Below are 115,343 nucleotides of genomic sequence, written 5' to 3' on the forward strand. Positions count from 1 at the left end.
GGTTTCCCCATGTGAGAGTAGGTCATCGTCAAGATTAAATTCCAGAACCCCATTTGCGAAAGCAGATGGGGTTTTGTCTTTATAAGTGAAGGTCACTCATTTTCGCTGACACGTTACCTGGTAACGGATCGGCTACAGAATTTCTTGACGACCATAGAACATTGGAACCACCTGATCCCATCCCGAACTCAGAAGTGAAACGATGTATCGCCGATGGTAGTGTGGGGTTTCCCCATGTGAGAGTAGGTCATCGTCAAGATTAAATTCCAAAACCCCATCTGCTCGCGCAGATGGGGTTTTGTCGTTTCAGGGGGCAAATAACAGAACCCCAGCCATCAAACGAAAAGCACGCTCAGGCGAAACCGAAGCTGGCCGTGTATTCAGAGCAGATCAGCCAAACAGCTTCTGCACATTGCTCATCGCGTCATCTGCGAAGCCTTGCAGGAATGTCTGAAACTCCATGGCGCTGGCTGTATTCCCCTCACCCGGCTCGGCAATGATGGTCCAGGTCGCAACACAGCTACTTTCGCCAGCGGGCAGCACGGTCATTGAGGCCCACAGATTTCCAACGCCCAGATTGTTATAGATCGTGGTCCACGTCATCGAATACGCCTTTTCATTACGCGAGTTGAGCTGCTCGACCACTTCCAGCCCTCCCTCTTTGAAGCACTTGTGCCGGATCGAACCAACACCGCTACCAATCACTTTAATGCTGCCCAGGGCCGGAATGAATTTCGTGAATCCTCCGAAGTCGCCAACGACTTGCCATACCTCGTCCGCTCGCGCTGCGACCTGGACTGACGACACCACAGGCGTGCCAGTCGGATTGGCGATCAGGGTGTCGGGTTTCAGTGCGTCGATTTTGTTGGTTGCGTTCATGTCGATCTCCATTACGTACGTGGGTGTTGCGGTTAGATGAAGTCAATTTCTTTCAGGTAGTCGCAGCCTTTACGCAGCAGCGCCGGGGTTTTTTGCGGATAGCGTTCGCCCATTCGCTGCACGCCGGCGAGAGCGTTTTGATAGGCGATCATTGAGATGTCGCCGATGTCCTCTTCGAAGCCGTCGAGATAGAAGCCGAGCACGCCGAACAGCGCGTTCTGGCTGTCGACCCGATTGAGCTGGGTCTGCCAGTGCGCCACGCTGACCATCTCGAATTCGCGACCCGCTTCCCGAAACGCATCGACGTAGCCGCTCCAACTCAGAGGTTCAGGGTTGTGGAGATTGAATACGGCGCGAGCAGGCTGATAACGGCTGCTATGAAAGCTGATGAAGCGGGCGAGGAAGTCGACGGGCATCAGGTCGAAGGTCATCGAGAAATCAGGTACTTGTCCCAATTGCATCGAGCCCTTTAGCATGAGCATCAAGCGGTTCTTGTGAGGCTGGCAGACGCCGGTCAGGCTGTTGAACGCGATGTTGCCCGGCCGGTAGATGTTGACCCAAACCCCCTGCTCGCGAGCCTTTTGCAGGACGCGTTCCGCGACCCATTTGGAGAGGTTGTAGCCATTCTTGATGTAGATCGGCGGTGTGTCAGCAGCAGGCGCCTCCAGCACGCTGCCATCGGCGTCAACGGCACTCGATGCTGACAGCGTTGAGACGAAGTTGAACACCTTCTTGCTGCGTCCTTCGCACAACCGCAGGCATTCAAAGATTGGCGTGACGTTGTCCTTGGCCAACGTTTCGTAATCCTGCACGTGGTTGACGTTAGCCGCGTTGTGCACCAGCGCGCCAAAGTCGCGGTCGAGCCGTTCGTACACCTCATCGCTCAATCCCAACTGCGGTTGGGTAATGTCGGCGGCATAGACACGCACCCGGCTCAGGTCCAGATGCTCCAGTCGATTTTCACGCAAGGATTCGACGAATCGATCCTGGGCCGTCGACCCATTGCCCTCGCGCACCAGACACGCCACCTCCGTCGCGCCCCACGCCAGCAGCGCCTCGACGATGTGCACGCCGAGAAAGCCGTTGGCACCGGTGACGATGACTTTGTGCACGTCTCCGAGCTTGCCCACGGGTAACACCGGCAGATCCAGTGGCCTCATTGCATCCTTGATCGCCTGCGGGCTGACGGTCCAGGAGGACGTACCGTCGTTGTCGATCAACGAGGCCAGAGTGATCAGGGTCGGGGCTTCGATGAAGCGGTTGATTGGAATACTCCGCCCAAACTGCTCGCGGATGCCCAACAACATCTGCGACAGCAAAATCGAGTGTCCTCCGAGATTGAAGAAGCTTTCTTCGGTAGAAATATCCCCCGGCGGCAGCTCCAGCAGATCAGCCCACAATGTCAGCAAGAGGCGTTCGTTCTCTGTGTCCGGTTGGCGACGTGGCACCTGCTCGATCATGTTCACCGGCAATTGCAGCAACGCTTTGCGATCAACCTTGCCGTTGTTGGCGAAAGGCATGATCGCCAGTTCGGTGTACGCCGCAGGTCGCATGTAATCGGGCAGCAAACGTTCTACATGGGTTTTCAACAGGGCGCGTGCAGCATCGGGTTCGGCGCCATGAGGCTGGGCCAGAAACGCCAGGATTCGACGTTGCTCATCGACGACCACCGCGACTTGGCGATACAGCTGGCTGTCGCGCAAACAATGCTCGATCTCTTCAGGCTCGACGCGGAAACCCCGAATCTTCACCTGATTGTCACGGCGCCCCGCCAGCTCGATACCCGCCTTGGTCCATTTACCCATGTCGCCGGTGCGATAGGCGCGCAGGGTTTTTCCGTCACCCAGTGGAATCTGCACGTAACGCTCGGCCGTCAGAGTCGGGTTGTGGATATAACCCAACGCCACGCCAGGCCCGACAATGTAAAGCTCTCCCGCCGTCTGCTCGGCTACAGGCTGCATCTGCTCGTCGAGAATCAGCAACTGGCTGTTGGCGATCGGGCGTCCGAGGTTGCGATTGCTGCTGCCTGGCTGAAATTGCCCGGCAGTGATCAGCACTGTGGCCTCGGTGGGGCCGTATAGGTTGTGGAACTGACACTGCGCAGCTAGACGCTCGATGACATAGGGTTCGCAGACATCACCCCCGGTGCACAAGTGTTCAAGGTTTAGCGGTTTTTCAAGAGGTAGAATGCTCAGCAGTGCGGGCGGCAGAAAGGCGTGGCTGAGGTTTTGATCCAGTAGCTCCACCAACTGCAGTGGATCACGTCGCTGATCCTCACTGGCAACCACCAGTTCAGCGCCGCTGAGCAGCGTCGGGAAGATGTCGATCACCGAGGAGTCGAAGCTTAAGGTCGAGAACTGCAACACCCGACTGCGCTCGGACAGGCTGACATATTCGGCGTACCAAGCCGTGAAGTGGCTCAGGTTGCGCTGACTGAGCATCACGCCCTTCGGATGCCCGGTAGTGCCCGAGGTGTACAGCGCCATGCAGGGCGCATCAGGGCCGACCGTCTGGCGCATCAGTGATTGAGGCGATTCAGCAACGTCTATCTGGCTGATATCCAGCCCCGGCACACACGGTCCGGCAAGCGGGTGCTGGCCGTCATGCAGCAACAGCACCGCTTTGGCATTCTCCAGGATGTACTGCTGACGCGGAGTGGGCTGGCTGGGGTCAAGCGGCAGATAGACCGCCCCATATCCCAGAATCGCCAGAATCCCGGCAAACAACGCTGCTGATTTCGGCAGGCAGATGCCAATGACCGGCGGCTCGTTGCCTGACACACCCGGCAAAAGCCGTTGCATCAGTGCCTGGATGGCCACGCTGTGAGCGCGCAGGGTGTCGTAGCTGATGTGTTCGCCGTCGATGCTCAAGGCTCGACGGTCAGCGAACGTAGCGAAAGCGCGGTCCAGCCGCGCTACCAAAGGCTGTTGCGCAATGCCGAGCAGGTGCGGCTGTGCCGTGCGATTGAAGCGATGCTCGAAGGCCAGCCGATCCAGCGCGTGCAGGCCCTCCTGCCATTCGCTTTGGGGCGGTTCGATCCGTACACCTCGCTCGAAATGTTCGGGATCACGGGAGAAACGACTGACCAATAGCGCCACATGATCGATCAACGTCGCCACTGCACGGTCGCGTAGCATGCGTCCATTACCAGAGGGCTCGGTGGGCACGGTATCGCGCACGATCAGGCGCTGCGCAACGGCCGACCCGTACCAGCAGAGCAATTCGACCTGCGACAATCCGGATTGCACATCGGGAGTCAGCCCCGCGCGAAGCCCCAGATGCACGCTTGTCTGGAACGCTTGTAGGCGCGCGCTCGCCAGATCCAGCGTGCCATCCTCAATGAGCATCGATGAGCCCGTCGGCTCACTGTCTTCCAAAGCCTGAGCATCAATGATTCGATGAAGCAGATGGCCATGGCTGTCGAGTTCCCCGCCTAGCTCGTTGAGGGCCTGACTGTGGCCGATGAGCACAATGTCCAGACGTTTCATTGCACTCCCCCCACTGGCAAGTAGTCGGCCAGAGCGTGTTGCACGCAGGGTGAATCAAGCATTGAGCTTGTCTTGAAGAAACGCACGATGTTGCCCACCAGCGGGTGGTGGCGATTGATCGGGAAGCTCATCGCCTGGGTTTCGTCCCGAAGGGCTTGCTTGACCGGCTCGGACACCGGCAGATGCTCGATCAACACGAAATCAAAGGATTTCTGAATGTCGTTGGTCAAATATTGAGCAATGAACACCGGCATGATCTGTGCGATGGTCTGGCGGTCTTCTTCGGGCGCGGCATTCCAATAGATGCGCACCAGGCGCGCCCAGAACCCGGAATGCCGGCCTTCGTCGAGCAAGTGATCGGCCATCAGCCCCTTGATCGATTGCTTGACCGTGTCGTCCTTGGCGAACGCCGCGACATCATTGGTCACGGTGTTCTCGGCGATGGCCACGCAGATCAGTTCTACGGCGCTGCGCAGAGGGTCAGGCGCGAGGGCCAGTGCAGCGGGAATCGCTCGGCTCAATTCGATTTCCAGCGGCAGATGGATCGGCTGAATACCGGTCAGGGCGATGGTCTGCTGCATGAAGTCCATGGCGACCAGCGCGTGGTAGTCCTCATCGACCACCACGGTCATGGCGTCGTAGCGGCAGGCGAACGGGAAGCGGATCGCGAAGTTGTCCTTGGCGATGCTGCGAGCGGTCTTGTCGACGATTTCAGTCTCGAAGATCACCACGTCGTTGATGAACTTGTACAGGCTCTGGATGAGCGCAAAATCTCGGAGGTGCGAGCATTCGCGGGTGAAGGTGTCGCTGAGCACCAACGGCTGGCGGCTCAGGGGATAGATGAGTTTTTCGTCGTTTTCGACGATGCGGCGCGGGCGGGTGCGGATCGTCGCACGGCCTTCCCAGGCATCGGCAAAGGATAAATAGTCTTCGGCTTTCATGATGTCGTCCTTGTGTGGGCTGAAGGGGATTCGAGGTGCTGCGACAGGCTCATGCACTGACCTCCAACGCCGGTTCGCGCATGCTCACGCGCAGGGCATCCCACAGCGCGATGCGGCTTTCCACGGCCGCGATGGCGGCTTCGTAGACTTGCTGCTCGCGTTGCTCGTCGCCATCGACCAGGCGGGCCAGCAGTGATTCCGCAGCCGGACCGTGGTCTTCCGAATCGACTTCGATGTGGCGCTCCAGGTAGTAGCGGAAGGTCGGCGCCTGGTTGGCCGTGATGCCCCAGTCGTCGAGGATGCGTTGGAACATCTGCGGGATGACGCTTTCACGGCCATGCAGGAAGGCAGCGGCGACGCTGTGAGCGGGTGCATTCAGGGCGATGTCGAGGGTGTCCCGCACGAAACCTGCTTCGGCGCTACCTGCGTTAACGCGGTTCAGCGCTGCTTCGTACGGAACGCCATCTTTTTGCAGCTCGACGAAGCGTTCAATGCGCGTCGTGCTGGCGCCGACTTCGCGCATGGCATCCAGATACAGCTCGAAATGGCTGTAGTGGCCATGATCGAGTCGATCGTCTGATTCCTCGCCCAGCACGATCTCGTTGATCAGGCGAGCGGCCTTCGGGTCTTTGGGCGGCAGCCACGGAAGCCGGGTACAGGTCAGCTCCTGTTGCAGTCGCTTGGTGAGTGACATGAAGTCCCAGACCGCGAAAACATGAGCCTCCATGAAACGTCGCAATACATCCAGAGAATCAATTTCAGAAAATATCGGGTGAGCGCTTAGTTCTGATTTCTTGCGGTTCAATAGTTGTTTTTGAATGTTCATGATGACGTCCTTGAAATGTGTGAGTTCGAACGCTGTGTTCTAGGCGTGGTGCGAAACTGCACCGGTGTGACCGGTGTTTGTTTCACGCCTAGTTGAAAAACAGGCAAGCACGGGCCGTGAACAAAACGTCGTCCAAGAGTGAAGCGTGTTGGGGGCAGCCGCCCAGGCTGCGGGGGCTGTTCGCTTTGTTGCCCTTGAAAATCGATGCCTTTGGCGTCGATCAAGCGGCAACGAGAAAACGTTAAAGCACTTTTTAATTGGGGCGCAATTACTTTTTAAGAATATTTACTTGCACTAAAAACGGAACGTGACGTGGCCTGATAAAACACGCGCTCAATGTTTTATTTGGATGCAAGCAACCCTTCCAGCTCAATAGAGTCAGAATCGATAATAATGAACGAATGCCTCGTTCAGCGTTGCTCTTACACTGAATAATCGGTTAGGAAGAATTTTGTGGGCGACGTTGATAGAAGTCCGTCATTACGTCTCCGCCCTGTGCACAACTCCTTTCGTTGCTCCATGAGAATCGCGTTTACGAAACCGACTGTAGGCGTGTTCTTGAGCCGAGTTTGCCTGAAACACAGCAAAGTGCTGCGTTAACGCAGAGAGAATTACAAGCGTGAGGAGAGGGGGTTTATGCAGGCAGGAAGGGCGTGAATACGATCACGCCCCCAGCAATCCCAGGTGTGTATTGATGATGTGCAGCAGGCGGTGGCGCTGCGATTTTAGAAAGTCATGACGGCCACAGACTTCGATGAGCTCGAATTCGCGGCGGGTGAAGGCGCGCCAGTTCATCATGCTGACGGCGGTATCGACCGGATCATCGCTGCCGTAGAGGGCGGTCAACGGGATGTTCAGCCCGCCGTCGGGACAATGCGACCACAATTCCGAGAGCTTAAGGTCGCTGCGCATCACCGGTTCAAAGAGGCGCATGAGTTTTTTGTCGTGCAGGATCGAGTCTGGCGCTACGCCGAGCTTGATCAACGCGTCGATGAAGTCGTTTTTGGGGAGCGTGTGCAGATAGGGCTCTGGCTGCTGGCTGTCAGGACTGCGGCAGCCGGAAATGAACAGGTGGCGTGTCAGGTCCGGGTAATGTGCCTGGGTTAATCGGGCCATCTCGTACGCGACACGGCCACCGAAGCTGTGGCCATAAAAAGCATGGGGCTCGGTCAGGTAAGGTTCTAACGCAAGAAAGGCGTCTTCAAGCAAGGGCGCCCATTGATCGTACGGCGTTTCCTTGAGGCGGCTGCCGTGCCCCGGCAGACGGAGGGTGACCAGTTCGATGTGATCCGCCAGGCCCTCCGACCAGTCACGAAATTGCTCTGGATCGCCGCCCGCATGGGGAAAGCAGATCAGGCGTGTTTTGATGGGTTGCCCGGAATTGACAACCATCAGCCATTTGTTTTTCTCGGCGTACACTCAGGTTTTCCCAAGCCTGCAAGCGCGGGCTACTGATAACCGTGGGGCCGGGTCCTTCGGCGCTGGCATCGCACATTACGATGCTCGATCAGCCCCATGCCTCGTCTGCTCGCTTGCGGCGAACACAGGCAGGGGTGCGAATGCTGGACCGTGCACAGTCGCTATCCACGGTCTTTGAAACCTCACTCAACGAGGGCGCGCTTCCTTGACGCCGGGGCGGAGTTGGCGACTTCCGCTGGACGGCTTTTCAGATATCCGTTGATGGCTTCGACGCCACGGTTCAAGTGGTGTGCGAGGGCGCTGACGGTCGACTCGATGGCGCCAGCCTCAGCCATCTGCAACAGTTCCAGGTGATCGTGCTGGGACAGCTTGCCCAGCCCCATGTACTTGAGGTTGAAACGCAGAAAACGTTCTTCCTCGTTCAGCCCGTCCTCGACCAGCTTGAGCAGGCGTTTGTTGGACGCACGGGAATAGAGCGTCATGTGGAACATTCGGTTGAGCGTGCCGATCCGCGTGTAGTCGGTTTCAACTTCAAGCTGTTCGATGAAGTCCCGGGCAGTTGCAATGTCCTGGGCGGTGAGGAGCGGAATCGACTGCCGCAGGGCTTCAGACTCCAACAAAATGCGCAGCGCGTAGGCGTCGGTCGCGTCCTCATTGATCAGTGGTGCAACGACGGCGCCTTTATGGGTTTCGACGCGCAGTAGCGATTGAGCCTCAAGCTGGCGCAACGCTTCACGTACAGGCATACGGCTGACACCGAACAGTGTGGCCAGCTCCTGCTGGCGCAAGGCAATCCCGGCTGGCAAGCGGCCATCGAGAATCGCGCTACGCAGTTTCGCTTCAATAACGGCGCGCGCCATGTGCGCGGGCGGTTGTTCATTCCCTAGAATTTCTCGGAGAAACTGCTCTTTCTCTGTCCTGCGCATCGTTATTTCTTCTTCACTGATCGGGCATTGGATCCAATGGAACACTAGAGGCCGTGTCTGGCGTTGTCAAACTTTGCAAAGTCTTTGACTCGGCCGAGGCGGCCCGCATTCTACAAGGCTTTCTGACATTCATGTGCGTACGGTGATCTATCCTGACATCGACACGGGGCGTCGGAAAACGGTCGCCTGGACAAGGCATTTCCACGCGCATGCCAGCAGTCGATCGAAGTCGTTGAATCGCAAGGCAATGATCGCCAGATGCCATTATTTTCCTCGGTTGGAGGCTCGACAGCGAGTACCTCCGGTCGATCCCATGGACTGACTGCCTTGGCGATCCGATTCGTCCTCGACCGCCCTCTACGCACGCTTTGTCAGATTCTGCTGACGGGTGTCGTGTTGGCGAGTCTGGCGAGTACCGACTGGGATTTCTCGCTGATCACCCGCCGGGCGACTGCGCTGTATGGCGCTTCGATAGAGGGGCGCCACCGGGTCGATGAATGGCGGGCGATGCTCGATGGGCGCAGGCCTGCCACCGACCTGGAGCTGCTGCAGCGGGTCAACCTCTTCTTCAATAGGGAGCTGCATTACGTCGAAGACATCGATTTATGGGGCGTCGACGATTATTGGGCCACGCCTGTCGAGGCGCTGTGGAAGGGCGCTGGCGACTGTGAGGATTTCGCCATTGCCAAGTATTTCAGCCTGCGGCAATGGGGTTTGCCCGCCGACAAGCTGCTGATCACGTACGTCAAGGTCCTCAACCCCGAGCGCCCGCATATGGTGCTCACGTATTACCCGGACGGGGATGGCGAGCCGATCGTGCTCGACAGCCTGACCGACAGCCTCGAACCGGCCGACGCACGCAAGGACCTGCTGCCGGTGTATGCCTTCAACGGTGAGGGCGTTTGGTTGCCGGATGCCACGGACGCCACCATAGGGAGCAACAGTATCGCGGGGGATATCAAACAGCTGTCCCGCTGGCAGGACGTGTTGAACAAGATGAAAGCCGAAGGTTTTCCGGTCGAGGGCAACACGCCCTGATCCATTCGACAGAACAAGGAATCGCCCATGACCCTGTTCAAACAGCTGTTGCTCGCCATCTGCGTGTTCATGCTTGTCGCGTTCAGTGGCGGCTTCATGGTCAGCCTGGAAAGCTCCCGCGACCAATACGTGAACCAACTGCGCTCCCACGCACAAGACGCAGCCACGGCGTTGGCGCTGTCCCTGACACCGTCGGTGGATGACCCGACGATGATGGACCTGATGGTCAGCTCAATCTTCGATAGCGGCTATTACGCGCGAATTCGCGTGGTAAACCCTGCAACGGGCAAAATCCTCGTCGAGCGCAGCGCCGTGCCTGCAGCGACCGCGCCGGACTGGTTCATCGAACTGATCGCCTTGCAGCCCGCAGGAGCCAGCGCAATTGTCAGCCGTGGCTGGCGGCCTGCGGCCCGGGTTGAAGTGGTCAGCCATCCCATGTTCGCCATCGGCAAGCTATGGCAGTCCGCGCTGGGCAATCTAGGCTGGTTGTTGCTGTGTGGGGTGGTGAGTTTTCTGTTGGGGGCGTGGCTGCTGCTGCGTCAGCTCAGGCCGCTGGATTATCTGGTCGAGCAGTCTCAGGCGATTGGCCGCCGCGAATTTCTCAGCGTGCCGCAACTGCCAATGACCCCTGAGCTGCGCAGGGTGGTGCAGGCCATGAACCAGATGGTCGACAAGCTCAAAGCGCTGTTTCTCGAACAGGCCGAGCGCACCGAAAAACTGCGCATGGAATCCTACGAAGACAGCCTGACGGGGCTCGCCAACCGCCGCTATTTCGACATGCGTTTGCACGCGCACGTCAGTCAGGTCGAGGACGCCCGCTCGGGCTATCTGCTGCTGATGCGGGTCAACGACCTGACAGGGCTCAACGAGCGCTTGGGCAGCCAGAAAGCCGATGCGCTGCTGGTGGCCGTCAGTGATGTGCTGGTGCGCCAGTGTTTCAATCATGCCGAAGCGCGGCAGCTGATCAGCCGGATTCGCGGGGGCGAGTTTGCCGTGCTGGCGCCGGGGCTGGTGAAGGAAGAAGCGCTGCAATTGGCCTATGAACTGGAAACGGCGTTGTGCAGCCTGGCTGGCACCGGCGCGTCGGACGTTAGCCCCGCTGCGTATATCGGCCTGGCGCCGTACAGCCCTGGCGATTCTGCGCAGACCTTGCTGGGCCTTGGTGATCAGGCGCTGTCCCAGGCCGAAACCCAGACTGATTGCATCTGGTACTGCATCGAGCACAGCGCGGTCGAGAGTCTGGAGGACGATCACCACGCCTGGTATGAGTTGCTGGATCAAGCCCTGACCGAACGCCGCTTTCAGCTGTTTTTCCAGCCGGTGATGGACGCCCGCGACGTGAGCCGCGTGCTGCATTTCAAGGTGTTGTCGCGGGTGATCGACGACGAATCGCAGACCCTGCCCGCCGGGCGATTCCTGCCGTGGATCGAGCGCTTCGGCTGGTCGGCGCGGCACGACCGGGTGATGCTCGAAACGGTCTTCGACCAGCTCCCTCGACATGACCAGAAGCTGGCGCTGAACCTGTCCGCTGCGACGCTTTCCGACGCGGGCGCGTTGAACGAGGTCATGGACCTGCTCAAGCGCCACGCGCATCTGGCCCCTCGATTGATTCTGGAAATCGGTGAGGAGCAGGTGCCTGATCAGCAGGCCCTTGAAGCACTGACTCGCCGTCTCAAGGATTTGGGCTATTCGTTGGCGCTGCAGCACTTTGGTGGGCGGTTCAGCATGATTGGCAACCTGTCGAGCCTGGGATTGGCCTACCTGAAAATCGATGGCAGCTACATTCGGGCCATTGATCAAGAGCGGCACAAACGGTTGTTCATCGAGGCGATTCAACGGGCGGCGCACAGCATCGATCTGCCGCTGATTGCCGAGCGGGTGGAGACGGAAGGGGAGTTTGTCGTGCTGCGGGAGATGGGAATTCAGGGGGTGCAGGGGCAGTTGTTTGGTGATCCTGCGCCTTGGGAATGAGGCGCTCGACCAGAGCTCGCCTAACAAACTGTAGGAGCGAATTCATTCGCGAGAGGCGTGCTCAGTCGACATGAATGCGTCGCCTGTACACATTTTCGTCGGGATGCCGCCCAGAATGAATGTGCTCCCACAGGGATTCAGAAAGCCGGAGGAGTTACAGATACCGACCCGTCACGAAGTGCTGCACATCATTGAACCCCGGCGTCGAAGCATGACCCGGCGTGACCAGCGAATCGATGAACGCCTCATCTTCCGCCGTGATCTTCACGCTCAGCGCTTTGGTGTAGCTGTCCCACTGTTCTTCGGTGCGCGGGCCGACGATGGCCGAGGTCACTGCCTGGTTGTTCAGCACCCAGGCAATGGCGAACTCCACCAGGCCGACGCCCTTATCCCTGGTGTACTGCTGCAATTTCTGCGCGATGTGCAGCGACTCGGTGCGCCACTCCGTTTCCAGAATGCGCTTGTCCTGACGCCCTGCACGGGTACTGCTGTCGGGCGTAACGTCTGGCGCGTATTTGCCGCTGAGCACGCCGCGCGCCAAGGGGCTGTAAGGGACCACGCCCAGACCGTAGAACTTGGCGGCGGTGATCTGCTCAAGCTCTGCCTGACGGTTGACGATGTTGTACAGCGGCTGGCTGATCACGGGTCTGTCGACGCCCAGACGCTCGGCGACATTGACCACTTCAGCGATGCGCCAACCCCGGAAGTTGGACACGCCCCAGTAACGGATCTTGCCCTCGCGAATCAGGTCGCCAATGGCGGAAACCGTCACTTCCAGCGGGGTGCTGTGGTCTTCTTTGTGCAGGTAATGAATGTCGATGTAATCGGTGTCGAGGCGGCGCAGGCTGGATTCGATTTCATTGAAAATGTGCTTGCGGTTCAGACCGCTGGTGTTCGGCGCAGTGTTGCCTGAACTGCTGCCGACCTTGGTGGCCAAGACCCATTCGCTGCGACGGGACGCAATGGCTTCACCGACGATTTCTTCGGAGCGACCGGCGTTGTAGACGTTGGCGGTGTCGATGAAATTCACGCCTTCATCCCAAGCCTTGTCGATGATGCGCAGCGACTCTTCGGTGCTGGTCTGCACGCCGAACATCATGGAGCCCAGCGTCAGTGTCGAAACCTTGAGGCCGGATTGGCCAAGAATGCGGTGGTTCATTGCTCGATATCCTTTTCGTCAGGGAGATAGAAATAAGGACAGCTCTAGGCCGGACATACTCGCCTGTTTATGACGGATTTGAAAAGTGACAATTTCGGCACGGCGAGGTAGACGCTTATTGCCGCACGGGTTTCACAGGAATGCCTGATGTACGCCATCCACTGTAGGAGTGAGCTTGCTCGCGATCGCGATTTACCAGTTGATGTATTCGTTTCTGACACTCCGCAATCGCGAGCAAGCTCACTCCTACAGGTATTCATTCGCATGAGGGCGAGGGGCAACGAGCCGCTGGTTCAGGGAGCGATGTCAGCGGTTGTGAGCCTCGCATTGTGCCCCGCCAAAAAGCACAGCGTTCCACCCACCGCCGTCAGCCCCGCCAGCATGTAAAACATCGTTGGCGCAGGCGAGTTGATCAATAAATAACCACAGATCACCGGGCTCATCGCGCCACCGAAGGCCGCGAGGTTTTGTGCGCCCAGGTAGCTGCCCCGCAGGTGTTCCGGGGCGATGGTGTCGACGAACAGGTACTCGGCGGGGTAGATGATCATCTCGCCCAGCGTGAACACGAACATTGCCGCACACCACGCCACCGTCGTCTGGGCGAAGCTGAAGCCGAACAGGCCGACGGCGAACAGCGCCGTGCCGAGGCAAATCCAGTACGGCAGCTGTTCGCGCTTGAGAAAACGGCCGATCTGGTACTGCATCAGGATCACCGTGATCGCGTTGCAGGCCAGCACCGCAGAGAGGATTTTCAGGGCTTGCGCCGGGGTGTGGGTGACCAGCAGAAACTGCGAGAGGTACAGCGTGTAGCGGCCGTGAACGATGGTGCTGAGCAGGCTGCCGCCGGTGAACAGGATCAGCGTACGGTCGCTCTTCAGCGTGGCGAGGGTGTCGAGAAAACTGCGCGGCTGGTTTTGATTGTCCGCCACGGTCGGCGGGATGCCGATCATCAGAAACATGCTGCCGAACGCGATGGCGCTGGCAATCAGAAACGGCGCCAAAGGCAGTTGCCCGGCAATCAGCACGCCAAGCATGGGGCCGGTGGCGTAGCCGATGTTGGTCAAGGTGTAGCGCAACGAAAACACCTTGGCGCGCTGACCGATGGGGAGGTTTTCGCTGATGATCGCTTTGGAGCCGATGAGGAACAGCGCCGAGGCGGTTTCGGTGATCACCAGGGTCAGGGTGGTCAGGTAAACGTTCTGGGCGAAGGTCAGCAGCGTGAAGCCGATGGCACTGGAGAGCATCGCCAGAATGAGCAGCTTGCGCTTTTCCAGCCGATCGATGATGTACCCGCCGTACAGCCCCAGCAGCGTCGCGAGGAACACCGCGATGCCCATCAACAGCCCGACGTCCTGCTGATTCAACCCCAGCTTGGTGCTCAGAAACAGCGTGAGTAACGGGCTGGTCATCGCGCGACTCATGACGATGGTCAGCGAACAGACCATCAGGCGACGGATGACGAGGGAATAGGTGGCCACTGTTGTTTTTATGTCCTTGTTTGATCGTGACCCGGAGCCTGTAGGAGTGAGCTTGCTCGCGATGTCGGTCGAACAGCCATAGGGATGCTGACTGACAGATCGCAATCGCGAGCAAGCTCACTCCTACAGTTTGTCGGCGTACCTATACAAAGCGGCGATCATTTGCCCTGATCCATCCCGACCTTGGCCACTGCACCCTGTTCCAGCTCCCACTTCTTCAGGATCTTGCCGTAGGTGCCGTCATCGACCATCGCTTGCATCGCTTCGGCAATCGCCTTCGCCAGCTCAGGATTGGACTTGTTCACGCCCAGGCCGGTGAACTGCTTGGAGATCGCCAGGCCGATGGGCTTGTAGGTGTCCTTCTCCTGCGACATCAGGTAAGGAATGGTTTCGCTGCCTTGCATCGCAGCATCCAGACGACCTTGGCGCAGTTGCGCACGGGCATCGGCCGAGCCTTCGGAGCCGCTGACGACGATGGCGGGTTTGCCTTTGGCCTCGCAGTTTTCCTTGCTCCACGCCGCGATTTCCGCAGGCCAGGTGGTGCGGCGGCTGGTGCCGACTTTCTTGCCGCACAGGTCTTCAGGCTGATTCAGCTCGGTGTTTTTGGTGAGTGTGTACAGCTGTGGGCCGCTGGTGAAGTAATCGATGAACGTCACCGATTTCTGGCGTTCGGCGGTATCGGTCATGCCCGACAGAATGATGTCGAAGCGCTTGGTCACCAGGCCGCTGACCATCTGTTCGAAAGCCGTTTCCTGCCATTTGATTTTCACGCCAAGACGCTCGGCCAGCGCGTTGCCGAGGTCCACGTCAAGACCGGTCAGCGTGTTGGTGCTGGTGTCTTTGAAGTCCATCGGCGGGTAGTTCGGCACGATGGCGGCGGTGATTTCGCCTTTTTCCTTGAGGCTGGCGGGCACGTCAGCGAAGACCGCGGAGGAGGCCATCAGGCCTGCGAGTAACGTCGGGAGGATCATTTTTTTCATGGTCGTTCTCGTTTGTTCTGGTTTAGGTGCGAACGGCAGAAATGAAGCTTTGGGTTCTTGGGTTTTGTGGGCTTATTAGAATGTCTTCCGGGCTGCCGGCCTCCACAATCTGGCCCCCGTCCATGAACACCATGCGGTTGGAGACTTCGCGAGCGAAGCCCAGCTCATGGGTCACGACGATCATGGTCATGCCGCTGTGCGCCAGGTCGCGCATCACCGACAACACTTCGCCCACCAGCTCCGGGTCGAGGGCGGAAGTGGGCTCGTCGAACAGCATCAGCTTGGGCCGCATCGCCAGCGCACGAGCGATTGCCACGCGCTGTTGTTGGCCGCCGGACAGTTCGACGGGATAGGAATGGCGCTTGTCCGCAAGGCCGACGCGAGCCAGCAGTTCGACGGCCTCTTCGTTGGCTTCCTTGGGCGAACGCTTGAGCACCTGGATCGGGCCTTCGATCACGTTCTGCAACGCGGTCATGTGCGGGAACAGGTTGAAACGCTGGAACACCATGCCGGTGCTCAGGCGCTGACGGGCGATCTGCGCGTCGTTCAGCTCATGCAGTTTGTTGCCGACGATACGATAACCCACCAGCTCGCCATCGACCCACAGGCCGCCCTTGTCGATCTTTTCCAGCTGATTGACGCAACGCAGCAGCGTGCTCTTGCCCGAGCCCGAGGGCCCGATGATGCACAGCACCTCGCCCTGCTCGACCTCGATGCTGACGTCCTTGAGGGCGTGAAACTGGTCGTAGTATTTGTTCAGGCCAACGGCTTTGACGATGCTTCTCATGCTTGATCTCCCTGGCCTTGCTTACGAACGCTTGCCGGCGCCGCGAGCAAAGCGCAGCTCCAGACGGCTTTGACCGAACGACAGCACCGTGACCACGGCCAGGTACCAGATACCCGCGACGATCAGCAGCTCCATGACGCGGGCGTTGGCGTAGTAAATGTTCTGAGCGTTGTGCAGCAACTCGGAGTATTGGATGACGCTGGCCAGGCTGGTCATCTTCACCATGCCGATGAATTCGTTGCCCACCGGCGGAATGATCACGCGCATCGCCTGGGGCAGAATCACCCGACGCAGCGCCTGCAAACGCGGCATGCCTATGGATTTCGCGGCCTCGTACTGGCCGGTGTCCACCGACAGCAGACCCGCGCGCACGACCTCGGCGGTGTACGCGCCCTGATTGATGCTCAGGCCCAGCAGCGCGGCCACGAAAGGCGTCATCAGGCTCACGGTATCGAGCTGAAACAGGCCGGGAATGCCGATGACCGGGAAGATCAGCGCCAGGTTGAACCACAGCAGCAATTGCAGAATCAGCGGCGTGCCGCGAAACAGCCAGGTGTAGGTGATCGCGACGTAGCGCAGAATCGGGTTGGCGGACATGCGCATGATCGCGGTGATCACGCCGATCACCACACCGAGCGCCATCGCCAACACTGACATGATGATGGTGTTGAGCAGCCCCCAAAGAATCGCTTCGGAGGTCAGAAACTGGCCGATGTAGCTCCACTCGATCTGACCGTTGGCGAACGCCCGGGCAAGACCCGCCAAGGCAATGACGATCAGCGTGGCGAAGAAAATGCGCCCGTAGTAGCGACGCGGGACGTGTTCGTACTGAGTGATGTCGAACTCGTTTTCGGCCTTTTTGCGCTCGGCTTGCAGACGCTCTGCCGGATTCTGGTTCATGGTGTCTCTCCGAAGCTGTTCAGGCCGCGCATGTTCGATTTCAGCGAGTGCACTTCAGGCGGATTGGCGAGTGTTCGGGCACGCATCCGAGGCTGGGTATTCGCTGAGAGTGAGGGGCAGTGTCGCGTTAAAAGTCCTGATCGAAGTGTCAGGTTTTATTCTCTGATTGCAGCGACCGGGTCACTGATCAGGGCGTCGTGCAGATGGTTGCCAATCGCCATTTTCTGTGTTCATTATTATCAATCGGGCATGTTTTTGTTGTGGGTCAAAGCCTGTTGAATATGACGGGCGAGGTAAATAAGCATTATGGAAACTCCACTTTCCACTTCTGGAAACGTGCCGCCGAAACCGGGGATTCGTCCCCCTTTATCGCTCAGTGGAATGGACTTCAAGCTCCTACGGGTTTTTCAGGCTGTGGTCGAGGCAGGCGGCTTCAGTGCCGCGCAAAACGAGCTGAACGTGGGGCTTGCAGCCATCAGCAAGCAAATTTCCGACCTCGAAATTCGTATCGGCATGCGCCTCTGCACACGCGGTCGCGAAGGCTTTCATCTGACCGAAGAGGGCAAGCTGGTCTATCAGGCAGCCATCGAACTATTTGCCTCGGTGGACACTTTTCGCGACCGGATTAGTTCGGCACAAAATGAACTGATCGGCGACCTGAGTATTGGCGTTATCGACAACACGATGTCCGATGAAAGTTCGCCGTTAATTGCAGCGCTTCGAACAATGCACGACGACGCGCCCAAAGTAAGACTGCGCCTCCATGCCTCGCAACTCGACGAAATAGAGCGGGGCGTGGTCGAAGGACGATTGAGCGTCGGCCTCGTGCCGGTGTATCAGCGCCGCGAAGAGTTTGATTATTTTGAGCTGTATGAAGAATTGTCCCACGCATATTGCGCGGTCGGGCATCCGCTGTTCAACGTCGATGACCGAGAACTGGACATCGACAGCCTGCGTCATTCCCAGGTGGTGAACCACCGCTATGCCATTCACCGCGACAAGGCCAGTTTCGTCAATGACGACAGCCAATCGGCGTCGGCCTCTCAGGTCGAAGCGGTCGCGATGCTGATCCTCACCGGGCGCTTCGTCGGTTTCCTGCCCGAACACTTCGCGCGCAATCTGATCCGCGACGGCAAGCTCCGCGCACTGCGTCCCGACCTCATTCACCTGCGCACCCCCTTCAACCTCATCCTCCGCCAAAACGCCCCGAGAAGCCCGCTGGTCAAGGCGTTTGCGCAGGCGTTGGGGGTGGATTTGAAGCGGGTGGTTTAAGGCGCTGGCTGACACACCCGAGATGCAAAAGCGTATGCCTTAACGGCGATACCCCGGTAAACCCCAATCTTCCAACGGAAACTCTGCCAGCGACCCCAGTATCAGGTCCGCATGGGCGTATTGCGCCACTGGCATGTGCGAATCCGGGACAGCCACTGCGTACATTCCGGCTGTCTTGGCAGCGGTCACGCCAAACGGCGAATCTTCGAACACCAGGCAGTCTTTCGGATCGACGCCCAACAACCGGGCAGCCGTCAGGAAGATATCCGGCGCCGGTTTGGCGGCCTTGACGTCCTGATGGTCAGCGGTCACCACGTGGCGGAACAGCTCGAACCACGCGCCATGATTATCCGTCTTCACCTTGAAATAGTGCAGCGACGAACTGGTGCCCACGGCAATCGGAATATTGTGCTCGGCGAGATGACGCACCAGCGCTTCGGCACCCGGCATCGGCGTTGCGTGAGGGAAGCGCTCGTCGAGCATTGGCTGACGAACCGTGAGAAATTCCTCGGCGGTCATCGGCAGTTGCAGCGCGCTGATCACATACTCGGCGAAATCCTGCGAGCCACGGCCGATGGAGTGCTGCTTCACCGCCCAGTCGAACGTCTTGCCATGCCATTTGGCGATGGTGTCAGTGACTTCGGTGTAGATGCCCTCGGTGTCCAGCAACAGGCCATCCATGTCGAAAATCACGGCCTTGATCGGCCCCTTCGGCGTTTGCACGTTGCTCATTTCATCGATCCCGTTTGCAGAGTGACGCCCAGCCTAACGCCTCGGCAAAGGCCGTGGCTAGGCGCAACGGCTGCAAAATGACCTCGTCAGGTGCTACTCTCGCCGGGCTCTGGGCAGCGCAAGGTGCTGCTCGGCGCCCCTGTTGTGGCGCCGGAACCCTCCGGGGTCAGGGACGACATCACCTCTCTTCAAGAACGGACATCTTCGAGTCGACACATGAAAAAATCAGTCAACATTGCCGTAGGCGTGGTCATAGTCGCAGGCGCTCTCATCACCGCTGGCGCCTGGTACACGGGCACCCGCCTCGAAGGCGAGCTCGGCGATGCCGTTCAGCAGGGCAATCAACAGATCCAGACTGCCTTTGCGGGCCACGAAGGCAGCGCGAGCGTGCAGCTGCTGTCGCTGGATCGGCATTTTTTCACCAGCACCGCCCATTACAAGTTCACGATCCAGAATCCCAGGCTCAATGAAGGCGCGCCCATCGAGTTGCTGTTTGTGGATAACATCGAACACGGGCCGTTCCCCTGGAGCCGCGTGAAATCGTTGAATCTGGTGCCGGTCATGGCCGCCAGCAACACTGAACTGGAAAAGAACGTCTTCTCCGAGAAATGGTTCGCCATGACCAACGGCCAACCGCCGCTGACCGCCCATTTCAGCGTGGGTTACGACCGCGCCGGGCAGGGCCGGATCGACTTCCTGCCGTTCCAGTTCGACGATCAGAACGGCTCGTTCAAATTCTCCGGTTTCACCCTGAACGCGTCGGGCACCGCCGACGGCGAAAAGCTCGAAGCCAACGGCGTGCTGGGTAGCCTGGACGTGACCGCGACCTCCGAAGAGGGCCCGGTTCACTTGACCCTCAACGACGTGACCTTCAACACGGGCGGCACCAAAGGCAAGTCCGGCTTCTATCTGGGTCACAGCGACGCGAAGGTGTCCTCGGCCACGTTCCAGGCCGCTGGCCAGCCTCCGATCCAGTTCAAGGATTTCGTCAACACCAGCCTGTTGCAGGAAGTCGAAGGCAGCCTGAACGCGCAAGTGAGCTACGACATCGGCAACATCAGCGTCGCGGGCAAAGCCATCGGCTCGTCGCAGATGCTGTGGAAATTCGCCAACTTCGACATCGCCTCCACCAAGAACCTGCTGCAGATCTACAAGGACAAAATCCAGCCGCAAGCCCAGGCGGCTGCTGCGATGGGCGAGTCCTACACCCCGCAATTGAGCGCGGCGGATCAGGCGCTGGTGCAAGCGGAAGTCGGCAAAATGCTGGCCGCCAAACCCCATATCGAGCTGGAAAAACTGTCGTTGAAGACGGCCAATGGCGAGAGCCATTTCAGCCTGATGATGGACTTGGGGAACCCGACGTCCTTCGACCAGCCAGGCGCTGCGTTGCTTAAACAATTGCTGACCCAGGCCGACGCCAAGCTGGTGCTGTCCAAACCGATGATCCGTGACCTCGCTTCGCTGCAAGCGCAGTCGGCCGGCCTGACTGACCCGGCCGCCATCGCGCAACAGGCGCAGGGCGCCGCTGAAACGGTGGGCGGCATGGCGATCATGCTGCAAGTGGGCAAGGTCGAGGGCGACAACATCGTGTCCAACCTGCACTACGCCGACGACGTCGTAGACTTCAATGGCGAAAAAATGACCGCTCAACAATTCGCCGCCGCGATGATGGGCAAGGTGGTGATGTTCAATCGCGGGTATTGATTTCTCGTTGCCTGACAGGCCGCTTTCGCGGCCGTCGCACAGCTCCGGCAGCTCCCACAGGTTAAGCGTCGGCCGCCTTTTCTGGGGTCGACCCGCATCCCGGATTTGATGTCAGTCGCAACGCTTCGGCGTGCATCAAATCCTGTGGAAGACGCCGGAGGTACGACGGCAGCGAAGCGATAGTCCAGTCGTCCAGCGGATAACTGACGCTACAGCGCACGCGAACTTGTAAATGCTGGGTAAGCACCGCCCCTCGGTCGCGTCTCCAGCAACTGCGACAGCAACTGATCAATGAACAGGGCGCCAGAATCCACGCGGGTGTCCACCACATACTCTGGTTCAATCGGCGGTTCGTACGGGCTGTCGATCCCGGTGAAATTGCGGATCTTTCCCTCGCGCACTGCCCGATACAGCCCCTTGGCATCCCGTCGCATGCACTCGAGCAACGACGTACTGACATGCACCTCAATGAATTGCCCTTCGGCAAAATGACGTCGGCAGGCATCGCGGTCTTCGCGATATGGCGAGATCGCCGACACGATCACGATCAAGCCCGCGTCCACCATCAACTTGGCGACCTCACCAATGCGACGGACATTTTCTCTCCGACCCTCTTCGCTCATGCCAAGGTCCTGGCACAGCCCCTTGCGCAACCGGTCGCCGTCGAGCAGGTAGCTGTGCAGCCCGTGCGCCACCAGCGTCTGATCCAAATGATTGCCCAGCGTGGTCTTCCCCGCGCCCGACAGCCCGGTAAACCAGATGCAACAGGCACGTTGCTGCTTGAGCGACTCACGCTCCTGTTGTCTGACCGCGAGCGGTGCATCGATGATCAGCGGGCGGGATTCGTAACGGACGTCAGTCATAGGAAAACAGCTCATAGTCGCGGGCGTACACCTCTCGGATACGCTTGCGCGAGGCATCGGAACACAAACCGTTCGTTCGATAGTGGGCACCAGGCGAGCGATTGAGATGGCGCAACGGGACGCTGATCCCGAGGTGTTCGCACAGTGCTGTGAAGTCTGACTCCAGATGCTCCTGCCGCCCGATGAAATCCACTGCAATCTGCCCCATGCCGTTTTGCAGAAAATGATATTGAGGCGCGAAGTGTATTTGCTTCGACACATTCTCTGCGTGCAACCAGCCATCGACGAACGTATCGAACCGAGAATAACGGCTGACCAGTTCGAAAGCCGCCCTGTCTCGCGGCTGCGGGTTTTGCAATAAATAACGATAAGCCGACAATGCTCTATGTAATGGATCACGTACAAAGCCAAACTTGAAATACTGCTCATAACGCTCTTTGAATTGCTTCTCGTACCAATACAACGGCAAATGACCGGTCGGCGTATCGCCAAAGATCGACATCGCCACGCTGCTGCCCGCGCACTTGGGCACGTGAATGAAAATGCACTCAAAATGGTCGAAGGCCTCGGGAAACCGGGCCTTTCGCGACAGCGTCTTGTTCACCACCTGACGGTCCACGACGGAGAGCCGCTCTAACAAAAACTCACGCTGGGTCTTTGGAAATAACTTCCACAGTAAATGATTCATAGGGAGTGACCTGTAGCTGGGGATGAAGCGATGTTCAGACTACAGGCAGTTAGAAACGGACAGGGTAAACTTTGCAAATAATTTACGCAGACGCGAGTGTCGTCGAATCAATGTATCCATTGCTCTATAAGTGGATACATTGCCGAAATAAAAAATGAAAGAACTGCTGTAACTACGCGATTTTAAACAGGGTGTTTAGTACGGTTTTGAAACAGGGGAATCAAGGGCAGACTGCGCACGCTGATCCTGATCCAACCCTCACGATTCAGCCCATCCCCAGCATCCGCTTCAAGCGTTGCAGAAATGCCTCGCACGCGACGTCCTCCCGGTCGAACGACTGCTCCTCAGTCCGGAGGCCCCGTTCGCTGTAGAAAATCTTCCATACCCCGCCCTCTTCGATCAGACACAGCGCTTCATCGCGGACGTCGCCGATGGCGTAACTGTCGGCGGGGGCGTTCAGGGCTTTCAGCTGTTGGCCCAACTCAAGGCGATCCACATTTGCCTCCTTTTTTGACTTCTCTCAAATGTCCGGAGTCGAGGTACGACTGGACTGATTTCTCAAGCTCGAATTGCTGTCCGTAACCCAACTCGCCGAACCACGGCGCGATCTTGCTGGAGGATACGTTAGGAATCGGCTTCATGACCTCATAAACCGTGTAGGGCTTGAGGTTCGTGCCCGGCGGCAGTGCGCGCATGGTGTAAGGAATGCCCACCGGCGACGTGAATGTCCCGCCCGGATAGCCGTAACGGTCGATGATCGTGCCCGGTTGTAGCGTGATGTTGTCGATAGGGCCCAGAGCGCCCCGGTTTGGCGGCCAGTAGGGGACGAGCGCAGTGCTAAGGCCCAGCGGGTCAATGTACGTGATGGGGTTCGGGGCATAGGCATAGAGGTTGAAACCACCCTGGAGGCCAATCGGGTCCTTGGTCGTGAAGCGCCCGATGTCTGGGTCATAAAACCGAAAGGTGTTGTAGTGCAGGCCCGTTTCACGATCCAGATATTGCCCCTGAAACCGCAGATTCTGCTCTTCCAGAAAATGCGCCTCACGGACCTCTTCAACGGTGTTGCCCCAGGTTCGATAGCGGGCGCGCCAGAGGGTCGTGCCATCCGGCTCCAGAAGCTGTTGCGGCGAACCGTTGAGATCGTTCTGGTAGTAACGAATGCGTTGTTGAGCGCCTGTCCCGTCCACGCGCGCCAACGGCTCTTGGCCGTTGTCAGCGTAGACATACAGGCTGCTCAGCCCGTGCTTGTGTTCTTGCAGCAGGCGCAAGCCGTCCCAGACAAACCGCGTTTCTCCCAGCAGGGTGCCTTGGGCGTTTCGCTCGACCTTGGCGATGCGCCGCCCCAATGGGTCGTACTGCATGTGCACGATCGTTTCACGCACACCGTCGCGCGTGCGGACCTCTGTCAATCGATGCTCGGCGTCGTAGCTGAAACGCTGCACCCGCGCTGAGCCGCTGCGTTTTTCGACCATTCGGCCAAAGGCGTCGTAGCGATAACGCTTGTCCTGATAGGTGAGCAGTCTGTTATGCAGCACATGGCGACTGCCCGATTGCGTGGCATCGAGCAGGTTGGCGGCCGGGTCATACGCAAAGATTTCATGCTGGCCTTGAACGGCGCCCTGACTGGCCAGAATGCGGCCTGTAGCGTCGTAATGCAGCAACTGGCGATGATCCTGACCGGCTTGCCGTTCGGTCTCGCCCACCAGGTTGTTGCCGGGGTCGTACTCGAAATGCTGCTGGTCGGGCGCGGGCAATTGCGCGGGCTGATCGCTGCGCCGACGCAGGCGTGTGTGCAGACGCCCGGTGCGGTCGTAGCGTTGATACATCGTGCTTTGGCCTTGGGTGCGCAGCACTTCGCGATGCAAGCGGTCGCGCTCGAAGTCGCTGATGACGACGCCGTCCAGGTTGATCTGGTGTAGGTGACCGCTGCCGTAATGTAGGCGATTCAACCAGCGGCCATCGGGCAGTTGCGTTTGCGCCAGGTTTCCCAGCTCGTCGTAAACGTGGGTCAGAGAGCCCGCGTCATTCTGCTCTTGCAGCAGCCGTCCTGAAGCGTTGTAGGCAAAGTTGAGGGACTGTCGCACGCCATCAGTGTCCGTGAAGCTGGCCGAACATATCTGGTCACGCGCGTTGTACTGGTATTCGGTGCGACCGTCATCAGTCACTTTCGCGATCAGCCGCCCCACCGAATCCCGCTCAAGCTCGTGCACGATGGGCGCGGGCGGAGATTCGGGTACCAGCGCCAGGCCCTCCCCAAACGGAGCGGGCCAATAGGCGACCTGCGTGACGTTACCCAATGCGTCGTAGCGGTAGCGACGGGCGCTGCCGTCCAGATCGAGCTGCTCGGTCAGACGGTCATTGGCGTCCCAGGTGAAGCGATAATGTTCGCCGTTTTCGTTGGTCAGAACGTTCAACCGACCAAACGCGTCGTGCTCAAAGTCGAGTCGCCGACCCTGTGCATCGACACGTTGGCGAATGGTGCCGCGCCTGTCGTAGTGGTACTGGCTCAGATGCCCAGCCGGGTCGAGATAACCGATGAGCTGGCCGCTGGCACTGCGTTGGTATTGCTGAGTGCGGCCGTCCGCGAGTGTGCAGTGGTTCAGATGCCCCTGAGCGTCGTAGGTCAGTTGCGTTCGCTCGCCGAGGGCGTCGGTGATGCTGGTCAACTGTCCACGTGCGTCGTACTGATAGCGGGTCGGGTAGCCGGAGCAGTCGATGAGTTCGAGCAATTGTCCGAAGTCGTTCCAGCGCAGCGTCTTGCTCCTGCCGCTGGTATCGATGATCTCGACCACCCTTCCGAGCGCGTCGTGTCGATAACGGGTCGCGTGCCCCGAAGGGTCGACTTCCTCTGTCCGGTTGCCGCGCTGATCGTAGCGGTAACGCCATGTGCTGCCCGCGCTGTCGGTTTCGGCCAGCGGCAACGCCCAGTGTTCCAGCCACACCGTCGATTCCCTGCGCCCTAGCGGATCAAGGGTGGAGCACAGATTTCCCGCCTCGTCATAGCCGTACTCCCACCGGCCGTTCTGCGGATCAGTGGCGCTCAACAACTGGCGTTCGTCGTTCCATTCGAAGCGCCAGAGGTGGCCCAGGTTGTCGCGGTATTCAGTGATTTGATGCTGCGCGTTCCAGCAGCGCGTGCTGACCCGGTTCAGGTTGTCGGTGATGCGCGTCACGCCCGCTGCCACGTCGTAATCGAAGCGGTACTCATCGCCCTGATCCGTCCAGTGATGCGCCACCCGCCACTCGCCGTCTACGCATGCCCACTGGTAGAAACAGCGCAGACCGGCCGCGAGTTGGTGCTCGCACATGCGCAAGCCTTCGTCGTAAGCGAAACGGCGTAGCGCAGTGCCCGACGCATTGCGAACCTCGATCAGTTGACCGTGCGCGTCGTAGTCGTAGGACGCCAGCAGTTCCCGCGCTTCGTGGGGGATCACCCGCTCAATACGCGCGACGCGGCGAGGGTGAGTCGCTGAATAACCCAGCACCAGACGAGGCTGCTCGAACGTGTCGCGCAGTTGGGTCAGGCGTCCCGCGTCGTCATAGTCGAGGTAAATGCGGTTGTCGTTGCGGTCGCCCAGTTGCGTCAATCGAAGACGGGCCGGGGTCGAGGGCGTCGGTTCAAACAGTCGGTACAGGCCGTCCTCGCTTTCGATCAACAGCTGGCCGTTGCCGTGGCGCCTCACGCTCAACCCTTCACCGGCGCTGAATACCGCGCCACCCAATGGGATCAAGCCCATGTCGATGCGTCGGCCTTGCTCGTCGGTGTAAATCAGGCACTGGCCGCCATCGGGATGAGGCTCAAGCTCGACGCTAACCTCAAAGCGAACGTTCCAGCCCACGCCGAACAGCCCGTCGATTCGTTCGTCTCGACTGTTGTAGACGCGTTGCCAGTGGATGGGCAGCAAGGCAGGCAGGACGGCGTCCAGCTCGTCTTCGCCACCCAGCACCTTGGCGCCGGTGGCGGCGTGAACCGGGTTTGGCGCGCCGCTGCTGGCGCGAGTCAGGGCGCTGACGGCCATGCTGGTGACAAACGATGTCGCACCGGCCAGCAGCATGCACGGCAGATTGCTGACAAATTTGCCCTTGCCGCCCTTGAGCATCATCAACGCCGCGATCGCCAGGCCAATACCCGGCGTCTTGCCGCTGCGAATTTCCCGCACCACCACCTTGCCGCCGCCAATGCGCACGTTGGGTGAGATCAATCCGGACGAAACGACAGTGGCATCACACGTGCTGCGGTCGCCACTGCGAACGGCTGGTTGCCCGTTGATGGTGACCTTGTCCGACCCTTCGGCAAGAAACTGCGGCGGCATGGGCGGGTGCCGTGTGCAAAGCACCAAGTCCAGCGGTTTGGGCACGACGCCCGGCGCGGGAACGGCCACTGTGGGGCGCCACATTTGGGCGAAGAACCCCTTGGTCATGTCCAGATAGGTGGGTTCGGCAGCGGGCTCCGCAGTCTCGGGCGTACCGCTGGCTTCAAGGTCGGACGGCACAGCACCCGCGGCGCGCGCAGCGGGAATCCCGTTGATGAAGGTGTTGGTCGATCCGGTGAGGATGTTGGCCTGTACCGTCGGCGGGAACAGGCCATTGCCGATGTCCTCGCATAACTCGCTTAGCCCTTTGTCCGCCCCGGTCTTGCTCATCGCCACGCCGACCACCACGCCGACCACGACCCCCAGCACGCAAGCGCCGAGTCCGCCGGTGGCTACGGTGATGCCCGTCGCGGCCACGACCGCCGCAGTGGCGAGGGCAGTGATTGCAACGTTGGCCGCAACTTCAAGCACACCCCCGAGGATGTCCGCCATCATCGAGGTGTGGGAAAGGGCGTCGCCGAGGCGGGCTGCGTAGAGGGGGTCAGACATTTGACTGCATCAGATCCGTGCCTTGAGTTCAGATGAGCCCCATCGTTAGAACGGTAATGTTCCTTTGATGGGACTTAATTTGTTGATGTCCGCTCCCTTACCTTCCAAATACTGCAGGGCGTCTTTCAAGGTTGAAAATGTGAGGATTGTTTCATCGGCATAGTCTTCAAATACGTCATATTTGGACTCCTCAATTTTCAAGAAATAGGTGACATAGTTCTCCTTCTCTTTCTTTATGGCGTACTGAAATAGATATTGAATTGAGTCGAGTGGGCGGACTTCGTCATATCCACGCCTCTTTCCCGAGTCGAGAGCTTTGATCAAGTGGTCCATACGATATTCTCAGCCAGTGACATCGATGCGTACCATCGTGCCATCCGCGCGTTTGATGTTGATGTGCGGGAGCTCTCCGTGTCCTGTCCCTTTTGGATCATCGTGTCCGAACACCCGTCCGGTCGCTTTGTCAATGGGATAGTCTTTTCGATAACGAACCGTCCCGTCTTTCTTTTTGAACTGTTCCATTTTGTGTTTCTTTCTTATTCCCGCCGCATCCTGCGAGCCAATGCCACGAACTTTTTGCGCGCCGGGGAACGCTTCCGTGACCAGCTCGTGAGCCTCGGTTTTGGATTTCACACTTACGACTGTTTTTTGTGGCCCATTACGCAGCGCTTCGACTTTCCTCCCGCAAGCGGCTAAACCAAGTGGGTCGATCCATTCAATCGGATTCGGCGCATACGCATACAAATTGATCCCACCCGCCAGCCCAATCGGGTCTGGCGTGGTAAACCGGCCCACGTCCGGGTCGTAGAATCTGAAGGTGTTGTAGTGCAGTCCCGTCTCGCGATCAAGGTATTGGCCTTGAAAACGCAGGTTCTGCTCTTCAATGAAATAGGGCTCGCGCACCTCTTCGGCCGTTTTGCCCCAGACTTGGTAATGCGCCTGCCAGACGATGTGGCCGTCGGTCTCGGTCAGTTGTTCGGGTAGGCCGTTGAGGTCGTTGTGGTAATAGCGGATTTTCTGAAAGTCACCGCTGCCATCGACCCGCGCGACAGGCTCGTGGCGATCGTCCGCGTAGACATAAAGGCTGGTCTGGGCGTGACGATACTCCTGTAGCAGACGCAGGCCGTCCCAAGCGAAGCGGGTTTCGCCGATCAGCAAACCCTTCGCGTTGTGTTCGCTTTTGCCGACGCGTCGACCCAGCGGGTCGTAGGTCATGCGCACCACATGGCCATTCGGGTTGTGAACTTCGATCAAACGGCTCTCGGCGTCGTAAACGAAGCGCTGAGTGCCCAGTCGCACGCTGTGTTTTTCGATCATTCGGCCGAAGCCGTCGTAGCGATAGCGTTTGTCCTGCCAGGTCAGCAGCTTGTTATGGCGGACCCATCCAGCGTTGGGAGAGGGACCGTCCAGCAGGTTGGCCGCTGCGTCGTAGGCGAAGATTTCATCGCGACCGTGAGCGCTTTCCTGGGTAGCGAGAATTCGCGCCGTGGCATCGTAGTGCAGCAGTGTGCGCTGATCGCTCTGACGATTCCGCTGCAGGCGGCTGATCAGATTGTCTGCAGGATCGTATTCATAGTCTTTTGCGCTCTCAGCGGGCAATTGAACCGGCTGACCGGCGAGCCGTTGCTGGCGCGTGCGCAACCGGCCGCTGCGGTCGTACTGGCTGCGGGTATTGATTTGGCCTTGGGTGCGCAGCACCTCGCGATGCAACCGGTCACGTTCAAAGTCGCAGATGACTTCGCCGTCCAGATTGATCTGGTGCAGATGGCCGCTGCCGTAATGCAGACGATTGAGCCAGCGGCCATCCGGAAGCAGGGTCTGAGTGAGATTGCCCAGTTCGTCGTAATGATGCTCAAGCGCCCCGGAGGCAGAGTTTTCAGTCAGCAATTGGCCAACGGCGTCGTAAGTGAGGCCCACCCTTTGCTGCGCGCCGTCCGGATTGGTGAAAGTGATCTCGGTGAGTTGATCCCGCGCGTCGTAGTGGTAATCCGTTCGACCATCGGCGGTCGTCTTGGCAGTCAACCGTCCCGCCGCATCGCGTTCCAGCAGATGGCTCATCGCGTCAGAAGCGGGAATGCCCGCATCCAGTGAGGGATGTTGCTCGATTCGAACCGGATTGTTCAGCGCGTCGTAGGTGTAGCGCTTTTGACTGCCATCCAGATCCTGCTGTGCGACAAGCCGATCCCCTGCATCCCACGCAAATCGATAGCGCTCGCCATTCTCGTTGGTCAGCGCGTCCAGCCGACCATAGCCATCGTAATGAAACTGCACCTGACGCTGATGAGCGTCGAGGCGTTGCCGCGCCCGGCCACGGCGGTCGTATTGATAACGGGTGGTATGGCCTGCGGGATCGGTGTAGCCGGTCAGCCGTCCGCTGCTGTCTCGCATGTAATGCTCGACGCGCCCTTCGGGCAGCTGGCGCTGCAGCAGCCGTCCTTGAACGTCGTGCTGATACACCGTGCGCTCACCCAGCGCATCGGCGATGAAGTGCAGGTGGCCGCGTCGGTCATAGCCGAACGCTGTGCGGTATCCGGAGCAGTCGATGTGTTCGGTCAACTGCCCGTGTTCGTTCCAATGCAGCCGTTTGATCTTGCCTGTGGCATCGACGATTTCTCGGACCTGTCCGCGCTCGTCGTGGCGGTACTGGGTGAGATGACCGAGCGGGTCGGTCTCGTGGGTGCAGTTGCCGCGTGCATCGTAACGGTATTGCCAGCTATGGCCCGCCGCGTCGGTTTCGGTCAACGGCAGCGACCAGTGCTCCAGCCAGAGTGTTGAGGTGATGCGCCCCAACGGGTCCTGGCTTGAACAGAGATTGCCTGCCTCGTCATAGGCGTACTGCCACTGTCCGCCTTGGGGATCGATGGCCCCCAGCAACTGACGCTCATCGTTCCACGAAAATTGCCAGGTATCGCCCAGATTATTGGTGTACTCGGTGATCTGGTGCTGCGCGTTCCAACGACGAAAGCTCGCTCGGTTCAGGCCATCGGTGATCCGCGTCACGCCTGCACTCAGGTCATAGTCGAAGCGGTACTCGTCGCCTTCATCGGTCCAGTGACGCACGACGCGCCACTCACGATCATTGATCAACGCCCAGTCATAAAAACAGCGCAGCCCTGTGGGCAATTGATGCTCGACCATGCGTTGAGCGCTGTCGTAGGTGAAGCGGCGCTGCACATGGCCTAATGCATCACGGACTTCGGACAGATCGCCGCGCGCGTCAAAACCGTAGGTGGCCAGCGTTTCCACGGAATGATCATCGAATACCCGGTCGATGCGTTCGACGCGCCCCGGCCATTGCGCCGAATAGACCAACGTCACCCGTACAACATCGAAGGTGTCGCGCAGCTGGATCAGCCGCCCGTCAGCGTCGTAATCCAGATAAAGGCGGTTGTCATTCCGGTCGCCCCATTGCGTGAGACGCAGGCGGGCTGGGTCGGCCGACGTAGGCTCGAACAGACGATAAAGACCGTCTTCGCTTTCGATCAGTAACTGGCCGTTGCCATGACGCCGCACGGCCAAACCTTCGCCTGCGCTGAACGTGGCGCCGCCCAGCGGAATCGATCCTACATCAATCCGCCGCGCCTGTTCATCGATGTAAACCAGCCGTTCGCCGCCGTCGGGATGCGGTTCGACCTGCACGCTGATTTCATGGGCGACACTCCAACCCGCACCGAACAGGCTGTCACGTCGCTCGTCCCGGCTGCTGTAGAAGCGTTGCCATGCCAGCGGAAGGATGCCGGGCAAGGCGAAATCCAGCTCTTCGGCGCCTCCCAAGACTTTCGCCCCTGTCGCCGCATGGACGGGGTTCGGCGAGCCTGCGATAGCGTGGGTCAGCGCGCCCATCGCAGAACTCACGACAAAAGAATTCACCCCACTCATCAGCATGCACGGCAAATTGCTGAGGAATTTGCCTTTGCTGCCTTTGAGCATCATTAACGCGGTAATCGCCAAACCGATGCCCGGCGTTTTGCCGCTGCGAATCTCGCGGACCACGACTTTGCCGCCGCCGATGCGCACGTTGGGCGAGATCAGTCCTGAGGACGCAACTGTGGCATCACAGGTGCTGCGATCCCCGCTTCGAACGGCGGGCTGGCCGTTGATGGTGACCTTGTCCGAGCCTTCGGCAAGAAACTGCGGTGGCATTGGCGGATGCCGAGTGCAAAGCACCAGGTCCAGCGGCTTGGGAACGGCACCCGGCGCGGGGACGGCCACCGTGGGACGCCACATTTGCGAGAAGAATCCTTTGGCCATGTCGAGAAAGCCCGGCTCTTCACCTTGAGCCTCCTCGGGAATTGCCTCGGCCGAACCGGTGGGGGCGAGCATTGACGGCACCGAGCCTGCCGCTCGCGCTGCCGGAATGCCATTGATGAACGTGTCGGTAGAGCCTGTCGAAATCGTGGCCTGCACCGTGGGCGGGAACAGCCCGTTGCCGATGTCTTCGCATAACGAGCTCAGCCCCTTGTCGGCGCCGGTCTTGCTCATGACCACGCCCACCACCACGCCGACCACCGCCCCCAGCACGCAGGCACCGAGACCACCCGTGGCGACGGTGAGGCCTGTCGCCGCCACCACCGCAGCCGTGGCCAATGCGCCTATTGCTACGTTGGCGGCCACTTCGAGCACGCCGCCAAGAATGTCCGCCATCATCGAGGTATGTGACAGCGCGTCGCCTACCCTGGCCGCCCATAACGCGTCAGACATCCGTTTCCCTCATCCGCGGCGACCTCACTGAATGCCGTCGAACGTCAGGGACAGTTTTATGCGCGTCCAGTGTTCAGCCTCGGCTTCGCCCAGCGGCTGAGCCTTGACGTAACTCAGCGCGAGCATCTTGCGGGTGCCGGGCAGCACCAGCGCCAGTTGGTACTGATACACCTTATCCGTGGCCTTGCTGAATTGGCTGCGCAACTCCAAGGCCTCGATTTCGTGCGCCGGACCCACGCGGACGGCCTGCGGGGGCTGATAACGCAGGCCGCTGACCTGCTGCTCCAGGCGCTTGAGCTGTGCATCGAAATTGCTGTGCAATGTTTCGTCATCGGCCAGAAAGCTGCGGCTGATAATCAGGCTGGTCTCAAGCGCCGGAAACTTGAGAATGTTGATGGAGCTGTCTTGCAGCTCGGGATCAGGCAGCGCGAACTGGAATTCATTGATGCGGTAAGTCATGACAACGGCTTCTCTTTAAATAGGGTCACTGGCTGGATTTGGGTTCGGGAAACATCCCTTTGACGGCGGCATCGATGCTGCCCTTGTCGCCCTGGCCATCGGGCGTTGCGCCCGGGCCACCGCCGATGTTCAAGTGCAGCTTGCCGCCGGTGTTGATCTCGGCGCTGCCTTCAGTATTGAAATTGAACTGCACGCCCGTCAGGTTGATCTGGCCGCTGGCGTTGAGCTCCAGCACGCTCTTGCCACACACCAGACGCAGGTTGTCACCGACCTCGATCAGATAGCTGCGGCTGATGCTGTCGGTTTTGCTCGACCCCACCAGCAACACATCGTCCTGTTTGACGGCGCGAACCCGGTTTCGACCAATCGTCACCTGCTCGTCATTACCAATGCTTTTATGCCGGTCATGCCCCACCGAATGGCTCTCATCGACCTCGACCACGATGTCCTGATTACGCTCGGCATGGATGTACAGCTGCTCCTCGCCCTTTTTGTCTTCCATGCGGATTTCGTTGAAGTTCGCGGGCGTGCCGCCTTTGCTCGAACGGCTTTTGGTGCCGCTTTGCGTGGCGTTGGCGGGGAGGTCGTAGGGCACGGTCTGTTCGGCGTTGTAGACGCGGCCGGTGATGATCGGACGGTCGGGGTCGCCTTCCAGAAAACTGACAATGACTTCCTGGCCGATGCGCGGAATTTGCATCGAACCCCAGTTTTTACCGGCCCAGGCTTGGGACACCCGAATCCAGCAGGAGCTGTTTTCGTTGGACTGATCGTGACGGTCCCAATAGAAGTGCACTTTCACGCGGCCAAAGGAGTCGGTGAAAATTTCTTCTTTCTCGGGGCCGACGACGAGGGCGGTCTGCGGGCCTTTGACGATTGGGCGCGGGGTGGCGGGCAGAGGACGAAAACTCTGGTGCGCGTCGATGCAGGTGAGGTCGCTTTCGAATTGCAGTCCGCCATTGCCCTGACCGGTTTCCAGGCTCTCCTGGGTGACCGTGTATTCAGCGCGGACAATCAGGTATTCCCGGTTCTGATCCTGACGGCTGAAACCGCTGAGGCTGAACACATGGCCGGCGCTAAGACCGCGTGCGTTGCTGTTCAGCTCGACCCGTTCGTGCAGGCTCTGAATCGCTTCGATGCGGGTGCGCGCGTAGTGTTCGCCGTCCTCACTCTGCACGTAAGTGCTGGGGTAGTCGAACAGCGGATAGTCGCCCGCGCTGTGTGGACGGGGCATGGCGGAGCGCACGTCAATGCGCGCGCTGGGGCGCTGGAAATCGTAGTCGTTGAGTTCAAGAGAACCGGGCTGGACTTCCTGCGCGAGTTTCCAGCCGCTGATGTGATCCCGTTCCCGATGCTGGCCGTCAGGGTGGTAAAACGGCACGGATTCGTAACCGGGCGCAGGTGCATGAGCGCCGTAGGCATCGGCCAGGACCAGCACGTGACGGTCCTTTTCCTGGCGGAAGAAGTAATAAATCCCTTCCTGTTCCATCAAGCGGCTGACGAAATCGAAGCTGGTTTCCCGGTACTGAACGCAGTATTCCCACTCCCGATACGGGCGGCTGAGAGCGTCTTCGAAATCTGAAAAGCCGAGGTCGCGAAACACCTGCTTGATGATCTGCGGGATCGTCAGGTGCTGAAAAATCTTGCAGTCGGACGTGCGGGTCAGCATCCACAGCCAAGGGCGCAAGGTGACTTGATAGCTGGCGAACTGGCCCGTGTCCACGCCCTGACCGCACCGCGCGACCAGCCCGTGAAAGTGACGGCTGCCGCCACCGTCCAACTGCACCGACACGCTCATGGGCTTGCCGAGCAGTTGGTTGAGGTCAATGGCGTCGTCGAGGGAGGTCAGTTGAAGCTCGTAGGTGAACAGCCGACCCAATTCGTCCGTGCCGGCCAGGCTTTTGAGCAGCAGAACATTCGTGCCGAGCGGGCTGCTGACTTGCGCCAAGCGGGTGAGTTGCGTGAATAGCATGGGTTATCTCATAAGTTCGGGAGCGGCGTTTTTTCGCGAATGAATTCGCTCCCGCAGAGGCGCGTGATGACCCGTGGGAGCGAACTCATTCGCGATGGCGTCGGATCAAACCCCGACATCGCTAAATCGATAATCCAACTGGTTATCCCGCTCGCTGATCCTGACCCCCGCCATGGGCTTGCCGTCGAGCATGCGCGTCAGGAACTCGCGGCTCATGTCCGGCAGCAGGGTGTTGGTCAGAATGGTGTCGATCATTCGGCCGCCGCTTTCGGTTTCGGTGCAGCGCGAGACGATCAAATCGACCACCGCGTCGTCGTAGTCGAATGCGACCTTGTGCGTGTTTTCCACGCGTTTCTTGATGCGGTTCAGTTGCAGGCGGGTGATCGCCTTGAGCATGGTGTCGCTCAGCGGGTAATACGGGATGGTCACCAGCCGCCCGAGCAGCGCGGGCGGGAAGATTTCCAGCAACGGCTGACGCAGGGCTTTGGCGATCTCTTCCGGATCGGGCACGTTTTGCGCGTCTTTGCACAGATGTGAAATCAGCTCGGTACCGGCGTTGGTGGTGAGCAGGATCAGGGTGTTCTTGAAGTCTATCACCCGGCCTTCGCCATCTTCCATGACGCCCTTGTCAAACACTTGAAAGAAGATTTCGTGCACATCCGGGTGAGCTTTCTCCACCTCGTCCAGCAGCACGACGCTGTACGGTTTGCGACGCACCGCCTCGGTCAGCACGCCGCCTTCGCCGTAGCCGACGTAACCGGGCGGGGCGCCCTTGAGCGTCGAGACCGTGTGAGCTTCCTGGAACTCACTCATGTTGATGGTGATGACGTTCTGCTCGCCGCCGTACATGGCTTCGGCCAAGGCGAGGGCGGTTTCGGTCTTGCCCACGCCCGACGTGCCCGCGAGCATGAACACGCCGATGGGTTTGCTCGGGTTGTCGAGGCCTGCGCGAGACGTCTGGATGCGTTTGGCGATCATCTGCAACGCGTGGTCCTGGCCGATGATGCGCTTTTTCAAGTGCTGGTCGAGGTTCAGCACGGTTTCCAGCTCGTTGCGCGCCATGCGGCCGACGGGGATGCCGGTCCAGTCGGCGACCACCGAGGCGACGGCCTGATAATCGACGGTGGGGAGAATCAACGGGCTTTCGCCTTGCAGGGCGCTGAGGCGTGATTGCAGGTCGGCCAGCTTTTCCCGCTGCGCGTGACTTTGCCCGGCCTCAACGTCCTGATCGACGACGCCCGCGATTTCGCGCAACTCGGCGCGTGTGGCGAGCAGCTCGTCCACCAGCGATTTTTCTTCCTTCCAGCGGCTTTCCAGTTCTGTCAGCCGTGCGCGCTCGGTGTTGAGCAGCGCTTCGCTGTTGGTGCGGCGTGCGCCCGTGTCGATACCAATCGCATGCTCGCGCGCAATGATCTGCAACTCGGTTTCCAGCGCTTCGATCCGACGACGGCTGTCGTCCACCTCCGCAGGCACCGCGTGCAAGCTCACGGCAACGCGGGCGCAGGCGGTGTCCAGCAGGCTGACGGATTTGTCCGGCAACTGACGCGCCGGAATGTAGCGGTGGGACAGCTTGACCGAGGCCTCCAGCGCTTCGTCCAGAATCTGCACCTGATGGTGTTTTTCCATCGTCGAGGCGACGCCGCGCATCATCAGCAGGGCCTTGTCCTCCGAAGGCTCGCCGACCTGCACCACCTGGAAACGTCGGGTGAGGGCGGGGTCTTTCTCAATGTGTTTTTTGTACTCGGCCCACGTCGTCGCCGCGACCGTGCGCAAGGTGCCCCGCGCCAGAGCGGGCTTCAGCAGGTTGGCGGCATCGCCCGTTCCCGCCGCACCGCCCGCGCCCACCAACGTATGGGCTTCGTCAATGAACAGGATGATCGGCTTGGGCGAGGCCTGAACGTCTTCGATGACTTGGCGCAGACGCTGTTCGAACTCGCCTTTCATGCTCGCCCCGGCTTGCAACAGGCCGACGTCGAGGCTGCGCAGTTCGACGTCCTTGAGTGCAGGCGGCACGTCGCCAGCCACAATGCGCAACGCAAAGCCTTCGACCACGGCGGTTTTGCCGACGCCCGCTTCACCCGTGAGGATCGGGTTGTTCTGCCGACGGCGCATGAGGATGTCGACCATTTGCCGAATCTCTTCGTCGCGCCCGACGATAGGGTCTAGCTTGCCGCTGCGGGCCTGTTCGGTCATGTCCACCGTGAAACGTTTGAGGGCTTCCTGTTTACCCATCGCGCTCGGCGCGATTGCGCCGCTGGCTTCGCCGGGTGTCGAGGCGGCGTTGAAACCGTCGCTGGCGCTGAGGGCGTTTTCCGGGGAGTCGCCGACGTACTCGTCAAAGCGCTCACTCAGGGCCTCGATTTTGATCTTGTCGAACTCGCCCGACAGGCCGAGCAACGCGTGACGCAGGCTCGGCGTCTTGAGGATGCCGATCAGCAGATAGCCCGTGCGCACCTGGCTTTCACCAAACATCAGGCTGCCGTAGACCCAGCCGCGCTCGACGGCTTCTTCGACATGGGAGGACAGATCGGTGATCGACGTCGACCCTCGTGGCAGGCGGTCCAGCGCTTCGGTCAAGTCGCGGGCGAGGCGCGCCGGTTCGACGTTGAATTGGCGAATAATGCGATGCAGGTCGGAATCTTGCAGTTGCAGTAACTGATGAAACCAGTGCGCCAGTTCCACGTACGGGTTGCCCCGCAGCTTGCAAAAGACCGTGGCGGCTTCGATGGCCTTGTAACCGACGCTGTTCAGTTTGCCGAACAGCGCCGCGCGACTGATTTCACCCATGTTTCGTGCTCCTTGCGAATTGGTGTAGTGAAGGCGCGACGTCAGGTTGCGCGGCACTCGCCTGATCGGCGTAATGTCGGGCGAGAATCAGGTCGTCGGCGTCTTCTTTCGGCTGTCCCAGCCAGGTGTTGAACCCTAGGCGGAACTGGCCGTTGAGTTGCAGTGTGGGAATGTGTGGTTGTTGCAGGATCAGGTTCAGGTCCCAGTCCAGTTCATGGCCCAGGTATTCAGCGACCCACGCCACCAGGTGCTTGAAGGGCTCGCCGTCGGGCAGCATGCCCATGTACTCGTCGAGCGTGAGAGGGCCGAGGCGGATGCGAAATTTATGCTGGCGATCCCAGACGTGGCTGCCCAGACAGAAATCGATCCCCAACTGGTTGGCGCTGACACCCACGCGGCTCCGTTCGGGCAATTCGAGCCACTGACCCACGTACTCCTCGATCGCCACCGGCAGGCCGAAATAATCCTCAAGGATCGCTTTCAGGCCATCGGGGTAGCGGGTTTGCGCGGACAGGTGACCGCTGAAGTGCAGCTTGGCGGTGTCGGGAATCAGCCCCTGATGCAGCAGGCTCGGCATGCCTCTGCCACTGAACGCGGCGAGCCGGGCGGACCAATAGTCATCGTCGGGCCGGTCGTGGCTGACGGTGGGGCGAGCCTCCGCCCACGCCCGATAAAACAGGCTGAGCAGGCGATGATGGAACACGTCAAGAAAGCGCTTGCTGGTGCTGTCGGCGTTATTGCGCTCGCGCTCGCGGACGTACTCGGTGAGGTGCAGCGGCAACGGGCCGTTGGGGCCGCCCAGACCGAAGAAATACTGTTCGAGCCGCGCTGGCCGTTCGTCGTCAGCAGGCGTCAGCGCTGCCAGGGTCGAAGGCGCGAAAGCGCAGTCGGGCTGCTGACCCAGTCTCAACGGGTCGTCGGCCAGTCGCACGGAATGCCCGAAGCGCGGCAGCTCCGGGGATTCGCACTCGATGCGCCGCAGCGCCTGGAAGAAATCGTACTCCCACGGCGCTTCGTGCATGTCGGTGAGCGTACTCACAATGTCGGACGCCGACCGGGCTGAGCTTTCCAGCGCATGATCTCGCCGCGCTCGCGGGTGCGAATCACGGTTTCGGTGAAGCTGTTGATGGACACGTAACGCGCCAGAAAGCGCTGAAACACCGAGCCCATCAGAAAGACGCCCGTGCCGCGAAAGGCGTTCTCGTCGAACTCCAGGGTGATTTCCAATCCACGCCCAAACACAATGGGCCCCGGCATCGGCAGGCGTCGGGTGCAGGGCTTGCTGCTCACGTCAATCAGCCCCTCGATCTGCAATTGCAGGGCAGCGTCTTGAGCGTCGCCGTAAAGACGCAACAACTCACGCAATGCCGCAGCGCCTTGGCCCTGCTCGCTGAGTGACAGGTAATTCAGCGAGAGTTGGCTGATCAGGCGCCAGGCTTTCTGATCGTGGGCGTGGCTGGCGCGAGGACGGCTTGGGCCTGCCAGGCAACGAATCGATGTGACCGGTGCACTGTCGGCGAGGGTGAAATCGGTCTTGCCGCCGCCCACGTTCATGAACAACGGCAGGTCGCGATTGGTGCACAACGCGCTGACGCCCAGCTGACGCAGATCATGACGATGCGGGGCCTGTTGACTGTCCACCAGACTGACAAAGGTTTCGCTGCCGACGTAGGTTGAGCGCGTTCCAGTACGGCGTTGTTCACTGGACAGCACGCGAGGTTCGCGACGTAGTGTGTAATAGGCTTTGTCACGGCCATAACGCGATGGATCGCGCACCGCGTAGAACGGCAAAAACGCTTGTTCGGGACCGGTGCCATGGCCTGTCACGCCAGTCAGCGAATGAATTTCAAAATCCATCGGGCGCGTGCGATCAGCGATCACGTGGTGTTCGTTGACCCGGTCAGACAGGTGAATCCGATCGACACGACGCGGAAACAGATTGATCGCCGGGGTGCAGAACGGCACAAACTGCTGAGACCCGACGCTGCCTTCAAGGCTCTGATCAAGGCGCTCGAACAGCACGATCAATTCCAGCTCTTGGCCTTCGCAACGTTGCACCGCACGACTCAGCCCGGTGAAGTCGACGAACAGGTAGCGCTGGGGCAGGGCGAAATATTCCTGCAGAAGCCGATAGCCCTGAAACGCCTGCGCGACCACGGGCATTGCGGCTTCCCGGTCGTCGAATCCACGAGGCTTCAGCGCGTCACTTGGCAGGCGCTCCACCCAATCGCTGCCGGGCTGTCGTGCAAACACCGCGCAGGCATTGCCCAACAACTGCTCGTAAAGACGAAACGGCAATTCATCCGCGCCGTTGAGGTACAGCGGTAGGTTTTCCAGATTCAGTGAATTGAATGGCAGTTCGGCGCCGGTCTTCAGCGTGATGCGCAACCCGGCTTTCGCCTTGGATTCGCTGGCGGCGAGGCGGCCCAATACGGTAGCCGGGTTGCCGAAATATTCAGCGTGGCTGACCTTGAGCGGCCACAGGGTGACGGCATGGGCGCTGCGGTATTCACAGGATGTCTGAGAGTCCCGACCCAAGGTGGCGCGCAACACGCTGTCACGGGGCAGGGTAAAGCCGCTGCTCAGCGAGCCTTCGTTGGGGTCGATCTGCATCTGCACCACCGTCATCGACGGCGTCGGTGCGAGGTAATGCGGGTAGGCGATTTCCAGCAGATTGTGGGTGAAGGTCGGGTACTCGGCGTCGAGCTTCAACTGCACTCGCGCCGTGAGATAAGCAAATCCTTCCAGCAGACGCTCGACATACGGGTCGGCGCAGTCCAGCCCGGACAGCGTCAGGCGCCCGGCGATCTTCGGATATTCCTTGGCAAACTCCGCCGCGCTTTCGCGTACGTGTTGCAGTTCCTGGTTGTACAGCTCCAGCAGACGCGGGTTCATGTGCGTCTCCGTTGTTCGGCTGGCACAACCTGCACATGACCGGATTCCAGATCCAGATCGGTGCGCAATAAGAGCGGCAACGCCACTGGCTGCGCCCACAGGTCGCCCTCGATCTCGAAACTCAGGGCGTTGTGGTTCATCTGGTCGGGCAAGGTCTGGGCGCGGACACGCAAGGTATGGCGCAGGATGCGTGGTTCAAATGTGGCGATGGCCTGATGAATCAAGCCCTCCAGGACGCTGACATCAATGCTCGACGCGCTGTTGCCGGCCAGCGCAGGCAGACCGTAATTAATCACTGACGTACCGGCAGGGGTGTGCAATGTGGCGTCGGCATCCAGCAACGACGTTGTATTGAGCAGCCAGGTCAGGTCTCGTAATACCGACGCCTTGAGCTGAGTGAGCGACAGCACGCGTTTGTCCGCGCTTTCCTGCAGATTGCCGGGTTCATCATCGATCAGACGGTCGAGCAGCGAGGGCTGCAGGCGTTCGCGAGAGGTCAGGGTGTTCACCAGTCGAACTGCCCAACGAAGATTTTCTGGTCCCACTGGCGGATATTGCATCTTTCCACTTGGTGTACCGGAGCAAGTTCCACGTGGCCTTTGAAATAGCGGATGGCCTGCAGATCCGTCGTGCAGTTTGTGTCGGGAGATGCTGCGCGATCGCTGTGCTGAACCATAAATATGTCTGCCGAAAGGTAGTTTTCGAGAACTGCCTTACCTAGAAAGTTTTGGCTGAATTGGCAAGGCCATTTCACGTCAAGGCGCAGCAACGAATCGTCTGAGCGTGCCAAGGCGCACTGACCTTCGTCGTTGATCAAGCTGATGTTCCGGCCATCGAAAGCGAGTTTGCGTATTTCCTTCTGATCTTGGGGTTTAGTGCCAGCGTACGCTGCGAAGGTCAGCAGGCTCAGAAGGATGACAGCAAGAGATTTCATCACGCGAGCTCCCAGAACCAGACGCTTTTGGATCGATGGAAGTAGTCGCTGCCCCTTGTAGCGGTAATCCCGCGGTCCCACAGATCAATGTGATCTCCGCTCGGATGTCCTTCTGCATCATTGGGCTGATAAAAGAAATCCTTGAAGAAGATGATCCCCACCTTGTTCAGGATTTTGTCGCGATCAGATGCGCCATTCGTATAAATCGCCGGACGCCCGAGCTGGTTTTTCCATAGCCAATTGGCCAGGGACTCTGCCCCTCTGGCGTGCTCATGGGCGCATTTGGGTTCGCTGTAGGTGGATTTGTTTACCTTTATCGTATGCTCTGCATTGAGCGTGATGCTCATGCGAATCGCACACTGGTTGAGCCAAGGCCCATCACATGGATCGCCGGCGGGATGATCGGCCATCAACCTTTCGTAGGCATTCCACAAATTGATAAACGACGGCTTGGCCACGGCTATGGCTCCCTGCAAAAAATGTCCATTTGGGCCACGCGCCTGCCCCGAGACGGGCAGGCGCATGGAGACAATCACAGCTTGGTGTTGGTGCGGATGTTCCAGCCGTACTTGATCAGGCCGCCATCCTTGGTGCCGTCAGCTTTCTGAGGCTGGTAGTCGACACGAACCTGGGCAAAGTTCAGCGTCAACTTCTCGGTCAGGCGATCCTCTGCACCCGAGCCACCGGTGTCGTAGCCGGTCACGATGACTTCCTCCAGCGTGATCACCAGATACTCGACCTGGCTCTCGCCACCGGCCTTGCGCACGGTCAAGGTGACCTTGTCGATGTGCTTGCCGCTGGAGCACACCATCATCAGATTCGGCGTTGCCTTGTCGATGTACTTGGTGAACGACAGGTCCCGAACGCTGACCTTGCCTGCACCACCGCCACCGCCGGTGTGCATGTTGCCGGACTGGGTCATGCCCCAGCTCCAGTTCAGAACATCGATTTCGTCCTTGTGGGCCTTGTCCTGCGACTCGCCCTTGATGTCGCCAATCTTGATGAAGATATCAACAGCCATGTTTTCTCCAGTGTGGTCTTCACCACGATGTTGATGACCCGAATGCCCGGATTCGGTGGGCATTCAGGATTCGGGATTCAATCTGTAGGCGCGAATTCGTTCGCGAAGCGGTCTGACGGGCGATACATTTTCGGCGCCTGCCAGTCAGTTCCCGAATAAATTCGCTCCCACAGTGTCGAGATCAGGCGCCCTTCGCCGAAGGCAGCTTGGACACCAGGCGCAGTGACACTGTCAGCCCTTCAAGCTGGTAGTGCGGGCGCAGGAAGAACTTCGAGTTGTAGTAACCCGGATTGCCCTCGACGTCCTCGACCACCACCTCGGCAGCCGCCAGCGGTTGCTGCGCCTTCGTGGTTTCGGTGGAATGCGCGGGGTCCCCATCGACGTAGTTCAATATCCAGTTCTGCAACCAGCGCTGCATCTCGTCCTTCTCTTTGAAGGAGCCGATCTTGTCGCGCACGATGCACTTCAGGTAATGGGCGAAGCGGCAGGTGGCGAAAAGGTACGGCAGGCGCGCCGCCAGATTGGCGTTGGCCGTGGCGTCCGGGTCGTCGTATTCGGCCGGTTTCTGCAAGGACTGCGCGCCAATGAAGGCGGCGAAATCGGTGTTTTTCTTGTGCAGCAGCGGCATGAAACCGTTCTTCGCCAGCTCGGCTTCGCGACGGTCGGAGATCGCGATTTCGGTCGGGCACTTCATGTCCACGCCGCCATCATCGGTCGGGAACGTATGGGCAGGCAGGTTCTGCACTTCGCCGCCGGACTCCACGCCACGGATTCGCGAACACCAGCCGTAATGCTTGAACGACCGGTTGATGTTCACCGCCATCGCATAGGCTGCGTTGGCCCAGGTGTACTTGGCGCTATCGGCACCGTCGGTGTCCTCTTCGAACGCGAAGGCTTCCACCGGATCAGTTTTGGCACCATACGGCAGGCGAGCCAGGAAGCGCGGCATGGTCAGGCCGATGTAGCGCGAGTCTTCCGATTCACGCAGCGAACGCCAGCCTGCGTATTCCGGGGTGGTGAAAATCTTGGTCAGGTCACGCGGGTTCGACAGCTCCTGCCACGACCCCATGCCCATCACGGTCGGCGAGGCCGCTGCGATGAAGGGCGCATGCATCGCCGCGCAGGTTTTCGACAGCTCGGTCAGCAGCTCGACGTCCTGTGGCGACTGGTCGAAATAGTAATCGCCGACCAGACAGCCGTAAGGCTCGCCGCCGAACTGGCCATATTCTTCCTCGTACATCTTCTTGAAAACCGGGCTTTGGTCCCACGCCGTGCCCTTGAATTTCTTCAGGGTCTTGTGCAACTCCGGCTTGGAGATGTTCAGCACGCGAATCTTCAGTTGCTCATCGCTTTCGGTGTTGTTGACGAGGTAATGCAGCCCGCGCCACGCGCTTTCCAATTGCTGGAATTCCGGGTGATGGATCACCTGATTCACTTGCGCGGTGAGCTTGGCGTCGATGGCGGCAATGATCGACTCGATCGAGGTAATGGCGTCGTTGGAGACGAGATCGGTCTGCGCCAGTGCCTGCTCGGCAAGGGTGCGAACGGCGGTTTCAACGGCTTCGCGGGCGCGCTCGGTCTTGGGTTTGAACTCTTGCAACAGCAGCGACGCGAACGCGTTGGCGTCTTCGGTCTGGGCGGCTGGGGCCTGGGTGTCACGCAGCAATTCAGTCATGGTCGTTCGTCCTGATCAGGCCTTCGGCTCGGTGTCTTGGGGCTGAGCGCCTTGCGGTTTCGGGGCGCTGGCCAAGGCCTGCAACAGGGCCGGGTCTTTGATCGCCTTCATGATGATTTCTTCTGCGCCTGTCTTGCCGTCCATGTAGGTCAGCAGGTTGGCGAGTTGAGTGCGCGCTTCGAGCAATTGATTCAACGAATCGACCTTGCGTGCCACGGCGGCAGGGCTGAAGTCGTCCATGCTCTCGAACGTGATATCGAGGCTGAGGTTGCCTTCGCCGGTCAGTTCGTTCGGGACATGAAACGCGACGCGAGGCTGCATGGCCTTGAGACGCGAGTCGAAGTTGTCGACATCGACTTCCAGAAACTTGCGATCCGCCACGGCGGCCAGCGGTTCGGCGGGCTTACCGGCGAGGTCCGCCATCACGCCCATCACGAAAGGCAGCTGGACCTTCTTCTCGGCGCCGTACAGCTCGACGTCGTATTCGATCTGGACCCGCGGGGCGCGGTTGCGCGCAATGAATTTCTGAGAACTGGTGTTCGCCACGTTGCTCCTCCTGGTCGCTGCTGCGACGTGATTGGCGTCATCGGTCGAGGCCGGTAACGGGGTTGCGTGATCCTGATCGGTATCGGTTCGCTGCCTGAGCGAACCGGGTTACTCGACGTCGGGCCCGCGCAGGTTTTCGAATTGGGACATGCCGTCGGGAATCAGATTGCGCACGATGGTCGCGAAGTCAGCGTGCACCAGATTTTTCGCGCGATTCAGCAACACTGGCAGCGGGCTGGAGGGCTCGCTGCGGGCGTAGTAACTCAGAATTTTGTCGAGGCTGCGGACCACGTCATCGCGGTTGTTCACGTCCCCGGACATGCGCGGTGCGGCGAGTTCAGCCCGTTCTGGTGACGGCTCAACGAACGTCTCGGTTTCGCGTGTTTCGCGGGCATGGGGCTCGGTCACGATGCCGCCCGGCGCGTACTCGGCGAGGATGTGCAGCGCCTGTTTGAGCGGTTGCTTCAGGGCGGACAAATCCACGCCCTGCGCCGAACCCACTTGGCTGGACACGTAATGCTCGATGGCGTCGGCAGCACTGTGGGCTTCCTGCAATGCGGAGCGCACGGCGGACAACTGCTCGGCGTCGGTGTCGCGCAGTGCACCTGCCAATTCGTCGGCGGTGAGGTGTTCGTCTGCGAAACTCTGCAAGCCGCTGGCGTTCAGCGCAGCTCGCAGGCTGACCGAGCCGAGCGCACGTGAGCGGGTCAGCAGGCTCTCACGCAACAGCCGAACGTTGGTGTCGCAGGCGATTCCGGACAGGGCGTTGATGCGTACGGTGGGATCGTTGTCGTCGTCCGCATCGAGCTGCGGATAGAGCGTTGGCCAGTACTGCCCCAACAGGTCGTTGATCAGCGTCAGGGCGTTGGCCAGCCCCGAAAATCCGTCGAGGGCCAAGGCGCTTTGCAGGAGGAAGTGGGTGATCCGCAGGTCTTTGCTGCGTTGCAGAAGTGCAATGCTGGACTGTTCCACAAGTCGCCAATCAGGCGGCTCTGCCGGGTGAACGGCATCACCCATAATGCGCTCGGGCTTGCCTTGGGCGTCGCGCTCCAACTGCAAAAAGTCCGCGTCATACTCCAGGTCTTCGCCACAGGGAGAGTTCGCGGAAACTGCAGCGAGCAACAACGGAACATCCACCAAAATCGATCTCCTTATCGGGTGCGGATAACTCTGATAGTTAACGAGGAAATTTCCTACGCTAACTACGGAACATTCTTTGTTTTATACGATCTGTGATGTCACATGGACATCATTCATGTTCAGAAAGTTGTGCATTTTTGGTGTGGAAGTTATCCGTTGTCAAGGTAAGCTATGCGCCCTCTGTGACAGTTGTGATGTATGTAACAGCCAGCAGGACTGGCGAGTCAGTCTCTGTATGACTGTCACGGATGTGTGGTTAGAATCTTGAAAAAGCCACCGTTTGACCCGTTTAAAACTGTTTTTTGAGCGTTTTTGCACGACATTCCCCTGTCAGGCGTAGACCCGCGTGTCTGTGTCCGGAGGCCCAAAGTGCAAGCAAGGAGGCACAGTGTCGCTCTGTCTGACTATCACCAGTTATCACAAGATAACCCCTGGCCAAGTTCCCGAAAAAACACTGGGAACCGGGGTGATGGCAATTGGCCGCAGTCAAGAAAATGACTGGGTACTTCCCGATCCCGAACGCCTTGTTTCTTCACGACATTGCGTCATTCAATATAAAGACGGCCGTTACTACATTACCGACAACAGCACTAATGGTGTTGAGCTCGTAAACGCGGGCGTCCGGCTTCGTCGTGGAAACAGCGAACTGCTCGAAAACGGCGAAGTTATCCGCATTGGCGATTACGAGATTCAAGCGCGCATTGATTCAGCAATGAAAGAGCCTGAAGTGGGACTTTCAAAAGTTGACTATTCCGACAGTTTCGAAGCGTTGATGGGGCGTCAGAACAGCTCTGCGCCGGTCGCGCTGGACATTTCTTCTGCTGCGCATTTTCAAGGCGGCGCGGCTCAGGACACGTTCCCCGATTTGTTCGATTTCCTGACCCCGTCCAGCGTCCCGCCAGCCACCCAGTCGGATCATGTCCCGGCGGAACGTCATGATTTTCGGCCGCCCATGCCCAACATTCCGCCCGCACCGCCCAAACAGGCTTCGGCACCTGGCGTCATTCCCGAAGACTGGGACCTTTTCGCTGACACGCCCAAGGTCCAGGCGCCTGCTCCTGTCGTGCAGCCCGATCCTGTTCCCGTTGTTTCAGTGATTCATTCGGAGCCTGTTTCCATGGTGCCAAGCCCTCCTGTGGACAACCCACAGGAGTCTGCTTCCTCCGTGTCAAATCCGGATCTGCTCAAGGCGTTTCTGCGCGGTGCGGGTCTCGATCACCTGCGGATCGATCCGGCACAGACCGAGACGCAGATGGAGTCCATCGGGCGCAGTTATCGGCTGATGGTTGAGGGGCTGATTGACGTGCTGCGGGCGCGCAGCAGCCTGAAGGGTGAGTTTCGCTTGCAGCAAACCATGATTCAGCCCGTGGAAAACAATCCACTGAAATTCGCGCCCAATGCCGACGAGGCGCTGATGTTGCTGTTGCGTCACGGCAATCAGGCGTTCATGGCCCCGGATCACGCAATTGCGGACAGTTTCAACGATCTGCGTGCCCACCAGCTTGCCGTGATGGCGGGCGTTGAGGCGGCAATCAAAGCGCTGCTCAAGCGTTTCGAACCTGCGGAGCTTGAGGCGCGGATGGGCAAGCCCGGCGCCCTGTCGAACCTGTTCGGCTCACGTCAGGCCCAGCACTGGCAGCAATTCACCGAGCTTTACACACTGATTTCCCGCGAAGCCGAAGACGATTTTCAAGTGCTCTTCGGCCGTGAATTCAGCCGCGCCTACGAGGAACACAGCACGCGACTGCGCCGCTCTTGAGCGACACACCAGGAAAAACGGATAGACAGTCAGTACGTCACGAGGACGAAGGATGTTTCGAAGAATGGTATCGGCAATGGCCATGGCGCTGTTGCTGGTTTCTTGTGCCAAAAACGCGGAACCGCCGCAGCCGGTCGACACGACCCCTGATGCTTCCACCGTCACGCTGCATTTCAGCGCTGCCTCAGGGCTGAACCCCGGTAGCAATGGCCAACCTGCGCCTGTGCGGGTGCGGATTTTCGAATTGAAAAACGCTGCCAGTTTCGGTCGTGCGGATTATTTCGCCCTGGCCGAGCGTGCTCCGAGTGCATTGGCCGCCGACCTGATCGATCAGGATGAAGTGCTGTTGCAACCGGGCCAGGACTTGACCCTGGAGCGCCACCTCAACGAAGCCACTCGTCAGGTCGGACTCGCCGTGGGCTATCGCGAAATCGATCAAGCCCAATGGCGCGCATTGCTGAGCGTCACCCCACGTCAGGCCAGCGAATACCAGATCCACCTCGACACCCACGCCGTCAGCGTGAGCCGCGCATCTGCCGCTCAATCTGTCCGCCCTGCCCAATAGACAATCGGAGAACCCATGGCCTGGAACAATCGTGTGGTCTGGTCGGAAGGCATGTTCATCGGAACACAGCACTTTCAGCAGCATGACCGCTACCTGGAGAATCTCATCGATGCTCGAAGCCGTCCGCTGTCGGCGGGAGCGTGGGGCTTTTCCGAGCTGTCGCTGGATCACGGACTGCTGGCGCAGGGCAAGCTGGCAATCACCTCTGCACGCGGACTGCTTCCCGATGGCACGCCGTTCAACATTCCCCATGACGACCTGGCGCCCAGCCCGCTGAACGTCGAGGACGGTTTGCGCGATGGCGTGATTTACCTGGCCCTGCCGCTCAAGCGTGCGGGTCAGCGAGATACGGTGGACGAAGGGGAAACACCGGGCGGGGCGCGCTTCGTCAGTCAGGTGCGCGAAGTCCGCGACGACAACGCGCCATTCGAAAATCGCGCACCCGTTGCCGTTGGTGCGCGGGCCTTTCGGTTGCTCACCGAGAAGGACGGCTTGAGCGACTACGCTGCCGTTGGACTGGTGCGGATCAAGGAAAGACGCGCCGACCGCGCACTGGTGCTGGATGACAGTTACATCCCGCCGGTCCTTGATGTGGCGGCGTCGGCCTCGCTCACGGCCTTTCACAGCGAATTGTCGGGCCTGCTCCACCAACGCGGCGAGGCATTGGCGGGACGGGTGGTCGCGTCGGGCGCGGGCGGCGCTTCGGAAATTGCCGATTTCATGCTTCTGCAACTGGTCAACCGCGCTCAACCGTTGATCAGTCACCTCAGCCAGTTGAGTCCGCTGCACCCTGAGCGTCTTTACAGCGAACTGGTGAGCCTCGCGGGGGAGTTCGCAACGTTCTCGAACGCGGGACGCAGGCCGGACGCGTTCGTGCGTTATCAACATGACGATCTGGCGGCGAGTTTCGCACCCGTGATAGACGCGTTGCGCGAAGCGCTCTCGATGTTGATCGACAGCAAGGCCACGCCGATCCCTATCCTCGAAAAGGCGTACGGCATTCACGTGGGTATGCTCAAGGATCGCACCTTGATCGACAACGCCAGCTTCATTCTGGTGGTGCGCGCCGACATGCCCAGCGAGACGCTGCGTGGCCGCTTTGCACAGCAGAGCAAGATCGGTTCGGTCGAGCACATTCGCGATCTGGTGAACCTGCAATTGCCGGGCATCAGCCTGTTGCCGTTACCCGTGGCGCCTCGGCAGATTCCGTTCCACGCAGGGTCGACTTATTACGAACTGGATCGTGGCAGCGAGCACTGGAAGCTGCTGGCACAGTCGGGCGGTTTCGCGTTCCATGTCGCCGGCGAATTTCCCGGGTTGAACCTGGCTTTCTGGGCCATCCGAGGATAACGCGCGATGCCTTCCCACGACGAACCCCTCAACCCGCCGATGCCCGGAAACGACCGCACGCAGTTCATGCCGCGTCCCGGTGGCCGCTCGCCGCAACCCGCTGCTCAAGCGAATCCGGCGCCGCCGCCACTGTCCGTGCCCGCTGCGCCGTTGCCGTTGGGGCAGGCGCAAGGTTTGAACCCGCTTGAAGCCGCTGCCGGTCCGTTGCTGGCGCTGCTCACCCGTCTGCGCAGCACCATCGCCCACCCCGCGCCCGCGAGTCTGCGGGCACAGCTGTTGGGTTATCTGCGCCAGTTCGAAGAGCGCGCCGAGGCAGCAGGCGTCGTCCGCAATGAAGTGCTGCTTGCGCGCTACGCCCTCTGCACCGCACTGGATGAAGCCGTTCTCAGCACGCCGTGGGGCAGCACCAGCGAGTGGGGCAAACAGAGTCTGCTGATCACGGTGCACAACGAATCCTGGGGCGGTGAAAAGGTCTTCCAACTGCTGGAGCACTGCCTGCAAAGCCCCCGCGAGCGTCTGTATCTGCTGGAGCTTTTGTACCTGTGCATGTGTTTGGGATTCGAAGGCCGTTATCGGGTGATGAACGACGGTCGTAGCCAGCTGGAAGCGCTGCGTGAACGGACCAGCGCTGCGATTCGCACGGCCCGTGGGGAATTCGAGCGGGAGCTGTCGCCGCACTGGCGCGGGCTGAGCGTTGTTCGTGACCGGCTCTCGCAGTTTGTGCCGCCGTGGGTCGGATTCGCGGTGGGGTTGGCGCTGTTGCTGATGCTGCTGTTTGGCCTGCGTCTCAAGCTGGCCTCCGACGCCGAACCGGTGTTCAAGAACATTCACGCGCTGGGCGAAATTCCGGTCCAGGCCATCACGCCGGCTGTCGTCCAGCCGAAGGTCATCGAACGGCCTCGTCTTGCGGGTTTTCTGGTGGAAGACATCAAGGCCAACCGGGTCGCCGTGGAGGACGCGGTGGATCGCTCCGTGGTGACGATTCGCGGGGACGAAATTTTCTCGTCAGGCAGCGCCACCATCGTTGACGATTTTCAGCCGCTGATGCTGCGCATCGCCGATGCCATTCGCAACGTCAAAGGCCAGGTGCGGGTTACCGGCCACAGCGACAACCGCCCCATCGCCACCCTGCGTTTCCCCTCTAACTGGGCGTTGTCCCAGGCACGGGCCGAACAGGTCCTGCACATACTGGCGGCCAAAACCGGCCAGCCTGAGCGTTTTTCTGCCGAAGGGCGCAGCGACACCGAGCCTGTGGCTTCCAACGCCACGGCAGAAGGGCGCGCGAAAAATCGCCGGGTTGAAATCACTGTGTTGGCGGAGGGGGTCGAGTGAAGGCGTTTTTCGGTTTTGTGATTCGCTGGGTCGTGCCCATTCTTGGGCTGATCGCGCTGAGCCTGATCATCTGGTTCGTCGGCCCGGTGCTGGACGTGCTGGTGCCCGAAGGCCGGCGCTGGGCGTTGATCGTTCTGTTGTTCGCCATCTGGATAGCGTGGCGGGTCATTCGCATCGTTCAGGCCCGTCGCCACGCGGCGAACGTCATGGCCAGCCTGGCCGCGGAAACCGCGCCTGACCCTGCCAGCGTCGCCACTGCGGAAGAGTTGGCCACCTTGCGTCAACGCATGGACGAAGCCCTCACGCTCCTGAAAAAAGCGCGCTTGGGCGGGGATGAACGTCGCAACCTCTACGAGCTGCCGTGGTACGTGATCATCGGCCCGCCGGGTTCGGGCAAGACCACCGCGCTGGTCAATTCCGGGCTGCATTTTCCGCTGGCCGCACAGATGGGCGCGGGCGCGATTCGAGGCGTGGGTGGCACGCGTAATTGCGACTGGTGGTTCACCGACGAGGCCGTTCTGCTCGACACTGCAGGCCGCTACACCACGCAAGACAGCCACGCTCAAGTCGACAAAGCAGCCTGGCTGGGCTTTCTCGACCTGCTGAAAAACCAGCGCTCCCGTCGCCCCATCGACGGCGCATTCATCGCCATCAGCCTGTCTGATCTGCTGCTGGGCAGCGAGGCCGAGCGCGCTGCTCATGCGACGGCAATTCGTGCGCGGATTCAGGAGCTCTATAGTCAACTGGGCGTGCGCTTCCCGATTTACGTGATGCTGACCAAGCTCGACCTGGTGCCCGGCTTCATGGAGTTCTTCGATGCGTTGAGCAAGGAAGAGCGCGCGCAGGTCTGGGGCATGACCTTCGCCCTCGACGATGGCAAGCAGACCGACGGCCCGCTGACGAACTTCCTCAGCGAATTTGCCCTGCTGGAACAGCGCCTGAATGCACGGCTGGTCGAGCGGTTGCAGCAGGAGCGCGACCCAGCACGACGGGATCTGATTTACGGTTTTCTCCAGCAATTCGGCGCGCTGAAAGAAACCCTGCAAGGCTTTCTCGAAGGCGTTTTCAAGCCTAATGCGTTCGAAGACCGGGCGTTGCTGCGCGGGGTGTACTTCACCAGCGGCACACAGGAAGGCAGCCCGATCGATCGGCTGATCGGCGCCATGGCCCAGAGTATGAATCTGGACCGCCAGCACTTGGCACGCCAGACCGGCACGGGTCGCAGTTACTTCATCGAAAAACTGTTCACCGCCGTCGCCTTCGCCGAGCGCGGGTTGGTGGGTGTGAACCCGAAAGTCGAACGTCGTCGCAAATGGCTGACCCGTGGCGCGCTGGCGGCGACCGTTGCGGTGGTGTTGGTGGTCGGCACCTTGTGGGTGATCAGCTACCGCGCCAATCAGGCGTACATCGCGCAGGTCGATCAGAAAGTCGCGCCTCTCGGCCAAAGCGTGCAGAGCCTGAGCCCTGCACAGCGCGATGTATTGGCCGTGCTGCCGCTGCTCAACGCCGTGCGTCATTTGGCGGGTGATCCTCCGGGCATGGCGCAAGGGTTGGGGCTGTATCAGGGCGACATGCTGGAAGCCGAATCCGGCAGCGTGTACCGCAAACTGCTGATCGCAGTGTTCGCGCCGCGCCTTGTGACTCGCGTGGAAGAGCAATTGCGCAGCGGTGGCAGTTCGGATTTTCTCTATGAGGGTTTGAAGGCTTATCTGATGCTGGCTGACAGCGAGCATTACGACCCGGATTTCATCAAGGCATGGGTCGCGCTGGATTGGGATCAAAGCCTGCCTCGCGATCTGCCGCCTGATCAGCGTCAGGCACTGGGCGAGCACTTGCAGGCATTGTTCGAACGTCATCCGCCTGATGCGCGTCTGGATCAACGGCTGATCGATGATTTACGTCGGCAATTGCAGCAACTGCCAGTGGCTCAGCGGGTCTACGACCGGGTCAAACGCCAGAAACTGCCTGACAACGTGCCGGATTTTCGCCTGACCGACGCTGCGGGGCGTGATGCTGCACTGGTCTTCGCGCGCAAGAGCGGCAAGCCATTGGGCGAACCGCTGAGCGGCTTCTTCACGGCCAAGGGCTACCGCGAGGTGTTTCTGGCCACCAGCCTGAGCCAGGCCGGAACCCTGGCGGAAGAACAATGGGTCTTGGGGCTGGATCGTGCCGATCAACAGAACGTCGCCAGCCTCGCCGGCGATGTCCGCCGTTTGTACTTTCAGGATTACCAGCGTCAGTGGGATGCGTTGCTGGCTGACATTGATTTTGTGCCGATCACCAGCGTGGCGCAGGCGGCTGACGTGTTGCGGGTGATTTCCGGGCCGACCTCGCCGTTGAAAAAACTGCTGGTGGTGGTGGCCAAGGAAACTGACCTGCAACAGGAAGACAAGTTGCTGGCCGATCAGGGCAAGAAAGTCGAGGGCGGTGTCGATCAGCTCAAGCAACGCTTGGGCTCGATCCTGGGTCAGGAACAGGTCAGTCAGACAGCCGCGCCTGCCGCTGTTGAAGATCCGGTGAGCGCGCACTTCGCTGAACTCAACGCGTTTGTCACGAAGGGAGAGGGTGAACCGGCAGCTGTCGATGGCCTGCTCGCGGACATGAACGCGCTGTACGTTCAGGTCAGCGCGATGGTCGGAGCCAGCGGCGATGCGTTGTTGGGCGAAGCGAAAAACTCCGCCAGCGCTGCGGCGACGCGAGTGAATCTGAACGCCGACCGGGAACCACCGGTGGTGCAGAGTCTGGTGAAGTCAGTCGTCAGTTCGACCACCAACACGATGATGGGCGGCGTGCGCAATCAGCTGAATGCGGCGTGGGTCAGCGATGTGGTGAACGTTTATCGCCAGTCCCTGAGCGGCCGTTACCCGCTCACACCGGGCAGCGCACGGGACGCCACGTTAGACGACTTCGGTCAGTTCTTCGGCGTGGGCGGAGTGATGGACAATTACTTCCGCAAATACCTTCAGCCCTATGTCGACACTTCGGCTTCAAGCTGGCGCTGGCAACCGGGCGCCGCGCAGAAGCTGGGCATCAACGCCTCGGTCTTGCAGACCTTCCAGCGCGCAGCCGCGATTCGTGATGCCTTCTTCCGTTCCGGTGGCGTGCAGCCGACCGTGCGTTTCGAGCTGAAACCTGTCGCGATGGACGCTTCAGTCACCCAGTTCCTGCTGGACCTCGACGGGCAGCAGATCAGCTACGACCACGGCCCCAGCCGCCCCGTCGCCATGCAATGGCCGAACCCCGGCAGCATCGGCGTGGTGCGCCTGTCGATCTCGCCGCCTGCGGCCAGTGGTCGTTCCGGCATCACACTCGATGGTCCTTGGGCGTGGTTCCGTTTGCTGGAGCAATCGGACCTCGTCGCCGGTGGATCGCCCGACCGCTTCAACCTGCGATTGCGGGTCGACAACGCCAGCATTTCCTACGAGTTGCGCGCCAACAGCGCGTTCAACCCTTTCAAAAGCCGTGTGTTGAGCGGTTTCAGCCTGCCGGAGCGGTTATGACGACGCTGGGTTTTTACGGCAAGTTGGCCAGTCGTGGCGATTTTGTCAGCCGCGGATTGCCGCAGAGCTTCATCAAACCCTGGGACGCGTGGCTGGCGGCGGGGTTGCAGGTCAGTCAGCAGCAGCTCGGCGAAGACTGGCTCAACGCTTATCTGGTCAGCCCGTTGTGGCGTTTTGCGCTGGCGGCGGGTGTATGTGGGCCAGATGCGGTCGTCGGCGTGTTGATGCCGAGCATTGATCGGGTCGGACGGTATTTCCCGCTGACGATGGCGCAGACGCTTGAACCCGACCAATCGCTGGCGGCGCTCACCGCTGCGCCAGACGCGTGGTTTGACCAGGTCGAAACGCTGCTGCTGGGGACGCTGGAAGAGGGTGCGGACTTTTCAGTTTTTGATGACCGCGCGTCCACGCTCGGCTTCCTGCCCACCATACACCGCGAGTCCATCAGCCGCTTTGCCGGCTTGCAGCGCACCAGCGCGAACGACCCGGATAGCCGCCATCGGATGCTGGCCGAGTTGGCCTGTGAGGGCGCGAGCCTGTGGTGGGGCAAAGGGTCCGAGCGTATTGCGCCAGGGTTGATGCGCTGTCAGGGCTTGCCCGATCCGGCCGAATTCGGCAGCTACCTGCTGGGACAAGGAGCGTCGATCTAGATGCCTGCATTACCCCAAAACCCTCTTTTACGCTCAGCCAGCAAGACCCATGTCGGCATGGTGCGGCAGATCAACGAAGACGCCTTTCTCGAATTGCCGGAAAACGGTCTGTGGGCCATCGCCGATGGCATGGGCGGTCACGCGGCTGGGGATTACGTCGCCAGCCTGATCGTCGACAGCTTGCGCCGTTCCCTACCCTTCACGCCGCTCTCGCTCTACTCCGACGGTATTCGCACGACCCTGGCTGAAGTGAACGCCGCCGTACGTGAAGAAACTCGCCGTCGGGGCTTGAGCATGATGGGCAGCACCGTCGTAGCGCTTTTGGTACAGGGCGATCAAGGCGTGTGCCTGTGGGCCGGTGACAGTCGGCTTTATCGCCTGCGCGACGGCGAATTGCAGGGCCTTTCCCGCGACCACAGCTACGTGCAGGACTTGCAGGACAGCGGCTTACTCAGCGAAGCGGAAGCGCGGGTGCATCCGCGCGGCAACATCATTACCCGCGCCATTGGCGTCGAGGACACGCTGGACCTGGCCATGATCCACCTCGACATCCTGCCCGGCGACACCTACCTGCTGTGCAGCGATGGCCTGAACAAAATCGTCGAAGACCACGAAATTCGCGACGTACTCGGCCACCCCGACCCTTGGCAAGTAGTTCGCAGCCTCGTGCACTTGGGACTGACCCGGGGCGCCCCCGACAACATCACGGCTATCGTCGTCAAGGCTGCCTGAAGACAGATATGGACATACAGATTCCCGGATTCGACATAGAAGGTGAGATTGGCGAAGGCGCCATGGCCACCGTCTATCTCGCCACCCAACGCTCGCTGGAGCGCAAGGTCGCTTTGAAAATCATGGCGGCAGCGCTGGCGGCCGACGCCACGTTCTGCGAGCGTTTTTTGCGCGAAGGCAAAACCCTGGCGCGCCTGTCGCACCCGCACACGGTCACCATCCACGACATCGGCAATGTCGGCGCGCTGTATTACATGGCCATGGAATACCTGCCCAACGGCACGCTGAAAGAACGCGTTGCGGCGGGCATGAGTGCCGAACAGGGCCTGACCTACATTCGCCAGATCGCCTCGGCGTTGGGCTACGCCCACGCGCAGGGGTTGGTGCACCGCGATGTGAAGCCCGCCAACATCCTGTTCCGCGCCAATGGCTGGGCGGTGTTGTCGGACTTCGGCATCGCCAAATCGCTGGACGACCGCACACAGTTCACCCAAGCCGGTTTCGCCGTCGGCACCCCGAGTTACATGAGTCCCGAACAGGCGCGCGGGCTGGAAATCGACGGTCGCGCTGACCTCTATGCGCTGGGTGTCGTGCTTTACGAAATGCTGGTCGGAAAGCTGCCTTACAACGGTACCGATGCGCTCTCGACAGCGCTCGCGCACCTGACCGAGCCACTGCCGGAACTGCCGATTCATCACGGGCGTTATCAGCACATCCTCACCAAATTGCTGGCCAAGAATCGCGATGACCGGTTCTCCGACGCCGCCGAGCTGATCGCCGCGCTGGATAACCTGCCGCCTGACAACATCGACGCGACGCAGATTCGTGTCTTGCCGCTGCCGCCAGCGGACTTGCACGTCGAGCCTGCGCCGAAAACCGATTTGGCTGGCCTGACGCCTGTCTCTATCGAAATACCCGATTTGCCTCCTCAGCAGCCTGAACCACCGGTGAGACTCACGCCTGTGGGCGAAGCGTCGAGTCAGTCCGGACAGCGCAAAGGTCCCGTGCTGGCTTTGCTGGGCGTGGCGATTACGGCAGCACTGGGATTGGGTCTTGGCGGGTATTGGTGGTTGAGCGACGGCAAGCCCTTGGTGGCTTCAACCGCAACCGCTTCAACGATCCCTGCTAATAAGCCACCTGTCGCCAGCCCACCACAGACGCCCCCTGCATCGCCTGAAAAAACACCTGTCACACCCCCTGCACAAGCCTCAGTGGTGGAGGCTGATGGTGGGGATCGCCCATTGTTGATGGCGAACAAAAAAACGCTGTTCCAGCGTGTGCTAAGCAAGCCGGGTGCGAAGTTTTCCGCAGACGCCGGGGCAATGGGCGATCAAGCGCTCCCAGCGTTTTCGGTGCTGTACGTCTATCAGCGCAAAACCGTGAATGGTAGCGAGTGGCTGCGCGTCGGCGCGAGCAGTGACGGTCATAGCGAAGGCTGGCTGCCAGCGGATCAAGTCAGCGACTGGAAGCAAAGTCTGGTGCTGAAATTCAGCGAACGTTCAGGGCGCGCTCCGGCGATGTTCATGCGTGAGCCAAAGCAACTGGAGAAGCTGCTGAATGACCCTGCGGCCGCGAAAAAACTGCTGCTGGACGCGCAGAAAAACGCCGACACCAGCCATCAAGTGCTGGCGCTGGAACCCGCAGCGAGTGCAGTGCCGCAGAACCAGTTCTACCTGCTGCCGATCTTCGACGCCAAAGAGACCTTTGATCAGAACGGCCAGCCGGTCCAGTTGCTGAACGTCGCCTCCATTGATCCCGGCAACACCCCGCAACGCACGGCCTCGGGTGAACAGATCAAGACGGCTGCCAGCAAAGACGCCTTCCGCACCGGGGTGGTGCTGGTGGTGGACACGTCGGTGTCGATGCAGCCCTACATTGATCAGGTGCGTGATGTGGTCGCCGAGTTGCAAAACCAGATCGGCAAGCGCGGCGAGCTGGATAACGTCAGCTTCGGGCTGGTGGGCTTTCGCAATAACGTCAGCAAGACGCCGGGCCTGGAATACCTCAGCAAGACATTGGTCACGCTGGAGCAAGGCCGCGACCCGCAGCGCTTTCTGGAGCTGGCGCGGCAGGTCAAGGCCACCCACGTTTCGAGCCACTCCTTCAACGAAGATGCCTTCGCCGGAGTGATGCAGGCGGTCAATGGCATGGACTGGTCGGGGTACGGCGGACGCCTGATTCTGCTGGTCAGCGACGCCGGTTCCCTGCGCAAGAATGACCCTTACAGCAGTACGCAGATGAACGAGGCTGAAGTGCGGCAGGCCGCGCTGGGCAAGCAGATCAAGATCTACGCGCTGCACCTCAAAACCGATGCGGGCAAGAAAAACCACGCTTTCGCCGAGCAGCAATACCGCACGCTGACGGCCGACGCGAACCCGCAGATTGGCGATTTGTACGTGCCCGTGCCGGGCGGCGATGTGCAGAAATTCGGTGACCGCGTGGCCGAGATCGGCTCCGTCTTCGCCGATCTGGTGCATCAGGTGCGCAGCAATCAACCCCAGGTCGCGCCAACGCTTCCAGCGGCCCCGACTGTCGCCGACAAATCGGCCGCCATCGGCTACGCGATGCGTATGGACTTCCTCGGTCAGCAGACCGGCGTGCGCGCGCCGCAACTGGTCAGCGCCTGGACGGCGGATCGCGATCTCACCAATCCGACGCTCCCCGCGTTTCAGGTCTGCGTGATGCTCAGCAAATTGCAGCTCAATGACCTTCAGCAATCGCTGAAACTGATCGTCGATGCCGCGCGTAAAACCCAAAGCTCACCCAAGGACTTCTTTCAGGAAATTGCCAGCGCCAGCGCCTACATGAGCCGCGATCCGTCAGCCTTGCGCAAGGGCGGCAACCTCGCGCAGAGCGGGGTGCTGGGCGAGTATCTGGACGGCCTGCCGTATCGCAGCAAATCCCTGAGCATGACCCAGGATCTGTGGTTGTCGCTGAGCGTGGCCGAACAGGAAGATTTTATCGACGAGCTGGATTCGAAAATTCGCCTCTACGAGACCTTCCACAACGATCTGGCGAATTGGGTCCGTTTCGGCGACGCCGAGCCGGGTGATGCGCTGTACCGCGTTCCGTTGTCGACGCTGCCGTGATGATGAGTCTGCGAGACGTGCGCAAGACGCGAGGCGAAGGCAGCCAGCGTTACAGCCTGGTGATTCCGCGACTGGAGTTGGCGGCGGGCAGGCAGTTTGCGTTGGTCGGCCCCAGCGGGTCCGGCAAAAGCACCGTCCTCGACCTGCTGGCGCTGGTTCTCTCGCCCGATGCGGCGCAGCGGTTTGATTTCGTCAGCGAGCGGGGGCATGTCGATGTCTCCGGGCTGTGGCGTGAGGCGCAACAGAATCAGCTGGCGCAGCTGCGCAGTCAGCAGATTGGCTATGTGCTGCAAACCGGTGGACTGCTGGGCTACCTCGATGTTCGAAGCAACATCAACCTACCGCGTCAATTGCTGGGGCTGGCCGACGACGGCTCAGTCGAACGATTGGCCGCGCAGTTGGAAGTGAGCGAACACTTGCACAAAAAGCCCCACACGCTCTCTGTCGGGCAGCGGCAACGGGTCAGCTGCGCCCGGGCGTTGGCTCATCATCCGCACTTGCTGCTCGCCGATGAACCCACGGCTTCGCTCGACCCGCTGAACGCCTTGCGTGTCATGCAATTGTTGTTGGGCCGCGTACGAGAGCAGGGCGCCTGCTGCGTGATCGCGACCCATGACGAAGGGCTGGCGCGTAATGCGGGTCTGCATCCACTGCGGATTGCGTGTTCACGTGATGACGATGGTGGCGTGACCGCAACGCTGGAGGACGCACGCTGATGCGTATGGCTCTGGTGATGTCGCTGGCCTGGCAGGATTTTCGCGCCGATGCGCGACTGTCGGCGTGTGCGGTGTTGGCGCTGGTCGCGGTTATCGCGCCCTTGCTCGTCCTGTTCGGGCTGAAGTTCGGACTGGTGGGCAGCCTCACCGAGCGCCTTGAACGTGACCCCACCGTGCGTGAAGTGATCCCCATGGGCGGCGGTCGTTTCAATGCCGAATTCATCAATGCGTTGGCGAAACGTCCGGACGTGGCATTCGCGTTACCTCGCACTCGGCAGATTGCGGCGACGGCGGACCTGTCGATGCCTGCGCAAGATTCAGTGCTCAATGTCGAAATGATCCCCACTGCCGTGGGCGATCCGCTGCTGGGCACTGCCTTGGCGCCGAACGAACTGGACCGCGTACTGCTGACCCAGACCGCGGCGGAAAAACTCGGCGCCAAAGCCGGGGATTGGTTGGACGCCACCTTCACCCGTCAGGTCGCAGGACAACCACAGGCCCAGCACACCCGATTGCAGGTCACGGGGATCTTGCCGCTTGAGGCGTTTGGCCGTGATGGAATCTTCACCTCCCTCGCCCTGTTGGAGGCTGTGGAAGATTACCGCGACGGGCGCGCCGTGGATGCCATGGGCTGGGTGGGCGAGAGGCCCGAAACCGTTCAAACGCGCGTATTTCCAGCGTTTCGGCTTTACGCCCGCAACCTTACTGACGTCGAACCGCTGCGTGTGTATTTCGCTGAGCAGCACCTGTTGGTGTCGACTCAGGCACAGACCATCGCTCAGGTTCAGTCCCTTAGCCGCAACCTCACGCTGGTCTTCTGGATCATTGCTGCGCTCGCGGTCGCCGGTGCCATCGCCGCGGTGTTCGCCGGGTCCTTGGCGTCGGTCGAGCGCAAGCGTCGCGAGCTGTCGGTGCTGCGCTTGATTGGTTTCAGCACCGGCGCGCTGTTGCTGTTCGTCGTCCTGCAAGCGATCTACAGCGGGGTGCTGGTCGCGATCATCAGCTTTGCGCTCTACGGCTTGGCCGAGCGCGGCCTCAACCATCTGTTCGTGCAGGTGCCGGGCGAATACGCCAGCCATCTGCTGATACGTCATTACTGCGTGGCCCTGCTGGCGGTGCTCGGTGCCAGTGCGATGGCGGCGGCATTGGGTGGCTGGCGTGTGGCGCGCATCGAAGCTTCGGAAGGAATACGCGATGTTTAAGTGGTGCAGCGCGTTCAACATAAGGGCCGCCGCAATGATCTGCGCGTGCCTCGGCCTGTCTTCGGGACTGCTGGCAGCCGACGAAAACACGCTGGATAACCCCAAACCCTTGGCCGACGATGTGGTGCTGCCGTTGCCGTGCGATGGCGAGATGGTGTTCCGCTACGTCTATGTGTTGGCCCAAGGCACGCTGGATGATCGCGAAGTCAGCCTCGGCTACCCGTTCAGCGAGGGCGAGGCGGGGTATAAGCAGTCGTTCATTTCCGGTTACCGGCGTGATTTCATCAACGGCCAGTTCACCCTCAACGACCTGCCCGGCGACTGGCGCAAGAGCATCAGCCCGCAGTTGCCGAAGACCGACGCTGCCACGCCGCTTAAGCCGATGCTGTATTTCATCGGTAAGTACGAAGTCACGGCTCGACAATTTGCCCAGGTGATGTCACAGGCTCAGTCCTTGGCCAGTGGCGAGCCGGGCCCCGCCTGTGAGGCGCCGGAAGGCATGGCGGGCCGCTTGCCCAAGGTCAAGCTGTCGCGCTTCGAAGCCGAACGTTTTTCGGCGGTTTACAGCGCCTGGCTGATGAAATATCACCGCGATCTGCTGCCCGTCAGCGGACGGGGAAAAACCGAAGATGACGGCGGCGTAGGTTTCGTGCGCCTGCCGACGGAGGTCGAGTGGGAATACGCCGCCCGTGGTGCTCAGGCCGTCAGCCGTCAGGAGCTTGAAGGCCGGTTGTTTCCACGTCGCGTCGAAGGCAGCGAAACGGACGGCCCGCTGGGCGACTGGGCAGTCTTCAACCAGGTCGCGGGCGGCACCGGACAGGCCGCACGCCTCATGCCCATAGGGACCAAGTTGCCCAACCCCATCGGCTTGTTCGACGTGATCGGCAACGCTGCGGAAATGGTTCAAGAGTCATTCCAGCTCGTGCACGCAGGACGGCGCCAAGGGGCGTACGGCGGCTTCGTGGCCAAGGGCGGCAATTACCTGGAAGGCGAGGGCACGCTGTTCACGGGCATGCGCCGCGAGTACCCGCTGTTCGCCGCCGACGGCACCGAGCAAAGCAACGAAACCACCGGGTTCCGAGTCGCCATTGGGGCGCTGTCTGCCCCGCGCTCCCGCTATAAAGAGCTGTTCGAGCAATGGCAGAAAGAAGGGCGACTGGCCTCGTTGACCGACGCCATCGACGACGCCCAAGACCCGACCAAGCGCCTCGACACCATCATCGCCGCCAGCACCGACCCTCGCCTGCAAGCCGAACTGGGGCTGGTCAACGAAGAGCTCAAGCGCAACGTCTCACTCATCGCCCAACAACGCGAAGAAGCAGCCGGCAACCTGATCCAGTCCTCGGCCCTCGTCGCTGAAACCATCAACAACTACAACATTCGCCTCACCAATCTGCGCAAGAGCCAAAAACAGGCCGCCGATGCCAAGGATGAAGCCAGCGCCAAGCTGTTCGCAGTGGCCATCGAAAACGGCAGCAGTGCGCTGGACGGGGCCGTCGCCATCTACATCGACAACCTTGCCACCGGCACGCGCTACACCGACGCGGTGATTCAGGCGCAGTTCCAGCGGGTCAAGGAAGAACTCAATCGCAAACCGGTGCTGGGCAAGAGCCTGGTCGCCCGCGCCACGTTATTCGTTCGCCATGTGAGCAACTACCGCCAGCAAAACCGCGCGGACCCACAAGCGATTCTGAAGGAATTGCTCGCTTCGACCGCTCAACCATGACGGTCGTTGTCCAGCGAGCTTAAAGGGAGTCCGGACGGTCATTCGCCTCCGGCGTTGTAAAACCAAAAAAGAGAGCATCACCATGCAGTTATCCCGTAACCCTGCTGTTAACACTGTGGTTTCGAACTCCAAATGCCGTGGGCTGTTGTTGGTCGCCGCAGGATTTGGCTTCGTACTGATGGCGGGATGCGCCAACTCGCCTGTGTCCAAGGTCGGCGCCAGCACCAAGGTCGAGTACTACCCGACGTGCTACGAGCCGGTGCAGCACTTGCGTCAGACTGACTCTGATGTAAGCAAATCCGTGATCGGCGGGGCTGCTGTGGGGGCGCTGGGCGGCGCATTGGCCGGGGCCTTGGTCGGCAACTCCCAAGACCGCGCGCGCAACGTCGCCATTGGCGTCGCCGGTGGTGCTTTGGTAGGTGGCGCGGCTGGCTATTACACCGAGAAACAAAAACAGATCACCGACGACAACCAGCGCATCGGCTCCTACGCCACCGATATCGACAAGAGCGCCGCCGACATCGACCGCAGCGTCGGTTACGCCAAAGCGTCGCAGACGTGCTATCAGGGCGAGTTCACCAAACTCCTCTCCGCGCGCAAAGCCAAGACCATGAACGACACCGAAGGCCGCAAGCGTCTGGCTGAAATCGTTGCAGGCCTCAAAGAGTCCAACGACCTGATCACCGCCGTAAACGGCCGCACCGGTGAAAACCTCGACAACTACACCCAAGCGTACGAAAAAGACCTGCAAACCGTAGGCGTTCAACGCGCCGACGTGGCCACCGTCGCCGCTGCAGACACCACTCCTGCCACCCCTACAACCAGCAAAAAGAAAGCACCGGCGAAGAAAAAACTGCCAACCGTACCTCAAGAAGCAGTCGCCACCGAGAAGACCATCCAGGACGCGAAAACCAAACAGGCCGCAGGCCAGCAGGTCGCCGCGACCGGCCAGTCCCAGGTCAACGCCATGTGCAAAAACCCGGACCTCGGCGACTGGGCACCGGTGCCTTGCCCGAATGTCTGATTAGGGCATAAAGGCGGGTCAGATAGTCTTTTCCATCTGAAGCAGTTGTAAACTTCTGGTTTACAACTGCCCCTTCAGCCAGCTCTCCATCAGTAATCACCGCTTGAATGTGCTTACCGATATTCTGCTTGCTGGTCTGATAAAGCTCAGCCATTGCCAGTTGCGTCAACCAGACTTGACCGTCCATTTGGCGCAGCGTGAATTGCGCCAGGCCATCTTCCGTGCTGTAGAGGATCAGGTCGCTACCTGTCATTGGGCATTGCCTCCGCGTCTTGCCTCAAGTGCCGACTCTGGCTAATCAAGCCATCGTTAAGAGAAGGCGCAAGCTTAAACTTTCGCCCTGAACAGGACGCCCACAAAAAAGCCCGCGCATCGGCGGGCTTCTTTATAAAGCGGGTCCCGGTCTGCTGTGCATGACTCAGGATCGAAGATGGCGCACCTGGCGGGATTCGAACCCACGACCCCTGCCTTCGGAGGGCAGTACTCTATCCAGCTGAGCTACAGGTGCAACGCGGGCGCCATGATACCCATCTCGGTCCAAAGCGTCCATTGCATTGACTTGCCGTTTGTTTCGCCCTGACAAATGAACCTCGGGCTTTCGTCGTTCTGGTCATGCGCGGTCAGATTACCCCAGTGCCCTTCCTCTTCTGCGATAGCTATGTACCGCATCCCTTCACGCGCCAGCTGCTTCCTTGACGGTCTTTCAATCAGCAAGGACTTTCAGGATGGCGATCGACCTCGAACACTTTGAACGCAGTCTGCATTCGATGGCGGATGCGCGGGCGGTGATGGCGAAGGCACGTGGCTATTTAGAGGCGTGGCCTGATCTTTATAAGCTGGCGCGCAAGACGGCGGGTGAGTACCTGCTCAAGCACACCGGCAAGCCGCTGGACCCGGATCGGGTGTGGTGGAACGTGTTCGACGGTGCAGCCAGCGCGCCGACGTTTACCGGTTGGCGTCACAGCGGGCCGCCTAAACAGTCGATGACGTTCACGCAGTTGCTTATTCACCGTTTCAACGACGGTTTTCAGGTCGCCCCCGATGTGTTGCCGGTTTATGGCGGTTTCTATAACCGAAGCAGCGAGGCTCGTGAATACGGTCAGCACAATGAGGTTCCGCTCGAACCGGGCAAGGTGATGGGCGATTTGTGGGCGATGGATTTTGCGTCGCTTCTGGCGCAGCGCACTGAACGCTTCTGGCGTGAACATGGCGATGATTTTGCGCTGCTGGCGAAAGTGCGGCTCCTCGCGAGTCTTGATGAGGCGGTAAATCAAGGCGCGCTGTTGGCTTCCGACCGTCAGCGCCTGCGCGCGTGGCTGAGAGTAGGGCAAGGCGGTGTGACGCTGACGCAACTCCAAATGCCGACGCCTGCCCACGCGTTCCACATTCGGCATTACCTCGCAACGGGTGGGGGGCATCTGATCACATTGCGTGCTGACGATGGCCGCACCGTGTTGTATTGCCCTGGTACCGAGTGGCTGCCGCGCGCGTTCGCCAACCACGGCGATCTGGTGCATTGGCTGAGCCGTCAGCTTCGCTCGCGTGAAGCCTTTGATGCGCTGTTTCGCGTACATCAGCAGTCAGGCGCTGAGGCTCATCAGCAGGCGATGAGCAACCTGTTGAAGCGGTTTGGGCCCGCGGAAGCGCCGGCCTGGCCATTCGGGGTAGGTCGGCGGGTGACGGGCGATCTGTTTGCCGAAATGCGGGATTGGGCCAAGACGGATCTTGCCGTCAGCCACACGATGGCCGTCAGTAACGCCGATTTGCGCAAGTCGCTCTGGCGCGGGTATCTCGGAGCATTTCTTGGGGTGTTCGGAGGTTTTCCCGTATTGGCGTGGCCGCTGGGACTGGTGGTGCTGGGAGCGGGCGTGGCGCGCCTGTCGCTGGACATTGACGCAGCGGTGCGCGCTCGGTCTGTGGTCGAGCGCACGCAGGCGGTCATCTCGGCGGTGGCGGACACGGTCGCTGCGGTGTTCTCGATCATCGATGTCGGGCTGGGCGTCAAGGCGCTGCATTTCCAGGCCCCGCCCCATGAGCGGCTAATCGCCACTCGGGTGTTAGAGCCGACTGACCGGTTGAATGACGAGCTGGAGAGTCTGGACGGCAATCGCATCGTTCCAGAGCCGATGACCACGCCGGGAATGCTTGATGGCGTGAGCATCGATGATGACGGTTCGACCTGGATCGAGATGAACGACCTGACCCTCCGGGTTCGGCACAGCCCCGAGGCCGAGGGATGGTTGGCGGTGGATGATGACGATCCGTACGCCTTCCTGCCGAACACCCGGATGCAAGTGGTGACCGATTTCATGTGGACGCCGCTCGAAGTCGCCCAGCCCGAACTGGCGGTGTCCGGCCAATTGGAAACGGCCGCTTCGGGATTCTGGGACACCTACATGCAGGCTAACTACGAGTCGCACTGGGAGATGTCGCAGGCGTTGCTCGAACGCCAGCGCGAAACGTTATCCACAATCGCGCTGCCCAGCCCTTCGATGAGCAATCCGTTGTTGGAGAACCCGCGGCAGTTTCGTTATCTGCTCAAGGACGGCAAGCCGTTTTACACCTGGGTCGACGAGGAATACTTCAACAATGATCTGGTCGCTGCGTACACCGATGAGTTGACGCAGGCCAACGGCGTGTTCCGCCATGGCGTGGAGATCGACAATGAGATGGTCGCTTACCTGAATGACCTGTTCGATTCGCTGGAGCAGTTGCCCCGCAGCGAAGCCGTGCGTTTATGGCGCGGGGGCAGTGGTGCGCGAGCGACCGGCGGCGGGCAGTTCCGTAATGGAGAGCTAACCGTGGGCGACGTACTGGTCACCACGGACATTACGTCGTTTACGGAAAACCCCTACGCGTTACGCGATTTTGTAGCACCGAAGCAGGTAAAAGGGTTGAAGCGGGTCAACGTCTTCGACGACACCTCGGTGGTCTATGAACTGATTGGCAAGGGCATGAACAGTGGCGTTCCCATCGGGCCAATGTCGCTGAGCACCGCAGAGGCGGAGGTCGTGTTCACCCCCGGTCGCTATCTGCGCATCGAATCTGTGCGAGAAGTGCGAGGAGAGCACTATCACTTCGTCAGGGTAAGGCTGCGTGAAGTGGACAAACCGGATGTAGGCAGTGTCTATGACTTGCGTACGGGGGAACCCTTCGACCGTGTGGCGTATGTCAACCGCGTGCGGCATGCATCGTTGGTCGAGCGGTTCTTTCCCGCTGCCCAGTGGCCTTGATGAGGACCCACTGATCCGGAACGTTTCGTAAATCGGGCGCGTTTGTTCTTTTTTTCGAACACCCTATTGTCCTTTGTTGTTCTTGAACCTAGGATTCGTTTGAGATTTCAAACGCTCCCGTTCGGTCACCCGCGCTTTTCGCGATCCGTGCGTGCGGGGCCCGGCGAATGTTTTCCTGACGGCAGCCTCGGCAGAGGCGCCTTTGAACAATCAATAATTCGCTCCGCCTTGCGCGGTGCTGTTTAGGAGGCCGACATGCAGCTCAAAGATTCGAAGTTGTTCCGCCAGCAGGCGTACATCAATGGCGCCTGGGCCGATGCCGACAGCGGCCAGACCATCAAGGTAAACAATCCGTCGAACAACGAGATTCTCGGCACCGTGCCGAAAATGGGCGCTGCCGAAACCCGCCGTGCCATCGAAGCTGCCGACAAGGCGCTGCCCGCCTGGCGTGCACTGACCGCCAAAGAGCGTGGCGCCAAGCTGCGTCGCTGGTTCGAGCTGATGATCGAAAACCAGGACGACCTCGGTCGCCTGATGACTCTGGAGCAGGGCAAGCCGCTGGCCGAAGCCAAGGGCGAAATCGCTTACGCGGCATCCTTCATCGAGTGGTTCTCCGAAGAAGCCAAGCGTATTTATGGCGATGTCATTCCGGGCCACCAGCCTGACAAACGCCTGATCGTGCTGAAGCAGCCAATCGGCGTGACCGCTGCGATCACCCCGTGGAACTTCCCGGCTGCGATGATCACCCGCAAAGCCGGCCCTGCGCTGGCCGCCGGTTGCACCATGGTCCTCAAACCTGCTTCGCAAACCCCTTACTCCGCACTGGCGCTAGCTGAACTGGCCGAGCGAGCGGGCATTCCCGCTGGCGTGTTCAGCGTCGTCACCGGCAGCGCGGGCGACATCGGTTCCGAGCTGACCAGCAACCCGATCGTGCGCAAACTGTCGTTCACCGGCTCGACCGAAATCGGGCGTCAGTTGATGGCCGAATGTGCCCACGACATCAAAAAAGTCTCGCTGGAACTGGGCGGCAACGCGCCATTCATCGTGTTCGACGACGCGGACCTGGATAAGGCCGTCGAAGGCGCGATCATCTCCAAATACCGCAACAACGGTCAGACCTGCGTCTGCGCCAACCGCATCTATGTGCAGGATTCGGTCTACGACGCGTTCGCCGAGAAACTGCAGGCGGCAGTCGCCAAGTTGAAAGTCGGCGACGGCCTGGCTGAGGGCACCACCACTGGCCCGTTGATCGACGAAAAAGCGGTCGCCAAGGTCAAGGAGCACATCGCTGATGCGCTGGGCAAAGGCGCGAAAGTGCTGAGCGGTGGCAACAGCCTGGAAGGCAACTTCTTCGAACCGACTATTCTGGTCAACGTGTCCAAAGACGCCGCTGTGGCCAAGGAAGAAACCTTCGGCCCGTTGGCGCCACTGTTCCGCTTCAAAGACGAAGCTGAAGTGATCGCCATGGCCAACGACACCGAGTTCGGTCTGGCGTCGTACTTCTACGCCCAGAACATGAGCCGCGTGTTCCGTGTGGCCGAAGCGCTGGAGTACGGCATGGTAGGCATCAACACCGGCCTGATTTCCAATGAAGTCGCGCCATTTGGCGGTGTGAAGGCCTCGGGCCTGGGTCGTGAAGGCTCGAAATACGGCATCGAAGATTATCTGGAAATCAAATACCTCTGCCTCTCTGTTTAAGGCAGCGATATCCGACCCGCGCAGCGCGAGAGCGACGTTGCGCGGGTGTTTGTAGCAGCAAAACCCATTCGCTGGCCGGGAGGCCGCGGCAGTCGATCATCGTATGCTGCCGCTGTTGACCCCCGCCGCCTGATCCTTGAACCACGCCGCCCGATGAGCGGTGAATGAGGAAGACATGAGCAAAACAAACGCATCCTTGATGAAACGCCGTGAAGCCGCTGTACCCCGTGGCGTTGGTCAAATTCACCCGATCTTCGCCGAATCCGCGAAGAACGCTACCGTAACTGACGTTGAAGGTCGTGAGTTCATCGACTTCGCCGGCGGTATCGCTGTGCTGAACACCGGTCACCTGCACCCGAAAATCGTCGCTGCCGTTCAAGAGCAACTGACCAAGCTGACTCACACCTGCTTCCAGGTATTGGCGTACGAGCCCTACGTTGAGCTGTGCGAAAAAATAAACGCCAAGGTCCCAGGCAATTTCGACAAGAAAACCCTGCTGGTCACCACCGGCTCCGAAGCCGTAGAGAACGCCGTCAAGATTGCCCGCGCTGCCACTGGCCGTGCTGGCGTGATCGCATTCACCGGCGCGTACCACGGCCGCACCATGATGACCCTGGGTCTGACCGGTAAAGTCGTGCCGTACTCGGCTGGCATGGGCCTGATGCCAGGTGGCATCTTCCGCGCCATCTACCCGAACGAACTGCACGGCGTGAGCGTTGACGACTCCATCGCCAGCATCGAGCGCATCTTCAAGAACGACGCCGAGCCAAAAGACATCGCCGCGATCATTATCGAGCCGGTGCAGGGCGAAGGCGGTTTCTACGTCGCGCCTAAAGCGTTCATGGCTCGCCTGCGCGAACTGTGCGACAAGCACGGCATCCTGCTGATCGCTGACGAAGTGCAGACCGGCGCTGGCCGTACCGGCACCTTCTTTGCCATGGAACAGATGGGCGTCACTGCCGACCTGACCACCTTCGCCAAATCCATCGCTGGCGGCTTCCCGCTCGCAGGCGTTTGCGGCAAGGCCGAATACATGGACGCCATCGCACCAGGCGGTCTGGGCGGCACCTACGCCGGTAGCCCGATTGCCTGCGCCGCTGCGCTGGCGGTGATGGAGGTGTTCGAAGAAGAGCATCTGCTGGATCGCTGCAAAGCAGTGGGCGAGCGTCTGGTCACTGGTTTGAAAGCCATCCAGGCCAAGCACCCGGTCATTGGCGAAGTGCGTGCATTGGGCGCGATGATCGCGGTCGAGTGCTTTGAAAACGGCGACACCCACAAGCCGAACGCGGCGGCTGTGGCGTCCGTCGTGGCCAAGGCTCGCGAGAAAGGTCTGATCCTGCTGTCGTGCGGCACCTACGGCAACGTTCTGCGCGTGCTGGTCCCGCTGACCTCGCCTGACGAGCAGTTGGACAAAGGCCTGAAGATCATCGAAGAGTGCTTCGCTGAGATCGCCTGATGCGTCCTTGAAGAGGGTCACATTGATCAAAATGTGACCACTTCGTCAGAAAAAACCTGCTTCGGCAGGTTTTTTCGTTTATTGACGTCAGAAAAGTCGCTTAAAACCTGTCTCGCACGCCGCTCTTTGACTAAGGTACGAAGACTGATGCCGGAGAGTCATGATGACCGTCGTAGAGGCACCTGCTGTTCCTCGTATTTTGATTGCCGAAAGCGATCCTTGGGCACGTGAGATGCTCAATGAGCTGGTTCTGGACGTGCGCTGCGACGCGCAACTGGATGTGTGCTCGGACGGCAAGCAGGCGGTGGAGCTGATGCGTGGCTACATCCCGGATCTGGTGATCGCTTCCCGAGAGCTTCCGGGCGTTGATGGCCTGACCCTGCTGCGTGGGGTGCGCCTGCTAAAACGCCAGCCACCGGTGCGTTTTATCCTGCTCAGCAACCGTAACGACAGTGCCAGCGTGCGCGAAGCCGTGCAGTTGGCGCCGACAGCCTATCTGACCAAGCCGCTGAACATTGAAAGCCTGCGTCAGCGGCTGGAAAATCTGTTGCTGAAGGACGGCGCACAGGTCGCCTGCGAGGTGCCCGCGCTGGCGCCTGGCGTCGGGCTGGATGCGTTCTTGGAAAAGCGTCGAGAACTGGCGGACGGCGGCCCGTTGTACATCGATGTGCGCGAAGCGCTGACTCGCTGTCGCACGCCTGCCGGCATCGACCTCAAACGTCTTGAACAAGAATTGACCGACGACCCTCACGTTACGGCGGTGTTGATTGCCGCGGCGAACAGCGCCTCGCAGCATCAAGGCAAGCCCCAGCAGACCCTCGGACAGGCACTGACAGTGCTGGGCGCGACTCAGAGCGCCAATTTGATTCAAGGGCTGGCGCTCAAGCGGGGCGCGATCCTGACGGACCCGTCGCTGATCATTCAGGCCAGTCAGGTGTGGGACGTTTCACGGCGAACAGCGGGATATGCGCGGATTCTGGCGCGCACATTGGATCTGGACCACGAGCGCTGCTATTGCGCGGGCTTGCTCAGGGGGTTGGGGGATCTGTCGGTGATTCGCTGCCTTCAGGAATGGCTACAGGCCGGAGGCGTGCTAGACGATGCGACCATCGCCCACGCGCTGGACCAATATGCGGCGGCGTTCGGCTCAGCCCTGCGTACTCGCTGGCGTATTCCGTTGGAGCTGCGCGAATTGATCGCAGCGGTGTATCAGTACACCACCGGGGTCTACACCCGCGAAGTGCTGGCCATGAACCTGGCGGGGCAGATGGGCCGTCTCGGTCAGGAAGACCCGCTGGAGGCGCTGGCCAAGAGCAAATCGGCGCGGTTGCTGAAGGTCAACGCGTCCGATCTGGAGCGGGTGCGAAACAAGCTCGTCGCCTGATTCACCCTCAGAAGGCGCTTCCACACATCTGCGTCCGCGCCGCAAAGGCCGGCCAGACTCGGGCTGAACTGTGGGAGCGAATTCATTCGCGAAAGATCGGGGGCCGCTGGAGATGTATCGCCGGTCCCGGCCTCTTTGCGAATGAATTCGCTCCCACAGGTATTTTTACGGCGACAGCGAGCGCTACACCAACACAATCTGATTCTTGCCCTGACGCTTGGCCTGATACATCGCCGCATCCGCGCGGGCGAAGAGGGCTTCGAGGCTCTGGTCGTTGCTGCCCAGGTTGGTCAGGCCCTGGCTGGCCGTGATGCCGAACGTTTTGTCATCCCGCTGAAAGCTCAGCCGTTGGATTTCCCGCTGCAGCCGCTCCGCGATCTGCTTGGCCATGTCCGGCGCGCAGCCAATGAACACCGCCGCGAACTCTTCCCCGCCAATACGCCCGAACAGGTCGCCCCGACGCAGCGTCGTGCGGCCGCATTCGGCAATGCGCTGGAGCACGATGTCGCCTTCCTGGTGGCCGTAGGTGTCGTTGACCAGCTTGAAGTCATCCACGTCCAGCAGCAGAAACGCCATGGGCGTGCCTTGCAAACGGGCCTGTTCGAACTCGCGCTGGGCACATTCGAAGAAATGGCGACGGTTGCTGCTTTGAGTGAGGACGTCGGTGGTGGCCAAGCGTTGCAGCTCGTCTTCAAGCTGCTTCTTCTCAGTGATGTCTTCCGCGATGCCCACCACGACCAGACGCTGCCCGTGCTCGGCCTGATGGCTGACGAAGCATTTGTCGCTCAGCCAACGAACCTGGCCGTCGGCTCGGATGATCCGGTATTCGCGGTCTTCAATGGAGCCCTTTTCCAGCACTTCACTCAGGCTGCGCTCGGCGTAGTCGAGGTCATCCGGATAAATGCTGTCGCGCCATTCGTTGTAATCGGCCAGCAGCAGGCCAGCCGAACGACCGAAGATGCGCTCGTAGGCGGGGCTGACGTAGATCATGCGCTGGGTTTGCCAGTCGAATGCCCAGAGTACGGCGTTGACACTCACCAGCAGCGAGCTGAACAGCTGTTCACGTTCGCTCAGTCGGGCAACTTCCGCTTGGGCGTGCATCAGCGCCAGAAGGGTTTCTGCTGTGGCGGGTGTGTCGATAGAAGGCGTCTGGTTGTCCATGAGCACTGCATCTCAATATAAGGTGCGGCGCACAGCCACAACATGTCACACAGCATAGTGCGAAGGTGATAATGAGATCGGCGTAGTGGCACGAAGTTCCGACGGGCGCCCATCCGGATGGATGGGCGCCGATAAGCGGCCTAAACGTGAGAGGGGCGTAGCGAGTAGGTTTTCAGCTGGTCTGCGAAGTCGCGCAGGGACTGGATGCCGCTGGCTTCCGCTTCGTGGACCCAGTCTTTGATGGCGGCGAGCATGTCGTGGCCGTTGCTGCTGGTGCGGGCCCAGATCTGTTGCAGCGCGAGGCGTTTTTCGTAGATCACTTTCAGCGCCTGGCTGTGTTCCAGCATGGTCTGGATGCGCGCCTGATGCTTGTCTTCCAGCAGGCTGGTTTCGCGAGACAGCAGCCGTTTGGCCCGACGGAACTGATGACGGACCGACTCGTCGGCTTTGGCGAGTTCCTGTTTTACCAGCGGCGCGATCACCAGCTTGCGGTATTGGGCCATGATCTGGAACCGGTTGTTGAGGATGGCCATGGCGGTGTCCATGTCCACATGGCCCTTGCCTGCGACCCGGTGGGCAATCGGCGCCACGCGCTGAACCTTGGCCAGACGCAGCCAGCAGAACACCTTGATCCACGCCCAGCCCATGTCGAACTCCCAACGCTTGACCGACAGCTTGGCCGAGTTCGGGTAGGTGTGGTGATTGTTGTGCAGCTCTTCGCCGCCGATCAGGATGCCCCACGGCACCAGATTGGTCGCGGCGTCCCGGCATTCGAAGTTGCGATAGCCGACCGCATGACCCAGGCCGTTGACCACACCAGCAGCCCACACGGGAATCCACATCATCTGGATCGCCCAGACAGTGATGCCGATGACACCGAACAGCGCAAGGTCAAGGACGCCCATGATCGCCACGCCCAAAAGCGGGTAGCGCGAGTAAAGGTTGCGCTCGATCCAGTCTTCCGGGCAGTTCTTGCCGTAAATGCGCAGTGTCTCGGGATTTTCTGCCTCGGCGCGGTACAACTCGGCGCCTTTGCGCAAGACCGTAGACAGGCCTTTGATGACCGGGCTGTGCGGGTCATCTTCGGTTTCGCATTTGGCGTGATGCTTGCGGTGGATGGCCGTCCACTCGCGGGTGTTCTGCGCCGTGGTCAGCCACAGCCAGAAACGGAAAAAGTGCTTGAGCCCGGCGTTGAGTTCCAGCGAGCGGTGAGCAGAGTAGCGATGGAGATAAACCGTGACGCTGACGATGGTGACGTGAGTCATCGCCAGAATGACTGCGACCAATTGCCAGACGGACAGGTCGAGCAGACCGTTGTTCCACATAGGCTGAGTTGCCCTCGGTTGTAACGCATGCGGGGTGCAGGGCGGTGAACACCGACCCTGAGACGACAGCGCGCATTATCACTTAGCCACCAGATAAAACCAGTCGGTGTTTTAGATAAGCGTCGCAGGATGTTTCTTACTCTATAATCCCGTCCTTTCGTAAGGTTTCTGGTTTTCCATGTCAGTGATTACCCGAGATGCGCTCAAAACCGCGCTGTTGTATGGGCTGCTGTCGATTTTCTGGCTGGCGTTCACCGACTACGTGCTCCCGCTTTTGATCGAAGATTCGGTTCAGTTGGCCCGTGCTCAACTGATGAGCGGTTATGCCTGGCTGGCAATGAGTGCGCTATGCGTCTACTTCGCACGATTCCGGCTGCTGAGCTTCATGGGCGTCAAGGCCCGCCAACGCCGAAAAGAGGACATTCAACGCTTGCGTCTGGCGGCAGCGGTCTTCGACAGCACACTGGAAGGGGTGTTGGTGACCGATGCCAAGGGCGTGATCGTTCACGTGAACCGCGCCTTCATGGAAATCACGGGCTATCAGCAAGACGAAGTGCTGGGCCTGACGCCGCAGAAGTTCAAGTCCGGGCGGCACGGCCCCGAATTCTACGCGCGCATGTACAAGACCATTTCCAGCGCGGGCCAGTGGAGTGGCGAGATCTGGAACCGGCGCAAAAGTGGCGAAATTTACCCGCAATGGCAAAGCATTCGTTCTATCAAGGATGATCAGGGCGCCATTACGCATTACGTCGCGGTGTTTTCCGACATCACCTCCATCAAGCATTCCGAGCGTGAATTGGTCCACCTGGCCCATTACGACGCACTGACTGAACTGCCCAACCGCTTGCTGTTCAGCGACCGGGCCGAGCAAGCGCTCACCCATGCTCGGCGCAAGAAAGAAAATCTGGCGCTGCTTTTGATCGATCTGGACCACTTCCAGCACATCAACGACAGCCTCGGGCACAACCTGGGTGATGAAGTACTCAAGGCGGTGGGTGAACGGTTGGCGAGTTTTCTGGAGAAGGGCCTCACGCTGGCACGCTTGGGTGGGGACGAGTTCGCCGTATTGGTCGAGAACCCGAATCAAGCTGTGCAGGCGGCAGAACTGGCGCAAGGCATTCTCGACGGGATGCGCGAACCGTTCGTCATCGACGGCCAGCCGCTGTTTCTCTCGGCGAGTATCGGCATCAGCATTTTTCCCCACGACGCGATGAGCGCCGAGCAATTGTTGCGCAACGCCGATGCCGCGCTGTTTCTTGCCAAAAGCCAAGGGCGTGAACGCTACGCCCTGTACACCGAAGAACTCACGGCGCGCGCCCAGCGTCGAGTCGAGCTGGCGGTTGAATTGCGGCAGGCGATCGTGCAGAACGAACTGCGCGTGTTCTATCAGCCGATCCACAATCTGCGCACCCGCCGCATCGAGGGCGTCGAGGCGCTGGTGCGTTGGCAGCATCCGCAGCGCGGGATGGTCTCGCCCGGCGACTTCATTCCCGTTGCCGAACAAAGCGGACTGATCGCGGAGATCGACAACTGGGTGCTGACCGAAGCCTGTCGGCAAATGCGCCAGTGGCTCAAGGACGGAGTGGCCCTGTCGTTTGTGGCGGTCAACGTGTCCAGCCGCCTGTTCGGCCGCGGCGATCTGGATCGGAGGGTCGCTCAGGTGCTGCATGAGGCCGGGCTGGCGCCGGGTTATCTGGAGCTTGAAGTGACTGAGAGCGCGATCATGGACGATCCCGAGCAAGCGATTGAGCAGATGCATCGCTTGCGGGAGTTGGGCCTCAAGCTTTCCATCGATGATTTTGGTACGGGTTATTCGTCGCTGCTGCGGCTCAAGCGGATGCCGGTGCAGAAGCTGAAAATCGATCAGGGATTTGTTGCGGGCCTTCCGGAAGATGAAGACGACATCGCCATCGTTCACGCGGTCATCGCGCTGGCCCAAGCCATGGGCATGCGGGTGTTGGCTGAAGGTATCGAGCAGGCCGATCAGGCAAATTTTCTGCTGAACAGCGAATGCGAGTTGGGCCAGGGCTACTGGTTTGCCCGGCCTATGCCTGCGGCTCAGATCGATTGGCAGCATGCGCCGGTGTTTGCGTTGAGCTGACATTCCGGTAGTCAGGCATCGACCTGTAGAAGCGAATTTATTCGCGAAATAGCAGAGGCGATGGAGTTGTATTGTCTGTAGCGACCATTCGCGAATGAATTCGCCCCTACAGCGAAAATCGTGGTGATCTTGTAGGAGTGAGCTTGCTCGCGATGTCGTTGGGTCTGTCTGTCGTTTGCTGACGGAAAAACGCTATCGCGAGCAAGCTCACTCCTACAAGGTTTCGGGCCACTCAGAGCACCAAATTCACTTTGGTTATATCTGCATTCTTAAATAGTATTTTTAAGAATAACCCTCCCTCTCTAATATCGCGCTTACGCCACGAGCAGCCGCCTTCCCACCGCCGCTGCGGGCAACTCTTTCAAGGAGCACGATAATGAGCGCATCCCTACGTAGCGTCGACGGCCAGGACGAAGCAAGCATTCTGCGAGAAATTCAGAGCGCGCTGCGTGACCTGCGTTTCGGCGCGGTTGAAATCACCGTGCACAACGCGCAGGTGGTCCAGATCGAACGCAAAGAGAAATTCCGTTTGCAAAACCCGGGCAAGCAGCAGGGCTGAGTATTGCGAACAACCGAACACCCTGTAGCAGTCCGGCTTGCCGGCGGCAGCGATGTTGAGGGCGCGTCCGCCGGAAAGCCGTGCTGTTACAGACAACGTTTGACCCCAAAAACTAGAAAAAGCCAACAACGCACAATTTCCAGGAGCTTGATTCATGTCCATTCGTCGTTACGCGCTGGCCGCACTCGCCAGTGCCGTGTTTGCTGGTTCCGCCGTTGCCAAGGACTACACGCTGTTGAACGTGTCCTATGATCCGACGCGTGAGCTGTATCAGGACTACAACGCTGAATTCATCAACTACTGGACCAAGGCCCACCCAGGCGACACGGTCAAGATCAACCAGTCCCACGGTGGTTCGGGCAAGCAGGGCCGTTCAGTCATCGACGGTTCGCCTGCTGACGTGGTGACCCTGGCACTGGCCGGTGACATCGACGAAATCTCGAAACTGGGCAAATCCATCCCGGAAAACTGGCAGACCAAACTGCCGGACGCCAGCACCCCGTACACCTCGACCATCGTGTTTCTGGTGCGCAAAGGCAATCCGAAAGGCATCCACGATTGGGCTGACCTGATCAAGAAAGACGTCGCGGTCATCACCCCTAACCCGAAAACCTCCGGTGGGGCTCGCTGGAACTTCCTGGCCGCCTACGCCTATGGCCTGAAAGCCAACGGTGGCGACGAGACCAAGGCCAAGGCCTACATCAAGACCCTGTTCGAACACGTGCCTGTGCTGGACACCGGTGCTCGCGGCGCCACCATCAGCTTCACCAATAACGGCTTGGGCGACGTGCTGCTGGCGTGGGAAAACGAAGCCTTCCTGTCGCTGAAAGAAGACGGCGGCGCTGACAAGTTCGACATCGTCGTGCCTTCGCTGTCGATCCTCGCCGAGCCTCCAGTTGCGGTCGTCGAGAAGAATGCCGAGAAACACGGCACCACCGAAATCTCGACTGAGTACCTGAAACACCTGTACAGCAAGGAAGGTCAGGAAATCGCCGCGAAGAACTTCTATCGTCCTCGCGACAAGGAAATCGCGGCCAAGTACGAGAAGCAGTTCCCGAAACTGGAGCTGGTGACCATCGACAAGGATTTCGGTGGCTGGAAAGAAGCTCAGCCCAAGTTCTTCAACGACGGCGGCATCTTCGACCAGATCTATATTCCGAAGTAACAAGCCCCATAACCTGTAGGAGTGAGCTTGCTCGCGATTCATGCCGCCAGACACCGCCATTGGGCCTGGTAGATCGCAGATCGCGAGCAAGCTCACTCCTACACGGGGTGTCGCGGAATTTGATAAATTTCGCAGCTTTCCCATGGCAAAAACCGACCCGGACCCGCTCCGGGTTCTGTGTATCAACCAAGGACCTTTATGTCTCGACGCATATCCCCCGTCATACCCGGCTTCGGGCTGACGCTGGGCTACACCTTGGTGTACCTCAGCTTGATTGTGCTGATACCGCTCGCGTTCATGTTCATCCATGCGTCGCAACTGACCGCCGAGCAGTTCTGGAACATCGTCACCGCGCCTCGGGTGCTGGCGGCGCTGAAATTGAGCTTCGGCACTGCGTTCTACGCAGCCATCATCAACGGCATCATCGGTACGCTGTTGGCGTGGGTGCTGGTGCGTTACACCTTTCCGGGCCGCAAGATCATCGACGCGATGATCGACCTGCCGTTCGCGCTGCCCACGGCCGTTGCGGGCATCGCACTGACCGCCCTATATACCCCGGCCGGTCTGGTAGGCCAGTTCGCTACCGACCTGGGCATCAAGATCGCTTACACCCCGTTCGGTATCACCCTGGCGCTGACCTTTGTCACCATGCCGTTCGTGGTGCGGACCGTTCAGCCGGTGTTGGCGGACATTCCCCGTGAAGTCGAAGAAGCCGCCGCTTGCCTGGGCGCTCGTCCGCTGCAAGTGTTCCGGTACATCCTCGTCCCCGCTCTGCTACCTGCCTGGCTGACCGGCTTCGCGCTGGCCTTTGCCCGAGGCGTGGGCGAATACGGCTCGGTGATTTTCATCGCGGGCAACATGCCGATGAAAACCGAAATCCTGCCGCTGCTGATCATGGTCAAGCTCGACCAATACGACTACGCAGGCGCCACCTCCATCGGCGTGCTGATGCTGGTGGTGTCGTTCATCCTGTTGCTGCTGATCAACCTGCTGCAACGTCGCATCGAAACCCCGAACTGAGGAGGCGCACTATGTCTGGTCCATCGCTCATTGCCGCTTCCTCCGCCAACGCTGCCCGTCGTGGCAGTGCGGTGTCGCGGCGTATTCTGATCGGCCTTGCCTGGCTGGTTTTTGCCATCTTTCTACTTTTGCCGTTGTTCGTTGTTGTCAGTCAGGGCCTGAAAAACGGCTTGGGCGGCTTCTTCACGGCGATTCTTGAGCCTGATGCGTTGTCGGCGTTGAAACTCACGGTGTATGCCGTGCTGATTTCCGTGCCGTTGAACGTCGTGTTCGGCGTCTCGGCCGCCTGGTGCGTGAGCAAATATTCGTTCCGGGGCAAGGCGATCCTGGTGACCCTGATCGACCTGCCATTCTCGGTTTCGCCGGTCATCGCAGGTCTGGTTTACATCCTGATGTTCGGCGCCCGTGGCGTGTTTGGGCCGTGGCTTCAGGATCACGACATCCAGATCGTCTTCGCGCTCCCGGGGATCGTGCTGGCGACCATCTTCGTGACCGTGCCTTTTGTGGCCCGCGAGCTGATCCCGCTGATGCAGGAGCAGGGCACGCAGGAAGAAGAAGCGGCGCGTCTGCTGGGGGCCAACGGTTGGCAGATGTTCTGGCATGTGACTGTGCCGAACATCAAATGGGGTCTCATCTACGGCGTGGTGCTGTGTACCGCCCGTGCGATGGGTGAATTCGGCGCGGTGTCGGTGGTGTCCGGCCACATTCGCGGCGTGACCAACACCCTGCCGCTGCATGTCGAGATTCTCTACAACGAGTACAACCACGTGGCTGCATTTGCCGTGGCGAGCCTGTTATTGATCCTTGCGCTGTTCATCCTGCTGCTCAAGCAGTGGAGCGAAGCGCGCATTAGCCGTCTGCGCCAAAGCGCGGCGGAGGAATAATTCATGTCGATCGAAGTCCGTAACGTCAGCAAGAATTTCAACGCTTTCAAGGCCCTCAACAGCATCAATCTGGACATCCAGAGTGGCGAGCTGGTGGCTTTGCTGGGGCCGTCCGGCTGTGGCAAAACCACGCTGCTGCGCATCATCGCGGGGCTGGAAACGCCGGATCAGGGCAGCATCGTGTTCCACGGCGAAGACGTCTCCGGTCACGATGTGCGTGATCGCAACGTCGGTTTCGTGTTCCAGCACTACGCGCTGTTCCGTCACATGACCGTGTTCGACAACGTCGCTTTCGGCCTGCGCATGAAGCCGAAAAACCAGCGCCCGAACGAAAGCCAGATCGCCGCCAAGGTTCATGAACTGTTGAACATGGTGCAACTGGACTGGCTGTCGGATCGCTATCCCGAGCAATTGTCCGGTGGTCAGCGTCAGCGTATCGCCTTGGCGCGTGCCTTGGCGGTTGAGCCGAAGGTGCTGCTGCTGGACGAGCCGTTCGGTGCGCTGGATGCCAAGGTGCGCAAGGAGCTGCGTCGCTGGCTGGCGCGCTTGCACGAAGACATCAACCTGACTTCCGTGTTCGTGACCCACGACCAGGAAGAGGCCATGGAAGTCGCCGACCGCATCGTGGTGATGAACAAGGGTGTGATCGAGCAGATCGGCTCACCGGGCGAGGTGTATGAGAACCCGGCGAGTGACTTCGTCTATCACTTCCTCGGCGACTCCAACCGCCTGCATCTGGGCGAAGACAACCACGTGCTGTTCCGTCCCCACGAAGTGTCGCTGTCGCGCCATGAAGTGGAAGGGCACCACGCAGCGGAAGTTCGGGACATTCGGCCACTGGGCGCGACCACGCGTGTGACGCTGAAAGTCGAGGGCCAGCCGGACCTGATCGAAGCGGAAGTGGTAAAGGATCACGACAGCCTGATCGGCCTGGCGCGCGGCGAGACGTTGTTCTTCAAGCCGAAGGTTTGGCAGAAGGTTGAGAACATTTGATCGCTCTTTGTAGCAGCACGGCTTGCCGGCGGTGGCGTTTCTGAAAACGCTGCCGCCGGCGAGCCGTGCTGCTACCGAGGCGTGTTGTGCGGGCCGGTTGTTTCGCCCCGGCGGCACGGGGCGTCTACTTAAGCCGCCGCCTTCTTCAAATTCCGCTTGTGCGTCCGCCCCACTTTCCCTTCGATGCTGTTCTGCAATTTCTTGCGCATTCCCATCAAAAACGCCGCCTCAGCCGTGACGAACAGCGGGCCAATGATCAGGCCTGTGACGTCGTCGACGAACGCCGGTTTACGACCTTCGTAATAATGGCCGACGAACTGGATCGCCCAGCCGATCACGAACAGCCCGACGCCCGAGCCTAGCCAGACCAGCGTGCTTTGCTGCGCAAGGTGCGCGCCGATCCACAGAAACAGCGTCAGTACGATGCCCAAGGCGATCCCCAACGACTTGTCGAGGCGCAGGTAAAACAACGTAGCCGCGACTGTTGCCAACAAGGCCGGTGATAGCCAAAGCTCGCCCAGCGCCCAACTGCTCCAGCCCGGCCGCGACAGCAGCACCGACACGGCGAGGACGATCAGCGGAACACCCACGAAGTGCGTGGCAATGTTGCGGGTATCGCGGTGGTAAGCCGCGTACTGGCTGAGATGATCGATGAGGTTTTTCATTGTTATTCCTCCTGTCTGCGTTGATCATGCCGCTGCTTTTTGGGCCGGGGCCTGCCCGTTGGCTCAGCCTGCAATAAAACGCCTACGAGAAAAAGGAGATTCACGTGACGAATGGAACGCAATGGCGCTCATGGTTGGACAACGACCACTGGTTCAATGATTTGCCCGCTGCCTTGCAGGATAGCCTGCTGACCGGCATGCGGCAGCGGCGGGTCACCCCCGGCAAACTTATCCTCAAGCGTGGCGAGCCTGCGTGTGGGCTGTATGCGCTGCTTGCAGGCTCCGTCCGCTTCAACGACGTCAAACAGCAACGTCACTGGCTTCCTCAAGCGCCCTCGAAACGCCCGTACTGGTTTGGTGAAGTCTCCCTCTTTGATGAGCGGCCCCGCCTGCACGATGTCTACGCGGAAGACCAGGTCATCCTGCTGCACATGCCGCAGGCCCCCCTTGATCACATACTCGACCATAACCCTCGCTACTGGCGCTTTTTCCGGCAACTGCTGGGAAGCAAGCTCGGCCTGGGCGTTCCTACGCGGGATGAAATGACCCTCCTGCCCACCGACGAGCGCGTCGCGTTCCGGCTGCTCATGCTCAGCGAAGGCTACGGCGAACTTGACCGCTCCGTGCGCATCGTCTCCGTTCATGACATCCCCTCCAGCCGCTGCCTGGGCCTGACCCCGGACGTCATCGAACGCGTGCTGATCGATTTCGCATCGCGGGGAATCATTCGTCGGGATCATGATTTCATCAGCGTGCTGGATTCGGAAAAGCTGCGTAGGGCAGCACGGCATCGGTTGACGCAGTGGCAGGCTTGACGCATTCCAAGGAGGCATTGGATCAGTGTCAAATCGGTCCGGTGCTTGCGTGCGTGGCTGCAATAACGCTCTTGCGTCCGACAATCTCCTTCTAGGTATTCCAGTCCGCCAGCGTCGTCGAAACCCGATCGTGAACTTTCATCCAAGTGCATAACGCCGGGTCGATCACCGCGACCATTGGCGATGCAGCTCGCCATGTTTTTTACCCTTCGGAACGCTCGCTGCTGCAGGGGTTGACGTCACAACCGAGGCTGATAACCTCAGCTCGCAGCCCTAGGAACCTCCACTCCCGTGCATCAAGAAGCGGTGATGAGACTAGGTTATGTGACGGCCCCGCTTTGCGGGGCCTCCTCGTTTCTGGAGGGCATCCGTTGCGCCCCCCTGTCCAAATAGCATATGGCCGGTGGTGTTTTCGTTTGGACGCGTGGCATAGGCCGTTGTCACCGCTCGCCTGAATTTTTCCGCAGATAAAAAATTCTGTAACAACCCACCCGTATTCTTTCCTTATCCCCGGCGAGCTGGGGGCAGACAGCGTGATTATCAGGGCTACTCCTTAAGGCAGGGGGTGGCCCTCTTTTTTGGTCGCGTGATTGACTGTGTTTGCGACATATGAATTTTGGGTATTAATAAATATCTTCTTATTCTTTTTCGAATATATGTCCCTTCCCTATACTCGCCGCCATGAACGCAAAAAGTGCAGGAGGCGAAGGCCGTGCATAACGAATCGATCCGTTACTTGATCGTGCCAGGCTGGCAAGGATCTGCCGAAGACCATTGGCAAACTCATTGGCAGAACAGCCTGCCCAACAGCGTGCGCGTGGAGCAGGCCGACTGGCTGAAACCTCGCCGCGAAGATTGGGTCGGTGAGTTGCAGCGAGCAATTGCCGTCGACAGTTCACCGGTGATTCTGATCGCCCACAGCCTTGGCTGTGTGACGGTGGCTCACTGGGCGCAACTGGCGCCATTGGAAACCTTGCGACAAGTGCGCGGCGCTTTGCTGGTGGCGCCTGCGGACGTCGAGCGACCGAACTGCCCGCCGGCGATTCGTAACTTTGCGCCTATCCCTGAGCACATGCTGCCGTTCCCGGCACAGGTGGTCAGTTCCGACAACGACTCCGCCGTCAGCGCCTTGCGTGCGATGGAAATGGCCCGCAACTGGGGAGCCGAGATCGGCATTCTGAGCGGCGCGGGTCATATCAACGTGAAATCCGGCCATCAACGCTGGGAACAGGGTTTCGCTTACCTGTATCGCCTGCAAGGCCGTATCGAACAACTCACACGACGTCGCGCATGAAGCCATGTTGCGTGGCGATGATCGCGTCAGAACGCACGCTGATCACGACCTTTTTCGCCGCAGTGAACCGACAGGCGCTGCGGCCTTTTTTTTAACGCTCAGGCTTCGATGGCTTGGGCGGGAGCCTGCCATGAGCCCATCAGACGTACCTCAACAACCCCTCCTGACTTTTCCCGACGCTGAAAAAAGCCCCCTGAGCATCCGTGCCAAGGCGCTGGTGTTTTTCGACCCACGCTCTCGTCGCTTGCGTGAAGAAATGGAGCAGCTTGCCCCCTTGGATTTGCCGGTCTTGATCCGTGGCGAACCTGGCACCGGCAAAGAACTGTTGGCGCGGCATATCCACCGTGGCAGTGATCGTTCGGGGTTGTTCGTCTCGGTGAATTGCGGTGCGATCAGTCCGACCTACGCCGACGCCGAGCTCTTCGGTTACGCGGCCGGCGCGCACAGCGGGTCAGCGAGTAGCAGGGCGGGATGGTTCGGTTCGGCGACAGGCGGGACGCTGTACCTCGACGAGATCGCGGACCTGCCGTTGCCGATTCAGATCAAATTGTTGTCGGCGCTGGAAAATCACGAAGTCACCCGGGTCGGCGCCTCGCAGCCGAGCCCTGTGGACGTACGTTTGGTGGCGGCGACGAGCATCGACCTGAAACTGGCCGTTGCCGCCGGGAAGTTTCACGAGCGGCTCTATAGCTACCTGAGCGAGGGGCGGTTGGACCTGCCATCCCTGCGTGAGCAGCCGGGCAACATTTTGCCGTTGGCCGAGTATTTTCTGGGGATCTATAGCCAGCGCCTCGACTTCGACATGCCCCTTATCAGCGACGCCGCGCAGAAAGTGCTGGAAGCGCACTACTGGCCGGGGAATACACGGGAGCTGGAGAACGTCATTCATTTTGCATTGCTGGTCAGCAGCGGGGCGGAGATTTTGCCGGAACATCTCAACCTTCCTTCCCGCTGACGGTTGAGCCGACCATCTGTGGGAGCAGCGCGACGGCCGCGAGAGCGCTGACGTAGAGCCATTTGGAGATCATGAGAGATGGCCAAAAGCCTCCTGAGAACCAAAAAGCATAACGATTCGCTTAAAAAGTATTGTCTCGGAATAAAAAATCTCGGTAATGTCCGCATCAGCCGCCACCCATGGGGTCGTACCCGCGGCACTATCTCGACAGAGTTGCCCACAAGGCGACCGGATTTTAAGGACATCGCATGAAAAAGACGTTGTTGTTCACCGCACTGGCGGCTGCCCTCTCCTTTGGCGTCAACGCAGCCCAGGCTGCCGAGAAACTGGTCGTCGGCGCGACGGCCGTTCCCCACGCCGAGATCCTGAACCTGATCAAGCCTGAACTGGCCAAAGAAGGCGTGGACCTGGAGATCAAGGTGTTCACTGACTACGTGCAGCCAAACGTGCAGCTGAACGAAAAACGTCTGGACGCCAACTACTTCCAGACCAAGCCTTACCTGGATGGCTTCAACAAAGGTAAAGGCGCGACGCTGGTGACTGGCGTGGGCGTACACGTTGAACCGTTCGGCGGCTACTCCAAGAAGTGGAAGTCCATTGACCAATTGCCTGAAGGCGCCACCGTTGCCATTCCGAACGAAGGCAGCAACGCCGGTCGTGCGCTGCTCCTGCTGCAGAAGAACGGTCTGATCACCCTGAAAGACCCGACCAACGCGCTGGCGACCCCGAAAGACATCGCCACCAACCCGAAAAAACTGAAATTCCGCGAGCTGGAATCCGCTCTGCTGCCACGCGCTCTGGACCAGGTTGACCTGGACCTGATCAACACCAACTACGCGCTGGAAGCCAAACTGAATCCGAAGAAAGACGCGCTGATCATCGAAGGTGCCGATTCGCCTTACGTGAACTTCCTCGTCACCCGTACCGACAACGCCCACACCGACGCGATCAACAAGCTGTCCAAGGCGCTGACCAGCCAGGAAGTCAAAGACTTCATCAACAAGAAGTACGACGGCGCGGTATTGCCAGCGTTCTGATGTTGTAGGGGCAGCTGATATCTCTGTAGGAGTGAGCTTGCTCGCGATGGCGGCTGATGAGTCATCATTGCAGTGCCTGACCTAACGGTTCGCGAGCAAGCTCACTCCAACAAAGTCCGCCGTATGCCGGAAAAGAGTCGAGCTCACTGCCCCACGTTTTTCACGCCGACGGCTCGTACATGCGTCGGCGTTTTTGCATCTGCGCTCAAGGCGCGCCGTAAGGCAATGAGCAATTTAACGTTGTCGTCCTGCACTTTGTCGGACGAGTGATCGTTGAAGCCTGCGCGTTCCGGCATGATCGTTCCTCTTTTTCTTATCTCTGAAAAGCGCCTCGGATCGCAGCGAGCAACGCTGCGAGGCAGGAGATAGACACGCATTTTGCCTTTCGGGTTCGTGGCTAAAGATAAGAATTTGGTATCCGGACCGTTACCGATACTGGCATTGCGCCGTCGCTAGTTCTTTCAGCGCTATCCATATGCTCTAACGATATTTAAATTTCTCTTCTTATATCTATAAAGTCCCGACTTCTCAGTCACACCTATTCTGGAGTCGGAGTTCTCATGCCAGCAGCCTCCCAAGCTTCCACGTCCGCTCAAGCACCGAGTCAGCAGTTCGATGTGCGTCCATTCGCCGAAAAGGTGGGCGCAGAAATCGTCGGACTGGACCTGTCCCGGCCGCTGAATGACGCAGACTTCGCCCGCGTACACCGAGCGCACCTGGATCACCACGTTGTTGTGTTCCGCGATCAGCAGATCACGCCGCAGCAACAGATCGATTTCAGCCGCCGTTTCGGCGTGCTGCAGATTCACGTGCTCAAGCAGTTCCTGCTCGCCAACCACCCTGAAATCCTGATCGTCTCTAACATCGTTGAAAACGGTCAGCCGGTGGGTCTGGGCGATGCCGGTAAATACTGGCACTCGGACCTGTCCTACAAAGAGCTGCCGAGCCTCGGTTCGATGCTGTACGCCCAGGAGCTGCCGAGCGAAGGCGGCGACACGTTGTTCGCCGACATGCATCAGGCATGGGAAACTTTGCCTGAGCACCTGCGCAAAGCCGTTGAAGGCCGCAAAGCCGTTCACAGCTACACCTCGCGCTACAGCCACGGCAAAAACGCCGAGAACTGGCGCCCGACGCTGAGCGCCGAGCAATTGGCCCAGGTCGCGGTGGTCAGCCACCCGATCGTGCGCACGCACCCGGAAAACGGTCGCAAGGCTCTGTTCGTCAGCGAGGGGTTCACCACGCACATCGTGGACATCCCGGAAGACGAAAGCCGCGCGATTCTCGAAGAGATCTACGCCCACAGCGTGCGTCCGGAAAACGTCCTGCGCCACAAATGGCAGGAGAACGACATGGTGTTCTGGGACAACCGTTCCCTGATCCACCTGGCGGGCGGCACGCCTGACCATCTGCGTCGTCGTCTGCACCGCACCACCATTCAGGGCGATGCTCCGTTCTGATTCACACCGATTGAGGGAGCCCGCTCCATGAACGCTGTTCTGCAAAGCCACACGGCTAGCAATCGCTCGAACGCGCAAGAGGCCAATCAGCCTACCGCTGAAGCGCTATTGCAAGTCCAGGGCGTCAGCCTTGAATACCGCACGCCGGAACGCGTGGTGCGGGCCACTCATCAAGTCAGTTTCGAAATCGACCCGGCTGACCGCTTCGTCCTCCTCGGCCCGTCGGGTTGCGGCAAATCGACGTTGCTCAAGGCCGTTGCCGGTTTCATCACGCCCAGCGAAGGGCAGATTCGTCTGGCCGGTCAGCAGGTCACAGAGCCGGGGCCGGACCGAATTGTCGTGTTTCAGGAGTTCGATCAGCTTCCGCCGTGGAAGACCGTGATTGAGAACGTCATGTTCCCGCTGCTGGCCTCGCGCACCCTCAAGCGTCGCGAAGCCGAAGAGCGGGCGCGGCATTATCTGGAAAAGGTCGGCCTGAGCGCATTTGCCGACGCCTACCCGCACACCCTGTCGGGGGGCATGAAGGCGCGTGTGGCGATTGCCCGTGCGCTGGCAATGCAGCCGAAAATTCTGCTGATGGACGAGCCGTTCGCCGCGCTCGATGCCTTGACCCGTCGCAAGATGCAGGAAGAACTGCTGGAGCTGTGGGAAGAGGTGCGCTTCACGCTGTTGTTCGTGACCCACTCCATCGAAGAAGCACTGGTCGTGGGTAACCGGATTTTGCTGCTGTCGCCGCATCCAGGCCGCGTGCGTGCCGAGATCAACAGCCATCAGTACGACCTGAAAAGCCTCGGCGGCGTGGATTTCCAGGCCTCCGCGCAGCGCATTCACCGGCTGCTGTTCGACGAAGGCGAAGCGCCTGCGGTCGAGCAGGATTTGCGGTTTCAGGATATTCGGATCGCTTACTGATCGCGCACTTGATGCATGACTTGAACATCACCGAACGCCCGGATTGAACGCGCCTTGTAGGAGTGAGCTTGCTCGCGATAGCGGTGTGTCATTCACCACACCACTGTGTGATCTGACGCATCGCGAGCAAGCTCACTCCTACAGGGGTTGGGTCGAATTCAAAAGAGATTTCCACCATGAGCCTTTCACCCCCCATTCGCGAGGAATACGAAGTCGCGCTGGAGCCTTTCACTCAGGAAGACCTGGCCCGCGACATTCCGCTCGTGCAACGCATCTGGCAGCAGAGCTGGGTGCGCAAGACCGTGATCCTGATCGCCCTGGCGGTGATCTGGGAAATCGCCGCGCGCATTCAGGGCAATGACCTGTTGCTGCCGAGTTTCATCGACACCGCCAAGGCCTTCATCGATGGCATCGTCACTGGCGAGCTGCTGGCCAAGGTGTGGATTTCCCTGACCGTGCTGGTCAAGGGCTACCTGATCGGCATCGTGCTGGCGTTCTTCATGACCACGCTGGCCGTGTCTACGCAATTGGGGCGCGACCTGCTCGGCACGCTGACCTCGATGCTCAACCCACTGCCCGCCATCGCGCTGCTGCCGCTGTCGCTGTTGTGGTTTGGGTTGGGCGAAAACAGCCTGATCTTTGTGCTGGTTCACTCGGTGCTGTGGGCTTTGGCGCTGAACACCTACGCTGGCTTTCTTGGCGTGTCCGAAACCCAACGCATGGCTGGCCGCAACTATGGCCTGAAGGGTATTCGCTTTGTCTGGCACATCCTGATTCCTGCAGCGCTGCCGTCGATTCTGGCGGGCCTGAAAATCGGCTGGGCGTTCGCCTGGCGCACCCTGATCGCCGCCGAGCTGGTGTTCGGCGCGTCCTCGGGGAAAGGCGGTCTGGGTTGGTACATCTTCCAGAACCGCAACGAGCTGTACACCGACAAGGTGTTCGCGGGCCTCGCGGCCGTGATCATCATCGGGCTGCTGGTGGAAAACCTGCTGTTCAGCAATGTGGAGCGCCTGACCGTGAAGCGGTGGGGCATGCAGCGCTGAGACCGGGATATAAGACTCATCCAACACTTTTCGCTTCTTTTGTGAGGAATTTATGGGGACTTCTTTCAAACGCCCGACGCTGACTGCGCTGGCCGTCACACTCGGTCTGACCGGCGCGCTGCTGAGCAGTGGCGCACACGCCGAAGGCAAGATCAGCATCGCCCAGCAGTTCGGCATCGGTTACCTGATTCTCGACGTCGTGCAGCAGCAGAAGCTGATCGAGAAGCACGGCAAGGAAGAGGGCATCGACATCAAGGTCGACTGGAACAGCATTTCCGGCGCCACCGCGATGAACGAAGCGCTGCTGGCGGGTGCGCTGGACGTTGTGTCGGCAGGCGTTCCGCCGATGTTGACCATCTGGGACCGCACCAAGGGCAAGCAGAACGTCAAGGCCATCGCCTCGCTGGGTTCGATGCCGAACTACCTGCTGAGCAACAAGCCGGACGTGAAGACCGTGAAGGATTTCACCGACAAAGACCGCATTGCCGTCCCGGCAGCGGGCGTGGGCTTCCAGTCGCGCACCTTGCAGATCGAGACCGCCAAGCTGTTCGGTAACGCCAACTACAAGAAATTCGACGACATCTCCGTCAGCCTGCCGCACCCGGACGCCACCTCGGCGCTGATCGCAGGCGGTTCGGAAATCAGCGCGCACTTCTCCAGCCCGCCGTTCCAGTATCAGGAGCTGGAGAACCCGAACGTGCATAAAGTGCTGAGTTCGTATGACGTGCTGGGCGGTCAGGCCACGTTCAACGTGCTCTACACCACCCAGAAATTCCACGACGAAAACCCGAAGACCTACAAAGCCTTCTACGACGCGCTGGCGGAAGCCGAGAAGATCATCAAGGCCGACAAGAACGCCGCAGCGAAGACCTACATCGAGGTCGAGAAGTCCAAGCTGCCGTTGCCGCTGGTTGAAAAGATCGTCAACGACCCGGAAATCGACTTCACCATCGTGCCGCAACGCACTTACATCTATGCCGAGAAACTGAATGAGATCGGCGTGCTGAAGAACAAGGCCGACAGCTGGAAGGATTTCTTCTTTGAAGAAGCTCATGGTGGGGCGGGTAGCTGATCCGCGCTCGCAGGGTTTTTAGCCGACATCTCCTGACCGGTCACTGCGCGCTCCTACGTTTTTTTGGTGTTTTCCATGATCTGCGCCAACCCGCGATCCCTGTAGGAGTGAGCTTGCTCGCGATTGCGTCGTGTCAGACGCTATTAATGGTTCTGATACTCCGCCATCGCGAGCAAGCTCACTCCTACAAAACGGTGATCGTCTCCATGCTCTGCGTGGGATTGATCAAGCGTTCTTCAATCCGGCCAATGCCAGGCCGGTTGATCCAGCATCCCCTGACCGACAATCCTGGTCTGTCCCAATTCTTTCTCCAACACGATGCTGTTGCATTCTGGGTCCTGCTCCAGCGCGGCGATCAAACGGCTGGCGTGTGACACGACCCACACCTGACAACGCTGCGATGCGCGAATGATCAACCTTGCCAACGCAGGCAGCAGGTCGGGGTGAAGGCTGGTTTCCGGTTCGTTCAGGACCATCATGGTCGGCGGGCGGCGTGTCAGCAGGGCGGCGATCAGCAGCAGATACCGCAACGTGCCGTCCGACAGCTCGGACCCGGACAGCGGCCTCAATAACCCCTCTTGATAAAACTCCAATGAGAATAACCCGCCACCCTGCGCATCGATGGCCACTCGCGCCCCCGGAAAGGCGTCGCTGATCGCGGCGTCCAGCGCCTCCGGTTCTCCAATCTCCCGAATGGTCTGCAAGGCCGCTGCCAGGTCTCGCCCGTCGTGATGCAGCACCGGCGTGCGCGTACCCAGTTGCGGTTTGCGCGCAGGCGCGTCGGAATCGCTGCGGAAGTGATCATAAAATCGCCAACCACGAATGCTCTCTCGCAGTTGCAGCACTTCCGGCGATGAGCGCAGGTTGCCCACCTGATCGAACAGGCTGTCGAAGGTCGGGGTGTGTTGCGCCAGAACCTCCCAACTGCGGCCTTCGCGAGTCCGAACCATTGGCCCGGCGCGGTCCACCAGCAGACTGGCAGGGCGATACAGCGGCCCGGCCCAGATGCATTCGCGCTTGATCTCCGGGTCCAGGGCGAACGCCGTGGGCGCGTTCGACGGCGGAGGCAGCCCCAGCGAAATCGCGTAGCTGAAATCCTCGGCCGCAAACCCCAGGCGCAATCGAACGACCTCTTTGCGCGGCCCGCCCTGCACTTCGACTTCACCGTTGCGCATGCGTCGGCTGATGCTCTCCGGTCCCGCCCAGAACGTGGACTTCAACCCGCCCTCACGGGCCAGCGCATTGATCACCCCGCCTTGGGCCGTTTCGGCCAGCAAACGCAGGGCGCGGTAGAGGTTGGACTTGCCGCTGCCGTTGGGTCCGGTGATCAGGTTCAGGCGTGCCAGCGGCATCACCAGCGTGTTGATCGAGCGGTAATTGGCGACGGCGAGGGTGGTCAGCATCGGGCCTTCCTTGCGATGAACGTGTGCGACGGACGGGTCAGGTTTCGCCGAGTTTAGCGGCCAAAGGAACCCTGATCTACGCTCACAGTCGCATGATCACACCACGACGACGCTCGGTGGCGCGGTGTACGCAACGGCAGTGGCACAAGGAGCTTGCATGCCCGCTCAACCCTCGGTTCTTCACACTGGCCTAACGGCCCTCGCGCTCGGCATGTGCCTGGCGCTGCTGTCTGGCTGCGGCAAGGAAAAGCCCAAAGACCCCGTGCTGCCGCGCGTGCAGGTTCAACAGGTCAAAACCGCCGAGTTCGCGGCGGCCGTCGCGCTGACGGGCGATATCCAGGCGCGGGTGCAAACCCAACTGTCATTCCGCGTCGGCGGCAAGATCATTCAGCGCATGGTGGATGTGGGCGACCGTATTACGGCCAAGCAGGTGCTCGCCAAGCTCGACCCTAAGGATTTACAGACCAACGTCGATTCGGCCAACGCCGCTGTCGCCGCCGAGCAGGCTCGCGTGAAACAGACCGCCGCTGCGTTCGTGCGTCAGGAAAAGCTGCTGCCGAAAGGCTACACCAGCAAAAGCGAATACGATTCCGCGCAAGCCCAACTGCGTGGCAGCCAGAGCGCGCTGAAAGCCGCCCAAGCCCAGTTGGCCAACGCGCGCGAACAACTGGGCTACACGTCGCTGATCGCCGATGCGCCGGGCATCATCACGGCGCGTCAGGCCGAAGTGGGTCAGGTGGTTCAAGCGACCATGCCGATTTTCAGTCAGGCCCGGGATGGCGAACGCGACGCTGTGTTCAACGTCTACGAGTCGTTGTTCGTCAACCCGCCAACGGATCAGCCGGTCGAAGTCACGCTGCTTGATAACCCGCAAATCAAGGCCACCGGCAAGGTGCGCGAAGTCACCCCAGCGGTGTCGGCGCAGACCGGCACGCTACAGGTGAAGATTGCACTGGAGACTCTGCCTCAAGGCATGCAGCTCGGCTCCGTCGTCAGTGCCGCGCTGTCGGTGCCTGCGAAACAGAGCGTCGAACTGCCATGGTCGGCCCTTACAAAAGGGCTGGGCGATCAACTCGGCCAACCTGCCGTTTGGGTGGTCGATGACCAGAACAAGGTCAGCCTGCGTGGCGTAACGGTCGGGCGTTACCTGACGGGCAAAGTCATCATCATCGACGGTTTGAAGAACGACGAGAAAGTCGTGGTCGCTGGCAATCAACTGCTGCACCCGGACATGAAGGTCGAACTGGCTGACGTCTACAAGAACCCGACAGGAGCACCGCAATGAAGCGCCTGACGGGAGTGACGTTGATGGCATTGCTCATAAGCGCGTGCAGCAAGGAAGAGCCACCACCGGAGCCCGTGCGCCCGGTGTTGTTCGTCGAGGTGAAACCTCAGGCGGAGGAAAGCCTCGGACGTTTCGCCGGCAACATCGCGGCGCGTTATGAAAGCACCTTGGGTTTCCGCGTCTCGGGCCGCATCGCCCAGCGCAGTGTCGATGTGGGCGCTGAAGTGAAGAAGGGTGACATGCTCGCCGTACTCGACCCGACCGACCAGCAGAATCAGGTGCGTTCGACCCAGGGCGATCTGGCCCGCGTCGAGGCGCAGTTGATCAATGCCCAGGCCAATGCGCGGCGTCAGCAGGAGCTGTTCGACCGAGGCGTCGGCGCGCAGGCGGCGCTGGATGTCGCAGTGACCGACCTCAAAACCTCCCAGTCTTCATTCGATCAGTCCAAGGCTGCGTTGCAACAGGCCAAGGACCAATTAAGCTACAGCGAATTGCGCACGGACCACGACGCCGTCGTGACCCAATGGAAAGTCGAAGCGGGGCAAGTGGTCAGCGCGGGCGAGCAGGTGGTGACGCTGGCACGTCCGGACATCAAGGAAGCCGTGATCGACCTGCCGGGACCGCTGGCTGAGCAATTGCCCAACGACGTGGTGTTCAAGGTCGCCAGCCAACTGGAACCAGCCATCAACACCACGGCCACCCTGCGTGAACTCGAACCGCAAGCTGAAAGCACGACGCGCACCCGTCGCGCACGCCTCACCCTGGCCGACACGCCGCCGTCATTCCGACTGGGCACGGCGATCAGCGTAACCCTCAGTTCGGCCATCGAGCCGCGCATCGAATTGCCGCTCACGGCGTTGCAGGAGATCGACGGCAAGCAGCAGATCTGGATCGTCGATACCCAGAACCAGACCGTGTCGCCGCGTCCGGTCCATGTGGTCAGTCGCGACACCGACAGCATGGTGCTGGCCGGTGGCGTGAAGGGCGGCGAGCGCGTGGTGACCGCCGGTGTGAACAGCCTCAAACCGGGGCAGAAAGTCAAAGTCGATAAGGACAGCCCACGATGAAAGGGAAGTTCAACCTCTCCGATTGGGCGCTCAAGCATCAGTCTTTTGTCTGGTACCTGATGTTCGTCGGCTTGCTGATGGGCGTGTTTTCGTACATGAACCTGGGCCGCGAGGAAGACCCCTCGTTCACCATCAAAACCATGGTCATCCAGACCCGCTGGCCGGGCGCGACCGTGGACGAAACCCTGGAGCAAGTCACCGACCGCATCGAGAAAAAACTCGAAGAGCTCGACTCCCTCGACTACGTGAAAAGCTACACCCGACCGGGCGAGTCCACAGTCTTCGTTTACCTGCGGGACACCACCAGCGCGGCCGCGATTCCGGAGATCTGGTACCAGGTCCGCAAGAAAATTGATGACATTCGCGGGACCTTTCCTCAAGGGTTACAAGGCCCGGCGTTCAACGACGAGTTCGGTGACGTCTACGGCTCGATCTACGCCTTTACCGCTGACGGGCTGACGATGCGCCAGCTGCGGGACTATGTCGAACAGGTCCGCGTGCAAATCCGCGATGTGCCAGGGCTGGGCAAGGTCGAGATGATCGGCCAGCAGGACGAAGTGCTGTACCTGAATTTCTCCACCCGCAAGTTGGCGGCGTTGGGGCTGGATCAGCGCCAGGTCGTGCAAAGCCTGCAATCGCAGAACACCGTGACGCCTGCGGGGGTGATCGAGGCCGGGCCTGAGCGCATTTCGGTGCGCACGTCCGGCCAGTTCGCCTCCGAGAAGGATTTGGAAACGGTCAACCTGCGCCTCAACGACCGTTTCTATCGCCTGACCGATATCGCCGACATCAGCCGGGGTTACGTCGATCCGCCCAAGCCGCTGTTTCGCTACAACGGCAAGCCGGCTATCGGCTTGGCGATTGCGATGAAAAAGGGCGGCAACGTCCAAGAGTTCGGCAAAGACCTGCATGCGCGGATGGAGGCGGCGACCGCCGACCTGCCCATCGGCGTGGGCGTGAACAACGTCTCGGATCAGGCGCAGGTGGTGGAAAAAGCCGTCGGTGGCTTCACCAGCGCGCTGTTCGAGGCGGTGGTGATCGTGCTGATCGTGAGCTTTATCAGCCTCGGCATGCGCGCCGGGCTGGTGGTGGCGTGCTCGATCCCGCTGGTGCTGGCGATGGTCTTCGTGTTCATGGAGTACAGCGGCATCACCATGCAACGGATTTCGCTGGGCGCGCTGATCATCGCCCTCGGCTTGCTGGTGGACGACGCCATGATCACGGTCGAGATGATGGTCTCGCGGCTGGAAATGGGCGATTCCAAAGAGCAGGCCGCGACCTTCGCCTACACCTCGACGGCGTTCCCGATGCTCACCGGTACGCTGGTGACGGTGGCCGGTTTCGTGCCCATCGGCCTCAACGCCAGTTCGGCGGGGGAATACACCTTCACGCTGTTCGCGGTGATTGCCGTGGCGATGCTGGTGTCGTGGGTCGTGGCAGTGCTGTTCGCGCCAGTCATTGGCGTACACATTCTCAGCGAGAAGGTGAAAAAGAAAGACGAACACCACAAGCCGGGCCGCATCGCCCGAGCCTTCAACACCTCGATGTTCTGGGCCATGCGGCATCGCTGGCTGACGATCATCGTCACGGTGCTGCTGTTCGCGACCTCGGTGTTTTGCATGCGCTTTGTGCAGAACCAGTTCTTCCCGTCGTCTGACCGACCGGAAATCCTCGTCGACCTCAATTTGCCGCAAAACGCCTCGATCAACGAGACGCGCAAGGCTGTGGACAAACTGGAAGCGAGCCTCAAGGACGACCCGGACATCGTGCGCTGGAGCACCTACATCGGGCAGGGCGCGGTGCGTTTCTACCTGCCGTTGGACCAGCAACTGGAAAACCCGTATTACGCGCAACTGGTGATCGTCAGCAAAGGCCTGGAAGAGCGTGCCGGGCTGATGGACCGCCTGAAAAAACGCCTGCGTGATGAGTTCGTCGGCATTGGCACCTACGTGCAGCCGCTGGAAATGGGCCCGCCAGTGGGGCGTCCGATTCAGTACCGGGTCAGTGGCGATAACATCGACAAAGTGCGTCAACACGCTATCGACCTCGCGACGCTGCTCGACAAGAACCAGCACATCGGGGAAATGATTTACGACTGGAACGAGCCGGGCAAGGTCCTGCGCATCGACATCAATCAGGACAAGGCACGGCAACTCGGGCTGTCGTCGGAAGACGTCGCCCAGCTGATGAACAGCATCGTCACCGGTTCGGCCGTGACCCAGGTGCGCGACGACATTTACCTGATCAACGTGGTCGGGCGCGCTGTGGACGTTGAACGCGGCTCGCCGGAAACCCTGCAAAACCTGCAAATCGTCACGCCGCAGGGCACATCGATTCCGTTGCTGGCGTTCGCCAATGTTCGGTATGAGCTGGAGCAGCCGCTGGTCTGGCGCCGCGACCGCAAGCCGACCATCACATTGAAGGCCGCTGTGCGTGACGAGATGCAGCCGACCGATCTGGTGAAAGAGCTGAAGCCCGAAATCGACAAGTTCGCCTCGGCGCTGCCACCGGGCTACAAGATCGCCACCGGCGGTACGGTGGAAGAGAGCGGCAAGGCCCAAGGGCCAATTGCCAAGGTCGTGCCGCTGATGATCTTCCTGATGGCGACCTTCCTGATGATTCAGCTGCACAGCGTGCAGAAGATGTTCCTCGTGGCGAGTGTCGCGCCGCTCGGGTTGATCGGCGTGGTGCTGGCGCTGGTCCCGACCGGCACGCCCATGGGCTTCGTGGCGATCCTTGGGATTCTCGCGTTGATCGGCATCATCATCCGCAACTCGGTGATTCTGGTGACGCAAATCCACGAATACGAAGTCGCCGGTTATCTGCCCTGGGATGCTGTGGCCGAAGCCACCGAGCATCGACGACGCCCGATTCTGTTGACGGCTGCTGCGGCGAGTCTGGGCATGATTCCGATTGCCCGCGAAGTGTTTTGGGGGCCGATGGCCTACGCGATGATCGGCGGGATCATCATCGCCACCCTGCTGACGCTGTTGTTCCTGCCTGCGCTGTACGTGGCCTGGTACAAGATCAAAGAGCCGACGCAGGAACAGCGGGATAAATCCGAACAGGAGAAAAAGCGCAGAGCCGAGGGCCACGGCGCGGACGATGAAGACGAGGACGAAGAGGGTGAGCCCGCACCTACACGCTAAGTCTCATCGGCCTACGTTGCCGTGGGAAACGTCTGAACGACGTTTGTAGGCTCCCTGAGTACGGTCGACAGCCTTGATCACTCAGTGGGTTGTCGTCATGTGTAGTTTCATTTTGCGTGCCGTGGGAGTGCTGTGTGCGTTCGTTTGCGGGTCTGTTGTCGCCAGTGAAACGTTGGAAAATGAATTCTGGCGGGTCGAGCTTGAGCCGAAGACGATGGCGATCAGGGTGCATCCCATTGGCCAATCGGCGATTCACGTGTCGTCGGGCGTTGCGTCGCATGCCGTCGGTCACATCGAACGGACTTCGGATCGCCTGAATTGGCAATGGGATGACGGTGCCTGGGCGCTTGAAGCGCGCCTCGAACGGCGCGAATTGTTGCTGACTGTCACCGCCCGTGAGGCAGGCACGCTGGCGTTCCTCAACCAACCGGCGAACGCCATGGGTCGCGCCTTGATCTGGCCGCTTGCCGAAGGGCATTACGTGCCCCGAGGTCATGCGGTGTGGCAGCGGTTTCTGGTCGATCAAGGTTCACTCAATACTACGCAGGACTTGAGCCTGCCGCTGTGGGGCATGGACCACGGCGCGTTCAGCCTCACCTGGCTGATGACCCAGCCATTCAATAATCAGCTGACACTCAAGGCTCAGGGCGATGGGCTGGCGTTGACTGCGGCTCACGAATTCACGTCCCTCGATCCCCATGCGCCCCTGACTTTTCGCCTTTACCTTGGGGATTCAGATCCGCTGGCGGGTGCGCGTCGCTACCGGCAATGGCTGATCGACAGCGGCGCCTATCAGACACTCGACGAGAAACTCGCCAAAACCCCCGAAGCCCGCAAATTGAGCGGGGCGGCCCATGCGTACCTATGGGGCAACGATTTGCTGGGGTTGAAAGATGTTCGATCCTGGTCGCGGCTGATCGACGCGCTGAACTCTTCTGCACCGCTCGCCGTACGGCTCAAGGGGCACATGAATGCCGAGGCGCGCGCGATGCTTGACCCTTCGCGTCCGCCATTGCAGCGCTGGGAGCAAGTCGTGGTGCTGCGCGATTTGAACGGCGCGTTCAACACAGCGGCTCGCGCACGTTGGCGCAGAGGTGCTCAACCAGACATGGACGTTCTGGCGTCGAGTTACGGTGAGTGGCGAACTGAAATCGCCCGGTTTTTCGGGGATGCACTGACGGATGACCCCTCGCGCTGGGGCGGCATGCTCACAGCGAAAAACATCGAGTTGTTCCGAGCGGCGGGTCTCACGCGGTTGTGGCTTGGTCTTGGTGACGGCTGGGAAGGCGGGCTGTGGCATCCCGAAGCGGTGCGTGCAGCCGTGAAGGCGGGCTACCTGATTTCCCCCTACGACTCGTACGAAACGGCGCTGGCCGATAGCGAAAACCCGGACTGGACCACCGCACACTTGGGCAGCAATGCGCACCGCGACTGCGGCATCGTGTTGAAGAACGGCACAGCGAAGAGCGGCTTTCAGCAGTCCGGGCATTACACCGATCCTCGTTGCGTCAGGCCATTGCTCGAAGCCCGCGTTCAGGCCGTGCGCGGGGTTGCCGGTTTCAACAGCTGGTTTCTCGACGCTTACGCCACGGGCATGGTCTTCGACAGCTACCGCTCTGGTGCGACCTTGACCCAATCACAGAATGCCTCTGCAAACGAAGACGCAGCGCGTTGGGTGGGCGAGTCTCAGGGGCTGGTCGTGGGCTCAGAAGACGGCCATGCCAGCACCTCGCAGGGCATCTTCTTCGCCCACGGCATGCAGACCCCGGTGATCGGTTGGGGCGATGCGGACATGAGCACGCTCGCTCAATCGCCCTGGTTCGTGGGCAATTGGTATCCCCCGGAAAAACCTGCCGTGTTCTTCAAATCCGTGCCCATCAAAGAGCGCTATCGCGCCGTGCATTTCGACCCGACGACACGCCTTCCGCTGTACCAGGCAGTGTTCCACGGCTCGGTCATCACGACCCATCATTGGCTGTTCGACAGCTTGAAACTGAACAACGTCAGGGCGGAGAACGAGCTGACTCAACTGCTCTACAACGTGCCGCCGTTGTACCACCTGAGCCAGGACACACTTCAGGCCCGGTTGAAGATCATTCAAAAGCAGGACGCTTTCTTTCGCCCACTGCATGAGCGATTGGCGACACAGGCCATGATCGGATTCGAGTGGCTGACGGCTGACCGGTTGGTGCAACAGACCACGTTCAACGACGGCACGCGGCTGGTGGCGAATTTTGATGAAAGGGTGCGAGAGGTGGGCGGGCGTTCGTTTGCTGCTCATAGCGTGACGGCGATCAAAGGAGATAGCGACGTGACCGCTTATCAAGCGACTCTGGACTAATCGCGGAATGCTCGGTCAATGCGTGAACCCTGTGGGAGCGAATTCATTCGCGAATAGCGTTCAGGCGATAGAGATGCATCGACTGTACTGCCTATTCGCGAATGAATTCGCTCCCACAGGTCTGTCATTTGCCGTGAGATCGGTGGTGCTTCAAACCCTACGCCACACACTCGCCAACCAAGGCTGCTGCTCCCTCGGCAGCCCTTCCGGCCGGTAATAATGCTCGACCTCTACGAACCCCGCTTCGGTCAGCAGCGCGCTCCAGGATTCCAGGTCATGGAACGAGCCATACCGCTCGCCCTTCCAGCCTTCCTGATTGTTGCCCCGAGGGTTGGAGCTGAACAGCACGCCACCCGGCTTCAACGCATTGCGCAGCTCGCCCAAGACACGCGGCAATTCCTGACGGGGAACATGAAAGAGTGACGCGTTGGCGAAAATGCCGTCGAAGCGCTCGGCAGGCAGGTCCAATGCGAGAAAGTTCTGGTGGAAGACTTCACAGCCACTGTCGGCACGGGCCATGTCGGCAAAACGCTCCGAGCCGTCCAGCCCGGTCGCTACGTGACCCAAGGCGGTAAACGTGCGCAAATCCCGCCCCGGCCCGCAGCCAAAATCGAGAATCTGAAACGGCGCAACGCCCCGGATATTGCGCAACAACGCGTCGATGTTCTGGCTGACATCATGATCCCGCGTGCCCTCACGAAAGCCCTCCGCCACATCGTTGTAATTGCCCAGCGTGGTGGCGGTGATCTGAGCGAGGTCCTGCGGGTCGAGTTTCATGGGGGCGGATTCTGAGCGGAGGGAGTGGGCAATATACCCTTGCTCGCCGTAGACGACGCAAATCTGTAGGAGTGAGCTTGCTCGCGATGAGGGTGTATCAATCGCAAACGACGTATCTGAACCTCCGCGATCGCGAGCAAGCTCACTCCTACAGGAGGGGGCGTGCCAGGACGATGATTTCATCGATACCGCAACCCCCGACAAGACGTTCTGCTTTAGTTGAGGACCAGCCCCCGGATCAAATCACCGTTTATTCAACCGCAACGCCAACCGATCCCCGCCCAGTTGAATCACCGCCACCAACACCACCAACAGCACGATCACGGTCAGCATCACTTGCGTATCGAACCGCTGATACCCGTAGCGGTAGGCGATGTCGCCGAGGCCGCCTGCGCCAATTGCGCCGGCCATGGCCGAGGAGTTGATCATGGTGACGAGGGTGATGGTGAAGCCGCCAACGATCCCCGGCAGGGATTCCGGTAGCAGGACGTGCCAGACGATGTGCCAGCGGCGGCAGCCCATGGCCTGGGCCGCTTCGATCAGGCCGTGGTCGACTTCGCGCAGGCTGACTTCCGCGATACGGGCGAAGAACGGTGTGGCGGCGATGGTCAACGGCACGACGGCGGCCCACACGCCATAGGTCGTGCCGACGATCAGGCGCGTGAAAGGGATCAGCGCGACCATCAGAATCAGGAACGGCACCGAGCGAAAGATGTTCACGAACGCGCCCAGCACGCGATTCACGTTCGGCGCTTCGAAGATCCCGCCTTTGCCGCTGGTGACCAGAATCACCGCCAGCGGAACACCCAGCAGCAGCGCAATCAGTGAAGAGACGCCGACCATGAGAAACGTGTCGAGCGTGCCTTGCCACAAGCGTTCAAACCACATAACCCAGTACCTTTGCGTGTTGCGCCTGTTTGCGGGCGCGGATGAGCAGTTCTTCGACAGACAACGGCGAGTGGCTGATGGCGAGCAGCAAATGCCCCAGCGCACGTCCCTGAATGCGCTCGACGCCGCCGTGCAACAGGCTGACGCGACCGCCAAACGCACTGAACAGCGACGACAAGTCCGGTTCGCTGCCGTGGCTGCCGGTGAATTGCAGATCCAGCACCACACTGGCATTTTCGTCTGCCGGCTGAGGCTGCAGACGGGCCTGTAGATCGTCGGGCAGCGCATGTTGCAGCGGCGCCAGCAGGGTTTTGCTCACCTCGTGTTGTGGATCGCCGAACACCTGCCACACCGGGCCTTGCTCGACGATCTGGCCTTTTTCCAGGACCACGACGCGGTCGCAGATTTCCCGGATCACGGCCATTTCGTGGGTGATGAGAATGATCGTCAGCCCTAGCCGCTGATTGATCTCGCGCAACAGGCCGAGGATCGATTGCGTGGTTTCAGGATCGAGCGCCGAGGTGGCTTCGTCGCACAGCAGAATTTCCGGGTCATGAACCAGCGCGCGGGCGATCCCGACGCGCTGTTTCTGGCCGCCGGACAACTGCGCCGGATAGGCGTTGTGCTTGTCTTGCAGGCCTACCAGTTCCAGCAATTCGGCGACCTTGCGCTGACGCTGTTCCCTGGGAACGCCTGCCACTTTCAGCGGCAGTTCGACGTTCTTCCAGACGGTCTTGGCCGACATCAGGTTGAAGTGCTGAAAGATCATGCCGATCCGTCGGCGCAGCTCCACCAGCTTGTCTTCGTTGAAGGCCGCAATGTCGATCTGATCGATCAACACCCGACCACTGCTCGGCTGTTCCAGCCGGTTGATGGTGCGGATCAGCGACGACTTGCCCGCGCCGCTGCGCCCGATGATGCCGAAGACCTCGCCGCGCTGGATATCCAGGTCGATGCCTTGCAGAGCCGCGACCGGCCCCTGCTGCCCTTCATACACCTTGCCCAACTGGCTGAAGCGCACGTGGGCGTTGGCTTTTTCCGGGTGCAGACGCGCCTGTGCGGCGGAATGCGGCGTGAGCTCTTCCAGTGGCAGGGAGCGTTGCACAGTGGCGCTCATGGTCAGTTCTTCCAGCCAGGTTGATAGAGCGTGCCGTTGGCTTTATCCAGCGCGGCGCGGACGACAGGGGAGTGTTGGTAGATGTCGATGAACTTGGCCAGACGCGGGTCGTCCTTGTGGTCCGGCTTGATCACAAACTGAATCACGTATTCCGGGTGATCGAGGCCGTCGAACAGAATCGCCGAGGTGGCATCGAAGCTCTTTGCCGAACGAATGTAGGCCGGGTAGCCCTGCACCAGATCGGCGTCGTCATAGGCGCGGACCAGTTGCACGGCTTCGACCTGGATCAGCTTGATCTTCTTCGGGTTGGTGAGGATGTCGTCTTCAGTGGCCTTGTAGCCCACGCCTGGCTTGAGGGTCAGCAGACCGGCCTTGGCCAGCAGTTGCAGGCCGCGTCCGCCGTTGATCGGGTCGTTGGCGATCGCCACGCTGGCGCCAGTCGGCAGTTCATCGAAGCTTTTGTATTTCTTCGAGTACAGGCCGACGTTGTTGATGATCCCCGGCGCGTACGGCACCAGGTTGAAGCCCGACGCAGCTTTGGCGTTTTCCAGAAAGGGAATGTGCTGGAAGTAATTCACGTCGATGTCGCCCGCATTGAGGCTGACGTTAGGCGCGATCCAATCGGTGAATTCCACCAGCTCGACTTTCAGGCCTTGCTTCTCGGCTTCGGCGACAGCCGTTTCCAAAGGAATGGCGAACGCGGCGGTGGTGCCGACTTTAAGCGTCTCGTCGGCCGCTTGAGTGAAGCCGGTGAACAGCCCGAGGGAAAGGGCCAGGGTGAGCAGGGTTTTTGTCATGGTGTTGTGTCCGGTTCGGTGTCAGTGGTCTGGTGTGAATTATTTGGATTGACGCAGGCCTCCTGTAGGAGCGAATTCATTCGCGATGCGGGTGTTCAAGCGACGAATCTCCATCGGCTGTACCGCCCAGAATGAATTCGCTCCCACAGTTGGGGCATCGTTCGTCGTTAAGTCGGTGTCGCCTTATCGAGCGTGTTTGCTGCTCTGTATCCCGCCCCCGCATGCCTCTCAGGCAACCGCGCATCCCCGTCGGCAAACAGCTTTTCGCGCAGGGTCCCGTGCTCGTAAGCGGTCTTGTACGAACCGCGCCGTTGCAGCTCGGGAATCACCAGATCGATGAAGTCCTCATAGCTCTCCGGGGTGACGATGCGCGTCAGGTTGAAGCCGTCGAGGCCGGTCTCGGCGATCCAGGATTCCAGCTCGCCCGCCACCTGCTCGGGCGAACCGATAACGTTGATGTAACGCCCGCCCAGCGCGTGCTGATCCAGCAGTTTTTGCCGGGTCCAATCATTGTTCTTGAGAATTTTGGTCGCCGATTGAATCGCGTTGCTCTTCACGTGCTGGATCGGCTCATCCAGTTCGTAATCGGCGAAATCAATGCCGGTCGAGGCCGAGAAATGCGCGAGCCCCGCTTCCGGGCTGGCGTACTTGAGGTATTCGGCATGCTTGGCGCGGGCAGCCTCTTCCGTCGCACCAACGATGACGTTCAGGCCCATGAAAATCTTGATGTCGTCCGGGTTGCGACCGGCCGCCACGGCGCTGGCGCGCACTTTATCCACCTGCTCGCGAGTCGCCGGTTTGTTCTGGCCGCTGATGAATACGCACTCGGCGTTGCTGCCCGCAAACTGCAGGCCGCGATCCGAGCTGCCTGCCTGAAACAGTACCGGCGTGCGCTGTGGTGACGGCTCGCAAAGGTGGTAACCCTCGACCTGATAAAACTCGCCGTGATGCCGTACGTAGTGGACTTTTTCCGGCTGCGCGTAGACCCGCGCTTCACGGTCTTCGATGACCGCGTCGTCCTCCCAACTGCCTTCCCAGAGCTTGTACAACACCTCCATGTATTCGTCGGCCTGGTCATAACGGCGGTCGTGTTCGATCTGCTCGCTCAGGCCCATGGCCTTGGCCGCGCTGTCCAGATAACCGGTGACGATGTTCCAGCCGACGCGGCCTCGGGTCAGGTGGTCGAGCGTGGACATGCGACGCGCGAAGAGATACGGCGCTTCGTACGTCAGGTTGGCGGTCAGGCCGAAACCGAGGTTTTTCGTCACCGCTGCCATGGCCGACACCAGCAGCAGCGGGTCGTTGACTGGCAGTTGAATCGACTCTTTCAGCGGGACATCAATGGACTTCTGGTACACGTCGTACACGCCGACGATGTCGGCGATGAACAGCCCGTCGAACAGTCCGCGTTCCAGCAACTGTGCAAGATTTGTCCAGTATTCGATCGTCTTGTACTGGGTGGACGTGTCCCGAGGGTGCGTCCAGAAACCATGATTGATATGCCCGATGCAGTTCATGTTGAACGCGTTGAGCAGGATCTTCTTCTTGCTCATCAGATCGTCCCCCGGCGCGGCGGATTGACGTCGTTCAGGTAAAAGTTGCCGATGGCGTGGTACTTCCAGCGCACCGGGTCATGCAGCGTGTGAACCCGTGCGTTGCGCCAGTGACGATCGAGGCCATGCTCGGCCAGCGTCGATTGAGAACCGGCCAGTTCGAACAACGTGCTGCCAGCAGCAAGCGAAATCTCGGTGCTGATGGCGCGGGCTTCGGCCACGGCAATCGAAGCTTGCGCGACGTTCTGCGCGCTGCTGTCGGCCCGGGCGCGATCCAGAAATTCACCGGAGCGTTCGAGCAAGGCTTCAGCGGCGTGCAGGCGAATGCCGAGCTTGCCGAAGCTGTGCAGCGTCAATGGGTCATCCACGGCTTTTTCAATGCCGGAATCGATCCACGGACGGGTGCGGGTCCGCACGAAATGCAAGGCGTCTTCATAGGCTGCGCGAGCGATCCCCGTGTCGATGGCGGCGTGAAGAATCTGCGCCAGCGGGCCGACAGTGGTCGGGCGTTCGAAGGCGGTCTGGAACGCCACCACGTCTTCATCGCTGACGTAAACGTTGTCGAACACCACCGAGCCGCTGCCCGTGGTGCGCTGACCGAAGCCGCTCCAGTCGTCGATGACGGTCAGCCCCTCAGTGTCGGCGGGAACGAATGCGAGCTGCTGAATGCCCTCGTCATCGATCACCGACGTCGGAATGCGCTGGGCGTAGATCGCGCCGGTGGAGTAGAACTTTCGGCCGTTGATGCGCCAACCTTTGCCGTCGCGGCTCAGACGCGTGGTCCGGTCATGGGCCATACGGGTGCCGAGTTCCGCCAGCGCATTGCCAAAGCGCTGACCAGCGAGCACTTCGGCATACAGCCGCTTTTGCTGCTCAGGGCTGCCGTTCACGCGCAGCACTTCGAGGGCGTAAAAATGGTTCTGCGGAATCTGGCCCAGCGAGCCGTCGGCCGCCGAGATGATGCGAATGACTTCAGCCAGCGTGACGTACGAAACGCCCGCGCCACCGAAGGCTTTGGGTACGCTGATGCCCCACACGCCCGAGCGGGAGAACTGTTCGAGTTCCGCGTGGGGCAGGCGGCGTTCGCGGTCGCGTACAGCACTCTCTTGTTTAAAACGTTCAGCCAGCGAATGGGCGACTGCCAGTGCCTGGGCGTCATCTTTGATGATCGCGGTCACCGCCTGCGTATCATGCGGCAAGGATTGAAGACTCATATGTATGCTTCCAGTTGTCTGGTTCAGATCCAGGAATGGCGGGCAGGCAGGGTGCCGTTGAGGTTCCAGGCGCCGACGGCGTGGACTTTCCAGCGCACGGGATCGTGCAAGGTGTGCACGCGGGCGTTACGCCAGTGCCGGTCGAGGTTGAATTCGGCCAGGGTGGCGCGGCTGCCGGAAAGTTCGAACAGCTTCTCGCTGGCCTGAAGGGCGATTTCGGTGGTCAACACCTTGGCTTCGGCGACCACGATGGAGGCGCGGGCCGCGGATTGCGCGTCGATGGGCGCCGCCGCAATTTCATCGAGCACACGACCGGCCTTGTTCAGCAGCGCTTCGGCGGCGTGAAGTTCCAGCTTCAGTTTGCCGATGTCGGCAATCACATACGGGTCATCGCTGGCGCGTTCTACATTGGCCTCGATCCACGGACGCGAACGTTCACGCACGAAACGGATGCTCGCGTCGATGGCTTCTCGGGCGATGCCAGCGTCGATGGCAGCTTGAATCAGTTGAGACACCGCGCCCTGAATGCTCGGCGCGAGGGCCAGCTTCCAGTTTTCGATGACCAGATCGCCGCTGACTCGCACGTTGTCCAGCAGCACGCTGCCGCTCGCGGTGGTGCGCTGTCCGAAGCCGGACCAGTCGTCGATGATGTGCAGGCCCGGTGTGCCACGGGGCACGAACACCAGCACCTGCTTGCCGTCGTCGTTGATCGCTTTGACCGCGACCCAATGGGCGAACAGCGCGCCGGTCGAATAGAACTTGCGACCATTGAGCAAAAATTGATCACCGTCGGCGGTCAGGCGCGTTTTCACGTCGAGGGTGTTTTTAGTGCCGCGCTCCGGCCCTCCGTTGCCGATGCGCGCGCCGTTCAAAATGCTGTCGAACAGCACTTTCTTCTGTGCGTCCGTGGCGCTGCCGACCAGAGAATTGAGAATGCCGAAATGGTTCTGCGGAATCTGTCCCACAGCGGGATCGGCGGCGGACAGGATGGCAAACACCTGCGCCACCGTCGCGAACGACACTTGCGGGCCGCCATACGCACGGGGCACGGCAATGCTGCCGAGGCCACTGCGGGTGAACTGCTCGATTTCAGCCCACGGCAACTGACGTTCGCGATCACGAAGGGCAGCAGTGGGGCGGACGAATGCCGCGAGTTCATGGGCGGCGGCGATGGCTTCGGCGTCGCTGCGCAGCACCTTGGCAGGCAGCAGAGGAGGAGCGATGTCCAGGGGATGCTGGACAGAAAGTGCGTTCAGATCAGTCATGGTGGCGACCCATCCTTCCGCGCAATGCCCTGGCGTTATGCACTGGGGTAATTGTGTACGTGACCATTGGAACCTCGATTCAAGACCGCAAGGGCGGCAGGAAAACTAGCGATGGTCCGGTGGTCCGGTGCATATACCCTAAGCGTGTATAAAAATTAAATAAACTTGCATTTAGGAATAAGCATAGAAGGCGAAGAGGGCCTGCGGGCTGCTCGTCAGCGGGTCGGTCCAGACGAGGCAGGAATTGAAGACCAGAAGCAGCGTGAAGTACTTGACAATATGTTTGCAGTGCATGGCGAACGTCTCGTAAAGGGTTTCCACGAGGCTAGCAGCGAGCAGCGGGGCGTCCCGGGCGGGGTTTGTAGGAAGGGTTATTCCGAGCTGTCGGACTTTTCGCAAGAGGCCTGAAGTTGCAGACCGGCTCACATTTCAGTCGGGCCGCCATTCTGGAGGGCCGTCGCGGCAGGGGCCGAAACCGCGACGGAGCGTTGAGTGACAAGCGTGTCTTACCCCTTCGACATTGGAGCCTCGCCGGTGCTGACCCGGATGGATCGTACAGGCGCCCACCGTGAGTTGTTGCCGACACGGTCAATGACGCAGTAAGTGACTTCCTGATGTGAGTCATCCCCGGCTTCCTGAATCAGTGTGGCAGGCACATGAACGTCGATGTCCTGCCCGACTTGTTCTTCGGTCAGTGCCGGAAGGTCCATCCGGATATCACCCCAACGCAGGGTGATTTCGTCGTAGACCTCCATGTGTGGGTAGCACTCGATTGAAATGTGCACGCCGTTCACCCATTGTTCGGCGCTCAGTCCGTGACGCATGACCGCTTCGTCAAACATGACGGGTGCCAGGCCTTGATTTTCTTCACCGTCGGTACTGACCAAATGACCGCCGGGAATCTCCAGTTTGACCCACACCTTGCAACTTGGTGATCGCACCGATTCGCTGCCTATCTTCGTGACGCGATAGTAGGTTTTAACCTTCCCGCTTTGTAGGAAACTCTCAGGAATATGTAGGACTGTTGTGTATCCGATGTCGGACTCAGATAAAAGTGTTGACGCAACATAACAGTCTCCCCAGAACAGTTCGATCAAGTCACCGCTCTCCATTTCTGGATAAGGATCGATATTCACCCGCAAATCGCTTGCGGCCAAGGCACCTATTCCTTGTTTGTTCAACTGCGGTAAATAAGGGGCGAAGAGCTTGAGAGGCATACAGCTGATGGGGGTGTAAATCATTTTGGGTTCTCACTGAATGATGGACTTGAACAAAGCATGCACCGGTTTTTCTCGATGCAAGCCCTCTCTGGAAACGATGTCGTTAGTACACGCTCGATGCGCAGTGTTGGCAAACCATACAAATAGTGCCAAATACCAGCTTGCTAATTTTTCAAGGCGATAGTTAGTTTTCGATTCGAGCTAATTGTGTTACTGCATATCTGTCAATGGCTCAGGAGGCTTAACGGCGTTTGTGTCAATTAAACAGACCCTTCCTACAAAGTATCAAAGGGTAGGGGCGGGGAACCGGCATGATGCCTTACATGAATTGGGTAGCGTGTTTATCGCGATAAAGACGAGTGAGACCACAGAGAGAGCTGGCTTTATTTGTAGGATGTCAGGAAGTCAATCGACGTTATAAGAAGTGAAGCGAATTGTTGAACGAAACATTGGATAAGCTGATGGAAAGCGCGCGAAGGTACGGAAAAATATTGGGGATGTTCGCTTGGTCCAAACTTTTCCAAATGTTGGACCCAAAGAAAACGGCGCCCAAGGGCGCCGTTCGATACTGCAAGCGTTGTAGGACTAATTCCTGCTGCGCTCCAGAAACTGCCGAGTGCGTTCTTCTTTAGGGTTGGCGAACAGTTCCTTTGCGTCGCCCTGTTCGACAATTACGCCCTTGTCGATGAACACCACGCGATTGGCCACGTCACGGGCGAATTTCATTTCGTGGGTGACGATGACCATCGTGCGTTTTTCTTCGGCCAGGGCACGGATGGCGCTCAACACCTCGCCCACCAGCTCCGGGTCCAGCGCAGAGGTCGGTTCATCGAAGAGAATGACTTCCGGCTCCATCGCCAAGGCCCTGGCAATGGCCACGCGCTGTTGCTGGCCACCGGACAGACGACGCGGGTAGGCGTCTTCCTTGCCCGCCAAGCCAACCTTGGCCAACAGCGAGCGCCCCAATTCGATGGCTTGGGCACGTGGCATCTTCTTGACCACGGTCGGGCCTTCGATGACGTTTTCCAGCGCCGTGCGATGAGGGAACAGGTTGAAGTTCTGGAACACGAAACCGACATGCTGGCGCAGTTGCCGGATCAACCCCGCCTGCTGGGTCAGCGGTCGGCTGCCATCGATCTTGATGTCGCCCACGACGATCGTGCCGCTGGTGGGTTCTTCGAGGAAATTCAGGCAACGCAGAAACGTCGTCTTGCCTGAGCCGCTGGGGCCGATGATGGCCACCACTTCGCCCGGCTCGACTTTGAGATCGATGCCCTTGAGGACCTGATTGCCCTTGAATTCCTTGGTCAGTTTTTCAACGGTGATCATGGCTCAGGACTCCACGTCGTGGCGGTTGGCCCGGGCTTCCAGACGGTTCTGGAAGTGCGCGAGCACGGTGCACAGGACCCAGTAAATCACCGCGACGGTGAAATACATGGTGAAGACTTCCAGGGTCCTCGACGAAATCAGCTGCGCCTGACGGAACACTTCCGGCACCTGAATGGTGGCGGCCATGGCCGTGTCCTTTACCAGCGAGATAAAACTGTTGCCCAGCGGTGGTAATGCGGTTCGCGCAGCTTGCGGCAGAATCGCCCGACGCATGGCCTGAGCGCGGGTCATGCCGATGCTGGCGGCGGCTTCCCACTGACCCCGATCCACCGCACCGATGGCGGCACGCAGGATTTCACAGGCGTAAGCCGCCATGTTCAATGACAAACCGATAAGCGCTGCCGTGATCGCATCGAGTTCGATGCCCAGATCCGGCAGGCCGTAATAAATCATGAAGAGCTGAACCAGCAGGGGCGTGCCGCGAAAGAACGACACGTACACCCTGGCGATGGCGCTGATGAGCCAGACTTTCGACAAACGCATCAGTGCCAGGCCGAAGCCCAGCACCAACCCGAAAAACATCGATCCGAGACTCAGACCCACCGTGTAATACGCGCCCTTGAGCAGAAAGGGCGCGGAGTCCAGCGCGAGCTGTAGGCTCTCTGGAATCATTTGGTCACGTCAGCCTTGAAGTATTTCTGCGACAGCTTGGCGAGGGTACCGTCAGCGCGCAGCTTGTCGATGGCCTTGTTGATCGCGGCCAGCAATTCAGGCTCGCCTTTGCGCAGTGCGATACCCGCTTCCTGACGGGAGAACGCTTCGCCGGAAACGGCCAGTTTGTCCTTGGTTTTCGCGACCAACTCCAGTGCCGCGAGGCGGTCGACCAGAATGGCGTCGATACGGCCTACGCGCAGGTCCTGATATTTGGTCGGATCATCGTCGTAGGTTTTGACGATGGCATCAGGCACGTTGGTTTTCAGCCATTCTTCGTAGTTGGTGCCCAGGCCAACACCGACTTTTTTGCCTTTCAGGTCGGCGGCGGTCTTGATCACGCCAGCGTCCTTGGTTTGCACCAGGGCCTGGATACCGGAGACGGTGTACGGCTCAGAGAAGTCGTATTTTTTCTTGCGCTCGTCGGAGATGGTCACCTGGTTGATCACCACGTCCAGACGCTTGGACTCCAGTGCCGCCAGGATGCCCGCCCATGGGGTGGCGGTCAGCTTGACCTTGACGCCCAGTTCCTTGGCCAGCGCTTCAGAGAACTCCACCTCGAAACCGGTCAGCTTGCCGTCTTCGCCCACGAAGCTGAACGGTGGATAAGTGCCTTCAAGGCCGACGTTGAGGGTGCCGTTCTTTTTGATGGCGTCCAGCTGTTCACCTGCGACGGCGTGAGTCACCAGGCCAGTGCCCAGCACCAGGCTGAAGGCCGACAGCAAGAAAGTGCGGCGAATTGCAGACATGTTCATGTGAGTCCCCTGTTTTAATTGGAATGTCAGGTGCGATTCAGACCTGACGAAACTACTGTGACATCGCCGCTTTATCCAGCTTTTTCAGAGGTCTGCCGGATTTTGTAGGAGCGGGTTGCGGCGATGATAAAAGCGGTTGTTTAGTTTTAAAAATAATTAAAAATCGACTGCTTAGTTGATGTTGTTCTATGTGCCCCGGGTTGCCTGCACTGCTCTACCTGTAGGAGCCGGCTTGCTGGCGAATGCGTGGGGGCAGCGCATGGAGGGTGACAGACCTGACGCTTTCGCCAGCAAGCCGGCTCCTACGCCTTTGGCAGAAGCCAGCGCCAAGCGTAACGTTCACTGCCCCGAAAAAACACCTGGATACGCAAACAAGGCAGGTCCACCGCCGGTGTGCAGGAAGATGACCGGGCCGTCGTCCAGACGCTGCCGACCGATGCCGTCCAGCAAGCCGGCCATTGCCTTGCCGGTGTACACCGGGTCCAGCAGCAGCCCTTCCTGACTGGCAACCAACCGGATCGCTGCGAGGGTGCCAGCGTTCGGTTCGCCATAACGCGGACCGTAGTATTCATCCCACAGGTTGACCTTGAACGCTGAGGGCAGTGCCTCGCCCAGCAGCTCGACGGTGCGTTCGGCCAGTCCTTGTACCTTCGGCGCCTGGGTTTCCTCAGGGCGGGAAACCGTCACGCCGATCACCGGCAAATCCGGCAAGGCCTCTGCCAACGCCAGACCAAGGCCGCTGTGGGTGCCTGCACTCCCAGAAGCCAGCACAACGGCGGCGAATTCCAGTCCCGTCTGATGGATCTGTTCCGCCAGTTCAAAGCCCGCCCGCACATAACCCAGCGCACCCACCGGACTGGAACCGCCAATCGGCACGAGATACGGCTTTTTGCCGCTGTTGCTGAGGCGAGCGGCCAAGGCCTGAAGAAGCTCGTCCGCGTTGTCCAGGATTTCTACCAACTCGACCTTGGCGTCGAACAGGTCCAGCAGCAGACGGTTGCCGTTGCCGAGGTAATTGCTGTCTTCGGTGCCAATCGGATTTTCCAACAGCGCGATGCAACCCAGCCCTAGCTTGGCGGCCAGCGCGGCGGTCTGGCGCACGTGGTTCGACTGGATGGCACCCGCCGTGATCAGGGTGTCAGCGCCTTGGGCCAACGCGTCGGCGGCGAGGTATTCGAGCTTGCGCAGCTTGTTACCGCCCATGGCGAGCGGTGTGATGTCGTCGCGCTTCACGTAAATGTCGCGACCGGCCCAGGCCGACAGGCGTTCCAGCTTCTCCAGCGGCGTTGGAGCACCCAGCAGGTCCAGGCGATTAAAACGGTCGAGCTGTTGTTTGATCATGGTCGTGTCGAGGTATCCGCGAGTGAGTCGCTGGACTATAGGCAGACGTTTCCCACAGGGCAACCTGATGCTTTCCTGCGCTCGGCGGATGAAAACCTCACGAAAATTGTTATTTTTTTGCGGCAACGCTCGCCGTAGAGTGGTTTCACTTTCGGCCATGTCCAGCCTGACGAGCCGTTGAACTGAGGAGAAATCTGCGTGAGCACTATTCCCGAACTGTCTCCGAAAGACTGCGCGGAGGGGTTGACCGGCCACTGGCAGTTGCAGCGGATCGTGGGTGAGCTGCGCGCCGCGCGTGACGACTGGCGCACCCGCAATGGCCGTGTCAGCGGAGAGAAGGGCGGCCGCGAACTGCCTTCCCGCGAGGCCATGCGCGACATTCTTGAAGCGTTGAGCGGCGCACTGTTTCCGATGCGCCTGGGGCCGGTGGACCTGCGCGAAGAGAGCGAAGACTTTTACGTCGGCCACACCCTGGACGTGGCACTCAACTCGCTGCTGGATCAAGCTCGTCTTGAATTGCGCTACGTCGCCCGCCAGCGAGGCGAAGATGCCAGTTGCGCTGACGTGCATGCCGAGCGCCTGATTCAGGATTTCGCCAGTGCCTTGCCCAACATTCGGCGCGTGCTCGATACCGATGTGCTCGCGGCCTATCAGGGCGACCCGGCGGCGCGCAGCGTCGATGAAGTGCTGCTGTGCTATCCGGGCATTCTGGCGGTGATCCATCATCGTCTGGCGCACCACCTCTATAACAATGGTTTGCCGTTACTGGCGCGGATCAGTTCCGAGTTGGCGCATTCGGCTACGGGCATCGATATCCACCCTGGCGCACAGATCGGCCTGAGTTTTTTCATCGATCACGGCACGGGCGTGGTCATTGGTGAGACGGCCATCATCGGCGAGCGCGTGCGCATCTATCAGGCCGTCACATTGGGGGCCAAGCGCTTCCCGGCGGACGAAGATGGCCATCTGCAGAAAGGTCATGCGCGGCATCCGATTGTCGAAGACGACGTGGTGATTTACGCGGGTGCGACCATTCTGGGCCGTATCACCATCGGCAAAGGTTCGACCATCGGCGGCAACGTCTGGCTCACCCGCAGCGTGGCGCCTGACAGCAACGTGAATCAGGCGAGCCTGCAACACGACGACGGGACGCAGAAGTAATCATCCCCGGCCCCTGTAGGAGTGAGCTTGCTCGCGATGGCGTCAGAATGGTCACCTTAATGGGGCCTGACCCACCGCGATCGCGAGCAAGCTCACTCCTGCAGGTCAGCATTTAAGCGGGGTTGATGTGTGCCTGTCGGTCCCTGCAATTGGTCCTTTCACCCCTATCCATGTTTTAATTGAACGTTCAATCAAGTTAAACCGGTGGTTCGCTGCCCGCTTGCAACAGGAGGCCTACCCTTGCCGTATCCGCTTCAGATGAACGTTTTCACCCCGCTCACGGCGGTATTCGCATGAGTGTCCCGAGCGCGCAAAGCAACGCGCCGGCGCGCATGAACGCCCCCGTTTTCTACTTCGCCGCCAGTTTCATTCTGATCTTTGGACTGGTTGTCATCAGCTTCCCCGAGGCGTCCGGCCAGTGGCTCCTGGCCGCGCAGAACTGGGCCGCCAATACCGTTGGCTGGTATTACATGCTGGCCATGACCCTGTATTTGCTGTTCGTGGTGATCACGGCGCTGTCCGGCTACGGCAAGATCAAACTCGGCGCCGATCACGACGAACCCGAGTTCAGCTACCTGTCCTGGGCAGGCATGTTGTTCGCAGCGGGGATCAGCATCACGCTCTTCTTTTTCTGCGTCTCCGAACCCTTGACCCACATGCTCCAACCGCCACAAGGCGAGGGCGGGACTACAGAATCGGCCCGTCAGGCCATGCAGCTGCTGTTTCTGCATTGGGGCCTGCATGGCTGGGGCGTTTTCGCCTTTGTCGGCATGGCGCTCGCCTATTTCGCCTATCGCCACAACCTGCCGCTGGCCCTGCGCTCGGCGCTGTACCCGTTGATCGGCAAACGCATTAACGGCCCTATCGGCTACGCGGTGGACGGTTTCGGCATCATCGCCACGGTCTTCGGCCTCGGCGCCGACATGGGCTTCGGCGTGCTGCACCTGAATTCGGGGCTGGACTATCTGTTCGGCGTGGCCCATACCCACTGGATTCAGGTCGGGTTGATCACGCTGATGATGGGCGCGGCGATTCTCGTGGCGGTGGCGGGTGTCGACAAAGGCGTGCGGGTCATGTCCGACATCAACATGTTGCTCGCCTGCGCGTTGTTGCTGTTAGTGCTGTTTGCGGGGCCGACTCAGCATTTGCTCAATACGCTGGTGCAGAACATCGGCGACTACCTCGGCGCGCTGCCCACCAAAAGCTTCGACGTGTACGCCTACGACGCGCCCAACAACTGGCTCGGCGGCTGGACCGTGTTCTATTGGGCCTGGTGGATCGCGTGGTCGCCGTTCGTCGGTCTGTTCATCGCCCGCATTTCAAGGGGGCGCACGATCCGCGAATTCGTCTTTGGCGTGTTGTTGATTCCGCTAGGGTTCACCCTCGCGTGGATGTCGATCTTCGGCAACAGCGCCATCGACCAAGTGCTCAACCACGGCATGACCGCGCTGGGACAGTCGGCCATCGACGACCCGTCCATGACCCTCTACCTGATGCTGCACAACTACCCGTGGAGCAAAACCGTCATCGCCGTCACGGTGTTCATCAGCTTCGTGTTCTTCGTCACTTCGGCGGATTCGGGCACGGTCGTGTTGTCGACGCTGTCTGCAAAAGGCGGCAGTCCCGACGAAGACGGCCCGAAATGGCTGCGGGTGTTCTGGGGCGTGATGACAGCGCTGATCACCAGCGGGCTCTTGTTCTCGGGCAGCATCGATGCGTTGAAATCGGCGGTGGTGCTGACCTCGCTGCCGTTCTCGTTGATTTTGCTGACCATGATGTGGGGGCTGCACAAGGCATTTCATCTGGAGTCGCAACGGCAGATCGCTCAGCTGTATTCGCTGGCGCCTGTGTCGGGTGCAAGGCGTGGAGGCTGGCGCCAGCGTTTGAGTCAGGCCGTGCACTTTCCGTCTCGTGACGAGGTGTACCGGTTCCTCGACCAGACCGTGCGCCCGGCGATTCAGGACGTGACGGAGGTATTCGCCGAGAAGGGGCTGAGCGTGATCACTCAGCCCGATCCAGCGAATCACACTGTCGGCCTGGAAATCGGCCATGGTGAGGAACGGCCTTTTATTTATCAGGTGACGATGCGTGGCTATTTCACGCCATCGTTCGCCCGGGCGGGGATGGGATCGAAACAGCTCAACAACCGCCGCTACTACCGCGCCGAAGTGCATTTGAGCGAGGGCAGTCAGGATTACGACCTGGTGGGCTACACCAAGGAGCAGGTGATCAACGACATCCTCGACCAGTACGAACGGCACATGCAGTTTTTGCATTTGGTGCGGTAGCCCGAAGTCCGCCTGATGAGTTCTGTGGGAGCGAATTCATTCGCGATGCAATCGTATAGTCGATACACCTGTGTCGCCTGATGCATCTTTCGCGAATGAATTCGCTCCCACAGGTGAGCTCCGTTTCTTACGGAGCGACAGCGGCGTCCAGAGTAGCAGCACCCTGCAAATGCCCGTGCAACAACCGCAGCGCTGGCACATCCAGTGCCTGCGCCGCGTAGCACAAGCCCACCCGACGAATCAGGCTGGGCATGCGCGCTGGACGGGAAATGACTCCCGCGTGGTGACTCACCATCGACTCCGGCAACATCGCCAACCCCGCCCCAGCCGCCACCAAACGCAATGCCAGCGTCATCGAACCTGCGGTCGCCACCACTGAACCCGAACTGCGGTTGTACAACTCCATTAATCGCTGGTGGGAAGGGTGAGAAGGGCAGGTGATCCATTGCACGTTGGCGAGGTCGGCTTCATCCAGATGAGGCCGATCTGCCAATGGGTGGCTCGCTGAAAGGGCTAGCACGAAAGGCTCTTCCCACAGCGGCAAGAACAGTTCGTCCTCGCAACAATCCTCTTCCACCGACAACCGCGCATCGCCGCTGCACCCATCGTGCAAGGTAAGGAGCAGGTTGGGCACGACGCGATAGGCTATCGCCAAAAACGCCTCAAGATGGCTGGCAGCGATCTCGCTTTCGACGCCCATTTCCAGCGTCAGCCGATCATTGCGCTGGCGAAACTGATTGCTCAGCGCCTGGGCTTCCGCCAGCAACCGAC

The 115,343-nt window shown here is 60.0% G+C and carries 88 protein-coding genes, 1 tRNA gene, 1 rRNA gene and 1 pseudogene (1 of these 91 running past the window's edge); 41 read left to right on the top strand and 50 right to left on the bottom strand.

Annotated elements, in window-relative coordinates; all coding sequences use genetic code 11:
• Positions 1-143 precede the first annotated feature (143 nt).
• A 5S ribosomal RNA gene (gene rrf / locus ACWKWE_RS23985) occupies positions 144-259 on the top strand.
• Positions 260-390: 131 nt separating this feature from the next.
• Here the strand turns inward: rrf and ACWKWE_RS23990 are convergent.
• From ACWKWE_RS23990 to ACWKWE_RS24015, 6 genes are all read right to left on the bottom strand, one after another.
• Positions 391-891 carry an SRPBCC family protein gene (locus ACWKWE_RS23990; protein ID WP_483851910.1) on the bottom strand — a complete coding sequence of 167 codons (501 nt, stop codon included), beginning with the start codon at positions 889-891 and terminating at the stop codon, positions 391-393.
• Positions 892-911: 20 nt separating this feature from the next.
• Positions 912-4,367 (bottom strand): non-ribosomal peptide synthetase, encoded by a 3,456-nt coding sequence (locus tag ACWKWE_RS23995; protein WP_483851911.1) that lies wholly within the window; start codon positions 4,365-4,367, stop codon positions 912-914.
• Positions 4,364-5,308 (bottom strand): diiron oxygenase, encoded by a 945-nt coding sequence (locus ACWKWE_RS24000; RefSeq protein WP_166595881.1) that lies wholly within the window; start codon positions 5,306-5,308, stop codon positions 4,364-4,366. Before ACWKWE_RS24000 ends, ACWKWE_RS23995 begins: the two co-directional genes overlap by 4 nt.
• A gap of 49 nt (positions 5,309-5,357) precedes the next feature.
• Positions 5,358-6,134 carry a DUF3050 domain-containing protein gene (locus ACWKWE_RS24005; protein ID WP_166595880.1) on the bottom strand — a complete coding sequence of 259 codons (777 nt, stop codon included), beginning with the start codon at positions 6,132-6,134 and terminating at the stop codon, positions 5,358-5,360.
• Positions 6,135-6,797: 663 nt separating this feature from the next.
• Positions 6,798-7,553, bottom strand: coding sequence for a thioesterase II family protein (locus ACWKWE_RS24010; protein WP_166595879.1), 756 nt, complete (start codon positions 7,551-7,553; stop codon positions 6,798-6,800).
• A gap of 182 nt (positions 7,554-7,735) precedes the next feature.
• Positions 7,736-8,479, bottom strand: coding sequence for a GntR family transcriptional regulator (locus tag ACWKWE_RS24015; RefSeq protein WP_166595878.1), 744 nt, complete (start codon positions 8,477-8,479; stop codon positions 7,736-7,738).
• Positions 8,480-8,806: 327 nt separating this feature from the next.
• Here ACWKWE_RS24015 and ACWKWE_RS24020 point away from each other — a divergent pair, with 327 nt between their 5' ends.
• Together ACWKWE_RS24020 and lapD are read left to right on the top strand one after the other, a co-directional pair.
• Complete coding sequence (locus tag ACWKWE_RS24020) at positions 8,807-9,517, top strand: transglutaminase-like cysteine peptidase (protein WP_483851912.1); 711 nt, start codon at positions 8,807-8,809, stop codon at positions 9,515-9,517.
• A gap of 27 nt (positions 9,518-9,544) precedes the next feature.
• Entirely contained in the window at positions 9,545-11,488 is a 1,944-nt protein-coding gene (gene lapD / locus ACWKWE_RS24025; protein ID WP_483851913.1) for a cyclic di-GMP receptor LapD, read from the top strand.
• 154 nt (positions 11,489-11,642) lie between these two features.
• On the opposite strand, the gene ACWKWE_RS24030 is transcribed toward lapD, so the two are convergent.
• The 5 genes from ACWKWE_RS24030 to ACWKWE_RS24050 all read right to left on the bottom strand — a co-directional run bounded on the left by ACWKWE_RS24030 (position 11,643) and on the right by ACWKWE_RS24050 (position 16,792).
• On the bottom strand, positions 11,643-12,647 hold the full coding sequence (locus ACWKWE_RS24030) for an aldo/keto reductase (RefSeq protein WP_483851914.1): 1,005 nt from the start codon (positions 12,645-12,647) through the stop codon (positions 11,643-11,645).
• Positions 12,648-12,940: 293 nt separating this feature from the next.
• Entirely contained in the window at positions 12,941-14,125 is a 1,185-nt protein-coding gene (locus ACWKWE_RS24035; protein WP_483851915.1) for an MFS transporter, read from the bottom strand.
• A 158-nt stretch (positions 14,126-14,283) separates the two neighbouring features.
• Positions 14,284-15,105, bottom strand: coding sequence for an ABC transporter substrate-binding protein (locus ACWKWE_RS24040; RefSeq protein ID WP_166595873.1), 822 nt, complete (start codon positions 15,103-15,105; stop codon positions 14,284-14,286).
• 22 nt (positions 15,106-15,127) lie between these two features.
• Entirely contained in the window at positions 15,128-15,892 is a 765-nt protein-coding gene (locus ACWKWE_RS24045) for an amino acid ABC transporter ATP-binding protein (RefSeq protein ID WP_110946697.1), read from the bottom strand.
• 21 nt (positions 15,893-15,913) lie between these two features.
• Complete coding sequence (locus tag ACWKWE_RS24050) at positions 15,914-16,792, bottom strand: amino acid ABC transporter permease (protein ID WP_166595872.1); 879 nt, start codon at positions 16,790-16,792, stop codon at positions 15,914-15,916.
• 306 nt (positions 16,793-17,098) lie between these two features.
• Between ACWKWE_RS24050 and ACWKWE_RS24055 the strand changes: the two genes are divergently transcribed.
• Positions 17,099-18,064, top strand: a complete 966-nt coding sequence (locus ACWKWE_RS24055) for a LysR family transcriptional regulator (protein ID WP_483851916.1) — start codon at positions 17,099-17,101, stop codon at positions 18,062-18,064.
• A 39-nt stretch (positions 18,065-18,103) separates the two neighbouring features.
• On the opposite strand, the gene ACWKWE_RS24060 is transcribed toward ACWKWE_RS24055, so the two are convergent.
• The gene (locus ACWKWE_RS24060; protein WP_166595870.1) at positions 18,104-18,796 is read right to left on the bottom strand and encodes an HAD-IA family hydrolase; all 693 of its coding nucleotides are present in this window, start codon (positions 18,794-18,796) and stop codon (positions 18,104-18,106) included.
• Between the two features lie 216 nt (positions 18,797-19,012).
• On the opposite strand from ACWKWE_RS24060, the gene ACWKWE_RS24065 reads away from it, so the two are divergent.
• A complete protein-coding gene (locus ACWKWE_RS24065; RefSeq protein WP_483851917.1) occupies positions 19,013-20,500 on the top strand; it encodes a YdgA family protein in 1,488 nt (495 codons plus the stop codon).
• 209 nt (positions 20,501-20,709) lie between these two features.
• Here ACWKWE_RS24065 and cysC read toward each other — a convergent pair whose 3' ends face one another.
• The 18 genes from cysC to tssA all read right to left on the bottom strand — a co-directional run bounded on the left by cysC (position 20,710) and on the right by tssA (position 45,037).
• Entirely contained in the window at positions 20,710-21,363 is a 654-nt protein-coding gene (cysC, locus tag ACWKWE_RS24070; RefSeq protein WP_483851918.1) for an adenylyl-sulfate kinase, read from the bottom strand.
• On the bottom strand, positions 21,356-22,051 hold the full coding sequence (locus tag ACWKWE_RS24075) for a sulfotransferase family 2 domain-containing protein (protein WP_166595867.1): 696 nt from the start codon (positions 22,049-22,051) through the stop codon (positions 21,356-21,358). The genes cysC and ACWKWE_RS24075 overlap by 8 nt, the downstream gene beginning before the upstream one ends.
• A 265-nt stretch (positions 22,052-22,316) precedes the next feature.
• Complete coding sequence (locus tag ACWKWE_RS24080; RefSeq protein ID WP_341961236.1) at positions 22,317-22,547, bottom strand: hypothetical protein; 231 nt, start codon at positions 22,545-22,547, stop codon at positions 22,317-22,319.
• On the bottom strand, positions 22,534-26,913 hold the full coding sequence (locus ACWKWE_RS24085) for an RHS repeat-associated core domain-containing protein (RefSeq protein WP_483851919.1): 4,380 nt from the start codon (positions 26,911-26,913) through the stop codon (positions 22,534-22,536). The genes ACWKWE_RS24080 and ACWKWE_RS24085 overlap by 14 nt, the downstream gene beginning before the upstream one ends.
• A 45-nt stretch (positions 26,914-26,958) precedes the next feature.
• On the bottom strand, positions 26,959-27,246 hold the full coding sequence (locus tag ACWKWE_RS24090) for a hypothetical protein (RefSeq protein ID WP_166595864.1): 288 nt from the start codon (positions 27,244-27,246) through the stop codon (positions 26,959-26,961).
• Positions 27,247-27,255: 9 nt separating this feature from the next.
• Positions 27,256-31,614: an RHS repeat-associated core domain-containing protein gene (locus ACWKWE_RS24095; RefSeq protein WP_483851920.1), complete on the bottom strand. Its 4,359-nt coding sequence runs from the start codon at positions 31,612-31,614 to the stop codon at positions 27,256-27,258.
• Between the two features lie 24 nt (positions 31,615-31,638).
• A complete protein-coding gene (locus ACWKWE_RS24100; RefSeq protein WP_483851921.1) occupies positions 31,639-32,073 on the bottom strand; it encodes a DcrB-related protein in 435 nt (144 codons plus the stop codon).
• A gap of 25 nt (positions 32,074-32,098) precedes the next feature.
• Positions 32,099-34,042: a type VI secretion system Vgr family protein gene (locus ACWKWE_RS24105; protein WP_483851922.1), complete on the bottom strand. Its 1,944-nt coding sequence runs from the start codon at positions 34,040-34,042 to the stop codon at positions 32,099-32,101.
• 105 nt (positions 34,043-34,147) lie between these two features.
• A complete protein-coding gene (tssH, locus tag ACWKWE_RS24110; protein ID WP_483851923.1) occupies positions 34,148-36,829 on the bottom strand; it encodes a type VI secretion system ATPase TssH in 2,682 nt (893 codons plus the stop codon).
• Positions 36,822-37,901 carry a type VI secretion system baseplate subunit TssG gene (tssG, locus tag ACWKWE_RS24115; RefSeq protein ID WP_483852079.1) on the bottom strand — a complete coding sequence of 360 codons (1,080 nt, stop codon included), beginning with the start codon at positions 37,899-37,901 and terminating at the stop codon, positions 36,822-36,824. The genes tssH and tssG overlap by 8 nt, the downstream gene beginning before the upstream one ends.
• The gene (gene tssF, locus ACWKWE_RS24120) at positions 37,865-39,724 is read right to left on the bottom strand and encodes a type VI secretion system baseplate subunit TssF (RefSeq protein WP_483851924.1); all 1,860 of its coding nucleotides are present in this window, start codon (positions 39,722-39,724) and stop codon (positions 37,865-37,867) included. Before tssF ends, tssG begins: the two co-directional genes overlap by 37 nt.
• On the bottom strand, positions 39,721-40,233 hold the full coding sequence (tssE, locus tag ACWKWE_RS24125) for a type VI secretion system baseplate subunit TssE (RefSeq protein ID WP_483851925.1): 513 nt from the start codon (positions 40,231-40,233) through the stop codon (positions 39,721-39,723). The genes tssF and tssE overlap by 4 nt, the downstream gene beginning before the upstream one ends.
• Positions 40,230-40,658, bottom strand: a complete 429-nt coding sequence (locus ACWKWE_RS24130) for a hypothetical protein (RefSeq protein ID WP_483851926.1) — start codon at positions 40,656-40,658, stop codon at positions 40,230-40,232. The genes tssE and ACWKWE_RS24130 overlap by 4 nt, the downstream gene beginning before the upstream one ends.
• On the bottom strand, positions 40,658-41,116 hold the full coding sequence (locus ACWKWE_RS24135) for a type VI secretion system amidase effector protein Tae4 (RefSeq protein WP_166595902.1): 459 nt from the start codon (positions 41,114-41,116) through the stop codon (positions 40,658-40,660). Before ACWKWE_RS24135 ends, ACWKWE_RS24130 begins: the two co-directional genes overlap by 1 nt.
• 74 nt (positions 41,117-41,190) lie before the next feature.
• On the bottom strand, positions 41,191-41,679 hold the full coding sequence (locus tag ACWKWE_RS24140; protein ID WP_166595856.1) for an Hcp family type VI secretion system effector: 489 nt from the start codon (positions 41,677-41,679) through the stop codon (positions 41,191-41,193).
• 181 nt (positions 41,680-41,860) lie between these two features.
• On the bottom strand, positions 41,861-43,354 hold the full coding sequence (tssC, locus tag ACWKWE_RS24145; RefSeq protein ID WP_166595855.1) for a type VI secretion system contractile sheath large subunit: 1,494 nt from the start codon (positions 43,352-43,354) through the stop codon (positions 41,861-41,863).
• Positions 43,355-43,369: 15 nt separating this feature from the next.
• Positions 43,370-43,900 carry a type VI secretion system contractile sheath small subunit gene (gene tssB, locus ACWKWE_RS24150; protein WP_166595854.1) on the bottom strand — a complete coding sequence of 177 codons (531 nt, stop codon included), beginning with the start codon at positions 43,898-43,900 and terminating at the stop codon, positions 43,370-43,372.
• Between the two features lie 108 nt (positions 43,901-44,008).
• Positions 44,009-45,037: a type VI secretion system protein TssA gene (tssA, locus tag ACWKWE_RS24155; RefSeq protein ID WP_483851927.1), complete on the bottom strand. Its 1,029-nt coding sequence runs from the start codon at positions 45,035-45,037 to the stop codon at positions 44,009-44,011.
• Between the two features lie 391 nt (positions 45,038-45,428).
• Between tssA and tagH the strand changes: the two genes are divergently transcribed.
• The 12 genes from tagH (at position 45,429) to tagQ (ending at position 62,685) form a co-directional block, all read left to right on the top strand.
• Positions 45,429-46,799 (top strand): type VI secretion system-associated FHA domain protein TagH, encoded by a 1,371-nt coding sequence (tagH, locus tag ACWKWE_RS24160; protein ID WP_483851928.1) that lies wholly within the window; start codon positions 45,429-45,431, stop codon positions 46,797-46,799.
• A 52-nt stretch (positions 46,800-46,851) separates the two neighbouring features.
• The gene (tssJ, locus tag ACWKWE_RS24165; protein WP_483851929.1) at positions 46,852-47,364 is read left to right on the top strand and encodes a type VI secretion system lipoprotein TssJ; all 513 of its coding nucleotides are present in this window, start codon (positions 46,852-46,854) and stop codon (positions 47,362-47,364) included.
• Positions 47,365-47,379: 15 nt separating this feature from the next.
• On the top strand, positions 47,380-48,714 hold the full coding sequence (tssK, locus tag ACWKWE_RS24170; RefSeq protein ID WP_483851930.1) for a type VI secretion system baseplate subunit TssK: 1,335 nt from the start codon (positions 47,380-47,382) through the stop codon (positions 48,712-48,714).
• Positions 48,715-48,720: 6 nt separating this feature from the next.
• A complete protein-coding gene (locus ACWKWE_RS24175) occupies positions 48,721-50,046 on the top strand; it encodes a DotU family type VI secretion system protein (protein WP_483851931.1) in 1,326 nt (441 codons plus the stop codon).
• Positions 50,043-53,546: a type VI secretion system membrane subunit TssM gene (gene tssM / locus ACWKWE_RS24180; protein WP_483851932.1), complete on the top strand. Its 3,504-nt coding sequence runs from the start codon at positions 50,043-50,045 to the stop codon at positions 53,544-53,546. The genes ACWKWE_RS24175 and tssM overlap by 4 nt, the downstream gene beginning before the upstream one ends.
• A complete protein-coding gene (tagF, locus tag ACWKWE_RS24185; protein WP_166595848.1) occupies positions 53,543-54,196 on the top strand; it encodes a type VI secretion system-associated protein TagF in 654 nt (217 codons plus the stop codon). The genes tssM and tagF overlap by 4 nt, the downstream gene beginning before the upstream one ends.
• Positions 54,197-54,928 (top strand): PP2C family protein-serine/threonine phosphatase, encoded by a 732-nt coding sequence (locus ACWKWE_RS24190; protein ID WP_483851933.1) that lies wholly within the window; start codon positions 54,197-54,199, stop codon positions 54,926-54,928.
• 8 nt (positions 54,929-54,936) lie between these two features.
• The gene (locus tag ACWKWE_RS24195; RefSeq protein ID WP_483851934.1) at positions 54,937-58,017 is read left to right on the top strand and encodes a protein kinase domain-containing protein; all 3,081 of its coding nucleotides are present in this window, start codon (positions 54,937-54,939) and stop codon (positions 58,015-58,017) included.
• A complete protein-coding gene (locus ACWKWE_RS24200) occupies positions 58,017-58,733 on the top strand; it encodes an ABC transporter ATP-binding protein (RefSeq protein WP_166595845.1) in 717 nt (238 codons plus the stop codon). Before ACWKWE_RS24195 ends, ACWKWE_RS24200 begins: the two co-directional genes overlap by 1 nt.
• Positions 58,733-59,935, top strand: coding sequence for an ABC transporter permease (locus tag ACWKWE_RS24205; RefSeq protein WP_483851935.1), 1,203 nt, complete (start codon positions 58,733-58,735; stop codon positions 59,933-59,935). The genes ACWKWE_RS24200 and ACWKWE_RS24205 overlap by 1 nt, the downstream gene beginning before the upstream one ends.
• 34 nt (positions 59,936-59,969) lie before the next feature.
• The gene (locus ACWKWE_RS24210) at positions 59,970-61,661 is read left to right on the top strand and encodes a formylglycine-generating enzyme family protein (RefSeq protein WP_483852080.1); all 1,692 of its coding nucleotides are present in this window, start codon (positions 59,970-59,972) and stop codon (positions 61,659-61,661) included.
• A gap of 82 nt (positions 61,662-61,743) precedes the next feature.
• The gene (gene tagQ, locus ACWKWE_RS24215) at positions 61,744-62,685 is read left to right on the top strand and encodes a type VI secretion system-associated lipoprotein TagQ (protein WP_483851936.1); all 942 of its coding nucleotides are present in this window, start codon (positions 61,744-61,746) and stop codon (positions 62,683-62,685) included.
• Here the strand turns inward: tagQ and ACWKWE_RS24220 are convergent.
• Both ACWKWE_RS24220 and ACWKWE_RS24225 read right to left on the bottom strand, forming a co-directional pair.
• Positions 62,621-62,938: a virulence RhuM family protein gene (locus tag ACWKWE_RS24220; protein WP_483851937.1), complete on the bottom strand. Its 318-nt coding sequence runs from the start codon at positions 62,936-62,938 to the stop codon at positions 62,621-62,623. The two genes, tagQ and ACWKWE_RS24220, sit on opposite strands and share 65 nt — an antisense overlap.
• Before the next feature lie 178 nt (positions 62,939-63,116).
• Positions 63,117-63,193: transfer RNA gene (locus ACWKWE_RS24225), tRNA-Arg, on the bottom strand.
• A 217-nt stretch (positions 63,194-63,410) separates the two neighbouring features.
• On the opposite strand from ACWKWE_RS24225, the gene ACWKWE_RS24230 reads away from it, so the two are divergent.
• The 4 genes from ACWKWE_RS24230 (at position 63,411) to ACWKWE_RS24245 (ending at position 70,456) form a co-directional block, all read left to right on the top strand.
• Positions 63,411-65,918 carry a dermonecrotic toxin domain-containing protein gene (locus tag ACWKWE_RS24230; RefSeq protein WP_483851938.1) on the top strand — a complete coding sequence of 836 codons (2,508 nt, stop codon included), beginning with the start codon at positions 63,411-63,413 and terminating at the stop codon, positions 65,916-65,918.
• Between the two features lie 255 nt (positions 65,919-66,173).
• Entirely contained in the window at positions 66,174-67,616 is a 1,443-nt protein-coding gene (gene gabD, locus ACWKWE_RS24235; RefSeq protein WP_166595841.1) for an NADP-dependent succinate-semialdehyde dehydrogenase, read from the top strand.
• Positions 67,617-67,791: 175 nt separating this feature from the next.
• Positions 67,792-69,072 carry a 4-aminobutyrate--2-oxoglutarate transaminase gene (gabT, locus tag ACWKWE_RS24240; RefSeq protein WP_341961274.1) on the top strand — a complete coding sequence of 427 codons (1,281 nt, stop codon included), beginning with the start codon at positions 67,792-67,794 and terminating at the stop codon, positions 69,070-69,072.
• A 163-nt stretch (positions 69,073-69,235) separates the two neighbouring features.
• Positions 69,236-70,456 (top strand): HDOD domain-containing protein, encoded by a 1,221-nt coding sequence (locus ACWKWE_RS24245; protein WP_483851939.1) that lies wholly within the window; start codon positions 69,236-69,238, stop codon positions 70,454-70,456.
• A gap of 183 nt (positions 70,457-70,639) precedes the next feature.
• On the opposite strand, the gene ACWKWE_RS24250 is transcribed toward ACWKWE_RS24245, so the two are convergent.
• Together ACWKWE_RS24250 and desA are read right to left on the bottom strand one after the other, a co-directional pair.
• Positions 70,640-71,617, bottom strand: coding sequence for a GGDEF domain-containing protein (locus ACWKWE_RS24250; RefSeq protein ID WP_178115725.1), 978 nt, complete (start codon positions 71,615-71,617; stop codon positions 70,640-70,642).
• A gap of 140 nt (positions 71,618-71,757) precedes the next feature.
• Positions 71,758-72,942, bottom strand: a complete 1,185-nt coding sequence (desA, locus tag ACWKWE_RS24255; RefSeq protein ID WP_483851940.1) for a delta-9 fatty acid desaturase DesA — start codon at positions 72,940-72,942, stop codon at positions 71,758-71,760.
• 178 nt (positions 72,943-73,120) lie between these two features.
• On the opposite strand from desA, the gene dibA reads away from it, so the two are divergent.
• The 6 genes from dibA to ACWKWE_RS24285 all read left to right on the top strand — a co-directional run bounded on the left by dibA (position 73,121) and on the right by ACWKWE_RS24285 (position 79,664).
• Entirely contained in the window at positions 73,121-75,043 is a 1,923-nt protein-coding gene (dibA, locus tag ACWKWE_RS24260; protein WP_483851941.1) for a phosphodiesterase DibA, read from the top strand.
• A 376-nt stretch (positions 75,044-75,419) separates the two neighbouring features.
• Entirely contained in the window at positions 75,420-75,602 is a 183-nt protein-coding gene (gene oscA, locus ACWKWE_RS24265; RefSeq protein ID WP_081565193.1) for a sulfur starvation response protein OscA, read from the top strand.
• A 154-nt stretch (positions 75,603-75,756) separates the two neighbouring features.
• Positions 75,757-76,767: a sulfate ABC transporter substrate-binding protein gene (locus tag ACWKWE_RS24270; protein WP_166595837.1), complete on the top strand. Its 1,011-nt coding sequence runs from the start codon at positions 75,757-75,759 to the stop codon at positions 76,765-76,767.
• A gap of 198 nt (positions 76,768-76,965) precedes the next feature.
• On the top strand, positions 76,966-77,787 hold the full coding sequence (cysT, locus tag ACWKWE_RS24275; RefSeq protein WP_166595836.1) for a sulfate ABC transporter permease subunit CysT: 822 nt from the start codon (positions 76,966-76,968) through the stop codon (positions 77,785-77,787).
• A gap of 11 nt (positions 77,788-77,798) precedes the next feature.
• A complete protein-coding gene (gene cysW / locus ACWKWE_RS24280; RefSeq protein ID WP_166595835.1) occupies positions 77,799-78,671 on the top strand; it encodes a sulfate ABC transporter permease subunit CysW in 873 nt (290 codons plus the stop codon).
• Between the two features lie 3 nt (positions 78,672-78,674).
• Entirely contained in the window at positions 78,675-79,664 is a 990-nt protein-coding gene (locus ACWKWE_RS24285; RefSeq protein ID WP_166595834.1) for a sulfate/molybdate ABC transporter ATP-binding protein, read from the top strand.
• A gap of 128 nt (positions 79,665-79,792) precedes the next feature.
• On the opposite strand, the gene ACWKWE_RS24290 is transcribed toward ACWKWE_RS24285, so the two are convergent.
• Positions 79,793-80,329 (bottom strand): Mpo1 family 2-hydroxy fatty acid dioxygenase, encoded by a 537-nt coding sequence (locus ACWKWE_RS24290; protein WP_483851942.1) that lies wholly within the window; start codon positions 80,327-80,329, stop codon positions 79,793-79,795.
• A gap of 104 nt (positions 80,330-80,433) precedes the next feature.
• On the opposite strand from ACWKWE_RS24290, the gene ACWKWE_RS24295 reads away from it, so the two are divergent.
• The 4 genes and pseudogenes from ACWKWE_RS24295 (at position 80,434) to ACWKWE_RS24310 (ending at position 84,430) form a co-directional block, all read left to right on the top strand.
• A complete protein-coding gene (locus tag ACWKWE_RS24295; RefSeq protein WP_483851943.1) occupies positions 80,434-81,144 on the top strand; it encodes a Crp/Fnr family transcriptional regulator in 711 nt (236 codons plus the stop codon).
• Between the two features lie 712 nt (positions 81,145-81,856).
• Positions 81,857-82,438, top strand: coding sequence for an alpha/beta hydrolase (locus ACWKWE_RS24300; protein WP_341961287.1), 582 nt, complete (start codon positions 81,857-81,859; stop codon positions 82,436-82,438).
• 130 nt (positions 82,439-82,568) lie between these two features.
• A pseudogene (locus ACWKWE_RS24305) lies at positions 82,569-83,384 on the top strand (sigma 54-interacting transcriptional regulator); the annotation flags it as partial.
• A gap of 257 nt (positions 83,385-83,641) precedes the next feature.
• Entirely contained in the window at positions 83,642-84,430 is a 789-nt protein-coding gene (locus ACWKWE_RS24310; RefSeq protein ID WP_166595830.1) for a MetQ/NlpA family ABC transporter substrate-binding protein, read from the top strand.
• Positions 84,431-84,573: 143 nt separating this feature from the next.
• Here the strand turns inward: ACWKWE_RS24310 and ACWKWE_RS24315 are convergent, their stop codons facing one another.
• Positions 84,574-84,726: a hypothetical protein gene (locus ACWKWE_RS24315; RefSeq protein ID WP_483851944.1), complete on the bottom strand. Its 153-nt coding sequence runs from the start codon at positions 84,724-84,726 to the stop codon at positions 84,574-84,576.
• 264 nt (positions 84,727-84,990) lie between these two features.
• Between ACWKWE_RS24315 and ACWKWE_RS24320 the strand changes: the two genes are divergently transcribed.
• The 4 genes from ACWKWE_RS24320 (at position 84,991) to ACWKWE_RS24335 (ending at position 88,911) form a co-directional block, all read left to right on the top strand.
• Positions 84,991-85,887, top strand: coding sequence for a TauD/TfdA dioxygenase family protein (locus tag ACWKWE_RS24320; protein ID WP_166595828.1), 897 nt, complete (start codon positions 84,991-84,993; stop codon positions 85,885-85,887).
• A 27-nt stretch (positions 85,888-85,914) separates the two neighbouring features.
• On the top strand, positions 85,915-86,796 hold the full coding sequence (locus tag ACWKWE_RS24325; RefSeq protein ID WP_166595827.1) for an ABC transporter ATP-binding protein: 882 nt from the start codon (positions 85,915-85,917) through the stop codon (positions 86,794-86,796).
• A gap of 176 nt (positions 86,797-86,972) precedes the next feature.
• Positions 86,973-87,839: an ABC transporter permease gene (locus tag ACWKWE_RS24330; RefSeq protein ID WP_166595826.1), complete on the top strand. Its 867-nt coding sequence runs from the start codon at positions 86,973-86,975 to the stop codon at positions 87,837-87,839.
• Positions 87,840-87,891: 52 nt separating this feature from the next.
• A complete protein-coding gene (locus ACWKWE_RS24335) occupies positions 87,892-88,911 on the top strand; it encodes an ABC transporter substrate-binding protein (RefSeq protein ID WP_341961293.1) in 1,020 nt (339 codons plus the stop codon).
• 236 nt (positions 88,912-89,147) lie between these two features.
• Here the strand turns inward: ACWKWE_RS24335 and ACWKWE_RS24340 are convergent, their stop codons facing one another.
• Positions 89,148-90,314, bottom strand: a complete 1,167-nt coding sequence (locus ACWKWE_RS24340) for an AAA family ATPase (protein ID WP_483851945.1) — start codon at positions 90,312-90,314, stop codon at positions 89,148-89,150.
• A 157-nt stretch (positions 90,315-90,471) separates the two neighbouring features.
• Here ACWKWE_RS24340 and ACWKWE_RS24345 point away from each other — a divergent pair, with 157 nt between their 5' ends.
• The 4 genes from ACWKWE_RS24345 to ACWKWE_RS24360 all read left to right on the top strand — a co-directional run bounded on the left by ACWKWE_RS24345 (position 90,472) and on the right by ACWKWE_RS24360 (position 98,156).
• Positions 90,472-91,599, top strand: a complete 1,128-nt coding sequence (locus ACWKWE_RS24345) for an efflux RND transporter periplasmic adaptor subunit (RefSeq protein ID WP_483851946.1) — start codon at positions 90,472-90,474, stop codon at positions 91,597-91,599.
• On the top strand, positions 91,596-92,666 hold the full coding sequence (locus tag ACWKWE_RS24350; RefSeq protein WP_483851947.1) for an efflux RND transporter periplasmic adaptor subunit: 1,071 nt from the start codon (positions 91,596-91,598) through the stop codon (positions 92,664-92,666). Before ACWKWE_RS24345 ends, ACWKWE_RS24350 begins: the two co-directional genes overlap by 4 nt.
• A complete protein-coding gene (locus tag ACWKWE_RS24355) occupies positions 92,663-95,815 on the top strand; it encodes an efflux RND transporter permease subunit (protein ID WP_483851948.1) in 3,153 nt (1,050 codons plus the stop codon). Before ACWKWE_RS24350 ends, ACWKWE_RS24355 begins: the two co-directional genes overlap by 4 nt.
• 97 nt (positions 95,816-95,912) lie before the next feature.
• On the top strand, positions 95,913-98,156 hold the full coding sequence (locus ACWKWE_RS24360; RefSeq protein ID WP_483851949.1) for a glycoside hydrolase: 2,244 nt from the start codon (positions 95,913-95,915) through the stop codon (positions 98,154-98,156).
• A gap of 150 nt (positions 98,157-98,306) precedes the next feature.
• Here the strand turns inward: ACWKWE_RS24360 and ACWKWE_RS24365 are convergent, their stop codons facing one another.
• The 12 genes from ACWKWE_RS24365 to ACWKWE_RS24420 form a co-directional block, all read right to left on the bottom strand.
• The gene (locus ACWKWE_RS24365) at positions 98,307-98,933 is read right to left on the bottom strand and encodes a class I SAM-dependent methyltransferase (protein WP_166595819.1); all 627 of its coding nucleotides are present in this window, start codon (positions 98,931-98,933) and stop codon (positions 98,307-98,309) included.
• A 243-nt stretch (positions 98,934-99,176) separates the two neighbouring features.
• The gene (locus ACWKWE_RS24370) at positions 99,177-99,821 is read right to left on the bottom strand and encodes a methionine ABC transporter permease (RefSeq protein WP_166595818.1); all 645 of its coding nucleotides are present in this window, start codon (positions 99,819-99,821) and stop codon (positions 99,177-99,179) included.
• The gene (locus tag ACWKWE_RS24375; RefSeq protein ID WP_483851950.1) at positions 99,811-100,938 is read right to left on the bottom strand and encodes a methionine ABC transporter ATP-binding protein; all 1,128 of its coding nucleotides are present in this window, start codon (positions 100,936-100,938) and stop codon (positions 99,811-99,813) included. The genes ACWKWE_RS24370 and ACWKWE_RS24375 overlap by 11 nt, the downstream gene beginning before the upstream one ends.
• Before the next feature lie 2 nt (positions 100,939-100,940).
• On the bottom strand, positions 100,941-101,735 hold the full coding sequence (locus ACWKWE_RS24380) for a MetQ/NlpA family ABC transporter substrate-binding protein (protein WP_483851951.1): 795 nt from the start codon (positions 101,733-101,735) through the stop codon (positions 100,941-100,943).
• A 167-nt stretch (positions 101,736-101,902) separates the two neighbouring features.
• Positions 101,903-103,288: an LLM class flavin-dependent oxidoreductase gene (locus ACWKWE_RS24385; protein WP_483851952.1), complete on the bottom strand. Its 1,386-nt coding sequence runs from the start codon at positions 103,286-103,288 to the stop codon at positions 101,903-101,905.
• Entirely contained in the window at positions 103,288-104,502 is a 1,215-nt protein-coding gene (locus ACWKWE_RS24390) for an SfnB family sulfur acquisition oxidoreductase (protein WP_483851953.1), read from the bottom strand. The genes ACWKWE_RS24385 and ACWKWE_RS24390 overlap by 1 nt, the downstream gene beginning before the upstream one ends.
• Before the next feature lie 23 nt (positions 104,503-104,525).
• The gene (locus tag ACWKWE_RS24395; RefSeq protein ID WP_483851954.1) at positions 104,526-105,767 is read right to left on the bottom strand and encodes an SfnB family sulfur acquisition oxidoreductase; all 1,242 of its coding nucleotides are present in this window, start codon (positions 105,765-105,767) and stop codon (positions 104,526-104,528) included.
• Positions 105,768-106,273: 506 nt separating this feature from the next.
• The gene (locus ACWKWE_RS24400) at positions 106,274-107,008 is read right to left on the bottom strand and encodes a hypothetical protein (RefSeq protein ID WP_483851955.1); all 735 of its coding nucleotides are present in this window, start codon (positions 107,006-107,008) and stop codon (positions 106,274-106,276) included.
• A gap of 564 nt (positions 107,009-107,572) precedes the next feature.
• Entirely contained in the window at positions 107,573-108,316 is a 744-nt protein-coding gene (gene tcyN, locus ACWKWE_RS24405; protein WP_483851956.1) for an L-cystine ABC transporter ATP-binding protein TcyN, read from the bottom strand.
• Positions 108,317-108,319: 3 nt separating this feature from the next.
• The gene (tcyL, locus tag ACWKWE_RS24410; protein WP_166595810.1) at positions 108,320-108,988 is read right to left on the bottom strand and encodes a cystine ABC transporter permease; all 669 of its coding nucleotides are present in this window, start codon (positions 108,986-108,988) and stop codon (positions 108,320-108,322) included.
• On the bottom strand, positions 108,985-109,782 hold the full coding sequence (gene tcyJ / locus ACWKWE_RS24415; RefSeq protein WP_166595809.1) for a cystine ABC transporter substrate-binding protein: 798 nt from the start codon (positions 109,780-109,782) through the stop codon (positions 108,985-108,987). Before tcyJ ends, tcyL begins: the two co-directional genes overlap by 4 nt.
• Positions 109,783-110,121: 339 nt before the next feature.
• Positions 110,122-111,123, bottom strand: coding sequence for a D-cysteine desulfhydrase (locus ACWKWE_RS24420; RefSeq protein ID WP_483851957.1), 1,002 nt, complete (start codon positions 111,121-111,123; stop codon positions 110,122-110,124).
• A 198-nt stretch (positions 111,124-111,321) separates the two neighbouring features.
• On the opposite strand from ACWKWE_RS24420, the gene epsC reads away from it, so the two are divergent.
• Positions 111,322-112,284: a serine O-acetyltransferase EpsC gene (gene epsC / locus ACWKWE_RS24425; protein ID WP_483851958.1), complete on the top strand. Its 963-nt coding sequence runs from the start codon at positions 111,322-111,324 to the stop codon at positions 112,282-112,284.
• A 293-nt stretch (positions 112,285-112,577) separates the two neighbouring features.
• On the top strand, positions 112,578-114,572 hold the full coding sequence (betT, locus tag ACWKWE_RS24430; RefSeq protein WP_483851959.1) for a choline transporter BetT: 1,995 nt from the start codon (positions 112,578-112,580) through the stop codon (positions 114,570-114,572).
• Between the two features lie 127 nt (positions 114,573-114,699).
• Here the strand turns inward: betT and ACWKWE_RS24435 are convergent, their stop codons facing one another.
• Positions 114,700-115,343: the 3' portion of a LysR family transcriptional regulator gene (locus tag ACWKWE_RS24435; RefSeq protein ID WP_483851960.1), read on the bottom strand. It continues 205 nt past the right edge of the window; the window shows 644 of its 849 coding nt (coding positions 206-849); its start codon lies off the right edge, out of view; it ends in the stop codon at positions 114,700-114,702.

The organism is Pseudomonas salicis (assembly GCF_057128705.1).

Bases quoted from the DNA above. Each gene is read 5' to 3' on its own strand.
- ACWKWE_RS23990 (WP_483851910.1), bottom strand. From the start codon at position 891: ATGGAGATCGACATGAACGCAACCAACAAAATCGACGCACTGAAACCC.
- ACWKWE_RS23995 (WP_483851911.1), bottom strand. From the start codon at position 4,367: ATGAAACGTCTGGACATTGTGCTCATCGGCCACAGTCAGGCCCTCAAC.
- ACWKWE_RS24000 (WP_166595881.1), bottom strand. From the start codon at position 5,308: ATGAAAGCCGAAGACTATTTATCCTTTGCCGATGCCTGGGAAGGCCGT.
- ACWKWE_RS24005 (WP_166595880.1), bottom strand. From the start codon at position 6,134: ATGAACATTCAAAAACAACTATTGAACCGCAAGAAATCAGAACTAAGC.
- ACWKWE_RS24015 (WP_166595878.1), bottom strand. From the start codon at position 8,479: ATGCGCAGGACAGAGAAAGAGCAGTTTCTCCGAGAAATTCTAGGGAAT.
- lapD (WP_483851913.1), top strand. From the start codon at position 9,545: ATGACCCTGTTCAAACAGCTGTTGCTCGCCATCTGCGTGTTCATGCTT.
- ACWKWE_RS24030 (WP_483851914.1), bottom strand. From the start codon at position 12,647: ATGAACCACCGCATTCTTGGCCAATCCGGCCTCAAGGTTTCGACACTG.
- ACWKWE_RS24040 (WP_166595873.1), bottom strand. From the start codon at position 15,105: ATGAAAAAAATGATCCTCCCGACGTTACTCGCAGGCCTGATGGCCTCC.
- ACWKWE_RS24045 (WP_110946697.1), bottom strand. From the start codon at position 15,892: ATGAGAAGCATCGTCAAAGCCGTTGGCCTGAACAAATACTACGACCAG.
- ACWKWE_RS24050 (WP_166595872.1), bottom strand. From the start codon at position 16,792: ATGAACCAGAATCCGGCAGAGCGTCTGCAAGCCGAGCGCAAAAAGGCC.
- ACWKWE_RS24055 (WP_483851916.1), top strand. From the start codon at position 17,099: ATGGAAACTCCACTTTCCACTTCTGGAAACGTGCCGCCGAAACCGGGG.
- ACWKWE_RS24060 (WP_166595870.1), bottom strand. From the start codon at position 18,796: ATGAGCAACGTGCAAACGCCGAAGGGGCCGATCAAGGCCGTGATTTTC.
- ACWKWE_RS24065 (WP_483851917.1), top strand. From the start codon at position 19,013: ATGAAAAAATCAGTCAACATTGCCGTAGGCGTGGTCATAGTCGCAGGC.
- cysC (WP_483851918.1), bottom strand. From the start codon at position 21,363: ATGACTGACGTCCGTTACGAATCCCGCCCGCTGATCATCGATGCACCG.
- ACWKWE_RS24075 (WP_166595867.1), bottom strand. From the start codon at position 22,051: ATGAATCATTTACTGTGGAAGTTATTTCCAAAGACCCAGCGTGAGTTT.
- ACWKWE_RS24085 (WP_483851919.1), bottom strand. From the start codon at position 26,913: ATGTCTGACCCCCTCTACGCAGCCCGCCTCGGCGACGCCCTTTCCCAC.
- ACWKWE_RS24090 (WP_166595864.1), bottom strand. From the start codon at position 27,246: ATGGACCACTTGATCAAAGCTCTCGACTCGGGAAAGAGGCGTGGATAT.
- ACWKWE_RS24095 (WP_483851920.1), bottom strand. From the start codon at position 31,614: ATGTCTGACGCGTTATGGGCGGCCAGGGTAGGCGACGCGCTGTCACAT.
- ACWKWE_RS24100 (WP_483851921.1), bottom strand. From the start codon at position 32,073: ATGACTTACCGCATCAATGAATTCCAGTTCGCGCTGCCTGATCCCGAG.
- ACWKWE_RS24105 (WP_483851922.1), bottom strand. From the start codon at position 34,042: ATGCTATTCACGCAACTCACCCGCTTGGCGCAAGTCAGCAGCCCGCTC.
- tssH (WP_483851923.1), bottom strand. From the start codon at position 36,829: ATGGGTGAAATCAGTCGCGCGGCGCTGTTCGGCAAACTGAACAGCGTC.
- tssF (WP_483851924.1), bottom strand. From the start codon at position 39,724: ATGAACCCGCGTCTGCTGGAGCTGTACAACCAGGAACTGCAACACGTA.
- ACWKWE_RS24130 (WP_483851926.1), bottom strand. From the start codon at position 40,658: ATGAAATCTCTTGCTGTCATCCTTCTGAGCCTGCTGACCTTCGCAGCG.
- ACWKWE_RS24140 (WP_166595856.1), bottom strand. From the start codon at position 41,679: ATGGCTGTTGATATCTTCATCAAGATTGGCGACATCAAGGGCGAGTCG.
- tssC (WP_166595855.1), bottom strand. From the start codon at position 43,354: ATGACTGAATTGCTGCGTGACACCCAGGCCCCAGCCGCCCAGACCGAA.
- tssJ (WP_483851929.1), top strand. From the start codon at position 46,852: ATGTTTCGAAGAATGGTATCGGCAATGGCCATGGCGCTGTTGCTGGTT.
- tssK (WP_483851930.1), top strand. From the start codon at position 47,380: ATGGCCTGGAACAATCGTGTGGTCTGGTCGGAAGGCATGTTCATCGGA.
- ACWKWE_RS24175 (WP_483851931.1), top strand. From the start codon at position 48,721: ATGCCTTCCCACGACGAACCCCTCAACCCGCCGATGCCCGGAAACGAC.
- tagF (WP_166595848.1), top strand. From the start codon at position 53,543: ATGACGACGCTGGGTTTTTACGGCAAGTTGGCCAGTCGTGGCGATTTT.
- ACWKWE_RS24190 (WP_483851933.1), top strand. From the start codon at position 54,197: ATGCCTGCATTACCCCAAAACCCTCTTTTACGCTCAGCCAGCAAGACC.
- ACWKWE_RS24195 (WP_483851934.1), top strand. From the start codon at position 54,937: ATGGACATACAGATTCCCGGATTCGACATAGAAGGTGAGATTGGCGAA.
- ACWKWE_RS24200 (WP_166595845.1), top strand. From the start codon at position 58,017: ATGATGAGTCTGCGAGACGTGCGCAAGACGCGAGGCGAAGGCAGCCAG.
- ACWKWE_RS24205 (WP_483851935.1), top strand. From the start codon at position 58,733: ATGCGTATGGCTCTGGTGATGTCGCTGGCCTGGCAGGATTTTCGCGCC.
- ACWKWE_RS24210 (WP_483852080.1), top strand. From the start codon at position 59,970: ATGATCTGCGCGTGCCTCGGCCTGTCTTCGGGACTGCTGGCAGCCGAC.
- tagQ (WP_483851936.1), top strand. From the start codon at position 61,744: ATGCAGTTATCCCGTAACCCTGCTGTTAACACTGTGGTTTCGAACTCC.
- ACWKWE_RS24220 (WP_483851937.1), bottom strand. From the start codon at position 62,938: ATGACAGGTAGCGACCTGATCCTCTACAGCACGGAAGATGGCCTGGCG.
- ACWKWE_RS24230 (WP_483851938.1), top strand. From the start codon at position 63,411: ATGGCGATCGACCTCGAACACTTTGAACGCAGTCTGCATTCGATGGCG.
- gabD (WP_166595841.1), top strand. From the start codon at position 66,174: ATGCAGCTCAAAGATTCGAAGTTGTTCCGCCAGCAGGCGTACATCAAT.
- gabT (WP_341961274.1), top strand. From the start codon at position 67,792: ATGAGCAAAACAAACGCATCCTTGATGAAACGCCGTGAAGCCGCTGTA.
- ACWKWE_RS24245 (WP_483851939.1), top strand. From the start codon at position 69,236: ATGACCGTCGTAGAGGCACCTGCTGTTCCTCGTATTTTGATTGCCGAA.
- ACWKWE_RS24250 (WP_178115725.1), bottom strand. From the start codon at position 71,617: ATGGACAACCAGACGCCTTCTATCGACACACCCGCCACAGCAGAAACC.
- desA (WP_483851940.1), bottom strand. From the start codon at position 72,942: ATGTGGAACAACGGTCTGCTCGACCTGTCCGTCTGGCAATTGGTCGCA.
- dibA (WP_483851941.1), top strand. From the start codon at position 73,121: ATGTCAGTGATTACCCGAGATGCGCTCAAAACCGCGCTGTTGTATGGG.
- oscA (WP_081565193.1), top strand. From the start codon at position 75,420: ATGAGCGCATCCCTACGTAGCGTCGACGGCCAGGACGAAGCAAGCATT.
- ACWKWE_RS24270 (WP_166595837.1), top strand. From the start codon at position 75,757: ATGTCCATTCGTCGTTACGCGCTGGCCGCACTCGCCAGTGCCGTGTTT.
- cysT (WP_166595836.1), top strand. From the start codon at position 76,966: ATGTCTCGACGCATATCCCCCGTCATACCCGGCTTCGGGCTGACGCTG.
- cysW (WP_166595835.1), top strand. From the start codon at position 77,799: ATGTCTGGTCCATCGCTCATTGCCGCTTCCTCCGCCAACGCTGCCCGT.
- ACWKWE_RS24285 (WP_166595834.1), top strand. From the start codon at position 78,675: ATGTCGATCGAAGTCCGTAACGTCAGCAAGAATTTCAACGCTTTCAAG.
- ACWKWE_RS24290 (WP_483851942.1), bottom strand. From the start codon at position 80,329: ATGAAAAACCTCATCGATCATCTCAGCCAGTACGCGGCTTACCACCGC.
- ACWKWE_RS24310 (WP_166595830.1), top strand. From the start codon at position 83,642: ATGAAAAAGACGTTGTTGTTCACCGCACTGGCGGCTGCCCTCTCCTTT.
- ACWKWE_RS24315 (WP_483851944.1), bottom strand. From the start codon at position 84,726: ATGCCGGAACGCGCAGGCTTCAACGATCACTCGTCCGACAAAGTGCAG.
- ACWKWE_RS24320 (WP_166595828.1), top strand. From the start codon at position 84,991: ATGCCAGCAGCCTCCCAAGCTTCCACGTCCGCTCAAGCACCGAGTCAG.
- ACWKWE_RS24325 (WP_166595827.1), top strand. From the start codon at position 85,915: ATGAACGCTGTTCTGCAAAGCCACACGGCTAGCAATCGCTCGAACGCG.
- ACWKWE_RS24330 (WP_166595826.1), top strand. From the start codon at position 86,973: ATGAGCCTTTCACCCCCCATTCGCGAGGAATACGAAGTCGCGCTGGAG.
- ACWKWE_RS24335 (WP_341961293.1), top strand. From the start codon at position 87,892: ATGGGGACTTCTTTCAAACGCCCGACGCTGACTGCGCTGGCCGTCACA.
- ACWKWE_RS24340 (WP_483851945.1), bottom strand. From the start codon at position 90,314: ATGCTGACCACCCTCGCCGTCGCCAATTACCGCTCGATCAACACGCTG.
- ACWKWE_RS24345 (WP_483851946.1), top strand. From the start codon at position 90,472: ATGCCCGCTCAACCCTCGGTTCTTCACACTGGCCTAACGGCCCTCGCG.
- ACWKWE_RS24350 (WP_483851947.1), top strand. From the start codon at position 91,596: ATGAAGCGCCTGACGGGAGTGACGTTGATGGCATTGCTCATAAGCGCG.
- ACWKWE_RS24355 (WP_483851948.1), top strand. From the start codon at position 92,663: ATGAAAGGGAAGTTCAACCTCTCCGATTGGGCGCTCAAGCATCAGTCT.
- ACWKWE_RS24360 (WP_483851949.1), top strand. From the start codon at position 95,913: ATGTGTAGTTTCATTTTGCGTGCCGTGGGAGTGCTGTGTGCGTTCGTT.
- ACWKWE_RS24365 (WP_166595819.1), bottom strand. From the start codon at position 98,933: ATGAAACTCGACCCGCAGGACCTCGCTCAGATCACCGCCACCACGCTG.
- ACWKWE_RS24370 (WP_166595818.1), bottom strand. From the start codon at position 99,821: ATGTGGTTTGAACGCTTGTGGCAAGGCACGCTCGACACGTTTCTCATG.
- ACWKWE_RS24375 (WP_483851950.1), bottom strand. From the start codon at position 100,938: ATGAGCGCCACTGTGCAACGCTCCCTGCCACTGGAAGAGCTCACGCCG.
- ACWKWE_RS24380 (WP_483851951.1), bottom strand. From the start codon at position 101,735: ATGACAAAAACCCTGCTCACCCTGGCCCTTTCCCTCGGGCTGTTCACC.
- ACWKWE_RS24385 (WP_483851952.1), bottom strand. From the start codon at position 103,288: ATGAGCAAGAAGAAGATCCTGCTCAACGCGTTCAACATGAACTGCATC.
- ACWKWE_RS24390 (WP_483851953.1), bottom strand. From the start codon at position 104,502: ATGAGTCTTCAATCCTTGCCGCATGATACGCAGGCGGTGACCGCGATC.
- ACWKWE_RS24395 (WP_483851954.1), bottom strand. From the start codon at position 105,767: ATGACTGATCTGAACGCACTTTCTGTCCAGCATCCCCTGGACATCGCT.
- ACWKWE_RS24400 (WP_483851955.1), bottom strand. From the start codon at position 107,008: ATGATTTACACCCCCATCAGCTGTATGCCTCTCAAGCTCTTCGCCCCT.
- tcyN (WP_483851956.1), bottom strand. From the start codon at position 108,316: ATGATCACCGTTGAAAAACTGACCAAGGAATTCAAGGGCAATCAGGTC.
- tcyL (WP_166595810.1), bottom strand. From the start codon at position 108,988: ATGATTCCAGAGAGCCTACAGCTCGCGCTGGACTCCGCGCCCTTTCTG.
- tcyJ (WP_166595809.1), bottom strand. From the start codon at position 109,782: ATGAACATGTCTGCAATTCGCCGCACTTTCTTGCTGTCGGCCTTCAGC.
- ACWKWE_RS24420 (WP_483851957.1), bottom strand. From the start codon at position 111,123: ATGATCAAACAACAGCTCGACCGTTTTAATCGCCTGGACCTGCTGGGT.
- betT (WP_483851959.1), top strand. From the start codon at position 112,578: ATGAGTGTCCCGAGCGCGCAAAGCAACGCGCCGGCGCGCATGAACGCC.